Source organism: Sphingobium sp. RSMS, assembly GCF_005406185.4.
GTDB lineage: Bacteria > Pseudomonadota > Alphaproteobacteria > Sphingomonadales > Sphingomonadaceae > Sphingobium > Sphingobium fuliginis.
Genome location: NZ_CM191258.1, coordinates 640001 through 755343 on the forward strand (window position 1 = coordinate 640001; position 115343 = coordinate 755343).

General features: G+C 65.6%; 85 protein-coding genes (2 of these 85 running past the window's edge). 42 read left to right on the forward strand and 43 right to left on the reverse strand.

What is annotated here, in order from left to right; genetic code table 11:
• Positions 1–1412 carry the 3' portion of a TonB-dependent receptor gene (locus EGM87_RS20945; RefSeq protein ID WP_229742666.1) on the forward strand. Its footprint begins 559 nt before the window's first position, so the window shows 1412 of its 1971 coding nt (coding positions 560–1971); the start codon falls outside the window, past its left edge; the stop codon is at positions 1410–1412.
• A gap of 180 nt (positions 1413–1592) precedes the next feature.
• Here EGM87_RS20945 and EGM87_RS20950 read toward each other — a convergent pair whose 3' ends face one another.
• Positions 1593–2246, reverse strand: coding sequence for an RBBP9/YdeN family alpha/beta hydrolase (locus EGM87_RS20950; protein ID WP_044661142.1), 654 nt, complete (start codon positions 2244–2246; stop codon positions 1593–1595).
• Positions 2247–2450: 204 nt separating this feature from the next.
• Between EGM87_RS20950 and EGM87_RS20955 the strand changes: the two genes are divergently transcribed.
• Positions 2451–2654, forward strand: a complete 204-nt coding sequence (locus EGM87_RS20955) for a hypothetical protein (RefSeq protein WP_048575535.1) — start codon at positions 2451–2453, stop codon at positions 2652–2654.
• A complete protein-coding gene (locus tag EGM87_RS20960; RefSeq protein WP_025551049.1) occupies positions 2644–2871 on the forward strand; it encodes a hypothetical protein in 228 nt (75 codons plus the stop codon). Before EGM87_RS20955 ends, EGM87_RS20960 begins: the two co-directional genes overlap by 11 nt.
• 228 nt (positions 2872–3099) lie before the next feature.
• Here EGM87_RS20960 and EGM87_RS20965 read toward each other — a convergent pair whose 3' ends face one another.
• The 5 genes from EGM87_RS20965 to EGM87_RS20985 form a co-directional block, all read right to left on the reverse strand.
• Entirely contained in the window at positions 3100–3297 is a 198-nt protein-coding gene (locus EGM87_RS20965; RefSeq protein WP_025551047.1) for a hypothetical protein, read from the reverse strand.
• Positions 3298–3401: 104 nt separating this feature from the next.
• A complete protein-coding gene (locus EGM87_RS20970; protein ID WP_025551045.1) occupies positions 3402–5873 on the reverse strand; it encodes a glycoside hydrolase family 3 protein in 2472 nt (823 codons plus the stop codon).
• Between the two features lie 120 nt (positions 5874–5993).
• Positions 5994–8261 (reverse strand): beta-glucosidase family protein, encoded by a 2268-nt coding sequence (locus tag EGM87_RS20975; protein WP_044661141.1) that lies wholly within the window; start codon positions 8259–8261, stop codon positions 5994–5996.
• Positions 8261–9814, reverse strand: a complete 1554-nt coding sequence (locus tag EGM87_RS20980) for a tryptophan halogenase family protein (protein ID WP_025551041.1) — start codon at positions 9812–9814, stop codon at positions 8261–8263. Before EGM87_RS20980 ends, EGM87_RS20975 begins: the two co-directional genes overlap by 1 nt.
• Before the next feature lie 23 nt (positions 9815–9837).
• Complete coding sequence (locus EGM87_RS20985) at positions 9838–12282, reverse strand: TonB-dependent receptor (RefSeq protein ID WP_044661140.1); 2445 nt, start codon at positions 12280–12282, stop codon at positions 9838–9840.
• Between the two features lie 160 nt (positions 12283–12442).
• Here EGM87_RS20985 and EGM87_RS20990 point away from each other — a divergent pair, with 160 nt between their 5' ends.
• The 3 genes from EGM87_RS20990 to EGM87_RS21000 all read left to right on the forward strand — a co-directional run bounded on the left by EGM87_RS20990 (position 12443) and on the right by EGM87_RS21000 (position 15146).
• Positions 12443–13681 (forward strand): MFS transporter, encoded by a 1239-nt coding sequence (locus tag EGM87_RS20990; protein ID WP_065846438.1) that lies wholly within the window; start codon positions 12443–12445, stop codon positions 13679–13681.
• The gene (locus tag EGM87_RS20995; RefSeq protein WP_025551035.1) at positions 13678–14694 is read left to right on the forward strand and encodes a LacI family DNA-binding transcriptional regulator; all 1017 of its coding nucleotides are present in this window, start codon (positions 13678–13680) and stop codon (positions 14692–14694) included. Before EGM87_RS20990 ends, EGM87_RS20995 begins: the two co-directional genes overlap by 4 nt.
• A 101-nt stretch (positions 14695–14795) precedes the next feature.
• Positions 14796–15146 (forward strand): glycine zipper 2TM domain-containing protein, encoded by a 351-nt coding sequence (locus tag EGM87_RS21000; protein WP_025551033.1) that lies wholly within the window; start codon positions 14796–14798, stop codon positions 15144–15146.
• Positions 15147–15209: 63 nt separating this feature from the next.
• Here the strand turns inward: EGM87_RS21000 and EGM87_RS21005 are convergent, their stop codons facing one another.
• The 3 genes from EGM87_RS21005 to EGM87_RS21015 form a co-directional block, all read right to left on the reverse strand.
• Positions 15210–15773 (reverse strand): CC0125/CC1285 family lipoprotein, encoded by a 564-nt coding sequence (locus tag EGM87_RS21005; protein ID WP_161942146.1) that lies wholly within the window; start codon positions 15771–15773, stop codon positions 15210–15212.
• A 149-nt stretch (positions 15774–15922) separates the two neighbouring features.
• On the reverse strand, positions 15923–19021 hold the full coding sequence (locus EGM87_RS21010; protein WP_025549207.1) for a TonB-dependent receptor plug domain-containing protein: 3099 nt from the start codon (positions 19019–19021) through the stop codon (positions 15923–15925).
• A gap of 236 nt (positions 19022–19257) precedes the next feature.
• The gene (locus EGM87_RS21015; RefSeq protein WP_025549208.1) at positions 19258–19893 is read right to left on the reverse strand and encodes a TetR/AcrR family transcriptional regulator; all 636 of its coding nucleotides are present in this window, start codon (positions 19891–19893) and stop codon (positions 19258–19260) included.
• Positions 19894–20051: 158 nt separating this feature from the next.
• Here EGM87_RS21015 and EGM87_RS21020 point away from each other — a divergent pair, with 158 nt between their 5' ends.
• From EGM87_RS21020 to EGM87_RS21030, 3 genes are all read left to right on the forward strand, one after another.
• Positions 20052–22385 carry a TonB-dependent receptor gene (locus tag EGM87_RS21020; RefSeq protein WP_025549209.1) on the forward strand — a complete coding sequence of 778 codons (2334 nt, stop codon included), beginning with the start codon at positions 20052–20054 and terminating at the stop codon, positions 22383–22385.
• Between the two features lie 22 nt (positions 22386–22407).
• Positions 22408–23667: a spinster family MFS transporter gene (locus tag EGM87_RS21025; RefSeq protein ID WP_044661139.1), complete on the forward strand. Its 1260-nt coding sequence runs from the start codon at positions 22408–22410 to the stop codon at positions 23665–23667.
• Between the two features lie 230 nt (positions 23668–23897).
• On the forward strand, positions 23898–24380 hold the full coding sequence (locus tag EGM87_RS21030) for a hypothetical protein (RefSeq protein ID WP_130030061.1): 483 nt from the start codon (positions 23898–23900) through the stop codon (positions 24378–24380).
• Positions 24381–24407: 27 nt separating this feature from the next.
• Here the strand turns inward: EGM87_RS21030 and EGM87_RS21035 are convergent, their stop codons facing one another.
• From EGM87_RS21035 to EGM87_RS21055, 5 genes are all read right to left on the reverse strand, one after another.
• A complete protein-coding gene (locus tag EGM87_RS21035; RefSeq protein WP_037482525.1) occupies positions 24408–25286 on the reverse strand; it encodes a hypothetical protein in 879 nt (292 codons plus the stop codon).
• A 2-nt stretch (positions 25287–25288) separates the two neighbouring features.
• Entirely contained in the window at positions 25289–27778 is a 2490-nt protein-coding gene (locus EGM87_RS21040) for a fimbria/pilus outer membrane usher protein (RefSeq protein WP_137708897.1), read from the reverse strand.
• Positions 27779–27807: 29 nt separating this feature from the next.
• Entirely contained in the window at positions 27808–28599 is a 792-nt protein-coding gene (locus EGM87_RS21045) for a fimbrial biogenesis chaperone (protein WP_025549215.1), read from the reverse strand.
• An 82-nt stretch (positions 28600–28681) separates the two neighbouring features.
• Positions 28682–29254: a spore coat protein U domain-containing protein gene (locus EGM87_RS21050; RefSeq protein ID WP_025549217.1), complete on the reverse strand. Its 573-nt coding sequence runs from the start codon at positions 29252–29254 to the stop codon at positions 28682–28684.
• Positions 29255–29341: 87 nt separating this feature from the next.
• Positions 29342–29887, reverse strand: a complete 546-nt coding sequence (locus tag EGM87_RS21055) for a spore coat protein U domain-containing protein (protein WP_044661138.1) — start codon at positions 29885–29887, stop codon at positions 29342–29344.
• A 420-nt stretch (positions 29888–30307) separates the two neighbouring features.
• Between EGM87_RS21055 and EGM87_RS21060 the strand changes: the two genes are divergently transcribed.
• Together EGM87_RS21060 and EGM87_RS21065 are read left to right on the forward strand one after the other, a co-directional pair.
• On the forward strand, positions 30308–30907 hold the full coding sequence (locus tag EGM87_RS21060; protein WP_025549219.1) for a helix-turn-helix transcriptional regulator: 600 nt from the start codon (positions 30308–30310) through the stop codon (positions 30905–30907).
• Between the two features lie 252 nt (positions 30908–31159).
• Positions 31160–32107: a DMT family transporter gene (locus EGM87_RS21065; protein WP_229742664.1), complete on the forward strand. Its 948-nt coding sequence runs from the start codon at positions 31160–31162 to the stop codon at positions 32105–32107.
• Here the strand turns inward: EGM87_RS21065 and EGM87_RS21070 are convergent.
• Entirely contained in the window at positions 32053–32802 is a 750-nt protein-coding gene (locus EGM87_RS21070; RefSeq protein ID WP_025549220.1) for an SDR family oxidoreductase, read from the reverse strand. The two genes, EGM87_RS21065 and EGM87_RS21070, sit on opposite strands and share 55 nt — an antisense overlap.
• Positions 32803–32899: 97 nt before the next feature.
• Here EGM87_RS21070 and EGM87_RS21075 point away from each other — a divergent pair, with 97 nt between their 5' ends.
• Entirely contained in the window at positions 32900–33865 is a 966-nt protein-coding gene (locus tag EGM87_RS21075; protein ID WP_137708896.1) for an AraC family transcriptional regulator, read from the forward strand.
• Here the strand turns inward: EGM87_RS21075 and EGM87_RS21080 are convergent.
• The 3 genes from EGM87_RS21080 to EGM87_RS21090 form a co-directional block, all read right to left on the reverse strand.
• Positions 33813–36863, reverse strand: coding sequence for a glycosyl hydrolase family 28-related protein (locus EGM87_RS21080; protein WP_103000508.1), 3051 nt, complete (start codon positions 36861–36863; stop codon positions 33813–33815). The genes EGM87_RS21075 and EGM87_RS21080 overlap by 53 nt on opposite strands.
• Positions 36864–36932: 69 nt before the next feature.
• Positions 36933–39902, reverse strand: coding sequence for a TonB-dependent receptor plug domain-containing protein (locus EGM87_RS21085; RefSeq protein ID WP_103000490.1), 2970 nt, complete (start codon positions 39900–39902; stop codon positions 36933–36935).
• Positions 39903–40039: 137 nt separating this feature from the next.
• Entirely contained in the window at positions 40040–43084 is a 3045-nt protein-coding gene (locus EGM87_RS21090) for a glycosyl hydrolase family 28-related protein (protein WP_137708895.1), read from the reverse strand.
• Between the two features lie 172 nt (positions 43085–43256).
• On the opposite strand from EGM87_RS21090, the gene EGM87_RS21095 reads away from it, so the two are divergent.
• A complete protein-coding gene (locus tag EGM87_RS21095) occupies positions 43257–43787 on the forward strand; it encodes a gluconokinase (protein ID WP_025549225.1) in 531 nt (176 codons plus the stop codon).
• Positions 43788–43793: 6 nt separating this feature from the next.
• Here the strand turns inward: EGM87_RS21095 and EGM87_RS21100 are convergent, their stop codons facing one another.
• Together EGM87_RS21100 and EGM87_RS21105 are read right to left on the reverse strand one after the other, a co-directional pair.
• Complete coding sequence (locus EGM87_RS21100) at positions 43794–44471, reverse strand: FadR/GntR family transcriptional regulator (RefSeq protein ID WP_044661134.1); 678 nt, start codon at positions 44469–44471, stop codon at positions 43794–43796.
• Positions 44472–44514: 43 nt separating this feature from the next.
• On the reverse strand, positions 44515–45861 hold the full coding sequence (locus tag EGM87_RS21105; RefSeq protein ID WP_137708894.1) for a GntT/GntP/DsdX family permease: 1347 nt from the start codon (positions 45859–45861) through the stop codon (positions 44515–44517).
• A gap of 356 nt (positions 45862–46217) precedes the next feature.
• Here EGM87_RS21105 and EGM87_RS21110 point away from each other — a divergent pair, with 356 nt between their 5' ends.
• The 3 genes from EGM87_RS21110 (at position 46218) to EGM87_RS21120 (ending at position 48655) form a co-directional block, all read left to right on the forward strand.
• Positions 46218–46514, forward strand: coding sequence for a response regulator transcription factor (locus tag EGM87_RS21110; RefSeq protein WP_025549227.1), 297 nt, complete (start codon positions 46218–46220; stop codon positions 46512–46514).
• A gap of 84 nt (positions 46515–46598) precedes the next feature.
• On the forward strand, positions 46599–47654 hold the full coding sequence (locus tag EGM87_RS21115; RefSeq protein ID WP_137709109.1) for a Gfo/Idh/MocA family protein: 1056 nt from the start codon (positions 46599–46601) through the stop codon (positions 47652–47654).
• Complete coding sequence (locus EGM87_RS21120; RefSeq protein ID WP_137708893.1) at positions 47651–48655, forward strand: SMP-30/gluconolactonase/LRE family protein; 1005 nt, start codon at positions 47651–47653, stop codon at positions 48653–48655. Before EGM87_RS21115 ends, EGM87_RS21120 begins: the two co-directional genes overlap by 4 nt.
• Before the next feature lie 185 nt (positions 48656–48840).
• Here the strand turns inward: EGM87_RS21120 and EGM87_RS21125 are convergent, their stop codons facing one another.
• Both EGM87_RS21125 and EGM87_RS21130 read right to left on the reverse strand, forming a co-directional pair.
• A complete protein-coding gene (locus tag EGM87_RS21125; RefSeq protein ID WP_137708892.1) occupies positions 48841–50190 on the reverse strand; it encodes a cation:proton antiporter in 1350 nt (449 codons plus the stop codon).
• Positions 50191–50494: 304 nt separating this feature from the next.
• Positions 50495–53392 carry a TonB-dependent receptor plug domain-containing protein gene (locus EGM87_RS21130; protein ID WP_229742662.1) on the reverse strand — a complete coding sequence of 966 codons (2898 nt, stop codon included), beginning with the start codon at positions 53390–53392 and terminating at the stop codon, positions 50495–50497.
• A gap of 339 nt (positions 53393–53731) precedes the next feature.
• On the opposite strand from EGM87_RS21130, the gene EGM87_RS21135 reads away from it, so the two are divergent.
• Both EGM87_RS21135 and EGM87_RS21140 read left to right on the forward strand, forming a co-directional pair.
• Positions 53732–54976 carry an MFS transporter gene (locus EGM87_RS21135; protein ID WP_137708891.1) on the forward strand — a complete coding sequence of 415 codons (1245 nt, stop codon included), beginning with the start codon at positions 53732–53734 and terminating at the stop codon, positions 54974–54976.
• On the forward strand, positions 54973–56604 hold the full coding sequence (locus EGM87_RS21140; protein WP_137708890.1) for a glycoside hydrolase family 43 protein: 1632 nt from the start codon (positions 54973–54975) through the stop codon (positions 56602–56604). The genes EGM87_RS21135 and EGM87_RS21140 overlap by 4 nt, the downstream gene beginning before the upstream one ends.
• On the opposite strand, the gene EGM87_RS21145 is transcribed toward EGM87_RS21140, so the two are convergent.
• Positions 56568–57611 (reverse strand): LacI family DNA-binding transcriptional regulator, encoded by a 1044-nt coding sequence (locus EGM87_RS21145; RefSeq protein WP_061935914.1) that lies wholly within the window; start codon positions 57609–57611, stop codon positions 56568–56570. The genes EGM87_RS21140 and EGM87_RS21145 overlap by 37 nt on opposite strands.
• Before the next feature lie 250 nt (positions 57612–57861).
• Here EGM87_RS21145 and EGM87_RS21150 point away from each other — a divergent pair, with 250 nt between their 5' ends.
• The 6 genes from EGM87_RS21150 to EGM87_RS21175 all read left to right on the forward strand — a co-directional run bounded on the left by EGM87_RS21150 (position 57862) and on the right by EGM87_RS21175 (position 68113).
• Positions 57862–59526: a carboxylesterase/lipase family protein gene (locus EGM87_RS21150; protein ID WP_099186489.1), complete on the forward strand. Its 1665-nt coding sequence runs from the start codon at positions 57862–57864 to the stop codon at positions 59524–59526.
• Between the two features lie 22 nt (positions 59527–59548).
• Entirely contained in the window at positions 59549–60541 is a 993-nt protein-coding gene (locus tag EGM87_RS21155) for a glycoside hydrolase family 43 protein (RefSeq protein WP_065846427.1), read from the forward strand.
• Between the two features lie 147 nt (positions 60542–60688).
• Positions 60689–62308, forward strand: a complete 1620-nt coding sequence (locus EGM87_RS21160; RefSeq protein ID WP_065846436.1) for a glycoside hydrolase family 43 protein — start codon at positions 60689–60691, stop codon at positions 62306–62308.
• 11 nt (positions 62309–62319) lie between these two features.
• Entirely contained in the window at positions 62320–63879 is a 1560-nt protein-coding gene (locus EGM87_RS21165; RefSeq protein ID WP_137709108.1) for a glycoside hydrolase family 43 protein, read from the forward strand.
• A complete protein-coding gene (locus EGM87_RS21170; protein ID WP_137708889.1) occupies positions 63876–66209 on the forward strand; it encodes a glycoside hydrolase family 95 protein in 2334 nt (777 codons plus the stop codon). The genes EGM87_RS21165 and EGM87_RS21170 overlap by 4 nt, the downstream gene beginning before the upstream one ends.
• Positions 66206–68113 carry an NPCBM/NEW2 domain-containing protein gene (locus EGM87_RS21175; RefSeq protein WP_137708888.1) on the forward strand — a complete coding sequence of 636 codons (1908 nt, stop codon included), beginning with the start codon at positions 66206–66208 and terminating at the stop codon, positions 68111–68113. The genes EGM87_RS21170 and EGM87_RS21175 overlap by 4 nt, the downstream gene beginning before the upstream one ends.
• 15 nt (positions 68114–68128) lie before the next feature.
• On the opposite strand, the gene EGM87_RS21180 is transcribed toward EGM87_RS21175, so the two are convergent.
• The 4 genes from EGM87_RS21180 to EGM87_RS21195 form a co-directional block, all read right to left on the reverse strand.
• On the reverse strand, positions 68129–70090 hold the full coding sequence (locus EGM87_RS21180) for a sialate O-acetylesterase (protein WP_137708887.1): 1962 nt from the start codon (positions 70088–70090) through the stop codon (positions 68129–68131).
• A 113-nt stretch (positions 70091–70203) separates the two neighbouring features.
• Positions 70204–71265 carry an alpha/beta hydrolase gene (locus EGM87_RS21185; RefSeq protein ID WP_253719225.1) on the reverse strand — a complete coding sequence of 354 codons (1062 nt, stop codon included), beginning with the start codon at positions 71263–71265 and terminating at the stop codon, positions 70204–70206.
• 62 nt (positions 71266–71327) lie between these two features.
• Positions 71328–72347: a cupin-like domain-containing protein gene (locus EGM87_RS21190; RefSeq protein ID WP_137708886.1), complete on the reverse strand. Its 1020-nt coding sequence runs from the start codon at positions 72345–72347 to the stop codon at positions 71328–71330.
• Positions 72348–72349: 2 nt separating this feature from the next.
• On the reverse strand, positions 72350–73093 hold the full coding sequence (locus tag EGM87_RS21195; protein WP_229742661.1) for a SapC family protein: 744 nt from the start codon (positions 73091–73093) through the stop codon (positions 72350–72352).
• 234 nt (positions 73094–73327) lie between these two features.
• On the opposite strand from EGM87_RS21195, the gene EGM87_RS21200 reads away from it, so the two are divergent.
• The 6 genes from EGM87_RS21200 to EGM87_RS21225 all read left to right on the forward strand — a co-directional run bounded on the left by EGM87_RS21200 (position 73328) and on the right by EGM87_RS21225 (position 84382).
• Positions 73328–76216, forward strand: a complete 2889-nt coding sequence (locus EGM87_RS21200) for a TonB-dependent receptor (RefSeq protein ID WP_137709106.1) — start codon at positions 73328–73330, stop codon at positions 76214–76216.
• Positions 76217–76299: 83 nt separating this feature from the next.
• On the forward strand, positions 76300–77844 hold the full coding sequence (locus EGM87_RS21205) for a tryptophan halogenase family protein (protein ID WP_099186496.1): 1545 nt from the start codon (positions 76300–76302) through the stop codon (positions 77842–77844).
• Positions 77845–77924: 80 nt separating this feature from the next.
• Positions 77925–79055, forward strand: a complete 1131-nt coding sequence (locus tag EGM87_RS21210; protein WP_025772339.1) for a glycoside hydrolase family 43 protein — start codon at positions 77925–77927, stop codon at positions 79053–79055.
• Positions 79056–79155: 100 nt separating this feature from the next.
• Complete coding sequence (locus EGM87_RS21215; RefSeq protein WP_137708885.1) at positions 79156–81780, forward strand: glycoside hydrolase family 3 C-terminal domain-containing protein; 2625 nt, start codon at positions 79156–79158, stop codon at positions 81778–81780.
• Positions 81781–81820: 40 nt separating this feature from the next.
• On the forward strand, positions 81821–83389 hold the full coding sequence (locus tag EGM87_RS21220) for an alpha-N-arabinofuranosidase (protein ID WP_137708884.1): 1569 nt from the start codon (positions 81821–81823) through the stop codon (positions 83387–83389).
• A 21-nt stretch (positions 83390–83410) separates the two neighbouring features.
• Positions 83411–84382: an alpha/beta hydrolase gene (locus EGM87_RS21225; protein WP_103001549.1), complete on the forward strand. Its 972-nt coding sequence runs from the start codon at positions 83411–83413 to the stop codon at positions 84380–84382.
• Positions 84383–84434: 52 nt separating this feature from the next.
• Here EGM87_RS21225 and EGM87_RS21230 read toward each other — a convergent pair whose 3' ends face one another.
• Together EGM87_RS21230 and EGM87_RS21235 are read right to left on the reverse strand one after the other, a co-directional pair.
• The gene (locus EGM87_RS21230; RefSeq protein WP_253719171.1) at positions 84435–86222 is read right to left on the reverse strand and encodes an FAD-dependent oxidoreductase; all 1788 of its coding nucleotides are present in this window, start codon (positions 86220–86222) and stop codon (positions 84435–84437) included.
• 139 nt (positions 86223–86361) lie between these two features.
• Positions 86362–87753 carry a sugar transferase gene (locus EGM87_RS21235; protein ID WP_044661119.1) on the reverse strand — a complete coding sequence of 464 codons (1392 nt, stop codon included), beginning with the start codon at positions 87751–87753 and terminating at the stop codon, positions 86362–86364.
• Between the two features lie 291 nt (positions 87754–88044).
• On the opposite strand from EGM87_RS21235, the gene EGM87_RS21240 reads away from it, so the two are divergent.
• Entirely contained in the window at positions 88045–88461 is a 417-nt protein-coding gene (locus EGM87_RS21240) for a hypothetical protein (RefSeq protein WP_137708883.1), read from the forward strand.
• 216 nt (positions 88462–88677) lie between these two features.
• Here EGM87_RS21240 and EGM87_RS21245 read toward each other — a convergent pair whose 3' ends face one another.
• The 13 genes from EGM87_RS21245 to EGM87_RS21305 form a co-directional block, all read right to left on the reverse strand.
• A complete protein-coding gene (locus EGM87_RS21245) occupies positions 88678–89304 on the reverse strand; it encodes a response regulator transcription factor (protein WP_226869583.1) in 627 nt (208 codons plus the stop codon).
• Entirely contained in the window at positions 89291–91234 is a 1944-nt protein-coding gene (locus EGM87_RS21250; RefSeq protein WP_137708882.1) for a PAS domain S-box protein, read from the reverse strand. The genes EGM87_RS21245 and EGM87_RS21250 overlap by 14 nt, the downstream gene beginning before the upstream one ends.
• 255 nt (positions 91235–91489) lie before the next feature.
• Positions 91490–92950 (reverse strand): lipopolysaccharide biosynthesis protein, encoded by a 1461-nt coding sequence (locus tag EGM87_RS21255; RefSeq protein WP_025547649.1) that lies wholly within the window; start codon positions 92948–92950, stop codon positions 91490–91492.
• A gap of 10 nt (positions 92951–92960) precedes the next feature.
• Positions 92961–93518: an acyltransferase gene (locus EGM87_RS21260; protein ID WP_048575521.1), complete on the reverse strand. Its 558-nt coding sequence runs from the start codon at positions 93516–93518 to the stop codon at positions 92961–92963.
• Complete coding sequence (locus EGM87_RS21265) at positions 93515–94045, reverse strand: acyltransferase (protein WP_025547653.1); 531 nt, start codon at positions 94043–94045, stop codon at positions 93515–93517. The genes EGM87_RS21260 and EGM87_RS21265 overlap by 4 nt, the downstream gene beginning before the upstream one ends.
• Before the next feature lie 4 nt (positions 94046–94049).
• The gene (locus EGM87_RS21270) at positions 94050–94280 is read right to left on the reverse strand and encodes an acyl carrier protein (RefSeq protein WP_025547655.1); all 231 of its coding nucleotides are present in this window, start codon (positions 94278–94280) and stop codon (positions 94050–94052) included.
• Positions 94280–96076: an HAD-IIIC family phosphatase gene (locus EGM87_RS21275; RefSeq protein WP_025547657.1), complete on the reverse strand. Its 1797-nt coding sequence runs from the start codon at positions 96074–96076 to the stop codon at positions 94280–94282. Before EGM87_RS21275 ends, EGM87_RS21270 begins: the two co-directional genes overlap by 1 nt.
• A 3-nt stretch (positions 96077–96079) precedes the next feature.
• A complete protein-coding gene (locus EGM87_RS21280) occupies positions 96080–97297 on the reverse strand; it encodes a polysaccharide biosynthesis protein (protein ID WP_025547659.1) in 1218 nt (405 codons plus the stop codon).
• Positions 97294–98484, reverse strand: coding sequence for a glycosyltransferase family 4 protein (locus tag EGM87_RS21285; protein WP_065847405.1), 1191 nt, complete (start codon positions 98482–98484; stop codon positions 97294–97296). Before EGM87_RS21285 ends, EGM87_RS21280 begins: the two co-directional genes overlap by 4 nt.
• On the reverse strand, positions 98481–99212 hold the full coding sequence (locus EGM87_RS21290; protein WP_137708881.1) for a hypothetical protein: 732 nt from the start codon (positions 99210–99212) through the stop codon (positions 98481–98483). Before EGM87_RS21290 ends, EGM87_RS21285 begins: the two co-directional genes overlap by 4 nt.
• Positions 99205–100368 carry an FAD-dependent oxidoreductase gene (locus tag EGM87_RS21295; protein WP_065847412.1) on the reverse strand — a complete coding sequence of 388 codons (1164 nt, stop codon included), beginning with the start codon at positions 100366–100368 and terminating at the stop codon, positions 99205–99207. Before EGM87_RS21295 ends, EGM87_RS21290 begins: the two co-directional genes overlap by 8 nt.
• Positions 100361–101338, reverse strand: coding sequence for a glycosyltransferase family 2 protein (locus tag EGM87_RS21300; protein WP_025547663.1), 978 nt, complete (start codon positions 101336–101338; stop codon positions 100361–100363). The genes EGM87_RS21295 and EGM87_RS21300 overlap by 8 nt, the downstream gene beginning before the upstream one ends.
• 3 nt (positions 101339–101341) lie before the next feature.
• Positions 101342–102277 (reverse strand): glycosyltransferase family 2 protein, encoded by a 936-nt coding sequence (locus tag EGM87_RS21305; protein ID WP_025547665.1) that lies wholly within the window; start codon positions 102275–102277, stop codon positions 101342–101344.
• Positions 102278–102520: 243 nt separating this feature from the next.
• Here EGM87_RS21305 and EGM87_RS21310 point away from each other — a divergent pair, with 243 nt between their 5' ends.
• From EGM87_RS21310 to EGM87_RS21320, 3 genes are read left to right on the forward strand one after another with little or no spacing between them, the layout of a single operon-like run.
• Positions 102521–104245: an ArnT family glycosyltransferase gene (locus EGM87_RS21310; RefSeq protein ID WP_137708880.1), complete on the forward strand. Its 1725-nt coding sequence runs from the start codon at positions 102521–102523 to the stop codon at positions 104243–104245.
• Entirely contained in the window at positions 104242–104970 is a 729-nt protein-coding gene (locus EGM87_RS21315) for a methyltransferase domain-containing protein (RefSeq protein ID WP_025547667.1), read from the forward strand. Before EGM87_RS21310 ends, EGM87_RS21315 begins: the two co-directional genes overlap by 4 nt.
• Positions 104967–105962: an NAD-dependent epimerase/dehydratase family protein gene (locus EGM87_RS21320; RefSeq protein WP_025547668.1), complete on the forward strand. Its 996-nt coding sequence runs from the start codon at positions 104967–104969 to the stop codon at positions 105960–105962. The genes EGM87_RS21315 and EGM87_RS21320 overlap by 4 nt, the downstream gene beginning before the upstream one ends.
• Before the next feature lie 5 nt (positions 105963–105967).
• Here EGM87_RS21320 and EGM87_RS21325 read toward each other — a convergent pair whose 3' ends face one another.
• Complete coding sequence (locus EGM87_RS21325; protein WP_025547669.1) at positions 105968–106540, reverse strand: hypothetical protein; 573 nt, start codon at positions 106538–106540, stop codon at positions 105968–105970.
• Between the two features lie 68 nt (positions 106541–106608).
• Here EGM87_RS21325 and EGM87_RS21330 point away from each other — a divergent pair, with 68 nt between their 5' ends.
• The 8 genes in view from EGM87_RS21330 to EGM87_RS21365 are tightly spaced (at most 30 nt apart) and all read left to right on the forward strand, a layout consistent with a single transcriptional unit that may run on beyond the window.
• Entirely contained in the window at positions 106609–107634 is a 1026-nt protein-coding gene (locus tag EGM87_RS21330) for a glycoside hydrolase family 5 protein (protein WP_037481688.1), read from the forward strand.
• Positions 107634–108833 (forward strand): outer membrane beta-barrel protein, encoded by a 1200-nt coding sequence (locus tag EGM87_RS21335; RefSeq protein ID WP_025547671.1) that lies wholly within the window; start codon positions 107634–107636, stop codon positions 108831–108833. The genes EGM87_RS21330 and EGM87_RS21335 overlap by 1 nt, the downstream gene beginning before the upstream one ends.
• 10 nt (positions 108834–108843) lie before the next feature.
• Positions 108844–109641 (forward strand): SLBB domain-containing protein, encoded by a 798-nt coding sequence (locus EGM87_RS21340; RefSeq protein WP_025547673.1) that lies wholly within the window; start codon positions 108844–108846, stop codon positions 109639–109641.
• Positions 109642–109663: 22 nt separating this feature from the next.
• Positions 109664–110944 carry an ATP-binding protein gene (locus tag EGM87_RS21345; RefSeq protein ID WP_137708879.1) on the forward strand — a complete coding sequence of 427 codons (1281 nt, stop codon included), beginning with the start codon at positions 109664–109666 and terminating at the stop codon, positions 110942–110944.
• 30 nt (positions 110945–110974) lie between these two features.
• Positions 110975–112345, forward strand: a complete 1371-nt coding sequence (locus EGM87_RS21350; protein WP_025547675.1) for an exopolysaccharide biosynthesis protein — start codon at positions 110975–110977, stop codon at positions 112343–112345.
• Entirely contained in the window at positions 112342–113010 is a 669-nt protein-coding gene (locus tag EGM87_RS21355) for a tyrosine-protein kinase family protein (RefSeq protein WP_037481691.1), read from the forward strand. The genes EGM87_RS21350 and EGM87_RS21355 overlap by 4 nt, the downstream gene beginning before the upstream one ends.
• Before the next feature lie 22 nt (positions 113011–113032).
• On the forward strand, positions 113033–114919 hold the full coding sequence (locus EGM87_RS21360; RefSeq protein WP_137709104.1) for a WecB/TagA/CpsF family glycosyltransferase: 1887 nt from the start codon (positions 113033–113035) through the stop codon (positions 114917–114919).
• A gap of 28 nt (positions 114920–114947) precedes the next feature.
• Positions 114948–115343, forward strand: partial view of a glycosyltransferase family A protein gene (locus tag EGM87_RS21365; protein WP_244309838.1) — the start only. The gene runs 621 nt beyond the window's last position; 396 of the gene's 1017 nt are visible here — the first part of the coding sequence; the start codon lies at positions 114948–114950; its stop codon lies beyond the right edge, outside the window.

A 115343-nucleotide genomic window follows, 5' to 3' on the forward strand; every position in this document is an offset into this window, starting at 1 on the left:
AACTGACGCTGGTGGCGCAGGCCAAGGCCTATGACGGGCCATGGGAGGAGCCGGAGCATCTGCGCCATTATGCCGGTTTCGCCAAATATCGGGCGGGGGCGGTGGAGGCAACGCTGCATGCCTATCGCGCGACATGGCGGCCGACCGAGCAGATTCCGGAACGGATCGTCGGATCGCCGGTCTGTGCGGATATGTTCTGCTCGCCCGATCCCTCGGCGCGGGGGGCGACGACGCGCCTCGTCGGCAATGTCGCGGTGACGCAGGCGGACTGGCGCGCCAATGGCTATGCGCAATATTATGACTGGTCGATGTATTCCAACCCGACCTATGCCGATCCGGACGGCAGCAGCGCGCAGATCCGCCAATATGACCGCCGCTGGATTATCGGCGCGACGGCGGAGAAGCGCTGGTCGCTGGGGTCCACGCTGGACTTCGGCGTCGGGACGGAGGATCGCTATGATCATATGGGCAATGTCGGGGTGTCGCGCACCGCCGACCGGGCCTTCCTCTCCTCGCTCGGCCGCTATCATGTCGAGGAACTGTCGCTGGCGCTTTATGGCGACGTGACGTGGCAGCCGCTGCCCGGCCTGCGCGTGACGGGCGGACTACGCGGCGATCATTATCGCTATGCGGTGCGGGCAAGGGATGCCGCCGCCGCCGCTCTGGGCGAAGGCAAGGGGTCGGACAGCCTGTTGTCGCCCAAGGCGTCGCTCGCCTATCGGGTCGCGCCCGCGCTGGAACTCTACGCCAATTGGGGCCGTGGCTTCCACAGCAACGATGTGCGGGGGGCGGTGAATGTCGACACGCCTGTCCCGGTGCTGGTGCGCGGCACCGGCAAGGAGCTGGGCGGGCGGGTCCAGATCGGTTCGGCCAGCCTGACGGCGACCTATTGGTGGCTGAATGTGGGCAGCGAATTGCGCTTCGTCGGGGATAGCAACGCGGTCGAGCCGACCGGCGCCAGCAAGCGGCATGGCTATGAGATCGTCGCCTTCTGGCGGCCGCTGCCCTGGCTGGCGCTGGACGGCAATTATACCGCCAGCCATTCGCGCTACGACAATGGGGACCGGATTCCCAATGCCTTCGAAAATGCCGCTTCGGCGGGCGTGGCTGTCGTGCTGGGGCGCTGGGAGACGAGCCTGCGGGTGCGGCATCTGGGGCCTTATCCGCTGATCGAGGACAATAGCGTGCGGGACAAGGGGAGCACGGTGGTGAACGCCCGCGGCGCGTGGAAGGGCAAGCGGATCGAACTTTATGGGGAGCTGCTGAATATCTTCGACAGCCGGGACAAGGACATCGCTTATTTTTACGAGTCCTATATTCCCGCTTTCGACATGACGGGTCCGCAGGAAGGGCGGTTGAGCCGGGTCGTGGAGCCCCGGACCGTGCGCCTGGGGATGAAGGTCAAGTTTTAGGGCGCGCCGCGTTGAAGCGGACGCTGGCCGCGCGCTCGACATTTCTGTCGCCGCATCGTTTCAAACGGACATCCTCCCCGCGCGAAGCGTGGGGAGGAGGAACAGGCGAAGGCCGGCGGAGAGCTCAACCGCGCCGCTTCGCCTCCGTCCAGCGGCCATTCAACAACAGGAAGGCAATGGTCAGACGCCGTAAAGCAGCGTCGCCTCCGCGCTGCGTTCCCGCTCGCCGGCGATGCGCTGGCCATCCATTCCCTGATCTTCGAAAGGCTGACCGAGCCGGGACAGCAGGAATCGTCCGAACGTCCAATCGCCCAGCGCGGAATCGGCGTTGATGTGCCCCGCCTCTCCCGCGTCGGCAAAACGGCTGCCCCAGAATTGCGCGAGCAGCCTCGCCCGGCTGAAGGAGATATAGGGATCGTTGCGGCTGGCTACGAGGATCGAGGGGAAAGGCAGCAGCGCCTTGGGCGTCGGCGCGAAGCCGCGCAGGCGGGAGTCGACGGCGCCCGATTCGAGTTCAGGCGGCGCCACCAGCAGGGCTCCGACGATCTTTTCGCTCCATTCGCGGCATTCGAACGCGGCCCACCAGGTCACGGCGTGGCAGCCCAGGCTATGGGCGGCCAGAATGACCGGGCCATCGATGCGATCGATCGCATGGTTGAGATTGCCGATCCAGCTATTGCGCTGCGGGGCGTCCCAACTGCCCAGTTCGGCGCGGTGGCAATTGGGCAGTTCGGCTTCCCAGATCGTCTGCCAATGCCCCGGCCCGCTGTTCATCAGGCCAGGCACGGTCAGGATCGTCGCGGAAGCGGTCAGTTCAGGGGCATATGGGCGCATGGGAAACCTCCTGCCCATGACATATTCTCTATCATTATGATTGACAATAGTGGATGGATGTTTTGCGGACTGCTGTTGCCGCTGCGCGACGAACCGAAAGGCGCGCTCCCTCTGCCTGATCGAGGTCAGGCGGGCCAGTCGGTTCGGGAAAGTTGAAAGCCGGCACGCCTGCTCCTATCAGCGATGGATGCGGCGGCGATCTTCATGACAGACGGCATCAGGGACATTCTCGACCGTTTGCGCGCACCCGCCGGCAATGTCGTGGCGCGGGCCAGGCGCATGGTGGAGGCCCATGTGCCGGAAGAACGGCGCGGACCCGGATGGGACCGGCACTGGCGGGAGCTGGAGGCTTATCTGGAACTGCCGGGACAATGGCCTTGCGCCGAGGGAAAAGAGAATGACGGCTGACAAACTCGTCGAACTGATCGTCGCCCGTCTGGTGCGCGATCATGGACGCAGCAAACATCATTGGCGCAGGCTGGTGGGGCCGATCCGGCTCTATAGCCGCGCGACGCATCCGCATTGCAACTGGGCCGCCGCGCCGACCGGAAGCTTTCAGGAAATCGCCGCGATCGAGGCGCTGCTGGACGACTGGCGCATGCGTTACCCGCTGCTCTCCGGTTGATGAAGCATTTGGCTGGAGCGCCCTGCGTCAGGCAGGAGGCGGGGCACGCGCATCCGAATTTCCGTTATCGCATCCTTTCAGGCGGAAAACCGGCCCCTCCCTTCGACGGGCTCAGCACGGGCAGTTCCGCACCATATCCAAAGCAGATTCCGATCCGATTGCATCGGCTCGACTGCTCTAGGTTTGTGTTTATCGCGTTTTCCGAGCCAGCAGATGACTCCATCTGCTCTAGCTGCCCGCTTCCGTATTGACGGGCGGCGCCAATGGATTGGGATCGCTGTCCTCGGCTTTCTCCACGCGCTCCGCCGCTTCATCGTCGGCCTGGCCCGCATCGCCGCCGGGCGAACCCTTTTCCGGCGGCGGCACGTCATTGCGGCCCTCCGCCGGGTCCTGGGTCGATTCGCCGCGCTGTCCGTCATTCTGCATGTCGATCTCCTGCTTCGAGGGTCTCAACGTGCCATGTCCGGACGGTATCCTCACCACAGGGCGACAACCGAATAGGGTTTAACCTGCTTTATCGCTCCTTCCCCTCAGTGCGGCGCCGCGTCGCCACAGGCGTCCATCGGCACGCTGACATAGTCCAGCTTCACGTCCGAAATGCTGATGTCGGCAGCGCCGTTGGATCGCAGCACGAGCGGCGCGGTGACCGCCTGCATGTCCGCGCCGCGCTTGGCGAAGCATTGCAGCGGAACGACGAGCCGAGACCATTCCCCGGGCTTTGCGGAGGACAATGCGCCGCCGATCGGCAGTTCGACCGTGCTCTGCCCGCTTTGCAGGCCGACGGTCATCTTCCCCGCCGGCTTTGCGTCCACCCGATATTCGACGACCAGGCTGATCTCTCCGTTGCTCTCGCGCGAGAGGTCGAAGGCGCGGGGGGCGACGAAGGCGACCTGCCCTGCCCCCTTCCATACGAAGCGACGGCTGTCCTCCTGCGCGCGGCGGTCGACGCCGCTCTGTGTGACGCCCTCCGCCTCTATGGCCCAGCCGGGCGGCGTCTGGCCGCGTCCATAGAAGGTGCCGGGCGTCGCCGCCGCCATGCCGGCGGGGCGGCTCTCGTCCAGCGTCCCTACTTTGCCGGGCCGGGCGTAGCTCAGGCCATAGCCGAAGGGGAAAAGCGGATCGTAGCCCGGATCGCGGCGGTTCAGCACATATTGGTCCGGGCGTTTCGGCCAGGAAAAGCTCAGCTTCCCGCGGAAATCATGGCGCGGCTTCCCGTCCGCGCCGGCGAACAGCATATCGGCCACGCCGCCGCCCTCGCTTCCCGGCAGGAAGGCCGCGACGAAGGCGTCGGATGCGTTGAGTTCCGCATTCACCCAAAGCGGCCGACCGGAAAGGAAAACCGCCACCACCGGCACGCCCGCCGCCTTGAAGCGGCGCAGCATCTCCAGATCGCGCTTGTCGCCGGGGCTGTATTCCAGATTGGGAACGTCGCCCTTGAACTCCGCATAGGGCTTTTCCCCGAAGACGACGATGGCGGCGTCCGGCTTTTGCGTGAAGCGGCCGTCGGGGGCGTAGCGCGCCGTGCCGCCGCCGGCCTTCACCGTCTCTTCTATCCCCTTCCAGACCGACTGGGCGTTGGGAAAGGCCGAATTGGGCACGTCGATCCCCTGCCAGGTGATCGACCAGCCGCCCGCCTGCTGGCTGATGCTGTCGGCCGCCTCGCCCGCGACGAGGATGTCGGCATTGGCCTTGAGCGGCAGGACGCCTTCATTCTTCAGCAGCACCAGCGATTCCCGCACGGCGCGCCGGGCGACGGCGCGATGGCCGGCGGAGCCGATGGCGTCGAACTTGCCGGCAAAGGCGCGGGTGGAGGGGCGCCCCCGCTCGAACGTCCCGGCGCGGATCTTCACCCGCAGGATGCGCCGCACGGCGTCGTCCAGCCGCGCCATCGGGATCGTGCCCGCCCTCACCTCCCGCAGCGTGTTGTCGTAAAGCTGTTTCCAGCCCGGCCCCGAATACATGAACATGTCGAGCCCGGCATTGATCGCCTGCGGGCAATCCTCATTGGAGCAGCCCGGCACCTGCCCATGGCTGTTCCAGTCCCCCACGACGAAGCCGTCGAAACCCATGCGATCCTTCAGCACGTCGGTCAGCAGCGACTTGTTGCCGCTCATCTTGGCGCCGTTCCAGCTTGAGAAGCTGGCCATGACCGATTGCGTGCCCGCCTCGATCGCCGCGGGATAGCCGCCCAGATGCACGTCGCGCAGCACCTCCTCCGACACGCGCGTATCGCCCTGGTCGCGTCCGCCGGTGCCGCCATCGCCCAGAAAATGCTTGGTGGTGGCGATCAGATGATCGGGCGCGAGGAAATCCCTGGTGCCGGCCTTGCCCTGCACGCCCTCGATCATCGCGCCGGCATAGTCGGCGGCGATCTGCGGCTCCTCCGAATAGCTTTCATAGGTGCGGCCCCAGCGGTCGTCCTGCACCACCGCCAGCGTCGGCGCGAAGGTCCAGTCGAGCCCCGCCGCCGCCGTCTCCAGCGCCGTCACGCGCCCGATCTCCCGGATGAGATCGCGGTCGCGCGCCGCGCCCAGGCCGATATTGTGCGGGAAGAGCGTCGCGCCGACGATGTTGTTGTTGCCGTGGACGGAATCGGTGCCCCAGATGATCGGGATTTTCGGGCCCCTGTCGCTCCGGGACATGGAGGCTTCATAGAATTCGTCCGCCAGTTTCAACCATTTGGCGGGCGAAGCATATTCGTCGCCATAAGGGCCGCTATTGCCGCCGTTCAGGACCGATCCGACCTTGTATGTCCGCACGTCGGCGGGGGTGATGGAGCCGATGTCGACCTGGATGAGCTGGCCGACCTTGTCCTCGACCGACATGGCCTTCAGCAATGCGTCGACGCGCCTTTCCACGGCCGGGTCGCGCTTGGGCTGGGCATCCACCCTGGGCCAGAGTTCGGGATGCGCAACCGAGGCCGCGGGCTGCTGCGCCGCCGCGGATGCCGCGAGCAGGACCGTCAGGACGGTCAGGGAAACGGGCGAAAGGCCGATGGTCATGTCGTCTCCTGGAATAAGGTCGCCTTCATGCTGGCGAAATAGCGGAATTTTTTCTGTCCGGGCATCAATGCGTTCCCGCGGAGGCAGGAGCACATTCTGCACTTGGGCCAACCGCCCCCATCAGGGCTTCAGGCTCTTGGCATTAAGCCTCGCCACGCCCTTCAGCGCGGCGTCGCCCGCATGATGCCCCACCGCCAGCGCATAGTTGCCGCCGTCGAGCCGCCAGCCCCTCCCTTCCTCGAAGCGCGCGATCAGGCGTGGGTCGACGGTCATGGTGACGCGCCGGGTCTCGCCGGGCGACAGGCTGAGCTTGTCGAAGCCGGCAAGCCGCCAGGCGGCGATGCCTGCGCTCCCCTTCGCCTGCACATAAAGTTGCGGAACGTCCGCGCCCGCACGGCTGCCCGCATTGGTCACGTCGAAGCTGACGGTCAGCGCCGCGCCGTCCTGCACCGCCAGATTGGCATAGGTGAAGCTGGTATAGGTCAGGCCATGGCCGAACGGGAAAAGCGGTTTCACGCCCTTCATCGCATACCAGCGATAGCCGACCTCCGCACCTTCGGGATAATCGACCGCAAAGGGCGCCACGCCGCCGGTCATGCCGTAATTGGTCTTGTCCCCGGCGTCCCGGCGGGCCTCGGCCGCGTGCAGTTCGGCTAGGCCCGCCGGTTCCGGACGCGGCGCCTGACCGGCGCGCACCGGGAAGGTGATGGGCAGGCGGCCCGAAGGCGCGACGTCCCCGAAGAGGATATTCGCCATGGCTTCGCCGCCGCGCTGGCCGGGATACCAGGCCTGCACCAGCGCCGGCACCTTCGCGATCCAGGGCATTTCCACAGGGCCGCCCGTCTCCAGCACGACGATGGTCTTCCGGTTGGCAGTGGCGACCGCTTCGATCAGCGCATCCTGATTGTCCGGCAGGCGCATATTGTCAGGGTCCTGCGCCTCCGTCTGCCATTGCCAGCCGAAGACGATGGCGAGGTCCGCCCGACGCGCCGCTTCGGCCGCGGCCCTTGGGTCGCCGCCGTCGACATAGCTGACCTCCGCCTGCGGCACGAGTGCGCGGATCGCCTTCAGCGGCGAGGAAGCATGCCAGGTCATCCGCGCGAAGGAGGCGGCGGCCCCCTTTGTCAGCGGAATTTCGACCGGAGCCCCGCCGACGGAGCGGACCTGCGACGATCCGCCGCCCGACAGCACCCCGACATCGGCATGGCCGCCGATCAGGACGATCCGCCGCGCGCTTTTCGCCAGCGGCAGCAGATCGCCCTCATTCTTCAGCAGGACGATGCCCTCCTCCGCCGCGCGCTGGGCGATGTCGGCATGGGCGGCATAGTCGATCTGGCGCGGGCTTTCCGGGACGGGATCGTCCATCAGGCCGCTGGCGATCACGCCATGGAGGATGCGCTCCACCATATCGTCCAGCCGGGCCGCGGGAATCCGGCCGGCCTTCACAGCCTCCTCGAACGGCTTGCCGAAATGGATCGCATCGTCCAGTTCCTGCCCCGATTCCTGATCGAGCCCGCCCAGCGCCGCCTTCCCGGTGGAATGGACCGCGCCCCAGTCGGACATGACCCAGCCCCTATAACCCCAGTCCCTCTTCAGGACTTGGTTGAGCAGCCAGTCATTTTCGCAGGCATAATCGCCATTCACCTTGTTATAGGCGCACATGACGGAGGCGGGATCGCCGATCTCCGTCGCGATCTGGAAGGCCAGCAGGTCGCTTTCGCGCAGCGCCGCCCTGTCGATCCGGGCGTCCAGCACGGTGCGGCCGGTTTCCTGCGAATTCAACGCGAAATGCTTGATGGTTGAGACGATATGGGCACTCTGCACGCCCCTGATATGCTCGCCCGCCATCACCCCGGCCAGCAGCGGATCTTCGCCCAGATATTCGAAATTCCGCCCGTTCCAGGGATCGCGGGTCAGGTTGACGCCGCCCGCGAGCAGGATGTTGAAGGTCTTGGCCCGCGCCTCCGCGCCGATCATCGCGCCGCCCGCATAGGCAAGCGCCGGGTTGAAGGTGGCCGCCGTGGCGAGGCTGGCCGGCAGGGCCGTCGCCGTATCGCCCTTGCGCTGCTCGATCTGGTTGGCGACGCCCAGACTCGCGTCGCTCTCCCGCAGGGTCGGGATGCCGAGGCGCGGGATGCCCGGGATGTGCCCTGCGGACGGGATCATGGCGATCGGTTGGGAAGGCCGGGCGAGCGGCGGGAAATAGCCGTGGATGATCGCCAGCTTCTCCTCGATGGTCATGGCGGCCACCAGCGCCCTGGCGCGTGCTTCCGGCGACAGGGCGCGGTTGCTGCCGGCACTGGCGGCGGGGACCGGCGGGGAAGGCTGCGCATGGGCCAGGCCGGCGACGCCAAGAAGCAGGGAAGCGATCAGCGGTTTGCGCGTCATCAGGATACTCTTGCAGAGGGTTGCCGCCCACGCAGATGGTCGAGCAGCGCACGATGGTCGGGAAGATGGGAGACGGCGGCGCCGGAGGCCCCGGCCACCCTGGCGAAGGCGGCCCGCGCCTCCTGCCCGCCGGGATAGCGGCCGATGCCGCCCGCCAGCCGGGTTTCGAAACCCATGCCGTAGAGGATATAATGATAGCTGGGCGGCAGGAAGGTTTCGAGATCGACCGTGAAATCGAAGCGCGAGGGCGGGCGGTGCCGCCATTGGGCGAGCAGGTCCTGCAGATCAGCCGGGATGGAGGCCGGATCGGCATTGTCGCGCCAATAGGCCGTGTCGGTGCGGCGGGTAATGCAATAATGCAGCTTCAGGAAGCGGACGATCCGTTCGAACCGCGCCGTCATCAGCCTGTTGAAGCGGCGCGCCGCGGCATTGCGGGCGGCGGTGTCGCTGGCGCTTCCGGCAGGCAGGAGGAAATCCCCCACCATGCGCAGCGCCGCCTCGATCAGCATGATGCCGGTCGATTCCAGCGGCTCGAAAAAACCCGCCGACAGGCCGATGGCGATGCAGTTGCCGATCCATTGCCGCTCGCGATAACCAGTAGCGAAGCGAAGCTGGCGCGGGGTCAGCGCCTCGCCGCCCGGCCTGACATAGCGGCGCAGCACGGTTTCCGCCTCATCGTCGGAGCAATGGCGGCTGGAATAGACATAGCCGATGCCCCGCCGTTCGGGGAGGCCGATGTCCCAAGTCCAGCCCGCCTCATGCGCGGTCGCCAGCGTATAGGGACGGATCGGCGCGTCCGGGCGGTCATGGGGCACCTGCATCGCCAGCGCGCGGTCGTTGAACAGCGTGTCGCCGCAGCCGACGAAGCCGCTGCCCAGCGTCTTCCCGATCAGCAGGGCGCGGAAACCGGAACAGTCGATGAAGATGTCCCCCTCTACCCGCCGCCCGTCCCTGAGGGTCAGGGCGGCGATGTCGCCATCCTCCCGCTGTTCGACATGCGCCACCATGCCCTCGATCCGCCGGACACCGGCGGCGAGCGAGATCGTCCGCAGATAGTCCGCGAAACGCGCCGCGTCGAAATGATAGGCATAGTTCATCGGACCGGAAAAATCCGGGTCCTGCACCCGCTTGGGCGCTCGCCCGGCGCGGATCACCCGTTCCTGCACGGTGACGCTGTCGGCCCAGGAAGCGCGCTGTCCCTCCATCGCCAGCCAATGGGGCAGCAGCGCCTCATCCTCGCCGCCGATGGGCATGTTGAACGGGTGGAAATAGCTGTCCGCGCCCGTGGCCCAGCCGTCGAACAGCACGCCCTGCTTGAAGGTCGCATCGGCGGAGCGGAGGAATTCCCCCTCCCCAACGCCCAGTCCCGCCAGGGTCGAGCGGATGGTGGGAAAGGTCCCTTCGCCCACGCCGATGATGCCGATCTCGCTGGATTCCACCAGCGTCACGTCGCGCATCCCCAGCGTGCGGGAGAAGGTGGCGGCGGACAGCCATCCGGCCGTTCCGCCGCCGACGATGACGATCCGACCGGGGGAGGGAATGTCGGCCGTCATCTCAACTTCTCCTCGTCAGCCGGTCAGAAGTTGGCCCGGGCGCGCACGCCCCAGGTCCGCGGCGGCTGGAGGTTGGACAGGAATACCGGGTCGTAGCGCGGCGCGCCGAAGGAACCGGCGCCCGTGCGGATCTTCCCATTCTCGATATTCTGGACGAAGGCTTCGACCGAATATTTCTGGTCCGGCGACACGAAGCGGATCGATGCGTCGGAACGGAAATAGGCCTTCTGGCGGTCCCAATCGGTGCCGTTGGTGCCGCGGTTCGGCATATTGTCGGCCGGATCGTTGGGATTGACGAAGGGATTCGCATCGCCGTTGAAGTAGCTCAGCCAGCTCTTGGTCTCATAATGGGTGGTGAAACGGGGCGTGATCTTCGCGCCGCTCGCCAGTTCGAAATCATGCTCATAGCTGAGCGTGGCGGAGAAGCGCGGCGCATGCGCCAGTTCATTGCCCTTGAGCTGCGCGATGGAGGACAGCTTGCCGCCGTCGTAGAGGCGCCCGTCGACGCTCTCCAGTTCCTCCAGCTTGGTCTTCTGGAGCGTGCCGGAGAATTGCAGCCGGTCGCTGTCGGTCAGGTTCGCCACCATTTCCGCCTCCAGACCATAGGCCTTGGCGCCCTTCGCATTCTGGGTGATCATCTGGCTGCGCACGACATTGCCCGCATCGTCGCGGAAAGTGACGGCCTGGTTCACCTGATAGCCCTTGAAGTCGCTATAATAGGCCGCGAGGTTCAGCGTGACGCGCCGGTCGAGGAAGCGCGACTTCAGGCCGACTTCATAGTTGGTGAGCGTTTCCGGATCGGTCAGGCCGGCATTGTCCTGGATATTGCCCGACTTGAAGCCGGTGCTGATGCTGGCATAGCCCAGCACATCCTCCGCCAGGTCGGCATCGACGCGGGCGAGATAGGTGAGCTTGTCCCACTTGCCCTTCACATCGTTGCTGGAAATGGAGAAACCGGGCAGCAGCGCGGCCAGTTCATCCGCCGTGGCGTTCGGATAGGCGCCGAAGATGCCGCCCTGGCACGCGTCGGCGGGCAGGGTCGCGGGGCAACCGGAGAAGGTCACGTTGCGCCCGCCGATATCCTCCTTCTTGTCGGAGGTGTAGCGCAGGCCGCCCGTGACGCGCAGCGCGTCGCTGACATGCCAGACCGCCTGGCCGAAGACGGCGCGGCTGTCGATCTGGCGATTCGCCTGGATGAAGCTGCCCGCCCAGCTGAAGGTGCCGTCGCGATAGCCGTTCCGCTGGTCGATGTCGAAGCGGATGCGGTTCTTCTCATGGCTGTAATAGGCGCCCAAAATCCAGTCGATCGCCTGTTCGCCGGTCGACTTGAGCTGGACCTCATGGCTCTGGAAATCGTAGCGCGAGGAGAGCGTCCGGTTCTCCCCGAAGGCGCCGAGCGGCAGGTCGTTGCCGTCCGCGTCGACCTGCCCCGTCGGCGGCAGAGCGCCTGCGTCCGCATCGGTCTGCGTCGAGCCGCCGATGCGCGACCAGCCCGCGATATAGCTCAATTGGATGCCGTCGGTGACATCGTAGTTCATGGTGCTGCGCACCGCGACGGAATAGCGGTCGGTGTCGGGCGCGGTGTCGCTGAGCGTCGACCAGCGCTTCGTGCCGGGGCGCGGCGTCTGGAGCAGGCCGATGACCGGCGCGCCATTGTCGAGGAAACCTTCCGCCGACAGGTTCCAGCTAAAGCGTTCGCTCGGCTGCCAGAGCATGGAGACGCGGCCCGACTGCTGGTCGGCGGCATAATATTTCTTGCCGGTGGTGATGAAGGCCGAGCGGTTGATGCCGGGCACGTCCGGCGCAGGCTGGAAATCGGCATAGCCGTCATGCCGGTCGGTGACGAAGGCGACGCGGAAGGCCAGCGTGTCGGTGACCGGGATGTTGATCGCGCCGCGCACGCCCAGACGGTCGTAATTACCCGCGACGACCTCCACATTGCCGCCGAACTCGCCCAGCTTCGGCTTGGCGGAGATGAGGCTGAGCGCACCGACCGTCGCGTTGCGGCCGAACAGGGTGCCCTGCGGGCCGCGCAGCACCTCGACGCGCTCCATGTCGTACATCAGCACAGACGCCCCCTGCGCGCGCGGCGAGTAGATGCCGTCGACATAGATGGCGACTTCGGGGTCCGCCACTTCGGTATAGGCGCTGTCGTTGCCGATGCCGCGCAGCGTCAGCAGCACCGCCGACTGGTCGCCCTGCTGGTTGAACTGGAGCGACGGGACGAAGCGGGCGAGGTCGGTGACGTCCTTCACCTGCTGCCGGTCGAGCTGCGCCTGACCGAAGGCGGACACGGCGATGGGGGTGGATTGCAGCGTGGTTTCGCGACGGGTGGCCGTCACGATGATGTCGCTGCCATAATCGGGCTGCGCCGTCTGGGGCGCTGCATCCTGTGCGAAGGCGGGGGTCATCCACAAGGTTGCGGATGCAAGCGCGGTGCTCGCGGCCAGCGCAAAGCTTTTCATCATCTCTCTCCCTGGACCCACATGGTCTGTGGGCGCCTATTGACCCAAGCCTGACAACGATGTCAACATGATTTTTGACATCGTTGTCATATATTGCCATATTGCGCCGGAACGGCTTTGCGGCTTCACTATATTCTCCAAGGTTCAGCCAAAGCCTCTTTCCATGGTGGCCGTCACGTCATCCCCGCCCCTTTCCGATCAAGAGCAGGTGGACAGCCGGCTTTTCCGGCTGTCCATCGGCGTGTTCTTCACCGGGGGCTTCCTGACATCGTCCGTCAGCCTGCTGGTGCCGCAGCTCAAGCTGATGCTGGACCTGGACTACAAGGGCGCGCTGCTGGTCCAGCTTGCCTTTCATTCCAGCTACATGCTCTTCGCGCTGCCGATCACCTGGTCGATCGTGCGCGCCGGCTACATGCGGGCCATCGTCGCCGGCCTGGCGGTGATCACGGCGGGATGCCTGGCCCTGACCCTGGCCCAGAACGCCCTGTCCTTCGCCATGGTGCTGGGGGCGCTGCTGCTCGTTTCGGCGGGGCAGACCTTCCTTCAGATCGCGTCCAACACCGTCGTGGCCGTGATCGGACCTTCGCGGGGCGCGGCGCGCCGGCTGACGCTGCTTCAGGGCTTCAATTCGTTCGGCACCGTCCTGGGTCCGCTGCTCAGCGCGCCGCTGCTGCTTGGCGAGCTGGACCCGCAGGCGGCGCGGCATGTCGGCGCGGCCCTGCCCTTTACGGGGACGGCGCTGGTCACGGGACTGCTGGCCTTCGCCTATTTCCGCAATCGCGCCTTGCTGGAGCAGGATGAATCGCGCCGATTCGCCTCCATCGGGCAGATGTTCCGGGTAATGCGCTCCCGCCGGTTGCGCTGGGGCGCGGCGTCGATCTTCGTCTATGTCGGCGCGGAGGTGGCGATAGGCGCGTTGCTGCCCACCGTCCTGATGCGGCCGGACCGGCTGGACGCGGCGCCTGTTCTCGCCGGTCAACTGGTCAGCCTCTACTGGGGCGGCGCGATGGTGGGGCGTTTCCTGGGCGCATGGGCGATGCAGCGGATCGCGGAGGCGCGGCTGCTGATGGCCGTGTCCTTCGGGGCGGCCGTCCTGACGACCGCCGCCATCGTCCTGCCGGGCGTCACCGGCGCCAGCGCCCTGCTGGCCGTGGGCCTTTGCAACGCCATCATGTACCCGACGATCTACGCGCTCGCCCTGCCGGAAGACGAACGGCAGGCGCCGGTCGCATCCATGTGGCTGTGCATGGCGGTGGTCGGCGGGGCCATCGTTCCACTGCTGACCGGCGCGCTGGCGGATGCGACGGCATTGCTGCCCGCGCTGATCCTGCCCGCCGCCTGCTATGCCTTCATCGCCCAGTTCGCGGCCCTGTGCGCGCGGCCGCAGGAGACCCGCCCATGAGTACCGTCACGATCAAGGACGTCGCGGCCCGCGCCGGCGTTTCCCCCAAGACCGTCTCGCGCGTCATCAATGGGGAGGACCATGTCCGACCCGAGATCAGGGAAGCGGTGCAGCGCGTGGTGGCGGAACTCAATTACCGGCCCAATGCCTTTGCCCGCAGCCTGTCCAGTTCCCGTTCCTATCTGCTTGGCCTGTTCATCGACGATCCCGTTTCGGGCTATGCCGCAGATGTGCAGCATGGGGCGCTGCTGCGATGCCGGGAACGCAGCTATCATCTGGTGGTGGAGCCGGTCGAGCTGAACCGGCCGGACTGGAAGGATCATGTCCGCGCCAGCATAGCGAGCCTCCGGTTGGATGGCGCGATCATCGCCCCGCCCATTTGCGATGCGGCTGAGCTGATCGACCTGTTCCGCGAATCCGACGTGCCCCATGTGCTGATCGCCCCATCCGGCGAATCGCCCGATTCTGGCGCGGTGCGCATGGACGATCGCGGCGCGGCGCGGGAGATGACCGCCTATCTGATCGGCCTTGGCCATCGCCACATCGGCCTGGTCCAGGGGCCGCTCAGCCACAGCGCGTCCGCCCGGCGGGAGGAAGGTTTCCGCGCGGCCATGGCGGAGGCCGGCATTGCGGTCGATGAAGATGCGGTGCTGCGCGGCGACTTCAGTTTTCGCTCCGGCCTGGAACGGGGGGAAGCGCTGCTGGACCGGACGGACCGCCCAAGCGCCGTCTTCGCCTGCAATGACGACATGGCGCTCGGCGTCCTCATCACCGCGATGAAACTCGGCATAGCCGTGCCCCAGTCGCTGTCCGTCGCGGGCTTCGACGATTCGGCCTCCTCGCGCGCGGCCTGGCCGCAGATCACGACCATCCGCCAGCCCAAGGCGGAAATGGCGGCCGCCGCCGTCGACATATTGGTCGACCCATCCTTCCGAAAGAAAAGCGCCGGGCCGCAATCCCGCCTGATGTTGCCCCACGCCCTTGTCGTGCGCGGCAGCACCGGGGCCGCATAGCGCCGGCCCCCAGCTTAACCATTGATAACAAGCCGGTTCAGGATTGGCGCATGTGCGGCATGGAATAAGGCGGTCAACGACGAGGTAAGAGGAGACCAGTCATGACCATTCGCAAGACCATGCTCGCCATCGCTGCCGCTGCCGCGACCCTTTCTGCGGCGGTTCCGGCCACTTCCTTCGCCCGCGACGGCGGCTGGCACCGCCATGATCGCCACGAGCGGGTTCGCTATTCCGACCGCCGCGACTATCGCGACTACCGTTCCTATCGCGACGACCGCGGCTATCGCTGCCGCAAGTCGGGCGGCACGACCGGCCTGCTGCTGGGCGGCGTCGCGGGCGCGCTGCTGGGCCGCGCGGTCGATACCCGCGGCGACCGGGCTCCCGGCACGATCATCGGCGCGGGCGCCGGCGCACTTGCGGGCCGCGCCATCGATCGCAACTCCAGCTGCTAAGCCGGATCGTAGAAGGGGCGGCAGCGCCATGGCGCTGCCGCCCCTTTTTTATTCCGCCTGCGGTCAGTTGGGCCGGACGATATTGGGGCCCAGATTCGTCATCACTTCTTCGGCGCTGAAGGCGCGGACATTATCTGCGGGCTTGCGGCCCCTGCCCATCACGATTTCTGCACTGGCCTCATAGCGGTCCACGGTGCGCACATCGATCCGGCTGTCCCAGAAGGGATCGCCCCAATAGGGATCCCAGCTCCGCCAACCGAAGCCGCGCCCATAATAGCGCCAGGATGGGCCCCAATAGCCGAAGGCGCCCGGCGCGAACGGCCGGTCGACATAGGTCCGGCTGCGCCTCTCGGTATTGCGGTCGGCCATGACGAACCAGTCATAGCCGCGCTGGCGCGTCAGTTCCGCGGCGCGGTAGAGCAGATAGCGCTCCACCGTCTCCCGCGATGTCATGCTGTTGCCGGAAAAGGTCACGCGAAAGCGATTCGCCTCGATCTGCTCGTCGGCATAGCCGCCGGGGGCAGCGCGGCTCTGCCCGGCCGGCTGATAGGGGGTTGCCGTCGTGCAGGCGCCAAGCGCAAGCATGAGGCCCGTTGCAAGCATCCATTTCTTTCCGATTTTCATCATGGCATCCTCGCTGCTTTTCTTCGTACCGGATCAACGCGCAACCATGGATTGGGGTGCCGCAGGCTGGGCAAAGCTGAATGATCGCAGGGGGCGGATATGAAGATGCCGGGCCCGGACCGGAGAATTCCTCCTCCGGTCCTCCCAAACTCTCAGAAGGTGAACCGCGCGCCGGCCCGGAAGGAGCGCCCGAATATTCCCAGTCCACCCTGGACCGGATTATAGTTGTTCGCGCCGTAGGTGACGGGGTCGATCGGCGGCAGATCGTCGAACAGGTTGAGTATATTGATGTAGAAGGTGAAGCGATCCGACGCCTTGAAGCTGGTCGTCAGGTCGACCGTGATATAGGCAGGCACGTCGCACTTCACGAAAGGCGCGGAAAGCAGGCCGCAATCGCCCGGCTCCGTCCCCTGGTCGGCGGCGGAAAGATTATAGCCGCCAAAATATTCGGCTGTCGCGCTGACCGTCCATTTCCCCCATTCCAGCGTATTCTGCCAGTTGCCGTGCCATTCCGGCGTGCCCGATCCGGCGGTCAGGTTGAAGTTGCCGGCCGTTCCTTCATAGGATTCCGTCGTGCCGTCCGGAAATGTCGTGCTGAGATTGATGATATAGCTCGCCTCCAGCGCCGAGGTGAAGCGAATGTCCGGGCCGAGGTCGATCTGCGCCCTCGCGGCGAAGTCCAGTCCTTCCGAACGGATGGTGTTGGCGTTGATAAGCTGCGACTGCACGAAGGCCACGCGCGGCGTCGCGCCGGGAAAGTCGGGCGCGGGCGCATCCGCGATGATATTATAGCCGGATGGCACCACCTGGCCCGCATAATAAGCGAGTAGCGCCGGGCGGTTGCTGGGCGTGGTGATCGCGCCGGTCTTCTTGATGTTGAAATAGTCGATGCTGAGGGAAATGTTCCGGATCGGCTCCACGACGATGCCGGCGGTGAAGCTGGTCGACCGTTCCGGTTTCAGGTCGGGGCTGGCCAGCGTGGTCTGGCCATAGCTGGCGCTGCTGATATAGGCCGGACAGCTGTTGAAGGTCGCCAGGGAACAGCCATATTGCGACAGGAAGGCGTCGTTGTACAGCGATTGAGCGGCCGTGACGAAGCCGGTCGTCGGAATGGCGTTGGCCTCCGCGAAGCTGGGGATGCGGAAGCCGCGTGACCAGGTGCCGCGAAGCGCGACCTGGCGGATCGGCGTGAACTTCGCCCCGACCTTCGGAGAGAAGGCGTGCTGTCCGCTCGAATAATCGTCATAGCGGCCCGAAGCGTTGATCTCGAGCGACTCCAGCACCGGCGCATTCAGCTCGACAAAGGCCGAACGGACCGTCCGGTGGCCCTTGGTGCCGAAGGCGTTGAGGACGAAATAACGCTGCGTCGGCCCGTTGACGTCCGAATTGGCGCTTGGCGCATCGATGGATTCATAGCGCAGCGAAAGCCCGCCGCCGATCTGCATCGGTCCCCCTGGCAGGTCGAACAGATTGCCGCTGAGCGTCGCCTCCACGGCATAAAGCTGGGAATTGGCATCCGTCACATTGTCTGGCGACAGATAATCGAGCGTCGCCTGACTATTGGCATAAGGGTTGACGAAATCATAGCTGCCGTCGGCAATCACGTTCAGAAGATTCTGGATATAGATATAACCGTTCTGCGTCCGCCGCAGGTCGGTGCGCATTGCGACGCCATTCACCGCGAAGTCCCAGTCGTCCCACAACTTGCCCGTAACGCCCAGAGCGGCGCGATAGGTGCGGCTGCGGGTCTCATTATATTCCTGGATATTGGGTATGCGCCCCAATATGCGCGCCACCTGCCCCTGCGCCGCGAAAGGATTGTTCGGATTGAGCCGGGCAGCCGGATTGGCGGCGGTGCAATTGGGATCGGGCAAGTTATTGATCAGCGGGCAGACATAGACCGGCAGGGCAAGGACAAGCGAACCGACGGAATTGGCGCCGCCAGCGGCGGCCGCCGTGCTGAAGCGGGGAAAGTTGATGCCGGCCGGGCCGTTGCGGCGGATGCTGGCGGGCAGGCCGGTGAAGCTCACATTGCTCTGAAGGAAATTCGCCTGGAAATAGGCCTCTATGTCGTCGGTGATCCGTCCCGTCGCCCGAAAGGAACCGCCCCATCTTTCGATATTGGGAGAGATGACGCCATATTGATTGACGAGATCGCCCTGGCATACGGTTCCGGGCGCACGCGCGTCCGCCGCGAATTCCTGTGGGGTCAGCGTATAAGGCGTCTCCCCGGCGATGCAGCCGGCGGCGGGGTTGAGGAACTGGTAGCGGCCGGTTTCGGCGGCATTGTCCGGACCGGCCGGCGCCACGAAGAAGGTGGTGGCGAACAGGCTGGCGTCGGTGGTGGTCGAAAAACCGGAATAGCCGCCTGTCGAAGGATTGATCGATCCTCCATTCGGCCCGATGGACGGTCCGCACACGCCGTCGCGGCAGATGCCCGACTGGTTCTGCGAATTATAGGGATAGCGCCGGTCGCGGTTATAGAGCGCCGCCTGATCGAAGTAGAAACCGCTGATATAGACGTTGAATCCCTGATCATCGAGATCGCCCCAGCCCGCCGTCAGGCTGAGCCGGTGATTGGCGCCGTCGCCCCGCTGGCTGATGCCCGCTTCCGCCCGGCCGGATATGCCCGTGATCTGCTTCTTCGTGATGACGTTCACGACACCCGCGATCGCGTCCGCGCCATAGGTGGAGGACGCGCCGTCGCGCAGCACTTCGATCCGGTCGACGATGTCGTCGGGAATGGTGTTGAGGTCGACGAAATTGCGCGTCGCATCGTCCGCCAGCGGATAATAGGCCGCGCGCAGGCCGTCGAACAGGACCAGCGTCGAGTTGGTGCTGAGGCCACGGAGCGACACCGCCGATGCGCCGGCGGCAAAGGCCCCATTGGCGGAAAAGGAGTTGGTGAGCGCGGGGCCGTTGTTCGACGCCAGCCGCTGCACCGCCTCCTGCGTGGTGTTGATGCCGCGCTGTTCCAGCGTCTCGGCATTGACGACGGTGATGGGCGATGGCGTCGCTGCCGTCGTCGTGCGCAGGATGGACCCGGTCACGACGATCGTGTCGCCCTCGCTCGGTTCGGCGGAGTTGGTCGTGGGGGCCGGGGCCTGTCCGGGCGCGGTCTGCGTGTCGGACTGCTGCGCAGTGCTGCTTTGCGCCGCCGCCGGGGCGATCAGGCTGAGGCTCGCCAGACAGGCCGTCAGTGCAGAGCTATTGCAGAGGGCGCGGTGGATGATAGCCGAATTGGTTCGCATTGCTCGATCCCCTCACAGGAAGAAGTCGCGCCGAACCGCAGTAAGATCGGCGCTGCCGCTGAACGCGCGATCGGGGTTGAGGGACGCTGGCTGGAATGCAACCTGGATTAGGATCGACTGCGGTAGGAAGAAGATAGTTGCTCAATTGCTACAATTTAAGGCTATTCCGGATGATCTCGCGCAAATTCGGATGAGATCATGGGTGGAATGCCTCCAGGACTCATGGAGATTGGCCGTCAGGCGTTGTCAGGATTTCCATCCCTGCCGCCGCTTCCGATTCCGCGCTCGATCAGCGCGTTGGCGATCGCGGCCACCTCCTGAACGGGGCGGCTGTCGTCCCAAACGCCAAAGCGCAGGCCCAGGAACACGTTCATGCCCATGATCGCCCAGGCATGGATTTCATCCGGCTCGCCGGAGACTTCCCCGCGCGCCGCCGCCTCGCGCAACCGGACCAATATCCGAGACGCCGTGCTCTCATAATGGGTGCGATAGGCCGCCTGGTCGACGAACTCCGCCTCATCGATGATGCGGTAGATTTCCTTGTGGCTCCGCGCGAACTCCAGAAAGCTCAGCAGCCCCAGCCGTTCGGCATCGATCCCGTCGCGGGCCTGCGCGATGCGCGGCCCGACATAGTCCCGCACCTGTCCGGACATATCCGCGACCAGCGCGCGGAAGATGTCGTCCTTGCTGTCGAAATAAGTGTAGAAGCTGCCCAGCGCGCAGCCTGCCCGCCGGGTGATGCCGCTGATCGACCCTTCGTGGAAGCCCTTTTCCCCGAACTCCTCGGCCGCCGCCGACAACAGCGCCCGGCGGGTTCTTTCCCCGCGGGCGGTGCGCGGCGTCTTGTCCTTTTCGCCCAGCAAATCCGTCATCCGTCATCCTCCCCATCCGTGATCTTTTTGCCGCATCCGGCCTGTTCCCGTCATGCGTCCTTATTTCAAGTTGAAAGTTGGTTCAACTTTCATTATCGAATCGCAGGAACAGTCCCGCGACCCGGATTTCCGGGCGTATTTCAGGAGAGGAACCGTCCATGAAGGCTCGCCATTCCCTGCGTATCGCCGCGCTCGCCTCCGCAGCATGGGGCGGCGCCGTTTCGCTTCCAGCCATCGCGCAAAATGAAACGCCCGCATTCGACAGCGGCAGCGAGATCATCGTCACCGCTCGCCGGCGGGAGGAGAATATCCTCGACGTGCCGGTGTCCGTCACCGCCATCTCGTCGGAAAGCATCGCCCGGCTCCAGGCGAACGACATGTCGGGCATTCAGGGGGCGGTGCCGAACGTCAATCTGGTGCAGGGACGCGGCTCCACCTCCAATTCCAACTTCTTCATCCGCGGCATCGGCCAGCCCGACGCGCTCCAGACCTTCGATCCGGCAGTCGGCACCTATGTCGACGGCGTCTATTTCAGCCGCATCCAGGGCGCGCTGGTGAACCTGTTCGACGTCGAGCGGGTGGAGGTGCTGCGCGGCCCGCAGGGCACGCTCTATGGCAAGAACACCATTGGCGGCGCGGTCAACATCGTCAGCCGCAAGCCCAGCACCACCGACTTCAAGGCAATGGGCAGCCTGACCTATGGCAGTTACGACACCTGGCTGGCGAACGGCTATGTCTCCGCGCCGCTGGTGCAGGACAAGCTCGCCCTCAGCATCGCGGGCGTCTATGACAAGCGCGCCGGCACTGTCACCGATCCTCTGACCGGCCGCAAATATAATGATCGCGACACCAAGGCCGGCCGCGCCATTTTGCGCGCCACACCCAGCGACCGGGTGGAACTGATCCTGTCGGGCGACTATACCCGCCAGCGGACGGCGCCGACACTGGGCTATGCCACCGCGCCGCTCACCAACGTGCTCTACAATTCCGCCTTCCAGGTGATCGGGGTGCCGGTGGTGAAGCCCGCCTATCCCTATGGCAAATATGATTACAAGGCGTCGACCAGCCTGGCGCCGGGCCAGGGCCAGCGGCTCGACCATTGGGGCCTGTCCTTCACCGCCAATGTCGAACTGAACGACGCGGTGACGCTGACCTCCATCACCGGCTATCGCAAGCTGCGCCCGGATTATTACATCGATTTCGACGCCACCGAACTGGAAGTGGCGGACGCCTTCGTCGGCGTGCATCAGAAGCAGTTCAGCCAGGAACTGCAGCTCAAATATGACAGCGGCCCGTTGTCGGGCGTGTTCGGGCTCTATTATCTGAATGAGACGATCCGGTCCCATCAGGAAAGCTATGACGACAATTATCTTCAGCTTCAGGCCGCTCCCGGCCTTATCCTGCCGCTGACCTTCACCCGCTTCATCGACGATCACCAGAATGTGAAGAGCTACGCCGCCTTCGGCCAGATGACCTATGATCTGACCCGGAAGCTCTCGATCACGGCAGGCCTGCGCTACACGAAGGAACGCAAGGAGTATAACCGGTCCACCTATACGGTGCTCGCCGGCGCGCAGACAGCGCCCTTCCTCTTCCCCGGCAGCCTGCCGGCGCCCTATAATGACCTAGACCATGTCGATTTCGACGCGTGGACGCCGATGGCGACCCTATCCTACAAGCCGACGCGCGAGACGCTGCTCTACGCGACCGTTTCCAAGGGCTTCAAGTCGGGCGGCTTCAACGGCCGCGTCAACGGGCTGGGCGACGTGACGCAGGTGGTGGACGGCGTCACCACCATCATCCCCTATTTCAAGCCGGAGACGGTCTGGAGCTATGAGACGGGCGCCAAGGGCAGCTTCCTGGGCGGGCGGGTCAATCTGTCCGCGGCCGCCTTCTACTCCGACTACAAGGACTTCCAGGCCCGTGTCGGCGGCGGCACCACCGGCATCGCGGGCGGCTCCTTCCCCGTCGTGAACGCAGGCAAGCTGCGCATCTGGGGCGTCGAGTTCGAGGCTTCGGTAAAACCCATGCGCAACCTGAACGTCGCGGCTTCTGTCGGCTATCTCAACGCCGATTACAAGGAGTTCAACGACGGCCGCCGCGCGCCCGCCTTCTCCTGCAATCCGACCGGCAACGCCATCACCTGCAAGCCCCCCTTCGCGCCGCCCATGACGGTGCGGCTGGCGGCGGACTACAGCATTCCCTTGGGCAGCGCGTCGCTGACCTTGGGCGGGGACATGCGCTTCGTGGACAAGCAGTGGCTGTCGGTGGACAACCGCCCCGGCCTTCAGGAAGACGGCTATACCATCGCCAACGCCTATGTTCAGGCCGATTTCGCGGAGGGCAAATATTATCTGCGCGGCGCGGTGAAGAATGCCTTCAAGGAATTGTACAAGACCGACGGGCAGGAATTTTCCAGCGTGGGCAACATCCAGACTGTCTATTATGGCGACCCGCGCACCTGGACGATCACGGCGGGCTTCCGCTTCTAATTTGCAAGGGACCAGCGGCAGCATGACCGGACGCGCGCAGGAAACGGCAGGCAAAGGCTATCGCGCGATCGTCCTCGCCATGCTGCTGCTGGTCTATACCTTCAACTTCCTCGACCGGCAGATCCTTGGTATCCTCGCCGGGCCGATCAAGGCGGAACTGGGCCTTAGCGACGCGCAGCTCGGCGCGCTGGGCGGCATCGCCTTCGCCCTGCTCTATTCGACGCTGGCGATCCCGCTGGCGCTGCTGGCGGACCGCACCAGCCGCACATGGGTCATCACCGCCAGCCTTGCGGTCTGGAGCGGCTTCACCGCGCTGTGCGGCATGGCGGGCAGTTTCGCGCAGATGTTCCTGTTCCGCATCGGGGTCGGCGTGGGGGAAGCAGGCGGCGTCGCGCCATCCTATGCCGTCGTCTCCGACTATTTCCCGCAAGGCCAGCGCGCCCGCGCCCTTTCCATCTACTCGCTCGGCATTCCGCTCGGCTCGGCGGGCGGCGTGCTGCTGGGCGGCTATATCGCGCAGACGGTCGAATGGCGCACGGCCTTCATTGTCGTCGGCCTGGCCGGCCTGATCATCGCGCCCATCTTCCGCCTCACCGTCCGGGAGCCGGCTCGCCCCGACATGCAGGCCGATGCTATACCGGTTTCCGCCGTCTTCGGCATATTGGCGGCCAAGCGCAGCTTCTGGCTGCTTGCCCTGGGCGCGGCCTGCTCGTCGCTTTGCGGCTATGGCGTCGCCTTCTGGCTCCCCAGCCTTTTGATGCGCAGCTTCGGCCTCGATCTGATGGGTGCGGGACAGTTTCTCGGCGCACTGCTGCTGGCCGGCGGCGTGGCGGGCGTATTGCTGGGCGGCTGGCTGGGGGATCGGCTCGGCGGACGCGACAGGGCCGCCTATGCCTGGGTTCCCGCCGCCAGCTATATCGTCGGCATGCCGCTGTTCGTCATCGGCGTGCTGTCGGACAGCGTGGCCTTCGCCTTCTGCCTGTTCCTAATCCCGCAGGCGCTGGTCTATGTCTGGCTGGGCCCGGTGCTGACCGCCGTCCAGCATCTGGTGCCCGCCCATATGCGTGCGAGCGCATCGGCAACCTTCCTGCTGATCAACAATCTGGTGGGCCTGGGCCTTGGCAGCTGGAGCGTCGGCGCGCTGTCGGATGCGCTGACGCCGCAATTCGGCCACGAAGCCCTGCGCTATGCGATCGTCGCGGCGCTGGGCTTTTACCTGCTGGCCGGACTGTTCATGGCGCTCGCGGGCAAGGCGCTGCGCAGGGACTGGATCAGCGCATAGCCCCTCCATCGGGCATCACCCAAAAGGTCGAAAGTCCGTAACGGATGGTTTACATTTTTGACTGATGAACTGCCGGAACCGAAGTGATACACTGCGTTGGCGAAATCCGGATACTTCCCCGCTTTTCGCTCGGCTGAACGCGAGAGCGGGAACGTCTCCAAACCCTTCCCCTCTTCGTTCAGCCGATTTCGGCCATATTTCGGCCCGTCGGAGACGGTTCGTTAAGGATAATGCATCAAGCATTCCTTAATTCGCGGATGTTAGACGAACGGCAACCGAAAGGGCCGGATATGACATTCGTTCGACTATGCGCTGCGTCCACCATCTTTTCGTCGGCATTGCTGCTGGCCAACCCCGCCACCGCGGCCGAGACCGCGAAGGGATCCTTCGCTGTCAGGGCCGTGGTTCCGGCCTATTGCGAGATCGACAGCGATCCCGTTCAGCTAAGCGAGGGTGCGGGCTTTCAGTCGGGAAGCGTGATGGAGCTTTGCAACAGTGCGGACGGCTTTCAGGTTGTCGCTTCCTATCGCGAACTGGCGCCGAACGAGCAGGTGCGGTTCAGCTATGCCGGGCTTTCGCGTCAGCTCAATGCATCGGGCTGGACGCCGGTTGCCAACCGTGTCGGCGCCAAATTCGGCATGCGCCCGATCGGCGTGCAATATAGTGCGCTTCAATCGCCGTTGGCGATCAATCTCACCATCACTTATTTCTGATCCGGCCGGGACCGGGCAACCCCGCAATCAGATCGGCGTAACGGCGACGGTCACCCGGTCGGTATATTTGCCGGCATGCCAGGTCGGGTCCGGATCGACGGTGATGGAAACCGCATGCACGTCGCCCTGCGACCCGGTATGCTCACCGACATTGATCTGATCGCCGGTCGCCATGTTGAAGGCGCGGCCATCCACGAACAGCCGGTAGGGAATGACGTCCGGCCCATCGGTCCGCCGAAGCATTCCGCCATATTGCGATGCGAAACGTAGCTGATAGCCGGATGTGCTGAGCACGCGCACCGCAAAGGGCTGCGACACCGTAGGCATGGTGGTGGACAGTTCGCCCAGGTCGATCCGGGCCGCTCCCCCTTCCCCGCCGACGCCGGCGAAGCGAATGCGCGCCGTCGCCGGAATTTCCAGCTTCAACCGAACCTGCGCCGTATCCAGCGGCGTGTTGCCGATGTCTTCCGACAGGGCAAAGATCAGCTGCTGGCGATAATCGCCGCTTCGCATGCCCCAGTTCACCGGCACGTTGACGGTATAGCCGACCGGGCTGCGCGCATGCGGCTGCAGAATGACGACGCCGCCACCGCTGGATACATCCGCAGGCGAGGCGGAGGTCACGGCGATGTTTCCGCCCGGGCCGTTCAGTGTGTAGTTGGGGAAAGAGGCGTCGGATGCGCCCAGATCCCGCGTCACCCGAAGCCGCAGGCGGCATTCACTGTCGCCGTCATTGCGTATCATGATGCGGAAAGGTTCGGTCAACTGCCGCTGGTCCATGCCGTCGCCGGCGGCAAGGCGGACCTCGCGAGGCCCCTCGATGAAGGAGGGCTGGCATTCCGCCCAGGCATGGGCCGGCATGACGAGCGATGCGAAACCCAGGCAGCGGCAAAATCGGCGCATCATATTCACTCCTGTGTCCCGGTGGCGGGGCGGGCCGTCACATCGCCCAGTTGTAGCAAGGATTTTGTGTCGGCGGGGACATGAATCGTGAACATCATGTCCGGATTGCGCAGTTCCACGCGATAGCTCTTGCCGGGACGAAGGCCCTGCGTGGCGAAACGGCCGGCCGAATTGGTGAAGAAGGGTTGCGGCTCGAAGTCCGGATCGTCCACCGCCGAAATGGTGCCGCCCAGCAGGCTGACCTTCTCCCCCTGATAATAGAGGAAGCCGTAGGCGCTGATGTTGGCGTCGCTGCCGACGACAAGCTTGTAACCGCTCTTATAGGGCGGATTGACGGTGTGCACGCCCGTGCCGATGTCATAGCCCTCCGTCCCGTTCTTCAGGTCATATTGAATGCTCTGACGGTTATAGCTGTTGAGCCGCCCGTCCATGGCCGGACCCCAGGTGCCGCTTTGCGCCTCCACCTTGCCGTCGTCCACCGACTGTCCCACCACGACCTGCTTGTCCTTGAGCGCCTCATGCGCCTTCGCGACAAGGAAGCTGTCGGAAACCGGCCGCCCGACGGCGATGCTGTTCCCCGCCATGGCGATCGAGGTACCGATCTGAAGGCGGCTGTCCTGCCGGTCGTCGATGCGCGAGAAACCATTGCCCGAAGAGATGGTAGTGAAGCGCGAATAGAAGCGGTTGCCGATATAGGTCGCCGACCCGTCGACCGAAGCCATGCCGTCCGAATTGCGCGCCGCGATGTCGTACCCGAAGGACCCGACCGTATCGTCATAGCTGCGCGTCAGGGTGAGACGCGCATCGTCCCGGCGGCTGTTATAACCTGCCTCCGCCCGCGTCTTCTGGCCGAAGGGCACGACCAGCGCGATGCGCGCGCCGAAACTGCGTCCGAACACGTCCTTGCCATATTCCACGCCACCGGTCAGCCGGAAGCGAGACGCCCGGTGCATGACATCGACGAAGGCGAGCTTGGTTCCCCTCAACCCCTCCCGCTCGAACCAGTTGCCGCCGACGACCAGGCTGGTGCGCTCGCTGAGTTGCTGGCCGTAATTGGCGGTCAGCGTGAAGGTTCGGAAGCGCCCGAAACCGATGGCGTCGGACAGGGTCGAGAAATTCCTGCTGCGATAATCGGCGCTGACGGACAATTGCTTGCCCTGGATGCCATAGCCGAATTGCAGCGAATAGGCGCCGCGCAGCGAATAGCCGGTGCCCCGCCCCGTGCTGATGGCGCTGGAGAATTCGAAGCGGCCAGGGATGGTGCGCGGCGTGGAAATTATCTCGATTGCGCCCAATTGCACATCATCCCCCGCCTGCACCGCGCCGCCGAGCAGCAGCCGGTTGCTGATGCCCCGGCGATAATAGGCCGACAGCGCGGGAGAATGACCATAGATCGGCTGAGCGCGGAAGTCGGTCGGCACGAAGCCGAGTGCGGCGCCATATTCGGTTTCGCCCGCCACCAGATCGGACGGGTTGAAATAGGAGTCGAAGGATGTGATCTGCCGCCGCCCGCTGACATCGGTGACATACAGCTGGGCATTGCGGCCGCCATATTGGGCCTGGAGCCGGGAGAGGTCGTAAGTGCCCGAATTGAGCTGGAACCGCTCCACCTGCTGGCCGTCGACGATCACATCGACGGTCGAATCGCGGTCCAGCAGAACCTGTTGCCCGCCAAGCTGGACGAGCGGCGTGCTGCCAGTGAAGGTCCGCCTGCCCTTTTCGACAGCGATGCCGCCCAGCAGCGTGCCGGAAGTGATCGACAGGCCGTTGAGCTGAAGGTCGCCCGCCGTCCAGCGCCGCTGCTTCTGATATTCGTCATAGACCAGCCGCGCCTGACGCCGGTAGAAGCCGCCTCCGCCCGTCAGCGCCTGGTCGTAACCGCCGTCGAACTCCAGAACGACGCCGCGATAGCGCATGGCGCCCTGCAGGATCATCGCGGGCTTTTCGAAGTCGCGGAAATCCGTAACCCGCATGTCCCCGATCATGTTCAGATAGGCGCTGAACATCTCCGGCTCCAGCGTCGTCGCGGGGAGCGAGAAACGCACGGCCTCCCCCAAGGCCTGGGCAGCGACCATGGTCCCGTCGATGCGATCCACGCGCACCTGCAATTCGGACGAATCGTAGATGAGGGTGACGCCCGCTCTTTCCGCGTCCGCGACCGACACGGAAGGCGTGCCGGGCAAGACGGCGGCGAATTTGATCCGTCCGCTTTCCGACAGCAGGGGTGCGATATGCTCGATCAGGGACTGGCGGTCGAAAAGAACTGTGCCGTCCATATAGACCGTCGCAGAGACGTCACCATAGACATTGCCCTGCCGCAAAAGGGGCAGGGTCATCTGAAGGCCCTTGTCCGCAGGGCGCGGCGCGGAACCCGGCGGTGCGGGTGCAGCCGGGGGCTGCGCGCCTGCGCTTGGCTGCCCGGCCGCCTGCGCCAGCGCGATAGTCGACGATGCGACCAATGCGCCTGTGGCGACGCTGAAGAGTAGATGTTTCACCCTGCCCCCCCTCGGGCATGTTCAATGGATCAGCGCTTCAGCGTCACCGTCGCCCCAGCCGCCATCTTTTCCGGAGTCGGGATGAAGAAGACGCGGGCGCGACCCGGGGCGACGATTCCCATTCCGATCATTTCGCTCATCTGAGCGGCGTTGTATTCCGCGCTATAGGGCTTCCCCGCGCCATCGACGCCGCTGATGGTCCAACCGGACCGGCCGGCCGGGAAATAGCGATTGCCCTTGTTCTCGATGCGCACTTCCAGACCGTTTTCGGTCCTGGTCTTGCGAACATCCTTGTCCTCCGGCGCCTTTTCGTCCGGACCAAGTTCGACCTCCCGGGAAATCGGTGCGATCTGGGCGACCACCGGATCGGGCGTCGTCCCGTCGGGCACGACGTTGACGAGCACGTTGAAGCGCATCACGACCTGGATGCGCGACTGTTCGGCGGGAAGCTGGACCGGGATCTGGCTGACGGCGGCATAATAGACCTCCGACTGCGTCAGCGGGCCGTCCGGCAGATATTGGATGCGGAAGACCTGCTTGCCGTTGGGCGCGATCAGCGTCTGGGGCGGGAAGACCATGAACCGGTCGTCGGCGGGCTCCAGCGTCAGTTCGCCGCGTTCCCCGATGACGCCGCGATACATGCGCACTTCCATCGGCAACTGGCGGTCTTCATTATTGGCGACCTCGATCCGCGCCGTGGACCGCGTACCTTGCGGCTCCAGATCCACCGACATCGGCGTGACCCGCGCAGCCTGAGCGCCGGTCGCCATGCCCGTCAGCAGAAGCAGCGGCAGAACGAATTTCACCCATTTGAGGAACATCGTCCTCTTCCCCCCTCGATCATGAACGGCGGAAATCGGGGAAGCCATGAACGACTCCCCCAATTCCCGTGATATGCTGCGATCAGCTCGCGGTGACGGTGACCGTCACGGTATCGGTGTAGGTGCCAGCCACGGGGCGAGCATCCAGGTTGTTCAGAGGATCGACCAATGCGTCGAACTTGACCTGGCGATGCAGCGCGCCGCGCGAGGCGCCGTTGTTGAGCTGGACCAGGCCGAACAGCGCCGAACGGCGGAAACCGGGCTGCTGCAGCAGGCCGCCATTACGGTAATTGTCGGCGGCGAGCGAGTAGTTGATCGTGTTCTTGAAGCCCGCATCCGCGCCGGTCAGCGGGGTGCTGGTGGTCAGACGACCGGCATTGGCCGACGAGATGGTCATGCTGTTCGTGTCGTTGCACGACACGTAGAAGGAGTTCGTCGAGCTACTGGCGACGTCGTTGATGAAAAGCGCGGTGCTGCCGGCGTTGGTGTTGACGTTGACGGTGCCAAGCTGAATGTCACCGATATTCTCCATCGTGCAGGTCTTGGCGACCGATGCGTTGATGTCGAAGGTGTCGCTGTCGGTGTTGGCAGCGAAAGCGGGCGTGCCGGCCATCAGGACTGCTGCGGCCGTGGCGGCCATAAGGAGCTTCTTCATAAGGATTTCCTTGAATCTTGAAATGGATTGCGCGTCAGAGCGGCGACGGGATCAGGAACGTCTGCGAATCCCGATCCAAGCCATGCCTCAGAGCGCAGTCTGGACGGTGACGGTAACGGTGCCAGTATAATTGCCGGCCAGCGGGCGCAGCGTGTTTTCGGACGACAGCACCTTCGCAGCCAGCCGCACCTGGCGGTGAACGGGACCACGGCTGGTCTGGTTCTGGGCACCCTGCGCGCTGGAGAAGCTGGGCTGCGCACCGCTCGTGAAATAGTTCAGAGCCTCGACACGGTAGTTCAGCTTGTCGGTGAAGCCGGCGTCGTCGACGCCCGCCTGGAAGGCGCGCGAACCCTGGAGCGTCGCGGGACCGGACAGGGTCATCTGGTTCTGCTTGTTGCAGCTCACCCAGAACTGGTTGGTGTTCTGCGTCGCATCGCTGCTGAGCAGCAGGGCGCCATTGCCGGCCGTCGTGGAAATGTTCAGCGCGCCGAGGTTCACGTCATTGACGTTCTGCATCGTGCAGGTTTCGGGGATCTGCGCATTGATCTGGAACTGGTCGGTGGCCGAGTTGGCCGCAAGGGCCGGACTCGCGACAAGCATTGCTGCCGCGGAGGCAAGGATCATCTTCTTCATGGAATACTTCCCCATCTGTTACGAAAATCGGCCAGAACCGCCCCCGTCTCCAATGGGTTTGCTCCGGACCGTAACTTCAGGGAGGACGCGCGACTCTCTTTCCCCACCCCTGGAGCTGGTCGAAAGTATTAATATATATCTAACGAAAGTTAATACTCAATATTGGGTATGACGCCGCTTTAATGGTTAACAGGCAACAAGCGCATCTTACCCTTCGATCATCAAAGTCGCGGATTCAGGCGGATGAAAGGCATAGTTTCCGCCAGATCGACCCAGATCGCCTCGATCATGTACGAGATCGGGACAAAGGGCTGTTAATTTGTTAAGGACAATTTATTCAATTTCTCTATATCCGACGTAATAGCTGTCGATTCGACCGATATAGATCAAGATTGAGAGGCTGCTGCCGGGGGGGTATGTGTGGCTGAAGGCTCCATCGCGGATGGGGAATCGATTTTTGCGAGCTGGGTCGACGCCGATCCCATTCCGCACGCGATAATCGATCGCTCCTTGCGGCTGCATTGGCAGAATCGGGCCGCCACAGCCCTGCTGCAGCATTCGTCCGAATTGCAGGAACAGGACGGCCGCCTCTTCGCCCTGCAACCGGAAAACCACGCACGGCTCAAGCTGTTCGCCGCCCATGCCGGGTCCGACGCATCTTCCTCCATGGTCATTCTACCCGTTGCGGACGATTATCTCATCCTTCGCGGAAGGCCGATCGGGGCAAGCGGGCGGGGAGAACAGGGCGAGCAGATCGGCATCATGTTCTTTTCCGCCAAACATTTCATCGACCAGTCGATCGTGTCGGGCGACGTCAAGGACATTTATCGGCTCACCAATGGCGAGTATAAGATATTGAGCGCCATGATGAGCGGGATGAACGCCGAACAGATTTCGGGAAATCTCGAAATATCCCTGGAAACGGTCAGAACCCATATCCGCCGCATCTATTCCAAGACCGGCGTGAGGAGCCGCGAGGCATTGTTCGCCCAGTTGCAGCCGTTCAAGATATTGGCATAGCCCGCTGCCCCGCCGCCAGCCGAAGCAGACGGCCGCGAAAAACAGGAGCGAAAGCAGGCTGGCCTCTCGGCCCCTGCCCGCCTAAGGAACGGCTGACCGAAGTTGGCGTGCGTCGTGCAGAAAAGCCTGTCCTGAACCTGTCGAAGGGTGGGAACCGGTTTTCGGCCTGAAAGGATGCGACAACGGAAAACTGGAGCGCGCGACCTGCGTCCGATTTGACGCGGCGTGCTCCAAAGGAAAGGGCGGCAGGATTTGAACTTGCAGGTGCGGGCCTATGCCATGTTGGGCATGACCATGGCGTTCTGGGCGGGCAATGCGATAGTCGGCCGCGCGGTACGGGGCGAAATTCCGCCGCTGACGCTGGCCTTCGGCCGCTGGATGCTGGCGCTGCTGATCCTGGCCCCCTTTGCGTGGCGTCCCGTCATGGCCCAGCGCGCGCTGATCCGCCGCCATTGGCGCACGATCCTGTTCCTGGGGCTGGCCGGCGTCGCTGCGTTCAACGGCTTCCTCTATTCGGGCCTTCGCCACACGACGGCGGCCAACAGCCTGTTGTTGCAGGGATTGATCCCGACATTCGTCGTCATCGTGAGCCGCATCGCCTTTGGCGACAGAGCGCCCCTCCGCCGGGTCGCGGGCATTGCGCTGTCGACGCTGGGCGTGACATTCATCGTGTTCAGGGGCGATCTGTCCGAAATCCTGCGGCTGCGCCTGGGCATCGGAGACCTGCTGGTGCTATGCGGCTGTGGCGCATGGGCGGTCTATACCGCCTGCCTGCGCCTGCGCCCGCCCATCGCCCCGCTGGTCTTTCTGTTCGTGACCTTCGCCATCGGCGCGCTGGCGATGGGCATGGGCGCGTTGAGCGAGACGCAGGCGATCGCGCGGATGCACTGGAACGGAAGCGTGATGGCCGCCATCGCCTATGTCGCGATCTTTCCCTCGATCATCGCCTATATGTCGTTCAACGCCGCGGTCAGCCATGTGGGCGCCAGCGCCGCCGGACAGACGATCAGCCTGCTGCCGCTGTTCGGGGCCGTGCTGGCTGCCCTGATCCTTGGGGAACCGCTGTTCGGATACCATCTTGCCGGCATGGCCATGATCTTGGGCGGGGTGTTGCTGAGCTGGGGCGTGGGTTCGCCGGAACAGGATCAGCGTCCCTCCGCCAGCGCCACCGCGTCGGCGCCCGCCGGAAAGCGGAGCTGACCCGTCCCGTCATGAACGGCGGTCCAGACGGCTTGCGCGACGTCGCTCTCTCTGGTCGTCAGGGCAGGCGACGCGAAGGCCGCGAGGATCGGTTGCGCGAAATCCGCATATCGGCCGGGCAGCAGGTCGGTCACGGGGATGATGGCGTTCGCGCCGAAGCGGGTGGTGGGCGCATAGCCCGGCTCGACCAGTTTCACCTGAACGCCGAAATAGGCGAGTTCATGCGCGAGGGAAGCCGTGAATCCCTCGATCGCATGCTTGGTCGCGCTATAGGCCGCCGCGAGCGGAAAGGCTCCCAACGCCACGGTGGACGTCACGTTGACGATCATGCCCGATCCACGCTCGCGCATCTGCGGTATGAATGCGCGGCACATCGCCATGGTGCCGATGCTGTTGGTTTCGAAGAGCTGGCGGACCAGACTCATCGGCATGGCTTCGAAGGCGCCCACGCCGCCTATCCCCGCATTGTTGACCACTATGTCGACCCGGCCGGCGGCCGCGACCAGCGCGGCTATGCTGTCCTCGCTGGTGACGTCCAGCGGCAGCAGGCGCAGGCGTTCGGAATGGCCGCCGAACAGGGCCGGGTCGGGCCGTCGCATGGTTGCGACGACATTCCATCCCTGCGAGAGGAAATGAAGCGCCGTGGCCTTGCCATAGCCCGAAGAAGTGCCGGTGATCAGGATCGTCTTGCTCATCGTCTGCCTCGCTCGATGTCGATGCATGACCGATAGACGGACCGTTTCGGACGATCTATAATCAATGATCCATATAAGATTACGGATCGTCCATAACATGGATCCCCTTAGCGACATCATCGCCTTGCTTGGACCCAGCGCCGCCATCGCCAAGCCGATCACGGGGCGCGGGCGGTGGGGCGTTCGCTATCGCGCGCATGACGCGCCCGGCTTCACGATCATCCTTGCGGGGGAAGCCTGGGTCGCCTTCGAAGGGGGCGCACCGCTTCGGCTGGCGCAGGGCGACTTCCTGCTGATGCCGACCACCCCGCCCTTTTCCTTGAGCAGCGAAGCGGGTCTTCCCTGCACCTGGGTGGAACCCCGCGGCGAAGCGGTGGGGCACGGGGATCAGCCAGGCGATCCGGACTTCATCGCATTGGGCGGCAGCTTCGCGTTCGAGCGGGCCAACGCCCCCCTTCTGCTGTCATTGCTTCCCGATCTGATCCATATCCCGGCAGCGCAGGGCCGCGCCACGCGCTTCGGCCAGTTGATCGGGATGCTGGCCGACGAATGCCTGTCCAGCCATCCGGGCAAGGAACTGATCACCCGGCGCCTGCTGGAGATGCTGCTGGTGGAGGCGCTTCGCTGGCGGCCGGGCGGTGGGGAAGCGGACCATCGGGGCCTGCTGGGCGCGATGCGCGATCCCGCGCTGGCCCGCGCGCTGCGGGCCATGCATGAGGATGTGCGCGCGCCCTGGACCGTCGCGCAGCTTGCAAGCGTGGCGGGCATGTCGCGTTCCGCCTTCGCCGCGCGCTTCGGTGAGGCGCTGGGTTGCGGCCCGATCGAATATCTTGCGCGCTGGCGCATGGCGATCGCCAAACACGCCTTGCTGCGGGGCGACAGGTCCCTGGGCCGGATCGCGGAGGAAATCGGCTATGATTCCGCCAGCGCCTTCAGCACCGCGTTCCGCAAGCGGCTGGGCTGTCCGCCCGGCAGCTTCGCGCGGCTCCACGGTGGCGGCGGTCCGGAGCTTAGCCCCCGCGCCCCGGCTTCACCGCATAGAGGCCGTGGTGCGACAGGATGAAGAGGGTTCGGCCGCCTTCCCCGCCGAAGAGCAGTTGCAAGGGCCGTTCCGGCACGTCGATGCGGCCGACCTCCCTGCCGTCGGGCGCATAGACGAAGACCTGCCCGTTCGCGACATAGACCCGGCCCTGCGGGTCCACCGCGACCCCCTCCCCACCGCGATCCGCGAACGGCCTGAGGTCGGTGATCGCGCCGCCCGCGCCCACCAGGCCGCTGTAGGTGCGGTTTTCCGAACCATTGGTGAGGAAGACGCGCCTGCCCGGCTCCCCCTGGATGAAACCATAGCTGTCGAGCGAATCGGAGAAGCGCAGGCCGCGATGGTCGGCCGGACCCTGCGCGAAGGTGCGGAAGGCAGGCAGGGCGATGCTGCCGTCGGGCGAGACATATTCCTGCGCCTTGGGCGCCGCCATGTCGCGGGCGAACATCTGGGCAAGCGTCGTGAATTCGTAGGTCCTGGGATCGATCTGGTCCCTGAACTCGCCATTGTTCCACCAGTTGACCGGCAGCACCGTGGCCCTGCCCGCGTGGGGCGCGACGGGCGTTGCCGGAATGACGCTGATCTCGCCGTCGGGCGCGCCGGGCCTGACGCTGTAGACCGTGCCGTTGCGCCCGTAGGAGGAGAGGACGAGCAGATTGCCGGAACGGTCGATGCTGAGGTTGACCGGATCGAGCGAGGCGTCGCGCACCATCTCCAGCCGGCCTTCGTCCGACCAGCGCCAGATGCGCTGGAAGCGGCGATCGATGAAATAGAGCCGGCCCTGCGCATCCACCGCGCCGCCGCCCGCCGAATGGAAGCCGTCTGCCAGTTTCTCCACCCTGCCGCCCAGGAAGCTGGCGGGCTTCACCGGCTCCGGCCGGGCGGGGACGTCCAGCACGGCGAACTCCCGTTCGCGAACGTCCAGCCCATGGGTGACGTCGCGAATGGCGTTTTCGAACGGGAATTTGGTGAGCCGCAGGAAGGTCGCGCAGCCATTTTCGTCGCAGGTGCCAAGGCCGCTTTCGCCATTCACATGGACGTTGCGGAAACGGATGTCATGGGAATTATAGAGGGTAATGGCGGCGGGTGCGGGCTCCCTGGTGCGGGTGACGCGATAGCCGTGGAAATTGGCGACCAATATGTTGCGCGAGTCCCTGATTTCCAGCGCCACGGCGTCGCCGCTCTCTCCCGCTTCACCCTCCGTCTGCGGCGCGAGCAGTTCCCAGTTGGCGACGCGGTTCAGGCCGATTTCCGTGCGGACATGATGCTCGACCGACGCCTGGATGAGGCGGCCGGGCGTTTCCGTGTCGGAGATCAGGATGCCGGGATGGCCGAAGGTGCTGGGGCTCCAGATATTGGCGAAGGTGCCGCCGCCGCCCTGCGTCACCCAGAGGCTGGCATATTGGCCGGCCCAGCGTCGGGCGGAATCGGGATCGCCGGTGGCATTGTTGTTGTAGGGATTGACCCGGCTGCCGTCGAAGCGGTCGGTGCCGTGGCCACCCTGGAACTTGACGTCGTTGACCATGGAGTGGGCGCCGGCCTTCCACAGCAGCGCCGTGGCGCGCGGATTGGCGCCGTTGGTGTTGAGGCCGAGGCCCGCGACGATCGCATCGCCGCCCTTCGCGCTTTCCACCAGCGCCTTGGGCGCGCCCACCCCTGCCCAGCCGGGCGCGCCGTCGGGCAGCACGATCTGCGTCAGGCTGGGGTGCAGGCCCAGCAGCACCGTATCGGGACGCAGGCGCAGCGTGTCGCTGACATGATAGAAGCCGGCGGGCAGATAGACGACGCGGTGGCTGTCGATCGCCTTCTGGATGGCGGCGGTGTCGTCGGTCCTGTCGTCGCCCTTGGCGCCGAGCGTGCGGGCGTTCACCCATTCCGGGACGGGCGGCAAGGGGCGGATGGCGGGAGCGGACGGGGCCGGCAGCGCGCCCATGGCTTCCGCCTGCATGTCCGTCCGGTACTCGCCCATGCGGCCGACGCCCGGCAGCGTCAGGCCGTGGGTGAAGGAGGCGATCCTGTAGTTCTGCCCCCTGCCAGCGACGGTGCGGCCGCTTTCGCGGAAACGGGCGAAGGTGGGGGTGTTGGCCGCCAGCACATTCTGGAAGCCGATCTGGGTATAGACATTCTTCTCGTTCGAGATGACGACGCCCGCCTTGGCCACATTCTCGAACCGGAGGTCCTGGCCCCAGAGCCAGTCGCCATAGCCCCGGTCGATCTCTATCCCGACCGGCACGTTGCGGAAGGCGACGTTGACCATCGTCAGGCCGGCCTCATGCTCGCGGATGGCGGCGTCGCGCTGTCCCTCGAACGTCGCGTCGACCAGCGCGAAGCCCCAGGCGGGGGACGGCTTTTCCGCGAGGATGCCGTAGCGCCCGCCCCGGAAATGCAGGTCTTCCGCTTCATTCGCCACATGGTAGAGGCCGGCGAGGCCCGAGCCGATGTCGAAATCGGCATGGCTGACGAAGCTGTGCTGGGCGGAGTGGAAGCGGATCGCGGTGGCCGCCGGATTGCCGTCCATGATGCGGAAGTCGATATTGCCGAGCGCAGAATAGAAGGTGCCGGGATTGGCGTCCGCGATGGTCCTGTTGAACGGCACGCTGCCCGCCGGGGGGAAGGCGGCGGGCGGCGTGTCCCGGTCGGTCTGGCGCTTGCTGCCGGTGAACATCAGCATATGGGCGACGCCGCGCTGGAAGCCCGGCGTGTTCCGGCCGAGCAGGATGACCGGGCGCCTTTCCCCGATGCCGAAGATGCGGACGCCCGGCCAGAGGAAGATCGTCCGGCTGATGCGATAGGTGCCGGCCGGCAGGAAGACGATGCCGCCGCCGCCCTTTTCCGCCGCCGCGTCGATGGCGCGCTGGATCGCCGCGCTGTCGTCCGCCCGGCCGTCCCCCGCGCCCTTGACGGTGACGGCGCGCGGCTCGTCGGGCGCAACGGTATAGACGGATGGAGAAGCGTGAGCGGGTACAGCCGCCGCCAGCAACAGCAGCACCGACGCGCAGGCCCCGCTCAATCCACGAACCATCGACATACTCCAGTTACAAGAAGTCCCGGCCGGTGAAGGCCGGGACGAGGTGGGGGAGAGAGTGGCAGATCAGAAGTTGAAGCGAACCCCCGCGCGGTAGATGCGGCCCAGCGTGTCGTAGAGCGCCGGGTTGATGTCCAGGCCGGTGTTGGTCTGCGGCGCGGCGACCGGGTCCTTGTCGAACAGATTGTCCACCTTGCCGTAGATCGACAGGTTTTCGCCGAACTTGAAGGTCGCGCCGATGTCGACGTAGAAGGCGCCCTTCATCCGGTTATAGTCGATGGTCGGGTGGTTCGTGGTCGAGGCCGGGCAGGACGACTGGCAGACGACATATTGATTGCCGAAGGTGCCGTCGCTGATCCAGCGTTCCTGCACCGTGAAGCTGAACCGGCCGCTGTCGTAGGTCTGGACCGCCAGCCATTTCCAGTCCGGCGTATTGCCGTTGTTGGCGCCCGCCTGATCGACCGGGTCGACGCCCGCAATGCCCGCATTGACGATGAACTTGCGGATATGCGTGCCCAGCGCCCGGACGGTGAAGCTGCCCGGCAGGCCCAGCGGCTGCTGCCACTGATAGCTTGCCTCTATGTCGAAGCCGCTGGTCTTCCAGGAAGCGAGGTTGAAGGGCTGGACATTGACGAAATTGGTGCCCTGCGGCCCGTCGAGCTGGAAGCCGCCGCAGAAGGCCTGGTTGCCCTCGAAGCAGAAGCGGACGATCTGGTCCGCCGACAGGGTGGAGACCACGCCGCTGAGCTTGATGTTGTAATAGTCGAAGGAGAGGCTGAGGCCGGGAAGCCATGACGGCCGCGCCAGCACGATGCCGAGTTCGGTGTTGCGGGCCACTTCCGGCTTCAGATTGGTGTTGCCGATGGTGTTCTGGAACACCTGCACCGCCTGGTTGCGGAAGGGATCGTTGAAGTTGGGCAGCGTCGTCACCGTGGGCGCCGCGAAAAGTTCCGACAGGTTCGGCGCGCGCACGTCGCGCGAGGTCACGGCGCGCAGGCGGATGCCGTCGAGCGGCGTGTCCCAGGTGCCGCCGACCTTCCACGTCCAGACCGTGCCCGACGTGCTGTAGTTGGTGACGCGCGCCGCGCCGTTGAGGTTCGCGCGGCCCATGGCGTCGCTGTCGATCAGCGGCAGGTCGACTTCGAGATAGCCTTCCCACACTTCATATTTGCCGCGCCCGTTCTTGTAGTTGCCGGCCGCCCAGTTGCTGCCCAGCGTCGAATTGAGCAGCGGATCGGCCGGATAGTCGGGGCTGTTGGGGCTGAGCGGCGAAACGCCCGCGCCATAGGGATCGGCGTTCACGCGATAGAATTCGCGGCGATATTCGCCGCCGAACGCGACCGAGACCGGCCCAGCCCACAGTTCGAACGGATTGCCCGAGAAGTTGAGGCTGGCGACGTCCTGCGTCAGCTTCGTATGCTGGAACGGTCCGTTCTCATGCGGCGCGACATAGGCCAGCGCCGCATCCGAAGGGGTGAAGCCGCCGAAGATGTTGATCGGCTGGCAACCCGCCGCCCGCGCCGCCGGATCGGCGCAGACGACGGCGCCGTTGAGCGTGATCGCATTGGTTGCGGCGACATAGCGGTTCTGGAGGACGATGTCCCGCACCCTGATGTCGGAAATGGTGATGCCATGTTCATAATAGGCGTCATAGTTCCAGTCCGTTCCGCCGACGCCGATCTTGCCCTTCAGCCCGCCGACGAAGCGATATTGCCTGCGGTCGGTGTGCACCCGGGGATCGGGGAAGGCGCCGTTGCTGCTGCCGAAGCTGAATTCCGTGATGCCCGCCGTGGCGCAGCGGTCGCGCACCAGTTGCGGCAGGAACGGGTTGGCGCACTGGACGGTCAGGCTGGGCCGGTTATAGCCGGGGCTGGGCTGGTTGCTGGTCTTCACCTGCGCGACATTGACCGTCACATAGGCTTCATTGTCGTCGGCGAAGTCGTAGCCGATCCGGGTGTAGCCGTTGATGCGCTCCAGCGCCGATTTCAGAGAGGCGCCCGAACCCGGCGCGCCCGACAGGTCGCCGCCCTGGCAGAAGCTGTTGCCGCGGAAGCAGTTGCTGACCTGGCCGTTGCCGAGCGGCTGGCCGCCCGAACCATAGTTGAAATTATAGGGCGTGCCGTTCCGGTCGAAGGCGATGCCCTGCAACGGGCCGTTGTTGATGAGGCCGTAGCGCGCATATTGATAGGGCTGTGCATAGTCGCGATAGTTGAACTGCGGCAGGCCGTTGTTGAGCTGGCCGGTGTTCATCAGCGTCGTCGCGCGATACCAGTCGCGGCTGCCGGCGAGGTCCGTGCCGAAGTCGCCGGCGCCCACGCCGCCTTCATGGTCATATTCGCCGCTCAGCACGACATGCAGGCGATCGTCGAGGAAGGACTTGCCCCAGGCCGCCTGCACCAGCGCGGTTTCATCGTCGCCATATTTGGTGATGCTGCCAAGGATATTGCCCTTGAACCCTTCGAAACGGGTGTCGGTGATGAAGTTGACGACGCCGCCGACCGCATCGGAGCCGTAGGAGGCCGACGCGCCCCCCGTCACCACGTCGACGCGCTTCACCAGAAGCTGCGGGAACATGCTGATGTCGGGAACGCCGGTGACGTTCGCGCCGACGACGCGCTGGCCGTCGAGCAGGGTCAGGGTGCGGATCGGGCCCAGGCCGCGCAGGGAGAAGGAGCTGAGGCCCTGCTGGCCGCTCGACGTGCTGAAGGTGCCGGTCGACGCGCCGGTCGATCCCTGCAACGAAGGCAATTGGGCGACGGTGTTGAAGATATTGGGCTGCGCATTGTTGGCGATCTGCTCCTCACCGATCACCGTGGTCGGCGTGGGCGCGTTGAAGCCGCTGGTCGTGATGCGCGACCCGGTGACGACGATGTCGGCATTGCGCGCCGCGCCCGCATCCTCCGTCTGCGCCTGGGGCGCGGCCGTCGGCGGCGTGGCCGCGTCCTGGGCCCGGGCCGCGCCGGCCAGAGCCATGCTCGCCACCGCCGCGAGGCTGACGCCGGCCAGATGTCGATGGATTGCGATCGTCACTTTCATTGATCCTTCCCCTTTTATATCTGGCCGCCCGTTGCCGGCCGGCTGCGCCCATGCCCGGCGATGCCGCAAAGATTAGCCCCCGGCCCGCCGCGCCGCACTTACGACATAGGTCGTAGGCGCGCCGTGGGGGCGTTTTCCTACGGCTTCGCCGCGTAGAGGGCGTGGTGCGTCAGGATGAACAGCGTGCGCCTGTCCGGGCCCCCGAACAGGATCTGCAACGGACGATCGGGCACGTCGATCCGGCCGCTTTCCCCGCCGTCCGGCCCATAGACGAAGATCTGCCCGTTCGCGACATAGACGCGGCCCCGTCCGTCCACGGCCACGCTTTCCCCGCCGCGATTGGCGAAGCGGCGAAGATCGGTCAGCGCGCCGCCCGCGCCCACCGTGCCGCTATAGGTGACATTTTCCGACGCATTGGTGACGAACAGGCGCTCGCCCGGCTTGCCCGACACGAAACCATAAGCGTTGAGGCTGTCGGACCAGCGCCAGCCGCTGTGGTCGACCGGCCCCTGCTGCCAGGTGCGGAAGGCGGGCAGCGACAGGCTGCCGTCGGGGGACAGATATTCCTGCGCCTTGGGCGTTCCCACGTCGCGTGCGAACATCTCCGCCAATGTGGTGAACCGATAGGTCCCGAAGTCGAGCTGGTCGCGAAACTCGCCATTGTTCCACCAGTTGACCGGCAGCAATGTCCGGGCGGCGGCGGCGTTGCGCACCGGAGTGGGCCGGATCAGCGTCATCGCATCCTTCGGCCCCGCCGGATCGAAGGAATAGACGCCCGCCTTCGGCCCCAGGGAGGACAGCACCATCACATGGCCCGATGCGTCGATGGCAAGGTTCACCGGGTCGAGCGCATGGTCGCGCACGATCTCCAGCCCCTTGTCCTCGCTCCAGCGGTGGATGCGCTGGAACCGGCGGTCGATGAAATAGAGCGCGCCCTGCGGGTCCACCGCCGCGCCGGAGATCGACCAGAAGCCGTCCTCCAGCTTATCGACCTTCGTGCCGCCGGGCGGCGGCGCAGGGATGGTGCTGCCCGCCGGTCCGATGTCGAGCTTCGCAAACTCCCTTTCCCGCACGAACAGCTTGCGCGTCACATCCTCTATCGCATTGTCGAACGGATATTTGCTTGCCCGCAGGAAGGTGCCGCAGCCTTCGTCGTCGCAGGTGGCATAGCCGCTTTCGGCGTTGATGTGGACGTTGCGGAAGCGGATGTCGCCCGAATTGGCGAGCTTCACCGCGCTTTCCTCCGGCGCATAGGTGCGCGTGACCCGATAGCCATGATAATTGGCGAACAGCAGGTTGCTGGAATTGCGGATGTCGAGCGAGATGGCGTCGGGCCCGTCGCCCACTTCCTGTTCGGTCTGGGGCGCCAGGAACTCCCAATTATGCACATTGTCGAGCACGAATTCATTGCGGGCATGATGTTCGACCGACATTTCATAGACATGGCCCGGCGTGCGGGTGTCCGTGACATAGAAACCCGCCTGCGCGAAGCTGTTGGGGCTCCACACATCGACGAAGGTGCCGCCGCCCCCGTCCGTGACCCAGATGCTGGGATATTGCGCGTCCAGCCGGTCGTCCGTGACGGGATCGCCGGTGTGGACCCGCAGGCTGCCGAGCATCGTGCCGTCTGCGGTGGGGGTGCCGCCGCCGCCCATGATCTTGACGTCGTCCACCAGGCTGTTCTCGCCCGAGCGCCACAGCAGCGCGGAGGCGCGTGGGTTCACGCGGCCGGTGAAGAGGCCGAGGCCGGACAGGATATTGTCGCCGCCCCTGGGGCTTTCCAATATGGGGAGCACCGTGCCGAGGCCGGCATGTCCGGGATTGTTGTCCGGAATATAAAGCTGCGTGATCGCCGGGTGCAGGCCGATCAGCACGCTGTCCGGGCGCAGTTTCAACCGGTCGGTGACCTTGTAGAAGCCGGTCGGGAAATAGAGGATGCGGTGGCTGTCGATCGCCTTCTGGATCGCGGCGGTGTCGTCCGCCCTGCCGTCGCCCATCGCGCCCAGCGTGCGGACGTTGACCCATTGCGCCATATCCGGAAGGTCGCGGATGGCGGGCGTCCTGGGCGCGGGCATGGCGGGCAGCGCCTCCACCTCCGCCTCCGTCCTGTACTCGCCCGTCCGTCCGAGCGTGGGCACGGCGAGGCCGTAGGAGAAGGACGCCACCCTATAGGCCCTGCCCTTGCCGTTCACCGCCTGCCCGCTGTCGCGGAAGCGCGCGAAGACCGGGCTGTTCACCGCCAGCGCATTTTCGAAGCCGACCTGGGTGAAGACATTCTTCTCATTGGAGATGATGACGCCCGCCTTCGACACATTTTCGAATCGGACATCCTTGCCCCACAGGCTGTCGCCATAGCCCCGGTCGATCTCGATCCCGACGGGCGTGTTGCGGATCGCGACATTGACCAGCGTCAGGTCCACCTCATGTTCCCGGATGGCGGCGTCGCGCTGGCCGTCGAAGGTGGAATCGAGCAGGGTGAACTGCCAGGCGGGCGAGGTCTTTTCCGTCACGATGCCATAGCGGCCGCCCTGGAAATGGACATTTTCGATGACGTTGCCCGCCTGATAGACGCCCGCAAAGGCGGTGCCGAGGCGGAATTCCATATGGCTGAGGAAGGCATGCTGCGCCATGCGGAAGCGCACGCCCGCCGCCGCCGGATTGCCCGGCGCGATCTCTATGTCGACATTGCTCATCGAGGAATAGAAAGTGCCTGAATTGGCGTCGCGCACCACCTTTTCGCGCGGGACGACGGTCGGCACCGGCACGGGCACCTGGCCGACATTATACTGGTCGCCGCCGCCGAAGACGATCATGGTCGACACGCCCTGCTGGAACCCGGGCGTATTGGCGCCCAGCAGGATCACGGGGCGCGTCGGCCCCACGCCATAGACGCGCACGCCCGCCGGGATCACCAGCGTGCGCGTGATGCGATAGGTGCCGGACGGCAGGAAGACGATGCCATGGCCGGTCCTGTCCCGCGCCTTGTCGAGCGCCTGCTGGATCGCCGCGCTGTCGTCCGCGCGGCCGTCGCCCTTCGCCCTGACGGTGACGGCATCGGGTTCGTCGGGGGCAAGGGGGAAGACCGAGCGGCCCGCGGAGGATGCCTGCTCCGCCTGTGCCTGTTCGGCCCCCGCCAGGGCCGTCGCCGCCAGCAGAGCCGCCATCATGGCGCGTCCGATCATCACCGTCTCCCGAAATAGTTGTCGCCTCGACCCATGGCTAAGGCCGGGGCCGGCGCTTGGCACTTGCGACAAAGGTCGTAGTTTTCATGCCTCTGCCGGCAAAGCTATAGCGAAGGGACATCGGGGCGGTGCGTCATCAGGGCGCCATCGCCCGCCTGCCAGGGACGCCATTTTGCCATCATCCGCCGATCCTGCCCCCTCCTTGCCGCTCGCCGTCATCGTCATGGGCGTCAGCGGCTGCGGCAAGTCGACGCTGGGCGCCCTGCTGGCCGAAGCGCTGGCCTGTCCCTTTCTGGAGGGCGACAGTTTCCACTCGACCGATGCGGTGGAGAAGATGCGCGGCGGGCGGGCGCTGACCGACGAGGATCGCTGGCCCTGGCTCGACCGTCTGGGGCAAGCGGCGGCGGATGCGATAGCGGCGAACGGCGCGGCGGTCCTTGCCTGCTCGGCGCTGCGCAGAAGCTATCGCGACCGGCTGCGCACGGCGATCGGCGCGCCTGTGCGTTTTGTCCTGCTGGAAAACAGCCGGGACCAGTTGCTGGCGCGCCTTTGCAACCGCCCCGGCCATTATATGCCCGCCAGCCTGCTGGACAGCCAGTTGGCGACGCTGGAACGGCCGCAGCCGGACGAGGGCGCGATGATCCTGACCACCGACACGCCGCCCGGCGCGCTGCGCGATCTGACGCTGGACTGGCTGCGCTGATTGGCTTCACGGCATCAGGCGGCGGCGTCCTTCCCACAAATGCCAGCGCATCGCGAGCGCGGCGCCCTCCGGGTCCTGGGCGCGGATCGCGTCGACGATCAGCTCATGCTCGCGCAGCATGGTCGCGATCACCTCCGGCGGGCGGGAGCGGGAGATGTCGACGCCCGCCCGCATGATCTTCTCTACATCGCCGTATAGCGCATCGAAGGTGATGACGAAGGCCGGATTGCCGGTCGCTTCCGCAATGCGGCGGTGCAGTTCCATATCCTCGGCATGGGCGGGCTCGCTGGACAGCAGGGCCTGGCTCAACAGCGCCAGCCCTTCTTCGATATGCGCCATTTCATGCCCCGTCCGCCGGGTGGCGGCGAGGCGCGCGGCCTCCGCCTCCAGCACGAAGCGCACCTCATAGCTGCCGAGCGTCGTCGGCAGTTCGCTGAGCGGCATGAAGGCCGTCAGCCGTTCCGACGGGCGGCTCTTGACGAAGGAGCCGGCGCCCCGCCGCGCCTCCGTTATGCCGTCCGACGCCAGCCGCACCAAAGCTTCCCGCACGATGGCGCGGGAGACGCCGAACATCTCCGCCAGCCGCGATTCGGAGGGCAGGCGTTCACCGACCTCCAGACCTTCCGCCTTGATGATCTCTACAATGCCGGCATAGGCATGGTCGGAAAGCCGCGCCTGCGTCATCGGGACACCTGCCTGTCTGTCGAAGTCATGGCTGCCCCCCTTGCTAGAAGATACTGCTCGCCGCCAGCACCAGCAGCAGGCCGACGACGGCGACGACTGTCTCCATGATCGACCAGGTCTTGAAAGTGCCGGGCATGTCGGTGCCAAGATAGCTTTTCACGAGCCAGAAACCGGGATCGTTGACGTGCGAGAAGAACAGCGAACCCGCGCCGATGGCAAGGACCATCCATTCGGGTTGCACGCCGGATGCGGCGACCAGCCCCTCCATGACGCCTGCCGTGGTGATCGTCGCCACCGTGGCCGAACCGGTCGCCAGGCGAATGCAGACGGACACGCCCCAGGCAAGCAGGATCGGGGAGATCGCGCCGCCCTGCGCCAGCCGCACCAGCATGTCGGAAAGCCCCGCCGTCACCAGCACCTGCTTCAGCGCGCCGCCCGCGCCGATGGCCAGGATGATGCCCCCGGCGGGCGTCATCGCCTCCGTCCAGATGGCGTTCTGGATACTGCGGTCGGCGATGCGTCGCCCGAACAGCAGCGGCAATGCGACAAGCACCGCCACGAGCAGCGCGACGACCGGATCGCTGATCCAGCTCAGCCAGTGGAACAGCGCCGCCATGTCCGGCGGCATCAGCGCGACCGCCTGCCCCGCCGCGATCAGCACGACCGGCAGCAGCACGGCCGCCAGTGCGCGGCCGACGGAAGGAGTCGCGACATCGACGCGCACGGGATCGAGCAGCGGCGGACTGAGCTTCACGCCGGGCGCGGTGAAGCGGGCCAGCAGCGGGCCGGCGATGATGGCGGTGGGGATGCCGACGATCAGGCCATAGACCAGCGTCAGGCCCAGATTGGCGCCCAGCGCGTTCACGGCCAGCAACGGGCCGGGATGCGGCGGCACCAGCGCATGGACCACCGACAGGCCCGACAGGGCGGGCAGCATCAGGCGGAGCTTGGCCGTGTCGTTGTTCTGCCCATTGGGCAAGGCCGCCGCCGCCGAAGCGACGATCGGCAGCAGCAGCACCAGCCCCGTTTCGAAGAAGAGGGGCAGACCGATCACGATGGCGGTGAAAAGGCTGGCCCAGGGCGCGCCCCCAATGCCTGAAATGCGCAGCGCAGCGCGCGCGAGTCCGCCTGCGCCGTCCGACAGTTGGAGCATCGCGCCAAGGCCGAGGCCAAGCGCGACGACAAGGCCCGTGCCGCCCAGGATGGCGCCCGCGCCCTTCTCCACCGCCTTTGCGGTTTCCTCCATCGGCAGGCCCGCCAGCAGCCCCACGGTGAAGGCGCCGCAGAGCAGGCCCACGAACGGATGCAGCCGCCCCCGGATGATGAGCGTGATGGAGAGCGCGATGCCGGCAATGGCCGAGAAGATCAGCCGATAGTCCGCCGGGCTCATGCGGCGCCTGCTCCCGCACCGACGCGGGCGACCGGCGGATGAGGAGCCACCGCCGCCATAACTGATGTTAACGCCATCCTCTCCCCTCTCTTCTATATGGTGATAGGGCCATGCGGAGATCAGCCGCTGCTTAAACCTGTTAGACAGGTCATAGCCATGATTTCAGCGCAAAACCACAGATATGGGGTCGTATATCGCATTTTTCGCTTGAAGCTGTCTGACCGATTCCGGTATGTTAGCGTTATCGAATCCGACATGGCAGTGCGCGAACCGCGCTGCCGCGGCAAGCCTGGCGGAATAGGCCGGGTAGAATAGCGCCGGGCAGGACAGCGCCCGGCAAAACAGGGAGAGAGAGGATGCACATCGCGCTGGATCTGCATGACAGCCTCGGTCATCAGGATCAGAGGCCCCAGGGCATCAGGACGGCCGAACCGCCCCAGCTCACCCCCACCCAGATGAAGGTTCTGCGCTGCGTTCATTCGGGCCTGCTGAACAAGCAGATCGCCTATGAACTGGGCATGGCCGAAGCCACGGTGAAGGTTCATATGACGGCGCTGATGCGGAAGCTGAACGTCCGCAACCGCACCCAGGCGGCCATCGTCGCGCGCAATCTGGGCTGGCTGCGCCCCGCGCTTGGCCGCGCCGCCGACTGACCCCTCATTCATCCTCCAGAAAAAAGGGAGCTTCGCGTGGCGACCACTTCCCGTCGTGAAATCCTGGGCGGCCTTGGCGCCGGAATGGTTCTGGCCGGCATGACAACGCGCGCCGGCGCGGCGCCGGCGCGCAAGATCGGCTATGCCATTGTCGGGCTGGGTTCCTACGCCACGCGCCAGATCATGCCGAACTTCGCGGGTTGCGAGCATGCGAGGCTGGTCGCCCTCGTCAGCGGCACGCCGGCCAAGCTGGACCAATATGGCGCGCAATATGGCATAGCGGCGACCCACCGCTACAGCTATGCCGATTTCGACCGCATCCGGGACAATCCGGACATCGACGTCGTCTATGTGGTGCTGCCCAACAGCATGCATGCCGAATATAGCATCCGCGCGGCGCAGGCGGGCAAGCATGTGATGTGTGAAAAGCCCATGGCCGTGTCCGTCACGGAGTGCGAGGCGATGATCGCCGCCTGCCGCAAGGCGGGGACGAAGCTGATGATCGGCTATCGTTCGCGGTTCGAACCCTATAACCGGCTCGCCATCGAACTGGCGCGCGGCGGCCATGTCGGCCCCACCCGCCTCATCACCGCCGAACATGGTTTTCCGGCCCGGCCGGACCAGTGGCGGCTCGACCGGCCGTTGTCGGGCGGCGGATCGATGATGGACATCGGCATCTACAGCCTGAACGCAGCCCGTTACCTGACCGGGGAAGAGCCGGTTTCGGTCAGCGCCGTCGAGACCACGGACAAAGCCGATCCCCGCTTCAAGACGGTGGAGGACCGCATCGGCTTCCTGCTGCGCTTTCCATCCGGCATCGTCGCCAACTGCATCTCCAGCTATAGTTCCTCCCATAATGGCTATCGCGTCATCGGCACGCAGGGCTGGATCGACATGGAACCGGCGACCCCCTATCAGGGGCAGAGCATGTCGATCCGCAAGGATGGCGTCACGACCCCGCGCACGCTCCCGCCCACGGCCAAGAACCAGTTTGCGGGGCAGCTCGATCATATGGCCGAATGCATCGTCAACGGCACGACCCCCATCGTGCCGGGCGAGGAAGGCCTTGCCGACATGCGCGTGATCGAAGCGATCTACCGTTCGGCGGCCGAGCGGCGAGAGGTCGCCATAAGGGCATGACGTCGCGCCGGATGTTCCTGGCCGGTCTGGCGAGCCTGCCGGTCGGCGCGCGGCTGGGCGCGGCGGTGGCCGTCCCCATCGGCTCGATCCGGCGGCTCGACCCCGAACTGGACCGGATCGTCGCGCCATCCGCCGCCGTGACCGTCCTCGCCAGGGGCTATAAATGGGCCGAGGGTCCGGTCTGGGCGCCGCGGGACAATTGCCTGCTGTTCAACGATCCGCCGTCCAATATCCTGTATCGCTGGCGGCCGAAGGATGGGGCGCGTCCGTTCCTGTCGCCTTCCGGCCTGCAAGGCCCCGTGCCGCCCGGCATCAGGGAGCCGGGCCTCAACGGTCTGGCGATCGATTCCTCCGGCGCGCTGATCGCCGCGGACAGCGGCACGCGCGCCATCGTGCGAATCGACCTGCGCACGCGCGCCCGGACCATTTTGGCCGACCGGTTCCAGGGCAAGCGGTTCAACAGCCCCAATGATCTGTGCGTCGCGCCGTCGGGCATGATCTATTTCACCGACCCGCCCTATGGGCTGACGGATGGCGATAGGTCTGCGCTGCGGGAACTGGAGCATTGCGGCCTCTATGCGCTGGGTCCGGACGGAGCGCTGTCGCTGCTGGACGGCAGTCACCGCCGCCCCAATGGCGTTGCGGCATCGCCGGACGGCAGGACGCTCTATCTTGCGCTGTCCGATGAGCAGCGGCCGGAGGTTCTGGCCTATTCGCTCGATGAACGCGGCTTTCCGACGGGTCAGCGCCTGTTCCACGACATGCGCGCGGAACAGGAGAAGGGCCTGCCCGGCCTGCCGGACGGCATCAAGGTTTCACGCAATGGGCATGTCTTCGCCACAGGTCCGGGGGGCGTCCACATACTCGCCCCGGACGGCAGGGCGCTGGGGCTGGTCGGGACGGGCAAGTCGGTGGCGAACTGCGCGCTGGACGCCGCCGGGCGACGCCTTTTCCTGACATCCTCCGATATGCTGGCGGTCGTGCCGATTCGGCCGGCCTAGAGCCAATCGACATTCAGCCCTGACGGCCTGCAAATGACGCTTTTCCGTGCTTCCGGTGCTCACCTACTTTGAGTAGGCTGCGCTCCGGGTCACGGAAAACCACCATTTTACCTTCGGTGGCCTTCGGCTCGGCTCGTCATCTTCTGAATGTCGATTGGCTCTAGGGGCGGCTCACGACAGGGAGATCAGGCCGCGGCCCCCAGCCGACCCAATTCCCCCTCCGCCCGCGCGCGCCTTCCATAGACTATCTCGAACAGCGGCCCCGCCATCATGGTGGTGACGATCGCCATCAGCACCAGCATCGAGAACAGCGCGGGTTCGATAATGCCCTTCTGAATGCCGATATTGATGATGATGAGTTCCATCAGTCCGCGCGAATTCATCAGCGCGCCGATTCCCAGCGCGGTTCGATTATCCTCGCCCGACAGGCGCGCCGCCGCATAGCAGGCGCCGAACTTGGCAAGGATGGAGGCGACCAATATGCCGAGCGCAATGAGCAGGAAGGAAAGCGAATTCACCATGTCGAGGCGCGTGTTCAACCCGGAATAGGTGAAGAACATCGGCAGCAAGATGACGACGGCCAGCGGTTCGACCTTCTTCCTCAGTTCCGCCACGAACAAGCCGCGCGGCATGAATACGCCCAGGATGAAGCCGCCGAATATGCCGTGAATGCCGATCGCGTCCATGATGAAGGCGGACAGGCAGAACAGCGCCAGCGTGATCGCCAGCACGGTCATGCTCATTTCGCCCTGCGCCTCTACCGCGCGCCCCAGCGGCGCAAGCAGGCGCCGACCGAACAGCAGCAGGAAACCGACATAGAGGAAGGCGCCGACGATCGCCAGAACGGCAACGCCGCTGCCGCCGCCGAACAGGGCGAGCACCACGGCCAGCACGCACCAGGATGCGGCGTCGTCGAACGCCCCGGCCGTCAGCGAAAGGGTTCCGAGCGGGCTGTCGGCAAGGCCGCGTTCGTTGATGATCCGCGCCAGCATCGGAAAGGCGGTCAGGGCAATGCATGCGCCCATGAAGAGCGTCGCGCTGCCCTGACCTATGCCCTCCGCGAAAAGGCCGGGAACGGTGACAAGCCAGGGCGTGATCAGGATCGCGATGACGAAAGGCGCGAACAGCCCCGCGCCCGACACCATCGCCGCGTTCCGGGCCTTCGACTGGAAATGATCCAGGCGCAGCGTCAGGCCGACGAGGAACATGTAAAGCGCCACGCCGAACTGCGCGCCGGCGTATAGCACATTGTTGGTTTCCCTGGGAAAGATCATCGCCTGCAGGTCGGGCGCGACGACGCCGAACAGCGAGGGCCCCAGGATCACGCCGGCGATCATTTCCCCGACTACCTGGGGCTGCGCCAGGAATTTGCGGCAGAACCAGCCCACCCCCCGGCAGGCGAGGACGATGAGCGCGAGTTGCAGGAAGAAATGGATGCTGTAGTCGCCGGGAGCGAAACTCAGCAGCTTCGCGCTGACCGGCGGCCCGTGGGGCGCCAATATGTTCGTCAGCGACGGAAAAATATCCCCTGCCATCCCACCCTCTCGCCTCTTATTTTGGGAGCGCTACCACATATTCCCGGTGGAAGGAAGGGATTGCGCGCTTGACGGCCCGGCGCAAGCGGCCCGATGCCGCGGAAGAAGAGGGAGGAGAGGCATGGGGCAAGGCGGGGGAAGGGGAAAACCGCCGCTGCCCTGGCCCAGGCAAAGCTCTGGACGCAAACCTCTCCCCAGTTCATCGCCATGCTGCCGGTGTCGCTTCGACCGACAGCATGGTCTTCATTCAGACGTTGACCTGGTCATGAGCAGAAGACCGGTTCCCGATTTCCCGCACCATGTCCTAGAAACGGAAACGAACGCCTGCCCGATACATGCGCCCGACGACATCGTAGAGCGCGGGATTGACGAAGAATGGCGACTTGGCCGGATCGCGATCGAACAGGTTGTCGACCTTGAAATAGGCGGTCACCTGCGGCGTGACATTATAGGTGCCGCCAATGTCCATGTAGAAGGCGCCGGGCATGAAGTTCTGGTCGATGGTCGGATGATTGTTGGTGGACGCAGGGCAGGTGCCCGGCTGGCAAACCACATATTGGTGGCCCAGCACGCCGTCGCTGAACCAGCGCTCCTGGATCATGAACGAGAATTTCTCATTCTCGTAGCTCTGGATCGCCAGGAACTTCCAGTCGGGCGTGTTGCCGGTATTGACGCCCGCGCTGTCGACCGGGATCGTGCCGATCAGGCCGGAGTCCGTCACGAACTTGCTGACATGCGTCGCAAGGCCGCGCAGGGTCAGGGTGCCCGGCAGGCCCAGAGGCTGCCGCCACTGGTAGCTCGCCTCTATGTCGAACCCGCTGGTATCGATCGACGCCAGGTTGAACGCCTGCACATTGATGAAGTTCGGCCCCTGCTGGTTGTTCAGGTTGAACGCGCTGCAGGTTTCGGGACGGACATTCTGGAAGCAAAGGTTGACGATGTCGCCCGCGCCCAGGCTGGAGATGACGTCCTTGATCTTGATCTTGTAATAATCGAACGAAACGCTGAGGCCCGGCAGCCAGGACGCGCCGGAAAAGGCGATGCCCGCCGTCGTGTTGCGCGCCGTTTCCGGACGCAGGTTCGGGTTGCCGATGCTGTTCTGGATCGCGAGCACATTGACGCCCCGGAACGGGTCGAAGAAATTGGGCAATGTCGTGGTGACCGGCGCGGCGAACAGTTCCGACAGGTTGGGCGCGCGGACGTCCTTGGACGTCACGCCGCGCAGGCGGAATCCTTCGATCGGGAGGTTCCATGTGCCGCCGACCTTCCATGCCCAGATGGTGCCGGACGTGCTGTAGTCGGTCACGCGCACCGCGCCGTTGATGTTGGCGCGACCGAGCGCGTCGCTGTTGAGGACCGGCAGATCGGCCTCGAAAAAGGCTTCCTTCACGCCATAGGCGCCGCCGCCGCTCTTGTAATTGCCGGCGTACCAGTTGTTGCCGCCGGGCAGCAGCGTGGGATCGAACGGATAATCGGGTTCGCTCGGCTGGAAATTGGTGCCGACGCCATAGGGATCGGCCTTCACGCGATAGAATTCGTGGCGATATTCGCCGCCGAAGGCGATCGACAGCGGTCCGGCCCACAGTTCCACCGGCGAACCGGAGATGTTGATGCTGATCACGTCCTGCGTCTGGCGGGTCCGCTGGCGGGGTCCGTTCTCCGGCATGATATAGGCGAGCGCAGCCGCCGACGGGTTGCCGCCGAAGATGTTGAGCGGCTGGCATCCGTTCGCCCGCGCCGCGGCGCTGGCGCACACCACCGCGCCGTTCAGCGTGGTTGCGTTGATCGCGTCGTTGAAGCGGTTGGTGAGCAGGATGTTCGACACATCGATGTCGGTATAGTTCGTGCCGCGCTCATAATAATTGTCGTACGACCATTCGGTGCCCAGGAAGTCGAACTGACCCTTGGCGCCGATCACCGCGCGATACTGGCGGCGGTCGGTGTTGACCTGCGTGTTGCCCAGCGCGGCGTTGCTGGTGCCATAGCCGAAGCTGGTGATGCCCGCCGTCGCGCAGGCCGCCTTGATCGACGCCGGCACGAACGGATTGGCGCACTGGATCGTCAGGCCCGGCTTGTTCATGCCGCCCACCGGCTGGTTCTGCGTCTTCACCTGGCCGAAGTTGAAGGTGAAGTAGAGTTCGTCATTATCGGCAAAGTCGAAGCCGAGGCGTGCATAAGTGTTGATGCGTTCGATGGACGACTGGAGCGAACGGCCCGCATCGACATTGCCCGACAGGTCTCCGCCAAGGCAGAAGCCGGGGAAGCAGCCGCGCACATTGGTCGTGCCGTCACGCGCGGGGACGCCGTTCGATCCATAGTTGAACTGGAACGGGTTGCCGTTCTGGTCGAACGCCGTGCCCTGCAGCGGGCCGGAGGTGATGAGGCCATATTTGGTGTAGTTATAGGCCTGCGCATAATCGCGCAGCACATAGCGCGGCGATCCGTCATTGATGACGCCACGGTCGATCAGGCTGGTCTGTTTGAACCAGTCGCGGCCGCCGGCCAGGCCGATGCCCCAGTCGCCACCGCCCACGCCGTCTTCATTGGCATATTCGCCGCTGACGACCAGATGCGCGCGATCGTCCAGGAAGCTGGTGCCGGCCGCAAGCTGGACGAGCACCTGTTCATTGTCGTCATATTTGCTGATGCCGCCCTGGATATTGCCCTTCAGCCCCTTGAAGCGGGTGTCGGTGATGAAGTTGACGACGCCGCCCACGGCGTCCGATCCGTAGGAGGCCGACGCACCGCCATTCACCACGTCGACGCGCTGGATCAGCAATTGCGGGAACAGGCTGACGTCGGGAACGCCGGTCACGTTCGCGCCGACAACCCGCTGGCCATCGATCAGCGTCAGGGTACGGATCGCGCCCACGCCGCGCAGCGAGAAGGAACTGAGGCCCTGCTGGCCGCTTGAGGTGCTGAAGGTGTTGACCGTGGTGCCGCTTGAGCCCTGAAGCGACGGCAACTGGGCAATGGTGGTGAAGATGTTGGGCTGCGCATTGGCCTGGATCGACGTTTCATCGATCACGGTCGTGGGCGTCGGCGCAGTATAGCCGCTGGCCTTGATGCGCGATCCGGTGACCACGATGTCCGAAGTGCTGGCGCGCTCTTCGCCATTCTGGGGCGCCGAAGCCTGGCTCGCCGCCTGTGCGAAAGCGGGCGCATGGACAAGGCCGATGCCGAGCGCGGCCATGCTTGCCATGGCGCAACCCGCGCGCATCAAACGGCGTTGAAACTGGAAATCCGACATCCTGCTCTCCCCAATAAAATGATGCTTTGCATCTGAATGCGGGGCTGTCGCCCCGGCCGCGCGCCTTCACCGTCAAACGATAACAAGGAATCGACTGATTTTTAGTTAGCGCTAACAATGCCTATTGATTGGAGGAGGATTATTGTCAATACTCATACAAGATTATCGGGAGGGGATGTTGCTTTCGAACCACAAATGCCGCCGCCATGCCAAGTCCGTGGAGGACGGCGGCCCGGCTCCCATCGCCCGAAAACCCAGGCGATTTCGCGGCTCGCGCTGGGGCAGGCCGCCATGTTGACGCTGGTCGGCAAGTTCCGCTGGACGATCATCGGCCTGTTTGTGGGCGCGATGGTCATCAATTATCTGTCGCGTTCCGTGCTGGGCGTTGCCGCGCCCGTGATCCTTGCCGAACAGAAGATCAGCAACGTCGAATATGGCTGGATAACCGGCGCCTTCCAACTGGGCGTGATGCTCCAGCCGGCGGCCGGCTATTTCCTCGACAGCGTAGGGCTGCGCATTGGCTTCGCCATATGCGTCGCGGTCTGGTCGCTGGTCACCATGGCGCATGGCCTTGTGAATGGCTGGTTCGGATTCGCCGCGCTGCGCGGGCTGCTCGGCCTGGCGGAAGGATCGGCCCAGCCCGCCGGCCAGCAGCTGGTGGCGGAATGGTTCCCCTCCAGGGAACGCGGCATCGCGGGCGGCATCTACAATATCGGCGCTTCCTTCGGCGCGGTCTTCGCCCCGCCGCTCGTCGCCTGGGCCGTCATGGTGCATAGCTGGCGGCTGGCCTTCGTCGTGGCGGGGGGCATAGGCCTCATCTGGTCGGTCCTCTGGTTCCTCCATTACAACAGCCCGATGCGGCACCGGCGGCTGAGTCAAGCGGAGCGCGACTATATCCTGAACAACCAGGAACAGCGCCTGGCCGCTCGCGCCGAAAAACCCGCTGTGCTCGCCCTTGCGCGGCGGCGCGACCTTTGGGGCATAGCGCTTCCCCGCCTGCTGGCCGATCCGGTCTGGGGCATGCTGTCCTTCTGGATGCCGCTCTACCTCGCGCGCGTGCGCGGCTTCGATCTTGGGCAAATCGCGCTGTTCGCCTGGCTGCCCTTCCTGGCCGCCGACCTTGGATGCCTGTTCGGCCCGGCCGTCGTCGCCTTCCTCCAGCGCAGGGGGATCGACCTTGTCGATGCGCGGCGCTGGGCCTTCACGCTTGGCGCCCTGTTGATGACCGGCATGGCCTTTGTCGGCTTTGCCACCAATCCCTATGCGGCGATCGCCCTGCTCTGCCTCGGCGGCTTCGCCCATCAGACCCTGTCGGTGACGGTCATCACCCTGGCGTCCGACCTGTTCGCCAGGAATGAGGTGGCGACCGCCGCCGGCATGGCGGGCCTGGCCGGGAATCTGGGGGTGCTGGTCTTTTCCCTTTCCCTTGGGCAGATGGTCGACCAGGTCGGCTATGAGCCCTTTTTCATCCTGCTCGGCGTGCTCGACCTGGTCGGCGCCGTCATTTTGTGGACGCTGGTGCGCAAGCCTCGATGACAAACATTTCCAACCCCATTTTGCGGGGCTTCAATCCTGATCCGTCGATCGTGCGCGTGGGCGACGATTTCTACATCGCGACATCCACCTTCGAATGGTATCCGGGCGTGCAGATCCACCACAGCCGCGACCTGGTGAACTGGCGGCTCGTCGCCCGCCCGCTCGACCGCGCGGGGCAGCTCGACATGCGCGGCGATCCCGACGGCTGCGGCGTATGGGCCCCGGACCTCAGCCATGCGGACGGCCGCTTCTGGCTGGTCTTCACGGACGTCAAGCGTTACGGCGCCACCACCGTCCAGGGGGCGAAGGGCATGTCGTTGCGCGACTTCCCCAATTATGTCGTCACCTGCGAAACGGTCGACGGCATATGGTCGAACGCGGTGCACCTCAACAGCAGCGGTTTCGACCCGGCGCTATTCCATGACGATGACGGGCGCAGCTGGATGCTCAACATGCTGTGGGACCACCGGCCCGGCCATGGCCGGTTCGCCGGCATACAAGCGCAGGAACTGGACCGCGCGACGCTGAAGCTGGTCGGCGAACCGACGCTGATCTTCAGGGGCACGGAGCGCGGCTTTACCGAAGGGCCGCATCTCTACAAGCATGGCGGCTTCTATCATCTGCTGGTCGCCGAAGGGGGCACGGGCTGGGATCATGCCGTCGTCATGGCGCGCGCGCCCGACCTGCTCGGCCCCTATGAAGTGCATCCGGATGGAGCCATATTGACCAGCGCGGGCCGCAAGGACCTGCCCATCGCCCGCGCCGGCCACGGCGATCTGGTGGAACTGGCGGATGGCAGCACCTGGCTGGCCTATCTGTGCGGCCGTCCGCTGCCGGGGCGCGAACGCTGCATCATGGGCCGCGAAACCGCGATACAACCGATGCTGTGGGGCGAGGATGGCTGGCTGCGCACCGTCAACGGGGACGCGCGGCCCGACGGGACGCCGCCTGCGCCGGACCTGCCGCCCGCCCCTTGGGACATCGAACGCTGGGACGGCCGCTTCGACCTTCCCCAACTGCCGCGGGACCTGCAATGGCTGCGCAGCCCCGCCCCGGAACGGCTGTTCAGCCTGACGGCCCGGCCCGGCTTCCTGCGTCTTTACGGGCGTGAAACGGTCGGCAGCCTGTTCGAGCAGGCGCTGGTGGCGCGGCGGCAGACCGCCTTCCGCTTCACCGCGACGACCTCGCTCTCCTTCGAGCCCCGCAGCTTCCAGCAGGCGGCGGGCCTCATCTATTATTATAACAGCACCAAATTCTATTATCTATGCGTCAGCGCCGAGGAAGGCCGGCGGCAGCTCCAGATCCTCTCCGCTTCGCCCGAAAATCCGGAGGGCAACAGATTCGACATCGTCGCCGACCGGCTGCCCGACGGCGCGATCGATCTGCGCGCCGCCGTGGATGGCGACCGGCTGCGCTTCGCCTGGCGAGCCGATGGGGAAGACTGGCACATCCTTCCGGATGTCCACGACGCCAGCATCCTGTCGGACGAAGTCACCCACCCCGGCCTGCCCAACTTCACCGGCGCCTTCATCGGCATGGCCTGCCAGGACCTGTCGGGCCAGGCCCATCCGGCGGATTTCGCCAGCTTCGTCTATGTGGAGGAAGAGTTCGGCGCTCCGGTGGACTGACGCTGCACGATCCGATGCTCCAGAATCCTCTCGCGGGGAACGCGGGAACGGCGGGCGCCCGCCGCGATCTGAGCCACCAGCAGGTTAAGGGCCTCCGCCGCCAGATCCCGCACCGGCTGGTGCACGGTCGTCAGCGGCGGCCACAGCGTCTGGGCGGCTGTGGTATCGTCAAACCCCACGACGGTCAGTTCCGCCGGAACGTCCAGATGGCGCCGGTGCGCCACGGACACGACGGCCGCCGCCATGTCGTCATTGCTCGCGAAGATCGCCGTGGGCGGACTGGCCGCGCCCAGCAACTGCTCGGCAGCGGCGAGGCCGGACATATAGGTGAAATCGCCCTGCGCGACCTGCACCTCCACCCCGCCCCGTTCCCGGACAGCGGCGTAGAAGCCAGCCATGCGTTCGGCGCTTGCCGCCTGATCGGGATTGCCAAGGATGAACCCCAGTCGGCGATGCCCCATGTCCAGCAGCAACCCGGTCATCTGATAGGCCGCGGCCCGATCGTCGATGCGCACGCAAATCGTATCGGGGGACTGATATGCGCCCACCGCCGCCATGACGCAGCCCCTGGCCCGCAGGACGCGAAGCACATCCGGCGCTTCGCCCAGCGGCGGAGCGAGCAGCACGCCGCTGATCCCCGATTCGATCCAGTCTTCCAGCGCGGCGGCGGACGGAGCGCGCCCCCCTTCCCCCTTCAGCAGCACGAGCCGCGCGCTGCAGGCGGACGCTTCCTCGAACACCCCTGTCAGAAATTCGCTCATGAACGCGGCGCTGGGATTGGAATAGATCACGCCGATGCGCAGTTCGCTGGACGTCACCAGGCTGCGGGCCGCGACGTTCGGCGTGTAAGCCAACGCCTTGATCGCCTCCTCCACCACCGCGCGCGCCTGTGCGCTCACGCCCGCGCGCCCATTGATGACGCGCGACACCGTCATGGACGACACGCCCGCCCGCGCCGCCACATCGACGATCGTCGCCCCGCGCGCCGGACGCTCCGGTTTCGCCATGCCCACCCCATGTCTTCGACAAACCCAAAACGGTGATCTAAGCCAAGGATCGCCTGCGGCAAAGGGGCAAAGAGGACATGGATCGGCGGAGATGCCGGAGCCCGGCGAGAGGCGTTCGCCGGGTCATCCCCCGGCGGGCGACGGCGCATAAAATATTTGTGTGAGTTATTGACCAGCCCTCTGGATCGTATAGGATTTTAGCGCCGGTCGATCCTGGACGCCGGCATCATAATCGACAAGGGGATGCTGGATGACCGAGCGGGCCATGCTTTTCGATCGACGTCAGGCGCTGTTGGCGTCGTCCCTGGGCAGTGCGGCGGCGCTGCTGGGTGGCGAAGCAGCGGCCGCTCCGCGCTCGACCGCCATTTCGGGCGGTGCGGGAACCTGCACCACGCCGCGCAACGCCATTGCGAGGACGCGCTATGGCCCGGTGCGCGGCTATGTCGCCGGGGACGTCTTCACCTTCAAGGGCATACCCTATGGCGACGATACGGGGGGAGAGAACCGCTGGCTTCCCGCCAGGCCCCCCAAGCCCTGGGCCGATCCCTATCCCGCGCTCGCCTATGGGGCGAACTGCCCGCAGACGCTGCACAGTTTTCGCGCGAAGGAACACACCTTCCTCCAGCAATGGACCGACGGCTTCCTTGGCGAGGACATGCTGAAGCTCAACATATGGACGCCCTCGCTATCGGGCAATCGCCCTGTCATGGTCTATTTCCACGGCGGCGGCTTCGCCTTCGGCTCCTCCTACGAACTCGCCTCTCACGACGGCGCGCAGATGGCGCGGCATCATGACGTGGTGCAGGTGTCGATCAACCACCGCCTCAACGTGCTGGGCTTTCTGGACCTGACCGAGGTGGGCGGCGCGCCCTATGAGGAATCGGTCAATGTCAGCATGACCGACTGCATCGCGGCGCTACGCTGGGTGCAGGAAAATATCGCGGCCTTCGGCGGCAATCCGGACCGGATCATGATCTATGGCCAGTCGGGCGGCGCATCCAAGGTGACGACGCTGATGGGCATGCCGTCGGGCAAGGGTCTCATCCATCGCGCGGCGGCGCAATCGGGCGGCGGCGGCAATATTCCGACGCTGGAGCAATCGCGCGATTTCTCGCGCCGGGTCGTCAAGGAACTGGGTATCGGCGCGCGGGACATCGGCGCGCTGCAAAGGATGGACTGGGCGACGCTTTTCGCCGCGGGCAACAAGGTGGCCGAGCAGGTCAACGGCCCGCGCGGGGTGGGCGGCCCCTCCACCACTCCGCGCGTGGGCTGGAATCCGACAATGGACGGCCGGGTCATCACGGTGCGGTCCTTCTTCGACGTGGCGCCCGATGTTTCCCGCGACGTGCCGATGCTGATCGGCAACACCAGCGAAGAGGGAATGCGGTTCGGCCAGAATCCCGGCGAGGCGGAATGGCGCGCCGACCTCAGCCAACGCTATGGCGCACGGAAGGCGGACGCGCTTATCGCCCAGATGAAGCGGGACCACCCCGAAAAGGCGATCCGCACCCTCTCCTACGGCGTGGACTCCCTGGGCTACCGCAATCGCATCCAGACCATGGTTGGCCTGCGCGACAAGCAGCCGGGCGCCGCGCCGATGTACCAATATCTCTTCCAGTGGCAGTCGCCCCAGCTGGACGGAGTCGCTGGCGCATGGCACACCGCCGACCTCGCCTTCGTGTTCGACAATACAGCGCTGTGCGATCAGGGCACCGGCAATACGCCCGAAGCGCGGAAGCTGGCCCGCACCATGGCGACGGCCTGGGCCAATTTCGCCCGCACCGGCAATCCCAGCCAGCCGGGCCTGAACTGGACGCCGACCGACGCGACGCGGTGCGCGACCATGGTCTTCGACAATCAATGCCGCATGGTCGACGATCCGCAGGGCGCGGCGCGCCGCATTATCCTGAGCTGAACATCAAAAGGACTGTCCATCCATGCGCCGGTCGCTGCTTCCCTTCCTCACCCTTGCCGCCATTGCCGCGCCTGCCCTGTCGCAAGACGCGGCGCCGGGGTCCAATCCCATCATCCGCGACAAGTTCACCGCCGATCCCGCGCCGATGGTCGATGGCGACCGCCTCTACCTCTATGTCGGCCATGACGAGGCGCAGCGGGACGAGATGTTCAACATGAAGGAATGGCTGGTCTATTCCACCACGGACATGCGGCACTGGACCGATCATGGCCCGATCATGAAGGTGTCCGACTTCAAATGGGCGAAGAAGGATGCATGGGCGTCGCAGACCATCCGAAAGAACGGCCGCTACTGGTTCTACGCCGCGGTCGAGCATGACAACACGCATCCGGGCAAGGCGATCGCCGTCGCCGTTTCGGACAGGCCGACCGGCCCGTTCGTCGATGCGAAGGGCTCGGCGCTGATCACCAACCAGATGACGCCAAAGGGCACCCATAGTTGGGAAGACATCGATCCCACAGTCTTCACGGACGACGATGGCACGAGCTGGATCGCCTGGGGCAATCGTCAGGCCTATATCGCGAAGTTGAAGTCCAACATGATCGAGCTGGACGGACCCATCAGGGAGATCACTCCGCCCCTTTTCGAGGAAGGCCCCTGGCTGCACAAGCGCGGCAGATTCTATTATCTGACCTACGCCTCCCTCGACAGGGCGACGCATCGGGACGAGCGCATATCCTATGCGACCGCAACGTCCCTCGACGGCCCCTGGACCTATCGCGGCGAACTCACCGGCTCTGGCAAGTACAGCTTCACCATCCATCCGGGCATCGCCGAATTTAAGGGCAACTGGTATATTTTCCTGCACAACGCCACGCTTGCGATCGGCGATCTGAACGGCGCTATCGGCCGGCGGGCCGTCACCGTCGAGCGGCTGGAATATAATCCTGACGGCACCCTGAAACCGGTGGTGCAGACCGAGGCCGGAGTAACGGCGCGCCCTGCGCGGAACTGAGCATCCCGCTCGACACATATGATTGGTAGCGCTATCACTAAGCGAGCCGCACGGGATGGTCGGCACTTCCAGGAGAGATTGATCGTGACGCACCGGACCTTAGGCCTTTTACCCCTTCCTTCTGCGCTGCTGTCCTTTTCCCTGCTCATGCTGGGCGCCGCCACCGCCGAGGCGGCGCCCGCCCGGTTCGATCGCTTTGCCTATGAAGGAAAGTCGATCGAGAAGATCGCGGTCAAGCCGGGTGAATATCGCAATCCGATCCTGACCGGCTATTATCCCGATCCATCGGTCATGCGCGTGGGGGACGACTATTATCTCGTCAACTCCTCCTTCGCCCATTATCCGGGCCTGCCGATCTTCAGGTCGAAAGACCTCGTCAACTGGACGCAGATCGGCAATGCGATCGACCGGCCGGAACAGCTCGACTTCAACGGCCGCCGCATTTCGCAGGCCGTATTCGCGCCGGCCATCAGCTGGCACGAGGGCACTTTCTACATCGTCAACACCTGCGTCGAATGCAGGGGCAATTTCATCATCACGGCGAAAGACCCTGCCGGCCCCTGGTCAAACCCCATATGGCTGCCGTTCGAAGGGATCGACCCCTCCATCTACTGGGAGGGGGACAAGGCCTATATCGTCAACAACCGCGCGCCCAACGAACCGCCCCGCTATGACGGGCACCGCGCCATCTGGATTCAGGAATATGACTGGCGCGCCGGCAAGATGGTCGGGGAAAGCACGCAACTCATCAACGGCGGCGTCGACATCAGCAAAAAGCCGGTCTGGATCGAAGGGCCGCATATCTTCAGGAAGGACGGCTATTATTATCTGACCGCGGCCGAAGGCGGCACCAGCGTCAACCATTCGCAGGTCGTGTTCCGTTCGAAGGATCTGCGCGGCCCCTACACGCCCTATGAGGGGAACCCGATCCTCACCCAGCGCGATCTTGACCCCGCGCGGTCGAACTTCATCGGATCGGCCGGTCACGCCCAACTGGTGGAGACGCAGAGGGGCGACTGGTGGGCGACCTTCCTGGCCGTGCGTCCCTATGATGGCGACGACCATTACAATATCGGCCGCGAAACCTTCCTGCTGCCGGTAACATGGAAGGACGGCTGGCCGATCATCCTGCCGCGCGGTCAGGCGATCCCCCATGCGGCGAAGCGCCCCGACCTTCCGCCGCAGCCCAGGCCGGCGATCCCGACGAGCGGCGACTTTTCCTATGTCGAGGATTTCAACGGCACGCGCCTGCCCATGCAGTGGATCGGCATTCGCACCCCGCACAAGCCCTTCTACCGGATCAGGGACGGCGCGCTGGAACTGGAGAGCGGGGCGGCCATCGGGGACCTGAACGGCGTCCCTGCCTTCATCGGGCGGCGGCAGCAGCATGCCAATGCCACCTTCTCCACCACGCTGCGCTACACGCCGGTCAAGGACGGCGACCGCGCCGGGCTGGCCGCCGTGCAGAGCGACCGCAGCAACCTCTTCTTCGGCCTGACCCGCATCGCCGGCCAGCCCGTCGTCGCGCTCTACACCCGCGATGCGGCGGACGCCGACACGCTGGTCGCCTATGCCCCCGTCGCCACGAACGGACCCGTGACCCTGACCATGCGCGTGACCGGCGGGACGGTGGCGTTCGACTATGGCGCCGGCGGCAAGACCCGGACGCTGAAGCAGGGGGTGGACGCCACGCTGCTCAGCACCCGGAAGGCCGGGGGCTTCGTGGGCACGGTCGTCGGCCCCTATCACTACACACCCGCCCCATGAGGAAGCGCGCCATGCTCCGCCCGGTCGCCGTCGCGCTGACCGCCAGCCTCTCCCTTGCCGCGCCCGCGCAGGTCTGGCGCGCCGATCAGGGCGACGGCACATATCGCAATCCCGTCCTCTTCGCCGACTATCCCGATCCCGACATCATCCGCGTTGGCGAGGATTTCTATTTCGTCTCCACGACCTTCGCAAACTCCCCCGGCGTCACCATCCTTCACTCGAAGGATCTGGTGAACTGGCGGATCGTCAGCCATGTGGTTGACCGGCTCGATGGCGACCCGCGCTATGACCTGAAGGACGGCGGCGACTATCGCCATGGTTTCTATGCCGCCAGCCTGCGCCGCCACAATGGCATGTTCTATCTGGCGGTCACGCCGGTCGGTCACAGGACGCGCATCTATCGATCGTCGACGATCGAAGGTCCGTGGACGTATCGGGAGATCGACCGGGAAGCCTTCGACCCCGCGCTGTTCATCGATGCCGACGGAACGGCCTATCTCGGCACCTCGATCGGCAGCGACGGCACGGTGACGCTGTTGACGCTCAACAAGGATTTGAGCGCCGTCACCGCCGCGAAGGTCACCTATTACAATAAGGGCGCAGAAGGATCGAAGATCATCCGCCACAATGGCTGGTACTATCTGTTCAATGCCATTCCCGGCAAGCTGGCGATGACCGTCTCCCGCTCGCGCAGCCTGTGGGGACCGTGGGAAACCAAACCATCGATCGACGACAGGACCGGCGGTCATCAGGGCGCGATCGTGGATATGCCCGACGGGAGATGGTACGGCTTCGTCATGGTGGATGCCGGCGCGATCGGGCGCATGACCAACATCAGCCCGATCTTCTGGAAGGACGACTGGCCCTGGTGGGGCACGCCCGACAGGCCCGATCACGTTCCCGAACGATCGCCCAAGCCGATCAAGGGCCATGCCTTTGCCGAACCGCCCGCCTCGGACGATTTCTCCGCATCGAAGCTCGGGCTGCAATGGCAGTGGAATCATAATCCTGACGACAGCAAATGGTCGCTGACGCAGCGCCCCGGCTTCCTCCGCCTCCACGCCACGCAGGCCGACGGCATCTGGACCGCGCGCAACACGCTGACGCAGAAGGCGCAGGGGCCAAGGATGCGCGCCGTGACGAAGCTCGACACGACGGGCATCAGGCCGGGCGACATTTGCGGCCTTGGCAGCTTCGGCAAATATAGCGCCCAACTCTCGGTCGTCGGCGGCGCAGGGGGTGCGAAGGCGCTGCGCATGATGCTGACCGAAAGCACCATGGACGGGCCGAAGACAGAGGTGCGCGTCCCGTCCCTGTCCATCGCCGGCCGCACGCTCTGGCTGCGCACCGACATGGATTTCGACGCGAAGCTGGGCCGTGTCGCCTACAGCCTCGACAACCGGAAATGGGCGGAGGTGGGCGGCAGCTTCCCGCTCGCCTTCGACTGGCGCACCGGCACCTTCCAGGGGCAGCAGATCGCGCTTTCCTGCTACAATCCCGCGCCGGCCGGCGGCTATCTCGATGTCGACAGCTTCACCCTCATGCCGCTTCCGCAGGGCGTGCGTCCATGAGCCTCAGCCGCCGTGAAACCATGATGGCGATGGCCGCGGGCACCGCCGCGCTCGCCGCCGCCCGGCCGGCAGACGCCGCACCTGGAGCGCAGCATCCGCTGACGCTCTGGTATCGGCAGCCCGCCGCGACGTGGACGGAAGCGCTCCCGATCGGGAACGGACGCCTTGGCGCGATGGTGTTCGGCGGGGTGGCGCGGGAAAGGCTGCAACTCAACGAAGGCACGCTCTGGGCCGGCCAGCCCTATGATCCGGTCAATCCGGAGGCGAAGGCGAACCTGCCCCAGGTGCGCGAACTCATTTTCGCGGGCAGGATCGCGGAGGCCGAAGCGCTGGCCAACAAGACGCTGATGGCAAAGCCGCTGGCGCAAATGCCCTATCAGACGCTGGGCGACCTGATCCTCGATTTTCCGGACGTCGGGCAGGCGGCCGCCTATCACCGCGAACTCGATCTGGACAGCGCGATGGCAACCACCCGCTTCACCGCCGGCGGCGCCGCCCATGTCCGTCAGGTGGTCGCCTCCCCCGCCGACAATCTGATTGCCGTCCGCCTCTCCTCGACCGGCAGGCTCGACATCGATATTTCCCTCCGCTCCTCCCAGAGCGGCGTTCAGGTCGCTGCGGACGGCGCCGCCGGCCTGCTGCTCACCGGCCGCAACGGCGCGTCCAAGGGGATGGAGGGCAAGCTCCGCTTCGCCGCCCGCCTGACCGCCCGCGTGGAGGACGGCAGCGCCACCCACGGCGCAGACGGCCGCCTCAGCATCCGGGGCGCGAAGTCGGTCACTCTGTTCCTCGCCATGGCGACCAGCTTCAGGCGGTTCGACGATGTCGGCGGCGATCCCGTCGCCGGCACCGCCGCGACGCTTGGCCGTGCGCAAGACCGCCCCTTCGCGACCATCGCCGCGGATGCCGCCGCCGCGCACCGGCGGCTGTTCCGCCGCGTCAGCCTGGACCTTGGCACGTCGCCGGCCGCCCAGCTTCCGACCGACCAGCGCATCGCCGCATCGCAGACCAGCGACGATCCCGCGCTCGCCGCGCTCTATTTCCACTATGCCCGCTACCTGCTGATCTGTTCGTCGCGCCCCGGCGGTCAGCCCGCAAACCTGCAGGGGCTCTGGAACGACAGCCTCAATCCTCCCTGGGGCTCCAAATATACGATCAACATCAATACCGAGATGAATTACTGGCCAGCCGAGCCGGTCGCGCTCGGCGAATGTGTCGAGCCGCTGGTGGAGATGGTGCGCGAACTCGCCGTCACGGGCGCGCGCACCGCCCGGACCATGTATGGCGCGCGCGGCTGGGTGGCGCATCACAATACGGACCTCTGGCGCGCCACCGCGCCGATCGACGGTGCGCAGTTCGGCCTGTGGCCGACCGGCGGGGCGTGGCTCTGCGTCCATTTGTGGGATCATTATGACTATGGCCGCGATCGCGCCTATCTTGCGTCCATCTACCCGTTGCTGACGGGCGCGGCGCGCTTCTTCCTCGACACGCTCCAGCGCGATCCGGCGACCGGCTTCCTCGTCACCAATCCGTCGATGAGCCCCGAAAACCCGCACGGCCACGGCGGCACCGTCTGCGCCGGGCCGACGATGGACATGGCGATCCTGCGCGACCTCTTCTCCCGGACGATGGAGGCCGCGAAGATCCTCGGCCAGGACGCCGCCCTTGTCAGCGAAATGCAGGCCGCGCACGACGGGCTCGCCCCCTACAGGATCGGGCGGCGGGGCCAGCTCCAGGAGTGGCAGCAGGATTGGGACGCCGACGCGCCCGAACAGAATCACCGCCACGTCTCTCATCTTTACGGCCTGCACCCCTCGCGCCAGATCACGCCGGACGGCACCCCCGCGCTCGCCGCCGCCGCGCGCCGCACGCTGGAAATCCGCGGCGACCGCGCGACCGGCTGGGCGACCGCCTGGCGCATCAACCTCTGGGCGCGCCTGCGCGAGGGCGATCATGCGCATGAGATATTGCGCTTCCTGCTGGGGTCGGAGCGCACCTATCCCAATATGTTCGACGCCCACCCGCCATTCCAGATCGATGGCAATTTCGGCGGCGCGGCTGGGATCGTCGAAATGCTGATGGACAGCCATGGCGACGTCATCGACCTGCTGCCCGCGCTGCCCGCGGCCTGGCCCACCGGCGGCGTCACCGGCCTGCGGGCGCGGGGCCGCTGCGGCATCGATCTCCACTGGCGCGATGGGCGGCTGGACCGGGCCATCATGCGCCCCGAACTCAGCGGGCGCCGCACCATCCGCCTCGGGACGAAGAGCCGCCCCCTCACCTTCAAGGCCGGCCTGCCGGTCACATTGACGCTCAAGGATTTTGCATGACCCTGCGCCGTTTCCTCCTGCCGACCGTGGCGCTGTGCGCCGGCACCGCGCTTTCCGCGCAGTCGCCGGTGCAGACCGCTGACCCGCTCGCCCCCACCGGCCGCTGGTCCGCCTATCGGGCGGGCAGCGCGCAAGTGCCGCCCATGGGTTGGAACAGCTGGAACGCCTTCTTCACCCATGTGGACGAGGAAAAGCTGATGGGCTCGGCTGAACGTATCCGCGACACCGGCCTCGCGCAGAAGGGCTATCGTTACATCAACATCGACGATGGCTGGTGGATCAGGCGCCGGGTGAGCGACGGCAAGCTGATGATCCGCACCGACAAATTCCCCTCCGCGCGGGTCAAGGGTGATCCCAGCTTCCGCCCGCTAACCGACAGGCTGCACGCCATGGGGTTCAAGGCCGGCATCTATTCCGACCTCGGCCGCAATATCTGCTCGCAAGCCTATGCCGATGGCAGCGAGCAGCTTCCCGAGGGCAGCGTCGCAGAACGCGAAGTCGGCCTTTACGGCCATACCGACCAGGATATCCGCCTCTTCTTCGCCGACTGGGGCTTCGACGCGATCAAGGTCGACGGCTGCGGCATCCGCGCCTACGCCGCCGACGCCGAGCGGGTGAAGAGTGGGCAATATCGCGCCTTGGCGCCGCTGATCGACCAGCACAGCATCAGCCGATCGAACATCCCGGCGGTCAAGGCGCTGTTCGCCGACATCAACCAGTCGCTTGCCCGATATAATGCCGATGGCGACTATATGCTCTCGCTCTGCATCTGGGGCAGCGCCAATGTCCGGAGCTGGGGCAAGGATGTCGGTAACATCTCGCGCACCAGCGACGACATTTCGCCGGATTGGGGACGAATGCTCACCAATTACGACAGCGCCGCCCGCCGTGCCCTATACGCGCATCCGGGAAGCTGGAACGATCCCGACATGCTCTTCATCGGCAAGGGTGATTTCGATGCGAACCACCTGATCGAGGCGAAGTCGCATTTCTCCCTATGGGCGATGATGAACGCGCCGCTGCTGATCGGCGCGGACCTGCGCGTCACGCCGCAGCCGCTGATCGACATTTTCGGCAATGCCGACATCATCGCGCTCAACCAGGACCCGGCCGGCAATCAGGCGGTCATGGCTTTCGACGCGGACGGCTTCCAGATTCTCGTCAAGACGCTGGCCAACGGGGACAAGGCGGTCGCCCTCTTCAATCGCGGCCTTGCGCCGGTGGACGCGATCCTGACCGCCGATCACCTGAAGTTCCGCGCCGACCACCCGATCGCGCTCGCCAATCTCTGGACGGGGGAGAAGAGCAGCTTCACGCATGACATGAAGCTGCGCGTCGCTCCCCGCGAAACGGTCGTGTTCCGCGCAAGGGGCGACCGGACGCTGGCCGGCGGCCTCTACCTGTCCGAACAGCCCGGCATGGTGAATCCGGCGGCGGACGGCGTGGTGCAGCCCGAACCCGATCCCACCATCTATCGCTCGATCCCCAACTGGCGCGGCACGCGCGGGATCGGGGAGCGGCCGATGTATGCCGGCTGGGGCGGCGCGATGGCGGACTTCACCCCCTATAACCAGCCGCTCGTCATCGCGGGCAGAACCTATGGCTCGGGCATAGGCATTTTGGCCAACAGCCGGCTTGAAGTGCGCAACGCCGGCTTCGCCCGCTTTGCGGCGCAGGTCGGCGTGGACGACAGCGCGCTCGACGGGGATCAGGCGGTGCGCTTCTTCCTCTATGGCGACGGCAAGCCGCTCGCCAGCACGCCGCCGATGCGCCGGGGCGCGCCGGCCCAGGCGATCGCCGCGGATGTGAAGGGGATCAAGCTGCTGGAACTGGTCGCCCGCGCTGACGGCGCGAAGGGCAATGCCGTTCCGGTGAGCTGGGGGGACGCAGCGTTGCTGCGCTGATCCCCCCTCCACCCGTTACCGCGTGATCGGCAGCTCGAACGATCCGACCGGCAGCGGCGCTTCGTCATAGAGGTTGACGACCGGCGATTCCGCCCAGGCATAGCGCACGCGCGTCGCCGGCAGGCCGTCGCCCGCCAGCACGATGCGCGTGCCTTCCACCCGGCCGGGTACGAAACGGCAGCTTCCGGCCGCTGCTCCGCACAGTTCGAAGCCGATGGCCTGACTCGCGCTGCGCATATGCAGCCCGCCGGTCAGCCCGGTGAACTCGACCGCCGCGCCGCCGTCCGTCGTCGCCACCGCCCGCGCCGCTTGCGGGCCGGTGCGCGACACCGGATCGCCATAGGCGACGGCGCGCATCGCCCGTGCCAAGCGGCGGCCGACCTCCTGCTTTTCGCCCGGATGGATGTCGAACGGGTCGCCCAGGTCGATGGCCGTGGCGAGGCCGCCATGCGCATCCCGCGCCATCGCCTGATATTGCACCTGGCGCATCGCCGCCCAGCCGCTTTCCCCCGGCTGCGTCACCGGCGCGCCGTAAGCGGCAAGCTGGACCGCGACGAAAGCGAGGTCGGGCGAACCGAACTGCCGCCGCCAATCCTCCATCATCGCCTTCATGCGGTCGGCATAGCCGGGCAGGTCGACGTCCGATTCGCCCTGATACCAGGCGACGCCTTTCAACCCTATCGACCCCAGCGGCGCGATCATGCCGTTGTAGAGCGTGCCCGAACCGGTCGTGTCGCCCCACGGCACGCGCGGCGCGCCCGCCGGCGACCTGGCCGGCACCGCATAGCGCCAGCCGTCGCCCAGCGGCAGGTCCCCGCCCTGCCCCTGCCCAAGCCCCAGTTTCATGACGTCCGCCGGGCCGGACAAGCCGCCATTGGCATAGTTGTCCTGCACATTGACGATCAGCACATTGCGTCCCGGCTTCAGCACGCCGGGGGGCAGGTCGAACATGCTCGGCTGCCAGCTTCGGGCGCTCATCGCCACCGGCTTGCCATTGATCCACACCCGGCCGACATCGTCCAGCAGTCCGAGGGAGAGGGTGGCCGCCTGCTTCGCCTGCGCCGCCGTCAGTTCGATCTCCCTGCGGAACCAGACCATGCCATTATAGTCGGCCAGCGCGGGAACGCCCCATTGTTCCCAAGGGCCTATGCTGGGCACGTCCTGCCATGCGATGCTGCTGTCCGGCTGCCAGGGTTCCTTGCCGGCGGCATCCCCGGTTTCCTTGCGCCACCATTTTTCCCATTCGGCGCTGGCCGCCCGCTCCGCCGCAAAGGGATCGCGCCCATGCAGCGATACGAGCGCCGATTGCGCCGCCTGTCCGACCGCCGCCTGCGCCCGCGCGCCCATCCACGGGCTGATCCGCGATCCGCCCCAACTGCTGGCGATGGCGCCGATCGGCACGCCGGCCGTCTTCCGCAATTCCCGCGCCATATAATAGCAGGCGGCTGAGAAATCGGCCACGCTGTCCGGTCCGGCCGGGCGCCAGGACGGCGCCTGCCGGAAGTCGCGCAACGGATCGTCCGCCACAGCGCGCGGCACCAGCATCAGGCGCAATCGGTCATCGGCCGAAGCGCGGATCTGGCCCACCGCATCCTGCGCATTGCGGACCTCCAGCTCCATGTTCGACTGGCCCGAACAGAGGAAGACGTCGCCCACCGCCACATCCTGCGCGACCGCGCTGCCCGACGGAGCGCGGGCCTCCAGCGTCACCGGTCCTGCGGTGGCGAGCGGGCCGAACTGCGCCGCGAAACGGCCTTCGCCGTCGGCGCGGACCTGCCGGACCTCACCCGCCAGCGTGACCGAGACGGCTTCGCCGGGATCGGCCCTGCCCGTCACCGTCACCGGATGATCGCGCTGGATGACGGCATGATCGCCGAACATGGGGTCGAAGCGCGGCGCGGCCAACGCCGGAGCCGCGCTCAGCGCGACCAGACTGACGGTCGAACCCAAGTGCCAGATGATGTTGCGGGAAAACATAGGCCGTTCGCTCCTCCCTGTCCTGTCGGCCCTGTCCCGGGCCGTCACGCGCAGGGATAATCCATTTTCCTCCGGCGGCAACCGGATTTGTTATCGCTACCACCGAAAGGCGCCTATTTCGCCGTTCCGAAATCGAGATGGCTGGCGAAGAACGGGATCAGCTTGTCCTGAAAACGCCATGCGACCCGGTTCGTATGATCGCCGTCGTAGATTTCGAAGCTGTTGGCGATGCCATAGCGGTCGAGTGCTTCGTGAAGCGCCCGTGCGTCGTCCTTCAGCCCGTCCTTGTCGCCCACATCGATGGCAATCGCCCTGTAGCGGCGCAGATTGCCGATATATTGGTCGACGAAGGCCAGGGGCGCATTGGCCGCCCAGCGGGCGAGAACCTGCGGCTGCACCTGGCCGTCCTTGACCGGCAGGTCCAGATAGAGCGGCGGGTTCCCGGGATTGGGGGACCAGGCCGCGGCGGTCGCAAGCTGCGCCCTGAGGAAGAAAGGCAAGGCAGCCGAATCGGCAGGAGTCTTCACCGCCTCCAGCGCCTTCAACGCTGCCGCGTCCATCTGCCCGGCGCTGCGCGGGGACAGGCAACAGGGGCTCATCATGTAAAGGGCGCCGAACATGTCGGCATGCTTCATGCCGATGCGGCTGGTGCCGTAACCGCCCATGCTGTGCCCCGCCAGGCCGCGACTTTCGCGGCGGGGGATGGTGCGGTAATGGGTGTCGATATAATGGACCAGATCACGCGCTATGAAGGTTTCGAAGTCTCCCGTCGTCATCGATCCCGAATACATCGACCCATTATGGACAGTCTTCGAATCGGGCAACACCAGGATCATCTCCCGCGAGCCCTTCGCAAAGGCATTCTGCACAGTCGTCGGGACATGGATTTCCTTCGTCCATTGTTCCACCCCGATGGAATAACCGTGCAGCGCATAGATGACGGGATAGCGCCGGCCCGGTTCGCGGCCATAGCTGGGCGGCAACAGGACCAGGACGTCGCGGTCGGCCGCCTCCCCCTCCAGATTGCCTTCGATGGACGGCGCATGCACCTTGATCCGCTCCACGGTCACGGCTTTCGCGCCTGCCACCGCCGGCGGTCCGCCCGTCGCCACCTGCGTCCCGCCGGGCGCGGCGCTCATCGCCAATGCCGATCCGACCATCGCGGCCATGATCATCTTCTTCACATCATCCCCTTTCCATCGCATGTCATTTGTCTTCAAGCTCCTGTCTTCCAGGCTCAGGCGCCCCGCAGCATCCGCATGACCAATGTCCGGATACGGCCATAATTGCCCTTCGCCAGCGGCCCCAGGACGCCATGCCGCTCCTCCGGCAGATGCGCCAGCGGATGGCCGTTCGGCCGGAAGACGTAATGATCGAAATAGGCGCGCCACGCGGCGCGCTCACGCTCGGGCCGCTCGGCCAGGGCGATCATCGCCAGCAGCATCGCCGCATAGGGCGAATCGGGGCCCGCCGCGAACCCGTCCCACCAATAATTCACGAGGATGTTGACGTCGTCGAGCGCCTCTACCTGATGCCACCAGAGCTTGGGCAGATAGAGCGCGTCGCCCGGAGCGAGATCGACGACGAGGGCCCTTGCCCGCGCGGCCGCGAAACGGGGATAGGTCGCCGCTCCATCGGGTGCGCCCGCCGCCATGGAAACGGGCTGGCCGGACAGCGTATGGTCCACCGGTCCGACATAAAGATCCCCGATGGCGTCCGGCGGATAAAGGGTGAAGCGCCGCCGTCCCGCCACCACGCAGGCGAGATTGTCGTAACTGTCATAATGACAGGCGACCGTCGACCGGTTGCCGATCCAGAGGCGCGGATGAACGCCAGCGCCCACCAAATTGCAGGGATTCTCCTCGGCGAAACCGGGAAAATGGGAATCGGCGGGCAGCGATCCCAGATAGGCGGTTTCGCTCCCGCTTTCGGCATTGGCGGCGATCCGGCCCAGCGCATCGCCGATACTGGCCGTTTCCCGCGTGAAGTTGAAGCCGCCGGGGCCGTCGCCATAATGATAACGTCCGCCAAGCTCGGCGCCCGCGGTAAAATATTCGGCGCTCGAACTGGCGGCGAATCGGGCGACATAGTGCAGCGCCGCCGTCCCGCCCTGCCCGCCGGCCGCCACTGCCGGCCAGTTGTTGAACCGCCCGCGGATCGCCGCGGGTCGGCACAGGGCGGCGAATGCGCGCAGATCGTCAGCCGCCGTCATATCGGCCGCCGCGAACGCCTCGATCACGGGGCTGGCGTCGCCCATGTTCAGGCCGGCACCGCCAGCCGTTCATTGCGGCGGCGCGCCATCAGCGCGATGTGCCGGAGCGAGCCGATCATGGCATAGGCGCTTTGCATATGCCCCGCCCGGAACAGCTTGAGCACCGTCGCATCGTCCAGATCGCCAAGCGCATCCAGGCTGATCGTGTAGAGCCCGTCGAGTCGCAGCCTTTCCCCATCATCGAAGTTGAGAGAGATGTCGATCGGCTCGATCAGGCGATGGGCCAGCATCTCCGCGATGAAGGCGTCGGTATCCGCGGCCCCTGCCATCAGGCGGCCCAAGGCATTCTGCACGGCCTTCAGCGATGCCGTGGGCGCGCCCTGCGCATCGAACAGCGATTCGCCCTCCCGCCCGGCAAAACGGTCATGGGCGGGATCGAAGGCGATGCTCTCCCCCAGAGCGAAGAAGCCCTCGCGATCCGCCTCCAGCGGCCGGAATGCCGGTCGGCCGTCGGGCGAATCGATCAGACATTCCCCTCTTTTGAAGCCCATCAGCGCCCCGGCATAGAAAGCGCCGGTTTCCGCATGTTTGGAAAACAACAGGGGACAGGCAGCGGCCGCAGCCGCAAATTCGCCGACCACGATGCGGACGAAGGGATCGCGTCCCTCGTTCGCGGGCCGCATCCGCAAGGTTGCGTGCAGTTCGCTGTTCAGCAGTTCCACCTCTTCCATATCCTCTCCCACCTTGTTGACGGCCGCTCGGCTTGCCGCTTCGGCCGGCTTTTTCCCCATGCGGAGGCTGCATCCTGGCGGATAATGATTACGCCTACAATTCCGCTTGATCGCGCGTTTAGATAGCGCTACCATTTTCAGCAGAAAAAAAGAAGGCCTGGGTGAGGATGATCAAATCCGCTTAGAAAAGCGGGACAAATCACCCTGATCAAGAAAACATGATCGCCGCAGCAATAGTGCCGCGGCGTTCGGGCGAGATATTGTCTGAACAAGGGGAGGATCATGACGTATAGAATGACCAAGGCCGAACCGGCGCGCGGCCGTGCCGCGCTTGCGGCGACGGCAAGCCTGCTGGTCCTGGCCATCGCCGTTCCGGCCACGGCCCAGGACGCCGCGCCGGCCAGCGATGCCGACATCATCGTCACCGGTATTCGCGGCTCATTGCAGCGCAATCTCGACATCAAGCGCGATTCTTCCGGCGTCGTCGACGTCATTTCTGCGGAAGACATCGGCAAGTTCCCGGATTCGAACGTCGCGGCGTCGCTCCAGCGCCTGCCGGGCGTATCGATCAATCGCGCCGGTTCGCGTGGCGAGCCGGACGGCATCACCGTTCGCGGTTTCGCCGGAGACTTCAACGAAACGCTGATCGACGGTCGCAGGATTTCGACGGCGACCGGTGGACGATCGGTCGACTTCACCACTGTCGGATCGGACTTCGTGGGCCAGCTGGCAGTCCTCAAGACGCCCGACGTTTCCTTGTCGAGCAGTTCGATCGGCGCAACCGTCAATATCTCCTACCCCAAGCCCTTCGATCACCCCGGCACCCGCGTCGCGATGAGCGCGGCCGGATCGGTCCAGGACGATGCCGGCAAGATCGTGCCGACGATCGGCGGCCTGTTCAGCACCACCTTTGCCGACGACACAATGGGCATCCTTGTCGACGCGGTCTATACCCGTCGCGATACCCAGGTGAACCGCGTCTATGTTTCGGGTTGGCAGGGCGGCCGGTTCGCGCCGTGCCAGCTTGCAGGCAGCACCGCCGCAAGCTGTTCCCCGACGTCGGATACTGAATCCGCCGCCTGGGCGACCCCGACCAACCGGCAGAATGTCGTCGGCTGGTATCAGCAGCAATATGGCGCCGACCAGCGCTATACCAAGGATGAACGCATCGACGGCCGCATCGCCTTCCAGTGGCAGCCTTCGGACGACGTGATGCTGACCATCGACGACAATTATTCGCGCCAGAAGATCGTGACCGACATTTCCGGTTTCGGCATGTGGTTCAACCAGGGCGACCTGCGCAATGTGGAGCAGGACGAGAACGGCACGACGATCAATTTCATCCAGGCGGGCACGCCGACCGACTTCACGGCCGGCCGCGACAGCCGTCTGCTGGAAACCAATCAGGTCGGCGTCAACCTGAAATGGGATGCGACCGACAATCTGAAGTTCGAAGCGGACGCCTCCTACGCCAAGAGCCGGCAGAACCCCGGAAACCGGATCGGCAGCGAGAATGGCGACATCGGCTATGGCGGCCTGCTCGGCACGGCGCTGGGCGTCCGCGTGACCGGCGACAGCAAGAACAGCTTCCCCGAACTGACGACCTATGGCCCGGCCGGCGATCAGTCGCGCTGGAGCGATCCCACCATCATCGGTTCGCACGTCACCGTTCGGTCAGTCCAGAAGAACTCCGATGAGATCAAGCAATTCCGTCTCGGCGGCACCTGGGAGGACGACAGCTTCCGCGTGAAGTTCGGCGGCCGCTATATGGAGGACCGCTTCCGGCTGGAGAACCGCAACACCTTCGCCAATAATTTCTGGCAGGCCTATGCGGGCTACGGCACACCTTCGGGCCGGAATACGGGCGTGCCGATCCCGACCAGCCTTTATGGCCGTCCGATCAGCCTGAACAACTGGATTCCGGGCTTCTCCGGCAATCTGCCGCCGGAACTGCTGGCCTATGACCCGCGCGCCTATCAGGAATATCTGGAAGGGTTGGGCAATCCGCAGACGACGAACATCCCGGGCTTCAACTATGCCGATCCCACGGTCGGGCCGAATTTCACGGGAGCCTTCGACCTCGCGCTCGATCCCGGCAGCGTCCAGGACATCAGGGAACGAACCTGGTCCGCCTATGTCAGCGTGAATTTCGAACATGAGATTGCGGGGATGCCCTTCCGCTTCAATGCGGGGGTTCGCGAGGAGATCACCAACCTGACGTCCAGCGGCGTCGGTCGCCTGCCCATTGCCCTTACGGGCAGCGCCGCCGACCCGACGCTCCTCAACGTCACCTTCTCCGAAAGTCAGCCGATCTCGACGAAGAGCAGCTATTCCTATCTGCTTCCCAGTCTGGATATGAAGCTGGAGGTCACGGACAATTTCCACCTCCGCTTCGACGCATCGCGGACATTGACCCGTCCTTCGCTCAACACCCTGACGCCCGTTCTGAACGTCGGTGTGGGCCAGCGCGTCGGCGCGCTGACCGCGACCGGGGGCAATCCAAGATTGCAGCCTTTCCTCGCGGACAATTTCGACTTCGCGGCGGAATGGTATTATCAGCGCAACTCCTATGCGGCGGTGAACTTCTTCATCAAGGACGTGTCGAACTTCATCGTTGCCGGCACGCAGCGCCAGACCATCAACGGCGTGGTCGATCCGACGACGGGCCAGCCGGCCGTCTTCACCGTGTCGCAGCGGGTCAACGGCCCGTCCGCCACGATCAAGGGCGTGGAACTGGCATGGCAGCATGTCTTCGGCGACAGCGGCTTCGGCTTCAATGCCAACGCCACCTTCGTCGATACGAACAAGCCCTATGACAGGACCGACCTGTCGCAGAGCGGTTTCGCGGTGACCGGCCTTGCCAACAGCGCGAACTTCGTCGGCTTCTACGACAAGAACGGCTTCCAGATCCGTGCTGCCGTCAACTGGCGCGACAAATATCTGCAGGCCTTCGGCCAGGCGCAGAACAATTCGGCCTTCGGCGCCGAACCGACCTTCGTGAACGAGGCGTTGCAGGTCGACCTCAGCACCAGCTTCGACATCACGAAGCAACTGACCATCTTCGGCGAGGCGCTGAACCTCACCAACGAAACGGTCAGCACCCATGGCCGGTTCAGCAACCAGTTGCTTGACGTCTATGCCTATGGCCGGCGGTACACCGCAGGCGTTCGTTACCGCTTCTAACCTGTCTCGCCCTGGGGGGATGTCGGTTGACATCCCCTCCCTTTTTGGCGTTCCTTCCCGCTTTCCCTATCAAGGCTGTCGCCATGGTTCATCCCGTCCGCAACATCGTGATCGTCGGCGGCGGGACCGCCGGATGGCTGACCGCCGGCGTGATCGCCGCCCGCCATCGCAGCCGCATCGGCAACGGCTTCACCGTGACGCTGGTCGAATCCCCCAACACGCCGATCATCGGCGTGGGCGAAGGGACATGGCCGACGCTGCGCACCACCCTGTCGCGCATGGGCATTTCCGAAACCGACCTGTTCCGCGAATGCGACGCCGCCTTCAAGCAAGGGGCGCGCTTCGCCCGCTGGACGACGGGAACGCCTGACGACGGCTATTACCACCCCCTGATGCTGCCCCAGAATTTCGGGCAGGTGAACCTTGCCCCCCATTGGCTGGCGGGCGAGGGGGATGAAAGTTTCTGCGACAGCGTCTGTTCGCAGGGCCGCATCTGCGACGACGGCCTGGCGCCCAAGACCATCGCGACCGCCGAATATGACGCGCTGGCCAACTATGCCTATCATCTGGACGCGGGCAAGTTCGCGCCCTTCCTGCAACGCCATTGCTGCGAAAAGCTGGGCGTCCGTCATGTTCTGGCCGATGTGGAGCAGGTGCTGATGAAGGAGGATGGCGACATCCGCGCCATCCGCACCACCCAGGCCGGCGAGATCGAGGGCGACCTGTTCGTCGACTGCACCGGATTCAAGGCGCTGCTGATCGAAGGCGCGATGAAGGTGCCGTTCAGGGACTGCAACGACGTGCTGTTCTGCGACACCGCGCTCGCCATGCAGGTGCCCTATGAGCGGCCCGACAGCCCGATGGCGTCGCACACCATCTCCACCGCGCAGAGCGCGGGCTGGATCTGGGACATCGGCCTGCCGACCCGGCGCGGCATCGGCCATGTCTATTCCAGCAACCATATTTCCGACGAAGAGGCGGAACGGGAACTGCGCGCCTATATCGGTCCGCTGGCCGAGGGGCTGGGCGCGCGGAAAATCGCAATCCGGTCGGGCCATCGCGAAACCTTCTGGAAGGGCAATTGCGTCGCCGTGGGCCTGGCTGCGGGCTTCCTCGAACCGCTGGAGGCGTCGGCCATCGTCCTCATCGAACTGTCGGCCAAGATCATCGCCGAGCAGATGCCCGCCTGCCGCGAGGTGATGGACATCATCGCTTCGCGCTTCAACGCCACGACCCATTATCGCTGGGGGCGGATCATCGATTTCCTGAAGCTGCATTATGTGCTGACGAAGCGCACCGACAGCGATTTCTGGCGCGACAATGTTCGGGAGGAGACCATTCCCGATCGTCTGAAGGAACTGATGCTGCTCTGGCGTTACCAATCGCCCTGGTTCCTCGACGAGTTCGACCGGGTGGAGGAGGTCTTCCCGGCGGCGAGCTACCAATATGTGCTTTACGGCATGGGATTCCGGACAGAGGTCGACCGGCCCGCCCTGGCGCGCGACGCCCATCTGGCGGACCGCGCCCGGCGGGAAAATACCGCCATGACGGCGAAGCTGCGCGCCGGCCTGCCGCGCCATCGCGATCTGATCGACAAGATCGTGGCCCATGGACTGCAACCGGTCTGACGGCCATATAATTTGTCGTACAAGATTGCCTTCGCAAAATGGTAGCGCTATCGTTGCGGGAATAACCAGAGAGGATCAGCATGCCCATGAAGTTGCGCGCATTGGAAGCCCTGCCGCTCGCCGCCCTGTTGCTCGCCGCCGGATGCCAGCAGTCGCAGCCGGCGAACGAAGCCCAGCCGAAGGCCGAAGCGAAGCGCGACGCATCCGAATATCTGTCGCAGCCGCTGGTCACGGACATCTACACCGCCGACCCGTCCGCCCATGTGTGGAACGGGAAGATCTACGTCTATCCCAGCCACGACATCGACGGGCCGACGCCGGAGGACGATCTGGGCAGCCATTTCGAGATGCGGGACTATCGCATCCTGTCGATGGACAGGATCGGCGGCCCCGTGACGGTCGGCCCGGTGGCGCTGGATGTGAAGGACGTGCCTTGGGCCGACAAGCAGATGTGGGCGCCGGACGCTGCGTACAGGAACGGCACCTATTATCTCTACTTCCCGGCCAAGGACAAGGCGGGCGCCTTTCGCATCGGCGTCGCCACGTCGAAGGACCCGATGGGTCCGTTCAAGGCGCAGCCGCAGCCGATCAAGGGCAGCTATTCGATCGATCCCGCCGTCTTCACCGATGATGACGGATCGAGCTATATGTATTTCGGCGGCATCTGGGGCGGACAGCTTCAGCGCAATGTCGACGGCAAATATGATCCCGATGGGTCGAAGACCGATCTGGGACAGGACGACAAGCCCGCGCTGGCGCCGCGCGTCGCGAAGCTGACCGGCGACATGCTGGAATTCAGCGAAGCGCCCCGCGCGATCCAGATCCTGGACGACAAGGGCAAGCCGCTGCTGGGCGGCGACCATGACCGCCGTTTCTTCGAGGCGTCGTGGATGCACAAATATAAGGGCAAATATTATTTCAGCTATTCGACCGGGGACACCCATTATCTGGTCTATGCCATCGGCGATTCACCCTATGGCCCCTTCACCTACAAGGGCCGCATCCTGGAGCCTGTGGAAGGATGGACGACCCATCATTCCATCGTCGAATGGAACGGGAAATGGTGGCTGTTCTACGCCGACAGCCAGTTGTCGGGCCAGACCCGCCTGCGCAACGTGAAGGTGACCGAACTGCATTATAATCCCGACGGCACGATCCGGACCATCAATCCCTTCGTCGCCAAGGGGACGAAGGACGGCGCGGCCCATTGAGCGCGCCGGGCGCGGGGGAAGTGCCATCCCCCGCGCCCCACCGACCGGACGAGACATATCGAGTGACGCTGAAAACAGCGCGCTTCTTGGGGAGATAATCATGAAGACCGCTTTCGCCTTGCGCGCGGCCGGCGCGATATTGTGCCTCGCGACCCCGGCAACTGTCCATGCGCAGGCCACGGACATATGGGCGGAGGCCGACGGCAAGGCGCGGGAGATCGTCGACAGGCTGACGCTGGACGAGAAGGTCGGACAGCTTCTGAACGTCGCTCCCGCGATCCCGCGCCTCGGCATCCCGGCCTATAACTGGTGGACCGAATCCCTTCATGGCGCGATCGGGGCGGTGCCCACGACCAATTTTCCCGAACCTATCGGCCTTGCCGCCACATTCGACGCGCCGTTGATCAGGCAGGTCGCCGCCACCATCGGCACGGAGGTCCGGGCGCTGCATAGGCTGGGACGGCAGACCGGGCATCTCGGCCGGATCGGCACGGGCCTCGACACATGGTCGCCCAACATCAACATCTTCCGCGATCCGCGCTGGGGCCGGGGGCAGGAAACCTATGGCGAAGACCCCTATCTGACGGCACGGATCGGCGTCGCCTTCGTCCAGGGCATGCAGGGGGACGATCCGGACCTGCCTCTGGTCGTCGCCACGCCCAAGCATTTCGCGGTCCATAGCGGCCCCGAACCCAGCCGTCACACCGACAATATCTTCGCCACGCCGCACGATCTGGAGGACACCTACCTCCCCGCCTTCCGCGCCGCCATTGTCGAGGGCAAGGCCGGGTCGATCATGTGCGCCTATAACCGCGTCGACGGGCAACCGGCCTGCGGCAGTCATATGCTGTTGCAGGACTATCTACGCGGCGCATGGGGCTTCAAGGGCTATGTCGTGTCCGACTGCGACGCCGTGGTCGACATTTACGAGCATCACAAATATGCGCCCGACGCCGCCACCGGCGTTGCCGTCGCGCTGCGCTACGGGGTCGACAGCGAATGCAACAATGCGACGCTGGGCGGACGCACCGACCTTGGCGATCGATACAAGGAATCGCTGGCGCGGGGCCTTATCGGCATGGGCGACATCGACACCGCGCTCGTCCGGCTCTTTTCCGCGCGATACCGCAATGGCGACCTGCCGGGCCTGTCCTCCCGCAAGCCCAACGCGATCCCCCCGAGCGCGATCGGTACGCCGGATCATCAGGCGCTGGCGCTGAGCACCGCGGAAAAGAGCCTCGTGCTGCTCAAGAATGACGGCGTCCTGCCGCTGAAGCCCGGGACGAGAATCGCGCTGGCTGGGCCTTTGGCGGATGCGACCCGCGTACTGCGCGGCAATTATTCCTCGGCCAAGAGCGCTCCGCCCATTTCGGTCGCGGAGGGCCTGAAACAGGTCATGGGCGCGGACAGCGTGACGGTGATCCCCTTCAGTCCGTCGATCACGGACGGCGACCTCGTCCCCGGCACCGCGCTGCTGACGCCGGACGGCAAGCCGGGAATCAAGGCCGAATATTTCAACGCCACGGGCAAGGACCAGTTTGCAACCCGGCCGGTGCTGACGCGGACCGAAACCAGCATCGTATCGCGGGCGGCCGAGTTCAAACAGGTGTCGGACCAGCATCGGGTGTGCTGGAGCGGCTATCTGGTCGCACCGGAAACCGGCCTCTATCGGCTGGCGCTGACCGGAGTGAAGGGCGAGGTCTCGCTGAACGGCAAGCCCGTCGTCTCCGCCAGCGAATATTCGCGCTGGGCGGAACCGCTGAAGCTGGTCGAGGTGCGCATGACCAGGGGCGAGCGCTACGCCATCCGCCTGCAGGGCGAGAGCGGCGTCGCCGCCAGCCCGGCGATCTTCTGGAAGCGCGTTACCGACGATCTCGACCGTGATCTGACAGCGGGCGCGAAGGATGCCGATGTCGTCGTCGCCGTGGTCGGCCTGACCTCCGACCTGGAGGGCGAGGAGATGCCCGTCAAGGTGGAGGGTTTCGACGGCGGCGACAAGACGACGCTGGACCTGCCCGCCGACCAGCGCGCCTTCCTGGAAAAGGCCAGGGCGCTGGGCAAGCCGCTGGTCGTCGTCGCCATGAATGGCAGCGCCATCGACCTGTCCTGGGCGAAGGAGAATGCCGCCGCCATTGTCGAAGCCTGGTATCCGGGCCAATCCGGCGGGCTGGCGGTCGGCAATGTCCTTTCGGGCAAGGCCGATCCGGGCGGCCGACTGCCCGTCACCTTCTACAGGAGCGTCACTGACCTGCCGCCCTTTACCGACTATGGGATGGAGGGGCGCACCTATCGCTATTTCAGGGGCAAGCCCGTCTATCCCTTCGGCCACGGCCTCAGCTACACCAGCTTCCGCTACGCCCCGCTGACGGTCGAGCCGGTGAACGGTTCGGTCGAGAATGGCCTGAAGGTGCGCACCGCCATCACGAACACGGGTGCAAGGGCGGGCGACGATGTCGCGCAGCTCTACATCACGCCGCCACGGTTCGAGGGCGCGCCCCGCCTTGCCCTGCGCGGCTTCCAGCGGGTGACGCTGAAGCCCGGCGAGACCCGGAATGTGGAATTCACCTTGAGCCCCCGCGACCTCAGCTTCGTCACCATGGCGGGGGAGCGCGGGCTGATACCGGGCGATTATGGCCTGAGCGTCGGCAGCGGCCAGCCGGGCGACGGCGTGCAGGTCCAGCAGGCCCGCTACAGCATCGCCCGGATGATCCCGCTGCCCAAATAGGTTTCGCCCATTCCGCCGCCATTTTCCGAAGAGGACGACCATGATCAAGACCCTGCGCCGCACGACCGCCGCCTTGCTTCTCTGCGCCAGCGCATTGGCGGCGACGACCGCCAGCGCCGACACCGCCGGCAAGCCGACCACCGCCACCATCCATGCCGACCGGCCCGGCCCGGTCTATGACCGCCGCATCTTCACGCAATTCGCCGAACATCTGGGCCATGGCATCTATGGCGGCCTGTGGGTCGGCAATGATCGGTCGATCCCCAACACCAATGGTTTCCGCAACGATGTGGTGGCGGCGCTGCGCAACCTCTCCGTCCCAGTGATCCGCTGGCCGGGCGGCTGCTTCGCGGACGAATATCACTGGCGGGAGGGCGTCGGCCCGAAGGGCAAGCGCCCGATCAAGGTCAACACCAATTGGGGCGGCGTGACCGAACCCAACAGCGTCGGCACGCATGAATATTTCGAACTGCTGCGGCAGGTCGGCGCAGAAGCCTATATTTCCGGCAATGTCGGCAACGGCACGCCGCAGGAAATGGCGGAATGGGTCGAATATATCACCGCGCCCGCCGGCAGCCTGGCCGATGAGCGCGCGAAGAACGGGCACAAGGAACCCTGGGCGCTGCCCGCCTTCGGCATCGGCAATGAGCTGTGGGGCTGCGGCGGCAATATGCGCGCCGAATATGCCGCCGACGTGACGAAGCGCTATTCGACCTTCCTGAAGGTTCCCGCCGGCAAGACGCTGGTGCGGATCGCGTCGGGCGCGAACGGCGGCGACTATAACTGGACCGAAGTGATGATGCGCGACGCGGCCAAGCAACTGGATGCGCTGTCGCTCCATTATTACACCCTGCCCCAGGGCGGCTGGCCGCCCAAGGCCGATCCGGTCAATTTCGACGAGACCGCCTGGGCCGACACGCTGGCCGCCACATGGAAGATGGACGAGCTTATCACCGGCCATAGCAAGGTGATGGACAAATATGATCCGCAGAAGCGGATATTCCTGGCGGTAGACGAATGGGGCACATGGTATGCGCCCGACCCCGGCACCAATCCCGGCTTCCTGCGGCAGCAAAATACGCTGCGCGACGCGCTGGTCGCCTCCGTCAACCTCGACATCTTCGCCAAACATGCCGACCGGGTGCGCATGAGCGCCATCGCGCAGATGGTGAATGTGTTGCAGGCGATGATCCTGACCGAAGGCAGGAAGATGGTGCTCACCCCCACCTATCATGTCTTCGAAATGTACAAGCCCTGGCAGGACGCGACGGTGCTGCCGATCGACATCGACACGCCCTGGTACAACAAGGATAGGTTCGTCATGCCGGCGGTCAGCGGATCGGCGGTGCGGGCCAGGGACGGCAAGGTCCATGTCGGGCTGTCGAACCTCGATCCCAACCAGACCAATATGGTGACGGTGAAGCTGGACGGGCTGAACGCCGCCAATGTGTCGGGCCGCATCCTGACCGCCCCGGCGATCAATTCGCACAACAGCTTCGACGCGCCGGAGGTGGTGAAGCCCGCCGCCTTCACCGGCGCGCAGGTGAGCGGCGGCACGCTGACGGTGGCGCTGCCGCCCCGGTCCGTGGTCGTGCTCGACCTGCAATAACGATAATCACAGGAGGATGAGATGAAGCATCTATCTGCCCGGAAGGCATTGCGGCGCCCCTTCCGCTTCCCGGCCGCCCGCGCTTTCGCCATCGGCATCGCCGCCTGCGCCTTGGCTGCTCCGGCGCTGGGTCAGGCGCAGGACGACAGGATGACGCCCATTGCCGCCCCGGCCCAGCCCGACGCGATCGAACTGGGCACCGGCGCACTTCCCGGCGCCACGGCGAAGGAAAGCTGGCACCGCCAATATGGCAGCCGCTTTGCCCGCAACGTCACCGTTGCGACGCTGACGCCCTTCCTGCCCGATCCGGCCAAGGCTTCCGGCGCGGCGGTCGTCGTCGCGCCGGGCGGCGGTTTCCGCACGCTTTCCATGGACAATGAGGGCTATGACGTCGCGCGGGCGCTGGCGGCGAAGGGGGTTGCCGCCTTCGTGCTGAAATATCGGCTGCGCCAGACGCCAGCCGACATGGCGGGTTTCGAACGGTCGATGCAGGAGATGTTCTCCGGCGTGGCCAGGACGCCGCTGCCCGCTCCCGCCTCGGCAGCGACCGACCTTGCTCCGCAACTGGCGGATTCAACCGCCGCCTTCCGCCTGATCCGCGCACGGGCGGCGCAATGGCATGTCGACCCGGACCGGATCGGCATGATCGGCTTTTCCGCCGGGGCGATGCTGACCATGGCGACGACGCTGTCGGCCACGGAAGCGAAGCCGGCCTTCATCGGCAATATCTACGGTCCGCTGGGCAGCATGACCGTGCCGCAGGACGCGCCGCCGATGTTCGCCGCCATCGCCGCCGACGATCCGCTGTTCGGCAATCGCGACTTCAAGCTGATCGACGACTGGCGCGCGGCGCATCGCCCGGTGGAATTCCACCTTTACGAGCAGGGCGGCCACGGCTTCGGCATGTATCCGAAGGCGACCACCAGCACCGGCTGGTTCGACGCCTTCGTGCGGTGGATCGACATGCACGGCATGCTCAAGCGGGCGCGGTAACATGGTGGAAGGGAGGGGTTGATCCCATGCCGTCGGATCGGCCCCTCTGTCCTTAGCCTCCCAGCATCCGGTTCAGCCGGAACTTCAGCCGCCGCCGATAATCCTCGAAGGCGGAAACGCCGTGGATGACGCCCTTATTGGCGACCAGCGCGGCCTGGAGTTCCGGCATCGGCACGTCCTGCACATCGCGCACATTATCTTCGCCCAGCGCCATGGCGGCCGCCCTGCCCGCCGCTTCGCCCAGCGCCATGGACGTCAGTTCCATGCGGATCGTGGCAAAGGCCTGATGCGTCGCCGCCACGCAGAAGGGAACGATGAGGTTGGTGCACTGGTCCCGGTGCGGCAGCATCAGGTCCATCGGCAGCGGCGAGCGTTCATATTTCCCGCCGGTCCGCAACATGATCGAGCCTTCATTGCAGATGCCCCATCGCCCCGCCCCGTCCTGCACCGCGATGCGCCGGGTGGAATGGCTGTCCTGCCAATAAGAGCCCATGGCGACGATGCCCTTGCGGCGCGGCTCCGCGCCGTCCACGTCCGACAGGTCCCTGCCCGACCAGTTCAGCCCATTGTCGAGCCGACGCGCTTCGCGGACATAGAGTTGCGGCGACCAGCCCGGCAGGTCGTTGGGATGCGGATGGATGTGCCGGCCCCGAACCAGGCCCCATTCGCGCACCTCGCGTTGCAGGCCCGGCGGAATGCGCGGGTCGCGGCCATAGGCCATGGCGTGGAACCAGCCCCGCAGATAGGCTTCATGCGCCTTCCAGATCTTCTCCCGCGTCGCATAGTCGGCCTGGGGATAGTCGTGGCTGAGGCCCACGGCATCGATGGACATCAGCGCGCGGTTGTTGACGTCGTAAATGCCCGGCGCGACCTCATCCGCCTTCACCAGATCGCGGGCAAAGGTCCAGTCGCGTCCATATATCTGCCCCTTGCGCCGGCGGGCGTCCAGGTCGCGGAACAGCAGTTCGTAGCGGGATTCGTCATAGCCATCCGGCGCGCGGGCGGGCAGGTCCTGCCGCAGGTCGGGACGGTTGGTCATGGTCAGGCGGAAACAATAGGCCTGCACCGCCTTGTCCGCCGCGCCCAGGGGAAGATCGGGCGCCGCCGCGACATGCGGCAGCAGCGCGCCGCCCTCGCCATTCCAGAAAGGGCTGATCGGCGCGATGCTATCCTCATCGGGACGGCCGCCGCGCACCAGATGGCCGTTTTTCGCGCCGCGATAGCCGTTGAGCGGATTGGCGGCGTCGGCCGCCTCCCGCCCCACCTTGAACGCGACGCCGGCACGCGCCATGAGATCGCCTTCATAGCTGGCGTCGATGAACATGCGGCCGCGCACGATCCTGCCCGATTGCAGGAAGAATTCGCTTATGCGGCGATCGACGAGCTTGACGTCCTCCACACCGTCGGACCAGACCATCGGCACGCCCGCACTGGTCGTCATGCGCTCGAACAGGGGCACGGCAAGGGCGGGATCGAAGGCATAGCGGTTACGCGGCATGCCGCCCGCCGCCGCGAGCCGTTCGATCACGGCACGGGCCAGGCCGCCAAAGGCGTCAATGTCGCGATAATCGGTCCAGCTCAACCCGCCGGACAGCATGCCGCCCGGCTGCCGTTCCCGCCATCCGCCGACGATGATCGCGGACGCGCCCATCTGCGCGGCGCTGACGGCGGCGACGATGCCCGCCGGCGTCGCGCCATAGACGACGACATCGGCGCGCAAGGTCCGGCGCCCGACCATCGGCCTGCGCGAGGATTGGACGATGCGCGGTTCATTGTCGCGCTGACAGGCCGCCAATGCCGTGCCGGCCAGCCCGCCGGCGAGGAAAGTCCGTCGATCCATGATGCTCCCCAATAATGGAAGATTTATTTCATGCGCGGCGGCGATGATCCATTCGGTGTGATCACTTACCCATTGCGGGGAAATGCGCATTCGGTCGTTCCGGGGAGGGTATCGATCGGAAATGCAGTCTTGCCAGGGATCAGAAGGCGTTTCTGTGCACCAGAATCTGAACGGTGCCGAACAGGATCACGATGTCGCGCATCAGGCTCCAGCCATTCATATATTCAAGATCGGCTTCCACCCGCTGCAAAATATCCGCCCTGGTTTCGGTGGCGCCCCTGAACCCGCGAATCTGCGCAAGACCGGTTATTCCGGGTTTCAGCGCATGCCTTTTCCAATATTGGCGGTCGACGCGCCAGAACAATATGTCCTCCGCCGTCGACCCGATGGCATGAGGTCTTGGTCCGACAAGGCTCATCTCCCCCAGAAGGACATTGATGAGCTGCGGCAATTCATCGATGCTGGTCCGGCGGATGAAGCGGCCGACGCGCGTGATCCTGTCGTCCGTCCGGCTGGCCGAGCGGACGCCGTCCATATCGCATCGCTCCACCTTCATGCTGCGGAATTTGAGGATGCTGAACAGGGTGTTGCCCCGCCCGATCCGTTGCTGACGGAAGAAGACGGGGCCGGGCGAATCCAGCTTGATCGCAACGGCGACGGCGATCATCAGCGGCATCAGCCCGATCAGCAGGGGCACGGTGACGAACAGGTCCAGAAGCCGCTTCGTCGCCCGGTTCGCCAGGTTCAGCGGCCCTCGCGCCACCACCAGCGTGGCCATGTCCTGCCAGCGCCCGACCGTCAGCGGCGCCATGGATTCGACTTCGGGAGAGACGATCTCGCCCAATATATTGCCGCCCTTCAGCATCTGCGCCCAGGTCACGCGGCGGTCGGCGGGGCATGCGACGACCACCCTGTCGTGATCGCGCAGCAACATGCCCAGCCGGTGCAGCATATAGGGGTCGTCCAGATCGGCGCGAAGGCCGATGGCCTGCGCGTCCACCAGGGCCATCTGGCCCGGATTTTCCGGAATCGGGCAGTCGTCCACGATCAGCAGTTCGGCAAACAGCCGGTCCCCGAAATGGCGTTCGAGAAGGCGGCTCAACAGCAGCCGTTGCGCCAGCAGCAGCCCGCCGGCGCAGCCCAGCCCCGCCAGCACGGCGGCGCGGGAGAAGGTCGAGGTCGATTTCACCGCGAACAGCACGAGGAAGAAGATCAGCACCGTGCCGGCAAAGGCCCGCGCGGCATTGCGGCAACTGGTCGTCGCATTGGTCAGGCCGCGGGGATCATAGGCCTGATTGTGAAAGGCGATGATGAGATAGGCCATGAGCAGCGCCGCGACGGAGGCGCCGCTGTCGCGAAGCCCCCCGGCCACGGGCGCGAGCGCCAGTCCGACGCTCAGCCCGCATGTCAACGCCACCATGTCCCACAGCGCCAGGGCAAGGCAAAGCCAGATTCGCAAGGCGCGATGCGCCGCGGCAGGGCCCCGTCCGCCGGCAGGACGAGTCGCCATCGCCAGGTCAATTCTCGACATGCACACCTCATTTTGCGCGCCTGGAGGATTCTCCGTGCCCGTGGCACGCATTCGATCGAAACGCAGTTGATGCAGAATATCTGTTCCGGCGACCTGATCCTTATCAGCGCTAAATCAGACATAATGTCGCTTCAGGTGCAATCCGGGAGAATACAGAGGGTTGATCGACGGTCCGAAATATCAGCCGGTGCGTATTCCTGCGTAGATGACAGATGACGCCTTTCATCTATAGTTCATACAGGACAGCTTCGCGAAGCAGCCGAAAGAGCTGCGATTGGATGATGGAACAGGATGGCAATGATTATCGCGATGGCGGTCGTCTCCGGGATATGGATGCTTGGGTCCTGTAATCTCTGGCGATTGCAGAACAAGTCGCGGAACATTGTAAGGATTGGGTGGCGGGATCGGCTCTTCGCGCTGCTGTGGTTGCCGGCATCGCTTTATCTTCTGGTCATTTCACTGCCCTATCTCACCTGGGACCTTATCAGGCGGAAGCGGAGAGGACGCACATGGCGCCGGTCGGCGCAGGGCGCGAAACGGGCATCGCTGCGGCTGGTGAAATCATCCGCCCGGGTGGAGGGCCAGGACAGGCAATCGAGCCTGCCGCACCCCCCCTATGGCGGATCGCCATTGCAGGTCGTCAAGAGCAGGGCGGCGCCCGACGATGCCCTGTTCACGATCAGATCGCCGGCAGGACGGCGGCGCTGAAGTTTCAGGAGAGAGAGGAGAAGGCAGCGACGCGCCGGGGATCGGAGGACGAAGGCTCCGCATCCGGGCGCGGTGGAGCGGTTCGATCGGATTATGGCCGGTCGAACCGCTCCTATCGCTCATCCGGCCGCGAAATGCGGCGGAGGGCGGTCCATTTCGGGAGATGGCCCGATCCGGGCCGGAAACAACGGCCCGCCGATCGCCGGCCCGTGTTCCTCAGCAATCCAGTTGCCTGCCGATCCCGGCGGCGAACGCCACGCGCAAGGCATCGGACAGGCTGCGCGTCTCCAGCTTGGACATCAGATTGGCGCGGTGGATTTCCACGGTGCGCGGGCTAATGCCCAATTGCAGCGCGATATGCTTGTTCGGCAGGCCCATGGTCAGCCCCGACAGCACGTCGCGCTCCCTGGGGGTGAGCTTCTCCACCATGGCCCCTGCGCGCACCGCCCGCTGACGGCGCGCGCCGGTATCCTGGAACAGCGTCCAGCAATTTTCGACCGCGCGCAGCAGCGTCTCCCGCTCGAAGGGCTTCACCAGGAAATCGACCGCGCCCATCTTCATCGCCGTCACGGTGGAGGCGATGTCGCCATGGCCGGTCAGCATGATGATGGGGAAATAGAGTTCCGCCTCGTTCAGTCGCCGCTGCACCTCTATCCCGTCCATTTCCGGCATGCGCAGGTCCATGATCACGCACCCCAGCGGCTCGTTCGCGGCGGCCGCCAGAAAATGCGTGCCGCGCTGCCAGGTGCGGACCGTATAGCCCTCCAGCTCCAGCAGGAAGGCGGTCGCGGCGCGGACCGAATCCTCGTCATCCACGATGTGGATCAGCTTAGTGGGTTCCAATGGCGTTTCCCTTCTTGCGTCTGAGACTGAAACCGAAGCAGCTTCCCGTGACGCTCGGCTCCAGCCAGATCCGTCCGCCATGGGCTTCGACAATGGTGCGGCAGATGGACAGGCCGACGCCGGTCCCCTCTTCCTTGCTGCTGACAAAGGCATCGAAAATCCGGTCCTTGATCGCGGGCGGAATGCCCGAGCCGGTATCGGAAACCAGAAAATGCGTGGTGAGTTCGTCCGCCGCCGCGACCCGCACGGTCAGCCGCCGTTCCGGCTCCTCGCGCATGGCGTCGATGGCATTGCGGCAGAGATTGCCGATCACCTGCTGGATCTGGATCGGATCGGCAAAGATCGATCCGGTGCCCGGCGCGACGTCCATTTCGACGGTGACGTCCGCCGCCTCCGCCATGGCGGCGATCAGCGCCAGGCTGCTGCGCGCCACATCCTGCGCGTCGTGGATTTCCAGCAGCGCCTCTCCGTCGCTGGCGAAATCGCGCAGGCGGCGCATGATCGCGCCGGCGCGCACCGCTTCCTGCGCGGCGGAGCGGAAGATGCGGTTCAGCTTCGGCCGGTCCGCCTCCTGCCCGCGCATCAGCAGGATCGAACTGCCCTCCATATAGGCGGCGAGCGCGGTCAGCGGCTGGTTCAGTTCATGCGCCAGCATGGAGGCCATCGCGCCCATCGCGCTGTAGCGGGTGCCGTGCAGCATCTCCGTCTGGAGCAGTTCCAGCCGCGCCTTGGTCGCATCCTGTTCGGTGAGGTCGCGGATGAAGGCGGTATAGTGCGTCTCATGCGCGCCCTCCATCTTCACGAAGCTCATCTCGATGGGAAAGTTGGAGCCGTTGCGGCGGCGCCCGATCAGCCTGCGCGGATAGGATAGCGGCCCGTCGCTCTCCACATGGAGAGGCTCGTCGCGGACCTCTCGCGGCGGCTGCGCTCCGGTCAGCAGATGATCGAATTCCGCGCCTTCCAGCTCGCACAGATTATAGCCGAACATGCGGCAGGCGGTGCTGTTCATATAGTCGATCCGCCCTGAAATATCGACGACGAACACTGCGTCGGGCGCGGTTTCCAGGATGGACCGCAATTCCGCTTCGCGTTCCTGAAGGGCGACTTCCTGCGCCCGTTCCGCCGTCACGTCGCGCACCAGCTTGGCGAAGCCCTGAAGCCGTCCCTTGTTGTCGCGCAGCGCCGTCACCACGCAGTTCTGCATGAAGCTGCTGCGGTCGTTCCTGATGAAATGGCAGTCGAATTCGCAACTGCCATGCTCCTTGGCCAGGGCGAAGGCTTCGGCCATATTGTCTTCCATGCCGGGATGATGGGAATAGAGCAGCGATACCGGGCGGTTCACGATGTCGCGGCTGTCCCAGCCGGTGAAGCGTTCGGCGCCCCGGTTCCAGTGGACGACCCGCCCCTCCACATCGGTCATGTAGAGGGCGTAGTTGACCGATCCGTCGGTCAGCAGCTTCAATTGCTCTGTCAGGCGGTTGACATAGGCGCCCTGCCGTTCCGCCCGCGCACGCCAGAAGGTGGATTTCAGCGCCACCCCATTGGCCGCCACCATGACCAGCAGGAAGGCCAGGCCGTCCTCGCCGGTTCCGCCCCTGATCTTCACGTCGACAATGGCGTAGATGACCGTCAGCAGGCCGGCGGTGGTGACCGCGCCCGGGCCGATCCCCATCAGGGTGGCGACGGAAATCACGATCAGGGTGAGGACGGCATAGTCCCCGGCGGTCAGCGACGCGACGCCGTTGCGGAAAATCCACGAGGACGCGAGGAAGACGATGACCAGCGACGCGATATATTTGCCGAGGCCGCTCCAGCGCACTTCGGCAATCCACGCGGCCCACGCGGCGGGGACGAACCGTCGCGACGCATTACGCATGAATGCCAGCGAGAAATGCCGCTGAAGGCGCTCCCCGGCACCGGTTGCAAGCATAGTCTTTGACTCCGCGCTTATAGCCCAGAACTATTTCTTGCGACCTTGGTTTTTATTGGAGCAGGCCGGGATCGGCCCGACTCCGCTCATGCGTCATCCCCATAAGCCAGCCCTTCCTAAGGGAAATAGCTTAAGGGGAATTGCTGCGTTGCAATAGTGGTAACAGCATGGTCACGGATTGCCTAGTAGGTATTGCTACGGAATTTTACATCTTTACGGCAATAAAATCGCGCAAGAGCAATATATTAACATAGGTTATGCCGTGCCGTAGCGGCCCCTGGCGAACATCAGGAGCTGAACCAGCGCGTTTCGCCCGAGCAACAGGAGCGCAACGCCATAGGCCAGCGCTCCGGTGAGGATGGTGACGGTCAGCGCTTCGGCCGGGGCCATCTGGACCAGAAAGGGCCGCGCGCCCAGAACGCATCCCGCCATGGCCGCGGAAGCGAACAGCCCCAGCCGAACGGCGCGCCAGTAATCTGCCCAGCCGATCGGCAGCAGCAGGACCACGCCCAGGACGGAGAGCGGGTAGAGCAGCCAGGCGCGCAGGGTGAAGGCGGCGGCGATCGCGCCCGGCCCCTGATCCGCCGTCGCGAAGAAGAGGGTGCAGTTCACCACGGCATAGAGGGCGGCGAGCCATGTCTGCCATTGCGGCTTGCCAAGGGCGAGCATGAGCGACTGGTTATAGATGCCGACCGCCTGGAGCGCGCCGAAGAGGCTGAGATATTGCATCACAGGCACCGCCCCCGCCCAGCGCGGTCCGAAGACGAGATGGATGAAGGGATCGGCCACCAGCGCCATGCCGACAAAGGCCGGGGTGGTGATCAGCGATGTCGCGGATACGAGCTTGAGGAAGGCCGCCGTCAGTCGCGGCGGATCGTGCTTGAGCTGGGAGAAGGCCGGGAAGGCCACGCGGGAGAGGGCCCGCGCCAGCAGCAAGTTGGCGGCCAGCAGCGCGCGCTTGCCGACCGTATAGACGCCCGCCGCCGCCGCGCCCAGCACGACGCCCACGATCAGCACGTCGGAGTTGGAATTGAAGAAATTGGCGATGCCCGTCAGCGTCACATGACGGCTGTAGAAGAAGATTTCCCGTCCCTTCTGCCGCGCGAAGCGGAAGCGCGGCCGCCGGGGGCACGCCGCCCAGAGGATCGCGGCGCCGATCAGGGCGGTCGCCAGATTCTGCATCACCAGCGCCGTCAGCCCATAGCCAGCCATCGCCATGGGAATGCCGACCAGCGCGCCCGCCATGGTCGACAGGGTGGATCGCACCGCCAGCGGCCGCATCATCAGCGCCCGCGTCAGCCAGGCCTGCGGCACGACGTTCAGCGCGGAAAGGAAATTGGCGATGCTGAGCCAGCGCAGCACCCATGCCAGGCCCGGCTGGTCCAACGCCCGTTCCGCGACGCCGGCGCAGGCCAGGGTGAGCAGCAGCATCAGCGCGCCCAGGGCGAAGGCGATCCAGAAGGCGGTATCGTCCAGGTCGGGATCGTCGCGCCCGGCGCTGACCATCGGGGCGCTGATGCCCGACAGCACCGTCATCTGGAAGAACTGCCCCGCCAGCAGCGCCATGGCGACCACGCCCAGCGCCGCGGCGTCGACATAGCGGGCGACGATCATGAAGGCGAGGAACTGAAGCGCCTGCACGCTCCAGCTTTCGACCAGCGACCAGGCCATGCCCGATCGGATTTTCCCGGCTATGCCGCCCGTGGTTGCGGACATGATGCTTCCCTTATTGTCTTATGAAGTCGTCGCCCGCGCGGACATGCTTGACGAAACTGGCCGGATTGCCGCGCCAGAGCTGGCGGGGGGGAACATCCTGGAACACCACGGCGCCCGCGGCGATGACGCTGTGATCCCCGATCGACACGCCCGGCAGGATCGTGGCGTTGCGCCCGATCCAGACATTGCGGCCTATGCGGATCGGCCGGGGCCGGGCGGCATGCCCTTCATGCACGGCATGGAAGCTGGTGTCGAACAGGCTGGCATGATCCCCGATCCGGCTGAAGGCGCCGATCTCCACACTGGCGGCGCTGAAGATGGTGACGCCGCTGTTGAGCGATACCTGATCGCCCAGGACGATCCGGCCGTTTCCGGCGGTCTTCAGCCTGATGCGGGCAGGCTCGTTGCGCAGGCGCACAGCCTCCCCCAGGATAAGCTGCCCGGCGAGATAGGGGACGCCGCCGCGCACCCGCAAGGCCCGGCCCGCCTTGCCGCCCGCCGCCCGCAGGCGCCAGCGGGTCCATCGCGCATAGAGGTCGTCGAGCCGGGCGGTGACGAACAGTCTCATCGGCGCGTGAACACCAGTTTGGCGGGATTGCCCGACATGACCGACATGGCCGGCACCCGGCCCGACACCACTGCATTGGGCGCGATGATCGCGCCATCCTCTATCTGGCTGTTGTCCAGGATCACCGCGCCCGCGCCGATCCAGACATTGTTGCCGATGCTGGTCGGGCCGCCCGACTGCAACCCCTGTTCGCGGATCAGCCGGTCGGCGCGGTCATAGCGGTAATTGACGCCGATGATGGAGACGTTCGGGCTGATCAGGCAGTCGTCGCCGATGACGATGCCATGGCTGTGCCCGGCGATGAACACGCCGCAGCCTATGTCGGTCCGCTCCCCGATCCGCACGGGCCCTTCGCTCGCCTTGATCTTCACGAAGGAGCTGATCTGGGACCTGCGGCCGATCTTCAGCAGCCTGCTCCATTCCAGTTCCGCGCGCGGGCTGACGATCGCGCGCCCGGCGAACAGATGGTAGAGGCTGTGCACGAAGCCCGGAATGGCGAAGCGGCGTATGGCGACACCCATGCGCATGGCGTCACGCCTCGCCCAATGTCCGCGACAATTGTTCCACCGTGCGGATCTCGGCGATCTGGTCCATGCTGAGGCGCACGCCATATTGCGCCTCGAACGCGGTGATGATCCGCAGATGGGCCAGCGAATCCCAGCCGGGCACATCGTCCCGGTCGAGACGCAGGTCGATCCGGGACGGATCGACTTCGATGATGTCGCCGACAAGGTTCAGCAGGTCGTCCATGTTCACAGCCATTATTTCGTCTCCAGCATGATCCAGTCGCAATCCCTGAACGCGACATCCGCCCGGCAAAGCGCATAGTCGGTGCGGTCGCCGCCATCGGCGGCGGCAAAGCCCTGATCGTCGAAAAAGCCGCGCACCGGGCCGTTCTTGGCCGTCGGAACATGGCTGCCGTGCAGGGATGCGGCGTCGCTTTCCAGAAAGCGGCGCTTGACATCGTTCATCACGGCATGTTCCAGGCCCCGGCCCATGGCGCGGCAGCTCATCAGGAAATGCCGGATATGGAGCGCCGCGCCCTCCCGCCTCAGGGCGCAGATCGCCACTGTGCCCAATTGCCCGAAGCGGTCGCGCAGATCCGCCACGATGAGCTGCCATGCCGGGTCGGTCATCATCGCCTCCACCTCCCCCATGGTGGGGCGGCCCGTGGTCAGGTTGAACTGGTTGGTCTTGTTGAAGAGCTGATGCACCCTCAACAGGTCGGCCGGCCCGGCGTCGCGGATCGCCGCGCGCATGTCGAGCCCGCGCAGATAGTCCATCGGGTCGCAGGACGCGCACAGCGCATCCCGCCCGGCGGCCAGCGCATAATGTTCGGTCCTGGCCCTGTCCTCCGCCGTCAGGCGGCTTTTCTCGAACCAGGGCAGCGCGTCCAATATGTCGACATAGTCGGATGGATCGGGCGGCAGCAGCACGGCATGGACATCCGGGCAATATTGCCGCACGGCCGCAATCTCCGCCGCGTTGTCGTCGAGGAACACCAGCGCGTCCAGACCGATGTTGAGCTGCCTCGCAATCTTCCCGATCCCCGTATATTTGCTGTCCCAGCCTATCGCCGTCGCCGCCATATCCGACAATTGCAGCGGCATGTCGTCACGCAGGCGAAACACTTCCTCGACATCTTCCGGATTGTTCTTGCTGCACAATGCGAGCAGGATGCCGCGTTCCTTCAGCGCCTTGATCCTGAGCTGGAAGGCGCGGAACGCCTCCCCCACCATGTCGCCGCGGCCGACGCGGATGCCATGGGGGCCGTCCTCGCCCACCACCCCGCCCCACAGGCTGTTGTCGAGGTCCAGCACCAGGCATTTGCGCGCGGCGCCGAGCGCGCCGACCAGCGCATGGGCGAAGACCGCGCCGAATTCCCGCATCATCGCGTCCGTCCAGCCCAATCCGGCGATATAGTGCATCCGCCGGTCCACCGCCTGGCGCGTGCCGACCCGGCCCATCGCCTCGACCACGTCGAGCATCATCGCCCTGGGGCGCGCCCGCACGGCGCGGAGCAGCGCCAGGTTCAGGTCCAGGAAGAATTCGCGCTCGCCATAATCGCTGCTGAGGTCCGCGACGCCCAGCGCACTGGAAGGACAGGGGAAATTGGCGACGATCAGCGTCGCCGCGGTGCGCATGACCGCGCTGTCGATCCAGCCCTCCACCTCCGCCATCATGTCGTCGCGCAGGCGATGACGGTCCTCGACGGAGAGCTGGTGGAACCGTTCGAAGGCGTCGGGCCGCATCGCCTGCGCCGACAGCAGCAGGACGATGACATGGGGGTCGAAGCGCTGGAGCGCCTCGCCATGCAGGTCCTGCATATATTGGCCGAAGGGGCTGACATGGAATGCGGACATCTGGCCGACCTTCGCCGCCTCCACGCGCAGGAAGGGGGTGAGAAGGTCCAGCGTGACATTGCCCATCAACGCCACGTGCACGCCCGCCTGCGCCTCCATCTCGCGCAGCAGCCGGCCGGTCTTGCGGTAGTCGAGCGCCGCCGATCCGGCGTGCAGCGACTGCATCATCTCAGCAAAGCCCATCTGGGTGGTCATTTCTCAATCCTTTCCAAGCCGACGCCAGGCGAGGTGCAGCGTGAACAGCGTCGGGATCGCGCCGCCCAGCGTCGCCCCCCATAGCAGCCCGGTGATTCCGCAGGCGGCCCCGGCCAGCGCGCCGCAGACCGTCAGCGCCAGACCCACCACCCCCCATCCGTTGAGCAGCACCAGATCGGCGGGCGATCCCGCCGCCGTGAGCATCGCCCGGGGGAAGGCCATGGCGACCTTCCCCACGCCGTTCGCACAGGCGGCGAGGATCAGGGCCGGGCCGATGGCATAGAGGCCGCCTGTCACTATGGCGGCGATCCACGGGCCGCAGGCGACAAGGCCCGCCGTCGCCACGACGATCACCGCCAGCAGCGGCCTGGCCTCCGCCAGCACGACGGCCTGCCGGCGCGCCCGCTGCGCACCGATCAGGCGCGGGGCGAGGGTGAAGCCGACGCCGGACGCGAGCAGGCGGAAGGGAAAGATCGCGACCGACGCCAGCACGCCGAACAGCGCCAGTTCCTTCAGGTCCAGCGGGATCGGGATGATGATCCGTTCGACCTGAAGCGACACCGTGCCGAGGGCGACGAGGCCCAGCATCGATCCCGCCTCGCGCCAGCGGCGGGCGGGGTGGACGGCATCGCCGTCCTTCGCCCTGCGGCGCAGAAGGCCCCAGCCGATCGCGCCGAAGACGATGTTTCCGGCGGCGAATATGGCAAGAGGCGCCGTCCCGTCCTTCAGGCCGAAGACGACGGCCGCGGTCCCGGCCAGCAACAGGACGAAACTGGCCGAAATCGCAAGCAGCATGGAGGCGCCGGGCACGGCCCGCGCGCGAAGGCCGGTGCTGGTCGCCGCGACCAGCCCGCCGCCGGCAATCGCCAGCGCGGTCAGCCATGCCTCCGCCGGATGCAGTCCGCCCAGCAGGCCTGCCGCCATGCCCACCAGTCCGCCCACCACAAGGCCGGAGAAGATCAGGAAAGCCAGCAATCCTTTGCCCGCGCGCATCGGTCCGCGCAGGAACAGCTGGTCGACGCCCAGCGGCGTCAGCAGGCCGAAGATATTGAACAGGGCGACGGCCAGGGTGAAGCGGCCATAAGCCTCCACCGGCAGTTCCCGCGCCAGCAGCAGCATGCCCAGGGTGAAGGCCGCGCCCGACAGGCCGAAGCCCAGCGCGGCGAACAGGCTGGAGGCGGCCTTGTTGGTCGCCCGCGCGTTGGCGCCGACCGCCGTCATGCGGCCTCCAGCGCGGTGGGCGGAGGGGGCGTGCCCGCATCCGGCGAAAGCACGGCATAGGCGCGCCGCAGCCGGTCGACGAAGGCGGCATGGCCATAGTCGAGCCGCGCCCTTGCGGCGGCGGCCTCCCCCAGCCTCGCCCTCAGCGCGTCGTCGGCGCAGAGCCGCCGCAACCCTTGCGCCAGGTCCTGCGCCGTCGCGGGCGTCAACATGGCGCAACGCGCGTCCAGAACCTGGGAATGGCTTTCGATGTTGGTCGCCAGCAGCGCCTTGCCCGACGCCATGTAGGAGAAGATCTTCATCGGCGTGTTCCGGCCCTTCAGCCGCGGCGAACAGAGGATGTCGGCCTGCGCCAGATAGCGGCCGAGGCCATCGAGCGGGCGCGGGCCAAGCAGGCGCACATCGCCTTCCAGCCCGCATTGCAGGGCGAGTTGCCGATGCTGCGCGACATGATCCGCCTTGCCGCCGATCACGACCAGCGCGGGACGCTCGGCAGGCGCAAGCGCCGCCATCGCCTGGATCAGCAGGTGGACGCCCTGATAGGATTCGAGGTTGCCGACATAAAGCGCGAGCGGGCGATCCTTTGCGTTCGGGCGCAGGTCTTCGACCGGCGCCGCGGTGGCGGGCCCTTCCATCGCCACGTCGGGCAGCAGGTGGATGCGATCGGCGGCTGCGGAGCGGCTGGCGCTCTGCTGGATGGCGGGGCAGACGGCGATCACCAGGTCGCTGCGGCGGAAGGCGAATTGCTCGCACCGTTCGACGATCCAGGCGATGGCGCGGGCCCGCGGCCATTTTTCGACGATCTGCTCGCTCAGGATCGAGTCCGCGTCATAGACGAGGCGCGTTCCGAACAGCCGGGACAAGGGCAGCGCGAAGAAGGCCGCTTCCTCGACGGCATGGATGACGTCAGGGCGATAACGCCGAAGCAGGCCGACCGCGGCAAAGAGCATCCAGAGGTCGCAGACCAGCTTCCCGAGCGAAAAACCGATGGGGACATTGCGGACGCCCGGCGGGGCGGCGATGCGGTGATGCCGCACGCCGGGCATCGGCACGTCGCGCCCTTCATGGAAGCTCAGCAGCGCGACCTCATGCCCCTGCGCCGCCAGAGCTTCGGCCGCCATGCGCACGGCAATGGGCGTGCCGCGTTCCTCGTAAAAGGGCTGGGGCGCCAGCATCAATATCTTCATGAGGCCATCCTCAGGCGAAGCTGGTTGCCGAGGAAATGCAGCGGGCTTGCAAGAGCGCCATAATGCCGCTCCTGCCGCCCGGCCGAACGGATGAGCGCGCGCAGGTCGCGTCCGGGCCGGTCGGCCGAAAGCCCGCCATGCAGGATGGTTCCGAAAGTCCCGATCCGCCGCGCATCGCCGCGCAATGGCAGGGGGTCCGATCCGCGCAGCACCGTCCGGTGGCGGAAGCGGCGTTCCGGCCAGAAGGCGGGGCGCCCGCCATTGTCGCCCAACAGCAACCGGCCTTCCGGATCGCCGGCCAGCAGCCTGTCGACCAGCCGTCCTCGCGCGCCGGCCCATTTGCCGACGCCCCAGGGAAGGATGGTCAGCGCGTCCGCCGCGCCCATCGCAGCGACCAATTGTTCGGCCGGCGCGCCGTCGGCGAAACCGGCGGCGGTGGCCAGCGCCAGTATCTCCAGCCGTTCGGCGCTGACGACCTGCCGGCCGGCCAGCACCAATATGTCGGCGGAACCGGTTTCCAGCCACAGGCTTTCCGGTTCCGCGGTCGACCGGCCCGATGCCTTCAGCATTCCGAACGCGTTGCAGCCCTGCTGCTCCGCCAGCATGAAGACGGGCAGGCAGTCCTTCCCGGCGGCCGCCATCATGCGCCCATGCGCCTGCATCAGCCGGTCCCGCGGATCGTCGCCGGGATGCAGATGGACGTGCGCGTCGATCATCAGCTCAGGCATGGCGCGGCCGCCATCCGCCGGTTCGCGGCAAGGGCGCGGCAGGCCACAGGCGGCGCGCCACCTGTTCGCTCAGCAGCGGCGCGGTGGTCAGCTTGCCGCTGACCAGCATATGATAGCCCTCCGGCCCCGGACGCAGATGCCGGTCGCCCGGATGAAGCGCCCGGCCGCTGCCGTCGCGGTCCGGCAGCAGGCCGGCATAGGTGGCCAGCACCGATCCTTCGTCCAGTTCGACATTGGGCAGGCACTGGCGGATGGATGAGAGGGCGGACCGGACATCCTCCGCCGTGGGTTCGGGCGAAAGGATGCCGGGCGCGGGACGGTAGAAAGTGCCGACGAGCGTCGCGGCGCCATAACGGCGAAAGAAGAAGCTGCGTCCGCGCCCCGGCGTGGGCGACAGGGCGTAGGCGTCGCTGGCGGGGGGCGCGGGAATGTCCATCAGCAGGTTGAAGGCGAGGACCGCCGCGCTCGGCACCCGGCGCGCCGGCCCCATGCAGCGTCCCGCCTGCGCGCCGCCGCAATCGAACAGCCGGTCGGCGGCGATCCTCTGTTCGCGCCCGTCGCTTGCGTTGCGCAACAGGACGGCCTGGAGGCGGCCGCCCTGCTCGATCAGGCCGGTGACTTCGGTGGAGCGCAACACGACGCCGCCGCGCTGCTCCACTTCGGCCAGCATTTCCCTCAACAGCGCGGGCGGGTTCAGCAACTGCGCATCGTACCAGACCGCGCCGCCCAGCAGGCCATGGGATGCGACGTCATAGGCCTGCAAGACCTCCTGCCGCGAACAGGCGCCATCTTCGGGAAGCGGCACATGCTGGCCAAGCGCCGTTCGCAGCAGCCGGTCGAAGCCTCGCGCAAGGGCGAACAGCCGGGGCGAGCGGGGGGCGCCGGCATAAAGCGGCATCACGCAGCGCAGCGGCCGCACCTGATGGGGGTAGCGGTCGATATACCAGTTCTGCGCGCGGCGGCTGCGCACCCAGCGGGGGATGTTCATCGACTGGAGGTAGCGCAGCCCGCCATGGACGATGCCATAGCTGTTGACGGACGCGCCGGAGGGCTGGTCGTCCCGATCGACGAGGATCGGGCACACGCCCCGTTCGAGCGCGGCGAGCGCCAGCGTGGCGCCCTGGATGCCCGCCCCTATGATGACGGTTTCAGGCATCGGCGGACACATGCTCCACGATCTTCTCGATCCGATAATGCTGCTTGCCGTCGCCGCGGGTGAAGATGACGATCTCCGCGATCAGGCCGATCGCCGCGATCTGGATGCCCAGCACCAGCAGCAGCACGACCAGCACCAGCAGCGGGCGGTCGCCCAGCGGGATATTGCTGACCTCCCGCTGGAACAGCAGGAAAGCCATCAGGACCAGGCTGCTCAGGATCGACGCCGCGCCCACCGTGCCGAAGAAGCGGAAGGGGCGCTGCATGAAGCGGACGAGGAAGCCGACCGCCATCAGGTCCATCATCACGTCGAAATAGACGCCCGGCTTGTGCTGCGGCCGGCCAGCGTCGCTTTCGGCCTGCGGCAGGGTGAGCTGGACGACCTTGAAGCCATGCACCTCCGCCAGCAGGGGCAGGAAGCGCTGCTTCTCATCCTGGATCGGGATTTCGTCGAAGACGCTGCGGTGGACGGCGCGGACGAGGCATCCGGGATCGTCATATTTGGCTCCGGCGAAGCGCGCCATCTTCTGGAAGCCCCAGCCGCGCAGCCGGTTGAACATGGCGTCCGCCCGCCTGTCGCGGCGGGCGGCGACGACGTCGGCTTCGTCCAGATGATCCAGAAGTTCGGAGATCGCCGCGCCGCCGATCTGGAAATAAGCGGGCAGGAACAGCAGGTGCCGCCCGCTCGACTGGCGGATGCCTTCGCGCAGGCAGGCGGATTCCCCGAACTCCCGGCCGAAGCGGATGATCTCTATGGGTTCGCCGTCGCGTTGCAGTTGTTCCAGCGTGGCGACCGGATAGTCCGGCTGTCCGTCGATGACGAAGATGAACTCGTAACTTTTCCCCGAGGATGCAACCCTGTCCCGATATTCGGCATAGACGCGGGCGACATCGTCGAAACGCTTGAGGACCGGGACGATGACGGAAATGTCCATGACTTCGACCAGGTCCAGCTTTGCCGTGGCAACCATTGTTCAATCCCCCAATTTGATTTGGGCCGACAGTTTCGCGCCCAGCGACGCGAAACCCGAAACATTGCCGGTCAGGCTGGCGAGCATCTGCCCAATCACCGCCCATCCCAGCAGGAACAGCGCCAGCGACAGCCAGAGCACGCCGATGGCCAGCATCGGCAGCGCCAGCCCCCCGCCCCAGACCGCCGCCGCGACGGACAGCAGGCCAAGCAGGGTGATGCCGACGATCATATGGCGCGGCCAAGCCATGGGCCGCCGCACGAAGCTGAGCAGGATGCGGATCGACACGATGTCCAGCATCACCTTGTAGATGCGCGAGAAGCCATATTTGGAGACGCCGAACTGGCGCGGATGGTGCCGCACCTCGATCTGCGCCAGACGCGCCCCGGCCAGGCGGGAGAGGGCCGGAATGAAGCGGTGCATTTCTCCATACATGGGCAATTGCTTGATGAGGATGCTGCGGAAGGCCTTCAGCGAACAGCCGCTGTCCCGCACCGCCACGCCCATCAGCCGGGCCATGATGCGGTTGGCGCATTTCGACACGAAGACGCGCAGCCCGCCATCCTGCCGCTTCCTGCGCCAGCCGACGACGATGTCGTGCCCGGCGTCGATCAGTTCGACCATGCGGGGTATGTCCAGCGGATCGTTCTGCAGATCGCCGTCCATGGTGACGATGATGTCGCCGCGGGCATTCTGGATGCCGGCCGCCATCGCGGCGGTCTGGCCGTAATTGCCGCGGAACTTGACGATGCGCACGCGCCCGTCCCGCTCAGCGACTTCCGCCGCGCGGATAAAGGTCGCGTCCCTGCTGCCGTCATCGACCAGCACGACTTCATAGCTGGGCCGGAAGTCGGTCAATGCATTGCTGATCGCTTCATGCAAAAGCCGTACATTGTCCTCTTCATTATAAAGAGGAACGACAATCGAAACATCGACCATGCGTCCATTCCTACAATATTATATAATATTGCCGGCGATGCCCCTTATGATTTCCACAATCGGGTTCAACGCCAATCGATTCAGCGACCTTGGAAACACATTCACATAAATTTCAGAAACATACCATTATGTAGTCATACCTACGGCTAGGCGTTCTCCCCTATATTGACTTAAATTCGGTTAGATCGAATTCTTGCGCCATCGAACATCCTGTCGGCTTTTGCCGGATATGAGATCATATTCATGGCCACCACATCGGAGCATCTGGGATCGCACGCCGCCCTGCCGTCGCAGGATGGCCGGCGCGCGTCCATGGCCCTGCCGGGAGCGGCCCCTGCCCTGGCCGCGGGGTTGCTGGCCTGCCTGGTCTATGGGCTGACCATTCAGACGCGCCCCGCCCATATCGACGAATTCTACCATCTGCTGGCGGGGCGCAGCTGGGCCGCGGACGGCAGCTTCGCGATCCTGGACGGCCGTTACGAACGGGCGCGGCTGTTCACCGCCATCGTCGGCGGCAGTTTCGATCTGTTCGGGCGATCCGACCTCTGGGTGGCGCGCATTCCCTCGCTGCTCTTTTCGGGCATCAGCGTCGGACTGGTCTTCCACTGGCTGCGGCAGAGCGGCGGCATATGGAGCGCAGTGGCCGGCGCCGCGCTGTTCGGCCTTGCCGGCTACACGCTCGACATCGCGCATTTCGCCCGCTTCTACGCCCTGCACGCGCTGATGATACTGGCCGCGGCGGGAAGCCTTTTCCTCGCCACGCGGCCTGCGGGCCGGTTCAGGCCCGGCTGGCTGGCCGCCACGGCGCTCTGCCTGGCCATAGCGGCCCATCTGCAACCGGTGACGGCGATTGCCGCGCTGGCCATGGGCTGCTGGCTGCTGTTCGACCAGCGCGCGACGATAGCGGCGATGCGCCCGCTGCACCTGATCGTGCTGGGCGCAATCGCGCTGGCCTGCGCAACCATCGCCCTGTCGCAGGCCGGGCCAGCGCTGGAAAGCTATCGCCATGCCGAGCGCTGGGCGACCGGATCGCAGGACGACGCCTTCTATTATCTGCGCGAATTCCGGGCGCAGATGCCCGCCATGCTGCTGCTCTGGCCCGTTGCGCTGGCGGCGGCGTGGCGGCGCAATCCCTCGCTGGCCAGCCTGTGCGCGATCATGGCGATGCTGTGCCTGACGCTCCACAGTTTCGCGGGGATGAAGGCGTGGCGCTACAGCTATTATGTCTTTCCCTTCATCTGCATGGCCTATGGCCTGGGAATCGGCGCGCTGGTCGAACGGTTCGGCGGCGGCGGAACGCTGCGTCCAGCCCTGCTGGCGGGCGCGGCGATGCTGCTGCTGATGGGCGGCGACGTCGCCTACCGCCATTCCGCCCGGCTGATGGCGTCGACCCTTGCGCAAGGGCCCGCCGCCCTTGCCGCGCCGGTGCCCGACGGCGAATGGGACAGGGCGGCGCCCGAATTGCGGCGGATCGCGCAAGGCAGCAGCCTGCTCGTCACCGGCGACGACCTGCGCACCCTGGCGCATATCGGGCCGTTCGACCTGTTCATCAGCCACAGCCGGCTGGGCGAGCTCAAGCCGCCGACCGACTTCAACAGCGATTTCCGCACCGGCCGTCCGCTGATCGACAGCCCGGCGGCCCTGTCCGAAGTCATCGACTGCACCGATAACGGCGTCGTCATCGTGTCCGATTATCAGTGGCGCAATCCCATGGGCGTGCGCCCCGAAATCGCCCGTGAGATCGAGCGACGCCTGACCCCCGTCCCCACGCACAGCAGCTTCCACGTCTACAGCTGGCGGCACCCAACCGTGCGGCGTGCCTGCCCCCATGTCGGGAAGCAGGCCCTTCCCGGCACGAAAGGTGCGTCCGTGGTCAGGCCCCTGCCGCCCCGCGGGCGGTGCGTGCCGTCAGGCCAGTCATGTCCGCCTGCGTTCTTTGGCATTGCAGCAACCGCGGGTGCGGCATGACTGGTTTGCTTCCTCCCCCCGATCTGGAAACGGGGTCGGTCCAATATGCCCGCCGGTTTGCGGGGCCTTCGGGCGCCTATCTGCTTAACATCCAGGAACGCGGCCTGCGCGATCTGGTCGACGATGGGCCGCCCCTCCACCAGAGCGCGCTGGATGTCGGCGGCGGCCATGGGCAGCTTGTCGGCGGACTGCTGGACATGGGAATTCAGACGACGGTGCTGGGCTCGACGGCCGATTGCGCCGAACAATTGTTGCAGGGCGCCGATGCCGGCCGGGTGGATTATGTGACCGGCGACCTGCTGGCCCTGCCCTTCCCGGACGGCCGTTTCGACCTTGTCACCAGCATCAGGCTGCTGGCGCACATCGACGATCCGGACAGGCTGATCGACGAACTTTGTCGCGTCGCCCGCTACAGCGTCATCGTCGATTATCCGACATTGATGGGCGCCAATGCGCTGTCGGCGGCGACCTTCCCGATCAAGCGGCTGATCGAGAAGGACACGCGCACCTATCGCAGCTTCTGGCCGGCCCGGATCGAGCAGGCCTTCCGCCGCAACGGCTTCGCGCCCCGGCGCCGCTTCAAGCAGTTCAGCGCGCCCATGGGCCTCCACCGCCTTGCGGGGAAGCCGGTCCGCATGGTGGAGGAAGGATTGCGCCGCATCGGCGTCACCAGCCTGATCGGCAATCCGGTGCTCCAGCGCTTCGACCGGGAGAGGAAGGCATGAGCGCGGACGGACGCCCCATCGTCGCCGTCACCGGCGCGACCGGCTTCACCGGCGGCGCGCTGGCGCGGCGGCTGATCGGCATGGGCTATCATGTCCGGTCCATGACCCGCCGTCCGCCCAGCGCCGCCGAAAGGGAGAGCGGCATCGAATGGATCGGCGGATCGCTGACCGACACCGATGCCTTCGCCCGGCTGGTGGAGGGTGCGACGGCCTGTTTCCACATCGCCGCCATGTACCGGTCGGAAGGCGCGCGGGAGGAGTTCCTGAGCGCCAATCGCGACAGCACGGCAGCGTTGCTGGCGGAATCGCGCAGGGCAGGCGTGGCGCGCTTCGTCTATTGCTCGTCCATCGGCGTGCATGGCGATGTGGCGGAGACGCCGGCGGACGAAAACGCGCCCTTCGACCCGCGCGACCCCTATCAGGAAAGCAAGCTGCTGGCGGAGGACCTGTGCCGCGACGCGATGATGCAGCCGGGCATGGACGTCGTCATCATCCGCCCCTGCGCCATTTACGGGCCGGGCGACACGCGCATGCTGAAGATGTTCCGCATGGTGCAGCAGGGCCGTTTCCTGTTCATCGGATCGCGGCGGCCGAATTTCCACCCGGTCTATATCGACGATCTGGTCGACGGATTCCTGCTGGCGATGACGAGCGACGCGGCGCCGGGCGGCACCTTCATCATCGGCGGCAAGACTTATCTGCCGTTGCGCGACTATGTCGCGACCGCCGCCAATGTGCTGAACGTGCCCGCGCCCCGGCGCACCGTGCCCTATGGGCTGGTCAACCTGGCCGCCCATGGCTGCGAACTGCTCTGCGCGCCGCTGGGGGTGCAGCCGCCATTGCACCGCCGCCGCCTGACCTTCTTCAAGCATAACCGCGCCTTTTCCATCGCGCGGGCGGAACAGGCGCTGGGCTTCCGGCCCGCCGTGGGGCTGGAGGAGGGCTTCCGCCGCACCGTCGCCTGGTATCGCAATGAAGGGCTGCTGGTATGAGCGCTTCAGCCGATCAGGCGCCTGACGCGGCCCCGGTCGCGCCGGTCCCGGCGATGGAGGCCAAACGCCGCGACGCCCGCGACCATGCCCGCCAGCGCCGTGACGGGCGCCGCAACCCCGCACAGCGCGGCAATGCCGCAGGCCGCGCCCGCCCCGGCGCTCCATCGGACGAAGCGGGATGCGCCCGCGCCATAGTGTCGCAATATGCCCTCCAGATCGGCTATGGCGATCCAGTCCGGGCTGGCCGGCGGGCGCACCGCGACCGGCCGCACCGCGCCGTCGGGGCAGGTCAGCGACTTCACGAGCAGGAAATCGCCCGCCGCGACCGCCATGGAAAGCGGGACGGAAATCGACAGCAGCGCGCCGGAAGACCGCCGGTAATGGATCGGCCGCGTGCCGCCCGGCTGGGGCGCGCCGAGATCCACGACCATCCCCTTTTCCTGGAGCAGTCCCACCATGCCGAAATGGGTCGGCACGCTGTCCGCGCCCTGAAACCAGGGCAGGGCGTCCGCCGCCGTCCTGTCGGGGGCGTCGCCGGCTGGGGCCTTTGCGAGCAGGTCGCCTTTCGCGCTCATCATGTCTCCTTCCCTTCAGCACCTAGCGGGGAAGCAGGCGCATCGCCATGGCGACAAAGGGGCTTCATCCGATGAGTGTGGCGACTCGCCTCGCCATGGCGCCGCTGCTGATGCTGCTGGCCCTGCCGCTGACCGCCGAGCAGCCCGCCGCCGGGCAACCGCCCCTGTCAGGCGTCAACATAGCAGGCGGGGAATTCAATTCCGCGCGCAAGCCTGGCGTCTTCGGCAAGGATTATGTCTATCCCGACGCAAGGACGGCCCAGCCCTTCATCGACATGGGGATGCAGATCGTCCGCGTGCCGATCCTCTGGGAACGGGTGCAGCCGGAGCCGCTGAAGCCGCTTTCCACGACAGAGATGGCCCTGATCGACAAGTCGTTCGCCAGTCTGGCGCCGTTCCGGACCATCGTGCTGGACGTGCATAATTACGGCCGGTACGACGGCCAGCGGCTGGACCAGATTTCCAATGGGTCGGCGATGCTGGCCGATCTGTGGCAGCGGCTGGCGGAGCATTACAAGGGCAATGGCGCCGTCGCCTTCGGCCTGATGAACGAGCCCTATGGCATGACGCCCGCCGCCTGGCGGTCGCTGGCGGACGGCAGCGTCGCGGCGATCCGGCGGACGGGGGCGGCCAATCTCATCCTCGTGCCGGGTTCCAAATATAGCGGCGCGCATAGCTGGACCACGGGCGGATCGAACTCCAACGCGCTCGCCTTCGCCGATTTTCGCGATCCCGGCGGCAATTATGCGTTCGAGATGCACCAATATCTGGATGCCGACAGTTCCGGCACGGCGACGAGCTGCGTCAGTCCGGACCTGATCGACGCGCGGCTGGCGGGTGCGACGACATGGCTGCGGACCAATGGCCATCGCGGCTTCCTGGGCGAATTCGGCGCGCCGCCGGACGACAATTGCCTGCGTGGGCTGGAGGTTCTGCTCGCCCATTTGCGCGCCAATGGCGACGTCTGGATGGGATGGACCTATTGGGCGGGCGGCGCATGGTGGGGCGCCCGCTATCCGATGAGCGTTCAGCCGACCGGCGGCCCCCGTCCGCAGGCCGCGGTGCTCAGCAAATATATCGTTGCAAGGGAGCCATGATGAAGCAGTTTTCCGTCATGAGCGCAGCCGCCACGGCGGCCCTCATGATCCCGCAGGCGGCCCTGTCCCAGACCGAGGTGGAGGTTCCGCCCGACGGATTGCGGGTCCGGCCGACCGTGCGCCTGCTCTACGACAGCAACATCCTGCGGCAGAATGACGACCTGGTCGCCGGAGAGCAGGACGACCTGCGCATCACGCCCAGCGTCGACGTGACCTACCGCCGGCAATTCGGTCTTCACCGGCTGACGGTGATCGGGTCGGCGGGCTATGATTTCCACCAGCGTTTCGAATTTCTCGATCGGGAGAGGATCAGTCTTCAGGCCGATGCCGATCTGTCCGTATCCGGTTACTGCCATGTGCAGCCCAGGGCGCGGCTGAATTTTGCGCAATCGAACCTTTCCGATCAGGGCGTGGTCGTCGGCAATACGCAGCGGACGCAGGATTACAGGGTCGCGGTCGACTGCGAGAAGCCCTATGGTTTCTTCCCCGTGGCCGCCGTGGGCTATCTGAATACCAGCAACAGCGCCTCTTCGCGGCGGATATTCGACATCGACACGTCCACGGCGATGGCGGGCATCGGCTATTCCAAGGCCAGCCTGGGCGAAATCCGCGCGACGTTCCAATATGAGCGTTTCCGCCGCCCCAATGCCGACGAAGCGATACCCGGCCTGCGCGACGGCGCGGAAAATTACCGCGCGGGCATCCTCTTCCGCCGGGCCGTGGCGCCGCGCCTGAGCTGGCAATTGGGCGCCAATTATTTCAAGACCAAGCCGCGCGCGCCCGGCATTGCAGACTTCTCCGGCCTGGGGGTGGAGGCGCAGGCGGTCTATACCCCCTCCAACCGGCTGTCGATCCTGTTGGATGTCGACCGCAGCTCCCGCAATCAGAGCAATACGGGCGCGACCTATATCGTGCAGACCGACTTCACCCTGCGCGGCAATCTGAAGCTGGGGGCGCGGTCCGGCCTGTCGGCGGGCGGAAGCTACAGCCGCCGATCGTTCAAGGGCGAATTGCAGCTCGACACACCGCTGCTGCGCCGGTCGGACCGCACCCGCGCGGTCTTTGCCGGCTATCGTTACCAGTTGCGCAGCCGCCTCAATGCCGGGGCGGAGATACGCCATGAGTGGCGAACAACGGCCGTCGACCAGTTCCGGTACAAAAGCACGTCGGGACTGCTGTTCGTCGGACTGGATCTATGAGGTACTGGCCATGAAACCGATCTTCCCTGCCCTTTCCGTCCTGATCCTTGCGTCCCTTTCCGCAGCCGTTCCGGCGGTGGCGGCCGATGCCGCGCCGGGCGCGGCGCTGGCGTCCAGCTACATATTGGGGGCCAATGACGAGATAAGGGTTTCCGTCTTCGGCGCCTATCCGTTCGACGTCAAAACCCGGATCAAGGAGGACGGCAGCGTCACCCTGCCCAGCGTCGGGGAAGTCGTGGCGCAGGGCGTGACCGCCAATGCACTGGCGACCAAGGTGCGCGATCAGTTGAAGGCGGGCGGATATTTCGTCAATCCGATCGTCAATGTGGAGGTGGTGAGCTATGTCAGCCGGGCGGTGACCGTCTTCGGCAATCTCCAGAATCCCGGCGTCTATCCGCTGGACCGGCCGCAGACGATCGCGATGATGCTGGCCCGCACCGGCGGCGCGCGGACCGATGCCGCCGATTACGCCATATTGCAGCGCCAGGGCGAGGAAGACCGCCGCATCCCGCTGGAAGACCTGAACAGCGCGACGGGAACCGGGCAGATGCTCCGCCCCGGGGATTCGCTGTTCGTGCCCAAGGCGGAGGACGTCTTCATCTACGGCCAGGTCAACAAGCCGGGCAAGATCACCTATGAAAGCGGCATGACGCTGCGCCAGATGCTGGCGCAGGCGGGCGGACCGACATTGGGCGGGTCCGAAAAGAAGATCAGCCTCAACCGCGGCAACCAGAGGATCAAGCGCGCCGACCTGGACATGCTGGTGAAGCCGGGCGACGTCTTCACCGTCCAGGAACGCATCTTCTGATCAGGCTGGGAAGGAACCCGAAATGTCCCTGTTTTCCTGGATAGCGCGGTGGCTGAGGCCCAAGCCCCAGCCCCAGCCCAAGCCCAAGCCCAAGCCCCAGAGCAAGGAGCTGGCGCGCCGCATGGCGGCCATCCGCGCCGCCGCCGCCGCCGAACCCGCCACGCCGGCGCCCCCGACGGCCGACATGTTGCGGTCGGCCATCCGCAAGGGGTTCAACTCGACCCAGCCCGTCACCAGTTCCAGCCATCTTCACGGCCGGCAGGAACAGTTGGAACTGCTGGTCGAGGGCGTTCTGGATCGGGGAAATCACGCCCTGATCTACGGCGCGCGGGGGTCCGGCAAGACGTCGCTGGCGCGGGTCTTCGCCAATATGGCCGACGACCGGGGCTTCGTCGTGCTCTATTCGGCGTGCGAACCCGATCAGGATTTCGGGGCGCTCATCAGGCCCTATGTCGATGCCCTGGCCGGGGCGCCGGTCGACTGGCCCGTGGACCGTCCGGTCAATCCGCGGGACGTGGTCGAGCAGATCGCGCCTCGCGCCCGTCGCCGCTTCATCCTGATCCTGGACGAATTCGACCGCATCACCGACGGCGCCGTGCAACATGACGTCGCAAGGCTGATGAAGATGCTGTCCGACGCGGCCATGCCGGTTCATATCGTCGCGGTGGGCATCGCGGCGGGGGTCGATGCCCTGATCGCGGGCCATGCGTCCCTGCGGCGGCACATGTCGGTGATCCCGATCTCGCGGATCGAATCCCAGGCGGTGTTCGACATCATCGCCAAGGGCGCGGGGTCGATCGGCATGGGCTTTACCGATGCCAGCCGGGAGACCATCGCCCATCTCGCCTGCGGATCGCCCTATCATGTCCGGCTGTTCTGCGCCCTCGCCTGTTTCGAGGTGATCAAGCGGAAGGAACGGAAGGTCGACCTGCCCGCGACGCTGGCCGGGGTGGCGCGGGCCGTCAATGACTGGGCGCTCACCAATGCGGAGGACGCCGCGCTGTTCCGCAAGGTGATCGCGACGAACAGCCCGCACTGGAGCATGATCGAAACCATCGCCCGCACCGCCGCCGCCCACGGCTTCATCACCCGGCACGCGCTGGCGGATGAACGGGGCGAGCGCATCCTGTCCCAGTTGCGGGACGCGCTGATCATCGATGCGGCAGAGGATCGCATCGCCTTCCAGGACAGTCTGGCGCCGCAATTCATGCTGGCCATGCTGTTCGCCGCGCAGAACAGCGAGAAGATCGATGAGAACATCATCAGCATGAACGATCTTCATCGCCCGATCGCCGCCGAATAGGCCGGATTGCCATCGAATAGGATAGTGACTATGCTGATATTGGACATATTCCGCGCGATATTGCAGCGCTGGCGGCTGGTGGCGGGGATATTCTGCAGCGTCATGCTGCTGACCGCGATCTGGATATTGATGACGCCGCGCGAATATGTGGCGTCGGCCACGCTGCTGTTCGACACGCGCGCGCCCGATCCGCTGCCGGGCGAGACGCGCGCGGCCGGCGAACCCGCCGCCATGCTGGCGACCGAGGCGCAGATATTGCGCGGGGAGGCGATCACCGGCCATGTCACCCGCGCGCTGGGCCTCGACAAGGAACCCGAACTGCGCAGGCAGTGGTTCGACCAGACCAACGGAACCCAGACATTCCAGGGCTGGCTGAACCGGCGGGTCCAGAGCGGGCTGGAGGTCACGCCCAGCCCGGCGGGCAGCACCATCGACATCGCCTATCGCAGCACCGATGCAGCCAGATCGGCTGAGATGGCGAATGCCTTTGCCGATGCGTTCAACAAGACCCGCCTGTCGATGAGCAATGATTTCGCCAAGCGCTACGCCGACTGGTTCAAGACCCGCCTCAGCGAATCCGAGGCGCGGATGGAAAGCGCACAGAGCGAACTGGCGAAGTTCCAGCGCGAGCACGGCATTGTCTCCACCGGGGCGATCGATGCGGAAAGCACGCGGCTGAGCGAATTGTCGTCCAAATTGTCCACCGCCGAAGCGTCCGCCGCCGATGCGGGCGCCCGCGCCGCCGCGGGGGCGAGCATGCCCGAAGTGCAGTCGAGCGGGGTGGTCCAGGGATTGCGCGCGCAGATCGCGACCAAGTCGGCCGAAATCCGCCAGATGTCGGCGGAACTGGGGCCCAGCCATGAGTTGATGCGGGCGGCCAATTCCCAGCTCGCCCAGTTGCGGGCGGCACTGGCGCAGGAAACGGCCAAGACTTCGGGCAGCCTGTCCGCGGCCAGTTCCGCCGCCGCGGCCAACCGGGGCGCCATGCAGTCGCTGCTGAACCAGCACCGCGCCCGCATGCTGTCGCTCGCGGGCGACCGGGGCAAGCTCAACGTGCTGGAAAGCAATGTGGAATCGGCCAAGAAGCAATATGAGACCGAGACGCAGCAAATGGCCGAACTGCGCGCGAAGAGCAGCATCCCTTCGCTGAACGTGCTGCATCTGAACGCCGCAGAGGCGCCCTTGCTGCCGAACGCGCCGAACATTCCCGTGCGGCTGCTGATGATGACGATATTGGGCCTGATGCTCGCCATCGGCACGGCGGTCCTGCTGGAATGGCTACAACCCCGCGTCCGCAGCCGCGATGCGATGACATATCTGACCGGCGTGCCCGTGCTGGGACAGGCCGACCTCCGTCACATCGGACAGCAACTTCGCCTTGAAGGAGCCAAATGGTCATGAGACTCCGATCCACAGAGAGAAGCGAGCAGCCCGGCGCGATCTTCATCGCCGCCGGCCCGGGCGAAAAGCCCGAGATGAATGCCGTGGGGCCGATCCAGGTCGATCCGCTGGTCGTGGCGATCAGCGACCCGGAAGACCGGCTGGCGGTGCAGGCGCGCGACATACAGTCGACGCTGGCCGCGCTCCGCCTGGCGGACGGGCGGGCGCCCTCCTCCATCGCGGTCCTCACGGTCGGCGCGGTCGACGAGGCGGCGATCCTGACCGCCAATGTCGCGGTGTCGGCGGCGCTGAGCGGCTTGCGGACGCTGCTCGTCGACATGAAGCAGTCGGACTTCGTCCAGCACCGGCTGCTCGGCCAGACGCCGGTCACGCCCACCGATCCGGAGGATGACCTCCACGCCTTCGTCCGGCCTGCCTCGATCCCCAGACTGTCCCTGCTGGCGGCCGCATCCGACAGCCGGGACCTGGCCGACATGATGGCCGATTTCGACCTGTGCCTGGTCGACGCCAGCCATGTCGAGGACCTCGCCCTGGCAGCGGCCGGCGCGGAGGTGGCGATACTGGCCGTCAGCCGCGACGCCACCACCACGGCGGACCTCAAGTCTACGATCAACAAGCTGTCGATGCTGGGCATGCCGTTGATCGGCACGGTCATGATCGTGTGACGGCATGAAGCGTGGAACAGGCATGAAGATCGTCCATATCTCCCGCCAATATCATCCGGGCATCGGCGGGCTGGAGAATTTCACCCGCAACCTCTGCGAGGAGCAGGCGCGGGCGGGCCATGACGTGCGCATGGTCACGCTGAACCGCATCTTCGACGGCGATGGCGCGGAACTGCCCGCGCGGGAGACGATCGGCGGGGTGGAGGTCATCCGCCTGCCCTTCCGCGGCGGACGGCGCTATCCCATTGCGCCGGCGGTGCTGCGCCATGTGCGCGATTGCGACCTGATCCACGTCCACGCCATGGATTTCTTCGTCGATTTCCTGGCCCTCACGCGCTTTCTGCACCAGAAGCCGATGGTGCTCAGCACCCATGGCGGCTTCTTCCACACAGATTATGCGCAGCGGCTGAAGCAGGTCTATTTCCACAGCATATCCCGCCTGTCGCTGAGCCGCTTCCACGCAACGATCGCCTGTAGCGAGGCGGATCAGGACAGTTTCGCGCGCATTTGCCGCCAGAGGCTGACGCTGGTGGAAAATGGCGTCGACATCGACAAGTTCGCGGCCGCCGCCGACCCGGATGCGCGGGCGATCCTCTATTTCGGCCGCATCGCCCCCAACAAGCGGATCGATCGGCTGATCCGCTGGTTCGCCGCGTTGAATGCGCTGGACCCCGCCTGGTCGCTGATCGTCGCGGGCAAGCCCATGGGCGTCGCCCTGTCCGACCTGCGCCGGATCGCCGTCGAACAGGGCGTATCCCAAAAGGTGGAATTCCACGACAGCCCCAGCGACGAGGTGCTTCGCGCGCTGATCGGGCGCAGCAGCATCTTCGCGTCCGCCAGCGCCTATGAAGGGTTCGGCATATCGTTGATCGAGGCGGTTTCCGCCGGCCTCTATCCCGCCGCCAGCGACATTCCGGCGCATCGCCGGTCCTGCGAGAAGCTGGGCGTCGGCACGCTCCTGCATTTCGACGATCCCCTGTCGGCCGCGCGGCTGCTCAAGGATTTCCGCACCGCCAGGGTCAAGGGAGCCCTGAAGGACGCGGCCGAACCGCTGCGCGGCTATAGCTGGCCGGAGGTCTCGGCGCGCATCGTGCATATCTACGACCAGATATTGGGCCATCGCCAGCGGGCCATCGGTCCGGTGAAGGTCGCCGTTCTCTCCCAGACGGAGGCGCTGGCGGAAATCCGGTCCCATGTCCGCGCGCAAAGGCCGAAGGTCATCGCCTTCTGCAACGCCCATATGGCCAATCTGGCGCGGAAGGACGACCGGCTGGCCGGGGCGCTGAGCAATGCGCTGGTGCTGAACGACGGCATCGGCGTCGATCTGGCGAGCCGGTTGCGCTATGGCCGCTCCTTTCCCGTCAACCTCAACGGCACGGACTTCATCCCCGCGCTGCTGAAGGACCATCCCGAAGGGCTCCGGCTGTTCCTGGTCGGCGCGGCGCCGGGCGTGGCGGAGCGCGCGGCGGTGACGCTGCGCCGCCTGTGCCCGCGGCTCTCGATCGTGGGAATGCAGCATGGTTTCTTCGACCCGCAGGAGGAAGCGGGCCTGAGCGACCGCATAGGGGCGAGCAAGGCCGATCTGGTGCTCGCCTGCATGGGCAATCCCCGGCAGGAGATCTGGGCGGCGCGCTGGGCGCCGGAGTTCGGACGGCCCGTGCTGTGCGGCGGCGCTTTGCTCGACTTCCTCGCCGGACGGGTGCGGCGCGCCCCGGCCTGGGTGCAGCGGGCGCGGTTCGAATGGGCGTGGCGGCTGTTTCAGGAGCCCACCCGGCTCGCGGACCGCTATCTGCGCGGCAATCTGAGCTTCATCGTCCATGCGCTGAAGGATGCCTGGCGCGGGCAGGATTGGGAGGATACGCCCCCGCCAGCCCCGACCACAGCCCTGCGGGGGGCCGATGCGGCCTGACGCCAGCATGGCCCGGCGCCGGACGACCATGCCGAAGCGCATTTCGGTCGTCATCCCGTTCTTCCAGCGCAAGCGCGGGCTGCTGCGCGAAGCTGTGCGGTCGGTCGCCTGCCAATATCTTCCCTGGCCCGCCGAAGTCGAACTGATCGTCGTCGACGACGGTTCGCCGGTCGCGGCCGACCTGGATGTCGATAATCTCGCCTTGCCCGATTGGATCAGGCTGCGCATCATTCGCCAGGCCAATGCCGGCCCGGCGGCGGCGCGCAACCATGGCCTGGACGCCCTATCGCCGGATTCCGGCTATATCGCCTTTCTGGATTCCGACGATCAATGGTCGACGCACCATCTGGCCTGGGGGATCGACACCCTGGGCACGGCGCATGATTTCTACTTCTGCGACAGCGCCATGCCGCCGACGACCATG

Coding starts and splice junctions, on each gene's coding strand:
- EGM87_RS20950 (WP_044661142.1), bottom strand. CDS start 2,246: ATGCGCCCATATGCCCCTGAACTGACCGCTTCCGCGACGATCCTGACC.
- EGM87_RS20955 (WP_048575535.1), top strand. CDS start 2,451: ATGACAGACGGCATCAGGGACATTCTCGACCGTTTGCGCGCACCCGCC.
- EGM87_RS20960 (WP_025551049.1), top strand. CDS start 2,644: ATGACGGCTGACAAACTCGTCGAACTGATCGTCGCCCGTCTGGTGCGC.
- EGM87_RS20965 (WP_025551047.1), bottom strand. CDS start 3,297: ATGCAGAATGACGGACAGCGCGGCGAATCGACCCAGGACCCGGCGGAG.
- EGM87_RS20970 (WP_025551045.1), bottom strand. CDS start 5,873: ATGACCATCGGCCTTTCGCCCGTTTCCCTGACCGTCCTGACGGTCCTG.
- EGM87_RS20975 (WP_044661141.1), bottom strand. CDS start 8,261: ATGACGCGCAAACCGCTGATCGCTTCCCTGCTTCTTGGCGTCGCCGGC.
- EGM87_RS20980 (WP_025551041.1), bottom strand. CDS start 9,814: ATGACGGCCGACATTCCCTCCCCCGGTCGGATCGTCATCGTCGGCGGC.
- EGM87_RS20985 (WP_044661140.1), bottom strand. CDS start 12,282: ATGATGAAAAGCTTTGCGCTGGCCGCGAGCACCGCGCTTGCATCCGCA.
- EGM87_RS20990 (WP_065846438.1), top strand. CDS start 12,443: ATGGTGGCCGTCACGTCATCCCCGCCCCTTTCCGATCAAGAGCAGGTG.
- EGM87_RS20995 (WP_025551035.1), top strand. CDS start 13,678: ATGAGTACCGTCACGATCAAGGACGTCGCGGCCCGCGCCGGCGTTTCC.
- EGM87_RS21000 (WP_025551033.1), top strand. CDS start 14,796: ATGACCATTCGCAAGACCATGCTCGCCATCGCTGCCGCTGCCGCGACC.
- EGM87_RS21005 (WP_161942146.1), bottom strand. CDS start 15,773: ATGATGAAAATCGGAAAGAAATGGATGCTTGCAACGGGCCTCATGCTT.
- EGM87_RS21010 (WP_025549207.1), bottom strand. CDS start 19,021: ATGCGAACCAATTCGGCTATCATCCACCGCGCCCTCTGCAATAGCTCT.
- EGM87_RS21015 (WP_025549208.1), bottom strand. CDS start 19,893: ATGACGGATTTGCTGGGCGAAAAGGACAAGACGCCGCGCACCGCCCGC.
- EGM87_RS21020 (WP_025549209.1), top strand. CDS start 20,052: ATGAAGGCTCGCCATTCCCTGCGTATCGCCGCGCTCGCCTCCGCAGCA.
- EGM87_RS21025 (WP_044661139.1), top strand. CDS start 22,408: ATGACCGGACGCGCGCAGGAAACGGCAGGCAAAGGCTATCGCGCGATC.
- EGM87_RS21030 (WP_130030061.1), top strand. CDS start 23,898: ATGCATCAAGCATTCCTTAATTCGCGGATGTTAGACGAACGGCAACCG.
- EGM87_RS21035 (WP_037482525.1), bottom strand. CDS start 25,286: ATGATGCGCCGATTTTGCCGCTGCCTGGGTTTCGCATCGCTCGTCATG.
- EGM87_RS21045 (WP_025549215.1), bottom strand. CDS start 28,599: ATGTTCCTCAAATGGGTGAAATTCGTTCTGCCGCTGCTTCTGCTGACG.
- EGM87_RS21050 (WP_025549217.1), bottom strand. CDS start 29,254: ATGAAGAAGCTCCTTATGGCCGCCACGGCCGCAGCAGTCCTGATGGCC.
- EGM87_RS21055 (WP_044661138.1), bottom strand. CDS start 29,887: ATGAAGAAGATGATCCTTGCCTCCGCGGCAGCAATGCTTGTCGCGAGT.
- EGM87_RS21070 (WP_025549220.1), bottom strand. CDS start 32,802: ATGAGCAAGACGATCCTGATCACCGGCACTTCTTCGGGCTATGGCAAG.
- EGM87_RS21075 (WP_137708896.1), top strand. CDS start 32,900: ATGGATCCCCTTAGCGACATCATCGCCTTGCTTGGACCCAGCGCCGCC.
- EGM87_RS21080 (WP_103000508.1), bottom strand. CDS start 36,863: ATGGTTCGTGGATTGAGCGGGGCCTGCGCGTCGGTGCTGCTGTTGCTG.
- EGM87_RS21085 (WP_103000490.1), bottom strand. CDS start 39,902: ATGAAAGTGACGATCGCAATCCATCGACATCTGGCCGGCGTCAGCCTC.
- EGM87_RS21090 (WP_137708895.1), bottom strand. CDS start 43,084: ATGATCGGACGCGCCATGATGGCGGCTCTGCTGGCGGCGACGGCCCTG.
- EGM87_RS21100 (WP_044661134.1), bottom strand. CDS start 44,471: ATGACGCAGGCGCGGCTTTCCGACCATGCCTATGCCGGCATTGTAGAG.
- EGM87_RS21105 (WP_137708894.1), bottom strand. CDS start 45,861: ATGAGCCCGGCGGACTATCGGCTGATCTTCTCGGCCATTGCCGGCATC.
- EGM87_RS21110 (WP_025549227.1), top strand. CDS start 46,218: ATGCACATCGCGCTGGATCTGCATGACAGCCTCGGTCATCAGGATCAG.
- EGM87_RS21115 (WP_137709109.1), top strand. CDS start 46,599: ATGGTTCTGGCCGGCATGACAACGCGCGCCGGCGCGGCGCCGGCGCGC.
- EGM87_RS21120 (WP_137708893.1), top strand. CDS start 47,651: ATGACGTCGCGCCGGATGTTCCTGGCCGGTCTGGCGAGCCTGCCGGTC.
- EGM87_RS21125 (WP_137708892.1), bottom strand. CDS start 50,190: ATGGCAGGGGATATTTTTCCGTCGCTGACGAACATATTGGCGCCCCAC.
- EGM87_RS21130 (WP_229742662.1), bottom strand. CDS start 53,392: ATGGCAAGCATGGCCGCGCTCGGCATCGGCCTTGTCCATGCGCCCGCT.
- EGM87_RS21135 (WP_137708891.1), top strand. CDS start 53,732: ATGTTGACGCTGGTCGGCAAGTTCCGCTGGACGATCATCGGCCTGTTT.
- EGM87_RS21140 (WP_137708890.1), top strand. CDS start 54,973: ATGACAAACATTTCCAACCCCATTTTGCGGGGCTTCAATCCTGATCCG.
- EGM87_RS21145 (WP_061935914.1), bottom strand. CDS start 57,611: ATGGCGAAACCGGAGCGTCCGGCGCGCGGGGCGACGATCGTCGATGTG.
- EGM87_RS21150 (WP_099186489.1), top strand. CDS start 57,862: ATGACCGAGCGGGCCATGCTTTTCGATCGACGTCAGGCGCTGTTGGCG.
- EGM87_RS21155 (WP_065846427.1), top strand. CDS start 59,549: ATGCGCCGGTCGCTGCTTCCCTTCCTCACCCTTGCCGCCATTGCCGCG.
- EGM87_RS21160 (WP_065846436.1), top strand. CDS start 60,689: ATGCTGGGCGCCGCCACCGCCGAGGCGGCGCCCGCCCGGTTCGATCGC.
- EGM87_RS21165 (WP_137709108.1), top strand. CDS start 62,320: ATGCTCCGCCCGGTCGCCGTCGCGCTGACCGCCAGCCTCTCCCTTGCC.
- EGM87_RS21170 (WP_137708889.1), top strand. CDS start 63,876: ATGAGCCTCAGCCGCCGTGAAACCATGATGGCGATGGCCGCGGGCACC.
- EGM87_RS21175 (WP_137708888.1), top strand. CDS start 66,206: ATGACCCTGCGCCGTTTCCTCCTGCCGACCGTGGCGCTGTGCGCCGGC.
- EGM87_RS21180 (WP_137708887.1), bottom strand. CDS start 70,090: ATGTTTTCCCGCAACATCATCTGGCACTTGGGTTCGACCGTCAGTCTG.
- EGM87_RS21185 (WP_253719225.1), bottom strand. CDS start 71,265: ATGATCATGGCCGCGATGGTCGGATCGGCATTGGCGATGAGCGCCGCG.
- EGM87_RS21190 (WP_137708886.1), bottom strand. CDS start 72,347: ATGGGCGACGCCAGCCCCGTGATCGAGGCGTTCGCGGCGGCCGATATG.
- EGM87_RS21195 (WP_229742661.1), bottom strand. CDS start 73,093: ATGGGGAAAAAGCCGGCCGAAGCGGCAAGCCGAGCGGCCGTCAACAAG.
- EGM87_RS21200 (WP_137709106.1), top strand. CDS start 73,328: ATGACCAAGGCCGAACCGGCGCGCGGCCGTGCCGCGCTTGCGGCGACG.
- EGM87_RS21205 (WP_099186496.1), top strand. CDS start 76,300: ATGGTTCATCCCGTCCGCAACATCGTGATCGTCGGCGGCGGGACCGCC.
- EGM87_RS21210 (WP_025772339.1), top strand. CDS start 77,925: ATGCCCATGAAGTTGCGCGCATTGGAAGCCCTGCCGCTCGCCGCCCTG.
- EGM87_RS21215 (WP_137708885.1), top strand. CDS start 79,156: ATGAAGACCGCTTTCGCCTTGCGCGCGGCCGGCGCGATATTGTGCCTC.
- EGM87_RS21220 (WP_137708884.1), top strand. CDS start 81,821: ATGATCAAGACCCTGCGCCGCACGACCGCCGCCTTGCTTCTCTGCGCC.
- EGM87_RS21225 (WP_103001549.1), top strand. CDS start 83,411: ATGAAGCATCTATCTGCCCGGAAGGCATTGCGGCGCCCCTTCCGCTTC.
- EGM87_RS21230 (WP_253719171.1), bottom strand. CDS start 86,222: ATGGATCGACGGACTTTCCTCGCCGGCGGGCTGGCCGGCACGGCATTG.
- EGM87_RS21235 (WP_044661119.1), bottom strand. CDS start 87,753: ATGTCGAGAATTGACCTGGCGATGGCGACTCGTCCTGCCGGCGGACGG.
- EGM87_RS21240 (WP_137708883.1), top strand. CDS start 88,045: ATGGCAATGATTATCGCGATGGCGGTCGTCTCCGGGATATGGATGCTT.
- EGM87_RS21250 (WP_137708882.1), bottom strand. CDS start 91,234: ATGCTTGCAACCGGTGCCGGGGAGCGCCTTCAGCGGCATTTCTCGCTG.
- EGM87_RS21255 (WP_025547649.1), bottom strand. CDS start 92,950: ATGTCCGCAACCACGGGCGGCATAGCCGGGAAAATCCGATCGGGCATG.
- EGM87_RS21260 (WP_048575521.1), bottom strand. CDS start 93,518: ATGAGACTGTTCGTCACCGCCCGGCTCGACGACCTCTATGCGCGATGG.
- EGM87_RS21265 (WP_025547653.1), bottom strand. CDS start 94,045: ATGCGCATGGGTGTCGCCATACGCCGCTTCGCCATTCCGGGCTTCGTG.
- EGM87_RS21270 (WP_025547655.1), bottom strand. CDS start 94,280: ATGGCTGTGAACATGGACGACCTGCTGAACCTTGTCGGCGACATCATC.
- EGM87_RS21275 (WP_025547657.1), bottom strand. CDS start 96,076: ATGACCACCCAGATGGGCTTTGCTGAGATGATGCAGTCGCTGCACGCC.
- EGM87_RS21280 (WP_025547659.1), bottom strand. CDS start 97,297: ATGACGGCGGTCGGCGCCAACGCGCGGGCGACCAACAAGGCCGCCTCC.
- EGM87_RS21285 (WP_065847405.1), bottom strand. CDS start 98,484: ATGAAGATATTGATGCTGGCGCCCCAGCCCTTTTACGAGGAACGCGGC.
- EGM87_RS21290 (WP_137708881.1), bottom strand. CDS start 99,212: ATGCCTGAGCTGATGATCGACGCGCACGTCCATCTGCATCCCGGCGAC.
- EGM87_RS21295 (WP_065847412.1), bottom strand. CDS start 100,368: ATGCCTGAAACCGTCATCATAGGGGCGGGCATCCAGGGCGCCACGCTG.
- EGM87_RS21300 (WP_025547663.1), bottom strand. CDS start 101,338: ATGGTTGCCACGGCAAAGCTGGACCTGGTCGAAGTCATGGACATTTCC.
- EGM87_RS21305 (WP_025547665.1), bottom strand. CDS start 102,277: ATGGTCGATGTTTCGATTGTCGTTCCTCTTTATAATGAAGAGGACAAT.
- EGM87_RS21310 (WP_137708880.1), top strand. CDS start 102,521: ATGGCCACCACATCGGAGCATCTGGGATCGCACGCCGCCCTGCCGTCG.
- EGM87_RS21315 (WP_025547667.1), top strand. CDS start 104,242: ATGACTGGTTTGCTTCCTCCCCCCGATCTGGAAACGGGGTCGGTCCAA.
- EGM87_RS21320 (WP_025547668.1), top strand. CDS start 104,967: ATGAGCGCGGACGGACGCCCCATCGTCGCCGTCACCGGCGCGACCGGC.
- EGM87_RS21325 (WP_025547669.1), bottom strand. CDS start 106,540: ATGATGAGCGCGAAAGGCGACCTGCTCGCAAAGGCCCCAGCCGGCGAC.
- EGM87_RS21330 (WP_037481688.1), top strand. CDS start 106,609: ATGAGTGTGGCGACTCGCCTCGCCATGGCGCCGCTGCTGATGCTGCTG.
- EGM87_RS21335 (WP_025547671.1), top strand. CDS start 107,634: ATGAAGCAGTTTTCCGTCATGAGCGCAGCCGCCACGGCGGCCCTCATG.
- EGM87_RS21340 (WP_025547673.1), top strand. CDS start 108,844: ATGAAACCGATCTTCCCTGCCCTTTCCGTCCTGATCCTTGCGTCCCTT.
- EGM87_RS21345 (WP_137708879.1), top strand. CDS start 109,664: ATGTCCCTGTTTTCCTGGATAGCGCGGTGGCTGAGGCCCAAGCCCCAG.
- EGM87_RS21350 (WP_025547675.1), top strand. CDS start 110,975: ATGCTGATATTGGACATATTCCGCGCGATATTGCAGCGCTGGCGGCTG.
- EGM87_RS21355 (WP_037481691.1), top strand. CDS start 112,342: ATGAGACTCCGATCCACAGAGAGAAGCGAGCAGCCCGGCGCGATCTTC.
- EGM87_RS21360 (WP_137709104.1), top strand. CDS start 113,033: ATGAAGATCGTCCATATCTCCCGCCAATATCATCCGGGCATCGGCGGG.